The following is a 101,129-nucleotide window of genomic DNA, read 5'->3' on the forward strand; positions in this document are numbered from 1 at the left end:
ACACCGCCATCGACACCGAGGGCCGAAACACCGAGAGCCGCAGCGATTCCGGCCTCGGTCAGGAAGTCGTCGGCGCCTTCGGCGACTGGGAGACCATCCGCGAACACGCCCGCGACCTGGCCGTCACCGCGCCCGAGCGGCTCGATTCCGACGTCCTGGCCGCCCTGCGCGCCGCCGAGCGGGATCCGGCCGGCCTGACCGACGATCAGTATCTCGCGCTGGCCACCGCCGACGGCGTGAACATGGACGCCATTGCCGCACTGGCCGATTCGCTGCGCCGCACGGTCAACGGCGACGACGTCACCTACGTGGTGAACCGGAACATCAACTTCACCAACATCTGCTACACCGGCTGCCGGTTCTGCGCGTTCGCCCAGCGCAAGGGCGATGCCGACGCGTTCACGCTGAGCACCGACGAGGTCGCCGACCGCGCCTGGGAAGCGCACGTCGACGGGGCCACCGAGATCTGCATGCAGGGCGGCATCGATCCCGAGCTGCCGGTCACCGGGTACGCCGATCTGGTCCGCGCGATCAAGGCCCGCGTCCCGTCGATGCACGTGCACGCGTTCAGCCCGATGGAGATCGTCAACGGCGCCTCCCGCGGCGGCCAGAGCATCCGCGACTGGCTCGCGGCGCTGAAAGAGGCCGGGCTCGACTCGATTCCGGGCACCGCGGCCGAGATCCTCGACGACGAGGTGCGCTGGGTCCTCACCAAGGGCAAGCTGCCCACCTCGGCCTGGATCGAGGTGATCACCACCGCGCACCAGCTGGGCATCCGGTCCAGCTCGACGATGATGTACGGCCACGTCGACAACCCGAAGCACTGGGTGGGGCACCTGCGGGTGCTGCGCGGCATCCAGGACGAGACCGGCGGCTTCACCGAGTTCGTCCCGCTGCCGTTCGTGCACCAGAGCGCCCCGCTCTACCTGGCGGGCGCGGCCAGGCCGGGCCCGACCAACCGCGACAACCGCGCGGTGCACGCCCTGGCCCGGATCATGCTGCACGGCCGTATCGACAACATCCAGACCAGCTGGGTCAAGCTCGGCACCGTCGGCACCCAGGTGATGCTCACCGGCGGCGCCAACGACCTCGGCGGCACCCTGATGGAGGAGACCATCTCCCGGATGGCCGGCTCCCAGCACGGCTCGGCCAAGACTGTGGCCGAACTCACCGAGATCGCCGCGGGCATCGACCGGCCGGTGCGCGAACGCACCACCGTCTACGGACAGGTGCCACCCAAGCCGGTGGCGCTGCCGCTGTCGATCGGCTGATCCCGAATCCAGGGCCCGATACGCCGGAGGGAAAGAGTGATCGGCTGATCGAGAGTGTGAGTTAGGGCAGGCTGACCTGGGACTGAGGTGCGGTCTCGGGATAGGGTTTCGGTGGCGGAGTACCACCGCAGGTGAGGACAGACTAGGAGAACGGCAGTGCCGTACATCATCGCTGAACCGTGCGTTGACGTGAAGGACAAGGCGTGCATCGAGGAATGCCCCGTGGATTGCATCTACGAGGGTGGCCGCATGCTCTACATCCAACCCGACGAGTGCGTTGACTGTGGTGCGTGTGAGCCGGTCTGCCCGGTGGAGGCGATCTTCTACGAGGACGACACCCCGGACCAGTGGAGCGGCTACATCAACGCCAATGTCGACTTCTTCGACGAGCTCGGTTCCCCCGGCGGCGCCACCAAAGTGGGCAAGGTCGACTTCGACCCGGCCTTCATCAAGGCGCTGCCCCCCATGGCAGAAGAATGAGGGTCAGCAGCCTGCTGCCCGATTTTCCCTGGGACACGATCGCCGCGGTCAAGGAGAAGGCGGCCACGCATCCCGGCGGGCTCGTCGACCTCTCGGTCGGCACGCCGGTCGACCCGGTCGATCCGCTGATCCAGGCGGCGCTGGGGTCGGTGGCCGAGGTACCCGGATACCCGACCACGCACGGCACCCCTGAGCTGCGCGCCGCCGCCGTGGCGGCGCTGGCGCGCCGGTTCGGGATCACCGGCGTCGATCCGGGCGCCGTGCTGCCGGTGATCGGCACCAAGGAGCTCATCGCCGGTCTGCCGCGTCTGCTCGGGCTGGGCTCGGAGGATCTGGTCGTGATTCCCGAGATCGCGTACCCGACCTACGAGGTCGGCGTGCTGCTGGCGGGGGCGAAGCCGTGGCGCGCGGACGGGCTCACCCAGATCGGCCCGCAGAAGCCCGCGCTGATCTTCGTGAACTCGCCGTCGAACCCGACCGGCAAGGTGCTCGGGATCGAGCATCTGCGCAAGGTGGTCGCGTTCGCCCGCGAGCGCGGCGCGATCGTCGCCTCCGACGAGTGCTACCTGGGTCTGACCTGGGAGGGCGAGGCGGTCTCGATTCTCGACCCGCGCGTGTGCGACGGCGACCACACCGGTCTGCTGGCGATCCACTCGCTGTCGAAGACCTCGAATCTCGCCAGCTACCGCGCCGGCTTCGTCGCGGGCGATCCGGAGCTGGTCGCCGAACTGCTCGAGGTGCGCAAGCACTCGGGCATGATGCTGCCGTTCCCGATCCAGGCGGCGATGACCGCCGCGCTGAGCGACGACGAGCACGAGGCGCGCCAGCGCGAGCGCTACCGCGCCCGTCGCGAGATCCTGCGAAAGGCATTGCAGGAGGCCGGTTTCCGCATCGACTTCTCCGACGCCGGGCTGTACCTGTGGGTCACCCGCGGGGAGTCGTGCCGGCGCACCCTGGACTGGCTCGCCGAGCGTGGAATCCTCGCCGCGCCCGGTGATTTCTACGGCCCGCGCTCGCCGGAACATGTGCGCATCGCGCTCACCGCGACCGACGAACGGGTGGCCGCCGCGGCCGAACGGCTGGCCTGACCCACCGCTTCCGCAAACCCCGGGCACCCGCGTGCCCGGGGTTTCGTTTGTTCGAAACGCGGTTGTTTCACTGAAAGTCTCGGTATAACAGGTTCTCATTGCAGTCTCGATGAGGAGCCGCTCGGTGCGTGAATTCTTGTATGAAAAGCCAGGTCAGTACCAATACACCGGGGGTATTTCGCGCCGCGGGTTCCTAGCTGCAACAGGTTTCACGCTAGGGGCGGCCGTGCTGGCGAGTCGCGCGGTCGCCGCGGCGGCGCCCGCGGCCGACGGTGACAAGGTACCCGCCCTGGTGATCGGCAGCGGGTACGGCGGATCGGTCGCCGCGCTGCGCCTGGCCCAGGCAGGCGTCGACGTCCTCGTCGCCGAGATGGGCATGTCCTGGACGAAACCCGGGCCCGACGGCGACATCTTCTGTCCGGTCCTGAAGCCCGACGGCCGGTCCTACTGGCTGCGCGAGACCACCGATCAGCCGGTGGGGTACTTCATGGGCGGGTCCTACAACAAGGACATCGACCGCTACACCGGCGTGCTCGACTCCGAGGGCTTCGGTGGCATCCGGGTCTACCAGGGCCGCGGCGTCGGCGGCGGCTCGCTGGTCAACGGCGGCATGGCGGTGACGCCCAAGCGGGAGAACTTCGGCGCCATCCTGCCCTCGGTGAATGCCGACGAGATGTACGCCACCTACTACCCACGCGCCAACAGCGCGCTCGGAGTCAACACCATCGACCAGAACTGGTTCGAGTCGGCCGAGTGCTACCAGTTCGCGCGGGTCGGCCGCAAACATGCCGAAAGATCCGGTTTCGGCTGGACTTTCGTGCCCAACGTCTACGACTTCGAGTACATGAAGAAGGAACAGGCGAACACGGTGCGCCGCTCCGCGCTGGCGGGTGAGGTGATCTACGGCAACAACGCGGGCAAGCGCTCGCTGGACAAGACCTACCTGGCGGCGGCCACCGGCACCGGCAAGGTGACCATCGCCGCCCAGCACATGGTCACCTCGGTGACGCCCAGCGGCAGCGGCTACGAGGTGGAGATGGCCGTGATCGACACCCAGGGCCGGACCACCTCGACCAAGAAGGTCGTCGCGGACCGCGTGTTCTTCGCGGCGGGCAGCGTCGGTACCAGCAAGCTGCTGGTCGCGCTGAAAGCCAAAGGGCAGCTGCGCAATCTGTCCGACGCGGTGGGGCAGAAGTGGGGCAACAACGGCAATGTCATGGTCGGCCGGGCCAACCACATGTGGGACGCCACCGGCAGTCTGCAGTCGGCCATGCCCTGCCTCGGCATCGACAACTGGGCCGACGCGGGCGGTCCGGCCTTCGCCGAGGTCGCGCCGTTCCCGTCCGGCATCGAGACCTATGTCAGCCTGTACCTGGCGATCACGAAGAACCCGAACCGGGGCAAATTCACCTTCAACTCCGGCACCGGCAAGGTGGATCTGAACTGGCAGACCGCCTGGAACCAGTCCTCGATCGACGCGGCCAAGCGGATCTTCGACAAGATCAACAAGAAGGAGGGCACGATCTACCGGACCGATCTGTTCGGCGTCTACAAGACCTGGGGTGACGACTTCACCTATCACCCGCTGGGCGGTTGCGTGCTCAACGAGGCCACCGACAATTACGGTCGCCTGCACGGCTATCCGGGCCTCTACGTCATCGACGGCGCGTTGATTCCCGGCAATACCAGCGTGAATCCGTTCGTCACCATCACCGCGCTGGCCGAGCGCAATATCGAGCGGATCATCGCCGACGATCTGCGCTGATCTCGCGTTCCGGCTGCCGGATCGGCTAGGGTCCGGCAGTCGGAGCGGTATGGGATCGAAAGGCTCGTCACGGATGCACGGGGTGGAATTCGGCGCGGGTACGGTCTTCGCCGGGTATCGGATCGAACGGCTGCTCGGCCGGGGTGGGATGGGAACCGTCTACCTGGCGGCGCATCCGCGGCTGCCGCGTCAGGTGGCGCTGAAACTACTGAATCGCGAACTGTCGTCGGACCCGGAGGTGCGCGGGCGGTTCGAACGCGAGGCCGATGTGTCGGCGCACCTGGACCATCCCGGCATCGTGTCGGTGCTCGACCGCGGCGTCGAGGACGGGCTGATGTGGATCTCCATGCAGTACGTCGACGGCACCGACGCGTCGGTGTTCCGGAATTCGCCGGTGGCACCCGCGCGCGCGATCGACATCGTCGCCCAGACCGCCGAGGCGCTGGACTACGCCCACGAGCGCGGGGTTCTGCACCGGGATGTGAAGCCCGCCAACATCTTGCTGGCCGCCGCCCGCACCGGCGACCGTGTGCTGCTCACCGACTTCGGCATCGCCCGCCTGCGCGGTGACGCTCGCCAGCTGACCCGCACCGGGGCCTTCCTGGCCACCCTCGCCTATGCCTCCCCGGAGCAGCTCTCCGGCGCGCCGGTGGACCACCGCTCCGACCAGTACTCCCTGGGCTGCACCCTGTTCACCCTGCTGACCGGCGAAAGTCCGTTCCCCGCCGACAATCCCGGCGCGGTGGTGGCCGCGCACCTGAGCAAGCCGGTGCCGCGCGCGTCCGCGACGGTGCCGACCCTGCCGCCCGGGATCGATGCCGTGATCGCCCGGGCGCTCGCCAAGGACCCGGCCGAAAGGTTCGGCAGCTGTGCGGAGTTCGCGCAGGCGGCGGTGGATGCGCTGGGTGGCGTGACCGGCGCGTCGGCACAGCCGTCGGCCACGTCCGCGCCGAATCATCCAGTGCTGTCGGCCCTTGCGCCGGCGGCGCATGCGCCGGCATCGCAGGGGGTGCGCGCTCCCGGTCCGGGAGGTTCGGCGCCGCAGCGAGCCGGCGCATTGCCGACGTCGAGCTCGACGGCGACCCTGGTGACGGCGCCACCTTCTGGAGCCCGGCCGCCGATCGCCGGTGGCCCCGGCTGGAGCGCGGGACCGCCCGGCTACGGCTCGTATCCGGCCGCGCGATCCGCCTCACCGCGCAAGGCGGTGTCGTCGCGCTGGCGCGCGCTCGCGGTCGCCCTGCTGGTCCTGGCCATGGTCGCCGGTATCGGCGTGGTCGGGATCGGCGCGATCTACTGGAAGTTCGTGCGACCCGGCCGGATCGCGCCGCCGCCGGTGGCGTCGTGGGGCGAGCACCGCTCGCTGCTCTACGACTTCTCCCAGATCCTGCCGAAGGACCCGACCGCCACCGGCTGGTCGGAATCGACGTGTTTCGCCACGGGCGCGCTGGTCGTGCACACCGGTGATCCGGTGCCGATCCGGCAGATCACCTGCACCGACTCCCAGGGCGTCACCTCCTGGTACACCCAGTACGCCACGTCCGCCGACGCGGACGCCTATCTCGACCGGCACGCCACGGCGGACCCCACGACCACCCGTGGCGCCGCCGTCGGCGCCAACGCCACCGTCACGGCCTGGCGTCCCCGCGCCGGTGAGCCGTTCACCCTCGCGGTGCGCCGTGCCGTCGACGGCGTCGGCCAGCCGGTCATCGTCGAGGTCGCCGCGCCCGGCGGCTCGTTCGAATCGACCCAGCTCAACTGGTACCTGTGGGCGCCGCTGTAGCCATCCGCCACGCGCCGAGCGACATCTCGATCCGGGCGATCTCGGGGCCGCGGCGATAGCCTCGGAGTATGGACGCTGTCACGGTGGTTCCGGTGCCCGCGAACGAGCCAGCGCAGTCGTACGCGCCGGGGACGGCGGGGCGGGAGCGGCTGCGGGCGCGGCTGGCCGAGATCGCGGGGGAGTGCGTCGACGTGCCGCTGGTGATCGGGGGACAGGAGCGGGGCGGCGACGGTGAGCGGCACGGGATCGTGGCGCCGCACCGGCGATCGCTGGTGCTGGGGACCTACACCGACACCACGCACGAGGAGGCGAGCGACGCGATCGAGGCGGCGGTGCTGGCGGCGCCGCAGTGGCGCGACCTGTCCTTCGACGAGCGGGCCGCGGTCTTCCTGCGCGCGGCCGATCTGATGTCGGGACCGTGGCGTGAGACCGTGGCGGCGGCGACCATGCTCGGGCAGTCCAAGTCGGCGGTGCAGGCCGAGATCGACGCGCCGTGCGAGCTGGTCGACTTCTGGCGGTTCAATGTCGCCTACGCGCGGCAGATCCTCGAGGAGCAGCCGCGATCGGGGCCCGGCGTCTGGAACCGGATGGACTACCGGCCGCTGGAGGGCTTCGTCTACGCGATTACCCCGTTCAACTTCAGCGCCATCGCGGGCAATCTGCCCACCGCGCCCGCGCTGATGGGCAATACCGTGATCTGGAAGCCCGCACCCACCCAGACCTTGGCGGCGTGGGTCACGATGCGGATCTTGATCGCGGCGGGCCTGCCGCCCGGGGTGATCAATCTGGTCACCGGCGACGGCAGGAACCTCTCCGAGATCGCGCTGTCCGATCCGCGCCTGGCCGGTATTCATTTCACCGGCTCGACCCGCACCTTCCAGCACCTGTGGCAGCAGGTCGGCGCGAATATCGGTGGCTACCACAGCTATCCGCGCCTGGTCGGGGAGACCGGCGGCAAGGACTTCATCCTGGCGCACCCCTCCGCCGATCCGGAGGCGTTGTCCACGGCCATGATTCGCGGCGCCTTCGAGTATCAGGGCCAGAAGTGCTCGGCCGCCTCGCGCGCCTACGTGCCGCGATCGCTGTGGCGGACGATGGGCGAGAAGTTCCTGGCCACGGTGGGGGAGCTGACCTACGGCGATGTCGCCGATCTCGCGAATTTCGGTGGGGCGCTGATCGATCAGCGCGCCTACGACAAGTCGGTGGCCGCCATCGAGCGCGCCAGGGACGCGGGAATCACCATCGCCGCGGGCGGCACCTACGACGACAGCGTGGGGTGGTTCGTCCGGCCGACGGTGCTGCTCGCCGACGATCCGCACGACGAGGCCTTCCGGACCGAGTACTTCGCGCCGATCCTCTCGGTGTACGTCTACGACGACGACGCGCCCGACGCCTTCGAGGTGCTGCTGGCCGAGGTGGATTCGACCTCGCCCTACGCGCTCACCGGCGCGGTCTTCGCCCGCGACCGCGCGGTGATCGAGAAGGCCGCCGCCGCACTGCGCTACGCGGCGGGCAACTTCTACATCAACGACAAGCCCACGGGCGCGGTGGTCGGTCAGCAGCCGTTCGGTGGCGCCAGGGCCTCCGGCACCGACGACAAGGCGGGCTCTCCGCTGAACCTGCTGCGCTGGGTCGCCCCGCGCGTGCTCAAGGAGACCTTCGTCCCGCCGACCGGCTACCGCTATCCGCACATGGACTAGCGCCCGCTGACCAGCCGCAGGAGCACCGCGGGCAGCGCGTCGAGCACATCGGCGGACTGCTCGGCCGGGGTGCCGTAGGTGTGGGCGGCGACCGAGAACCCGGTGCCGAAGGACGCGGAGGCCACCTCGGGGGTGTCCAGGTCCGACCAGCCCCACTTGCTGCCCTGCACCCCGGGCAGCTGGGCGGTGCCCCAGTTCTGGGGCGTGCCGTCGGCGGCGGTGTTGCTCGCGTCCGCCATCCAGCCGAAGATCGGCGAGCCCGGATCGGTGCGCTGCTTGGTGACCAGGAACTCGGTGAGATCGGCGGTGCTCGTGCTGGACCGGCCCCAGTCGGCGCTGCCATGCGTCGCGCGCAGCCCGTATTCGCTCGCGGTGGCTTCGATGGCCTGGGGATACTTGTTCGCCAGCTGGGTGGCCGCGCCGTCGTCGGAGTCGCGGATCATCCGTTCCGCCAGCGCGCGGTCCTCCGGCGCGCCGTCGCCGTGGCGCAGGGCGTAGTCGACGATGTAGAGCTTCGACATCGACAGCGCCGACCGCGATTCGTGCTCGTTGGCGGTGCCCCAGGAGAATCCGCCGGGCGTCCGCACCGACAGCGCCGTCCGCGACGGCACGGTGGCCGGGTCCTCGTCGGCGTTGGCGGCGGGCGCGCCGATCAGCAGACCGGTGGCGGCCGCCGCCACGCACCACATGACTGTTCGCCTGCTCATGAGCGTCCTCCGGTTCTGTGCGACGGACCGATCGTGGGTATGAAACCCGAACGTCGCAGGTCGGCGCGGAAGGCGCGCGGCAGGACCGGTCAGATCAGTGGCTTGCCCCGGCGCTGTCTGCGGCGCATGTCGGCCAGAGTCAGGTTGAACGGAAAGTTGCGGATCACCCGCGGCAGCCGGCCCGTCACCCTGCCGCTCGCCCGCATCAGCCGGTTGAGCGTGCGTTCGTCGCGGTCGGTCCAGGTCATACCCATCTCGTCGCGCAGGTGGGCGGGGAGCAGGCCGGTGGTGAACCAGCGGTGGAACCGGGCGAACGGCAGCCGCAGGGCCGGGCTGATCATCTTCAGATCGAGCAGGTCGTCGAAGTAGGCCTTGATGGTGGCGTCGATGTGCGCCTGCGGCAGATGTTCGGTCCAGTAGGCGTCGAAGGCGGCGCGATCGGCCGGCCACATCTGCCTCGGGACCTGCAAAGTAGTGCCCAGGCGGTGGGCGTATTCGTAGAAGGTGTCGGCGATGTCGTCGTCGGCGGGGCCGTAGATGCGGGCCATCACGTCGACCGCGCCCCAGTACAGGCACGCAGCCACCCACAGCTGCAGGTTCTTGTCGAAGGCGTTGTACTGCACCGGGCTGTCCGCGGTCGAGCGGACGTACTTGTGCGCGCCGTTGATCGCGGTCCGATAGGCGGCGCGATCGGCGTCATCGCCCATCAGGGCCACCGAGAGATAGGTCAGGGTGGTGCGTGTTCGTTTCACCGGATGCCGCATGATGCTGCCGCTGTGGACTCGGGATTCCGCGACGCCGTAGCCGACGGGCGCCAGGCTGAGTTGCATGATCACGTTCGCGGTCGCGCCCCAGAAGGCGGTCGAACCGTCCACGTAGTCCCGGATGTCGAATTCGGCCGGTTCGGTGCGACCCGAACGTGCGCGAGCAAGGATGGTCATCGTTGACCCCTTCATCGGTGAGAGAACTATATGATGAATGTCTCATCATGTCGTCGGGGAGTCAACGGACGGCGGCGCGCGCGGGCCGAACCGCGCCGCGTTAGCGTGGACGGATGCCCTACGGTCCGCCGCTGCTGCTCGCCTCGCTCGATCCGGTCGCCGTCGCCGCCGGTGCCGACATTCCCGACGCCGTCACCATCGATGATGCCACTCTGTCGCGCTCCGATCTGCTGGGTGCGGCGACCTCGGTGGCCGAGCGGATCGCGCGCGCCGACCGGGTCGCGGTGCTGGCCGAACCGACCGTGCGCACCGTGCTGGCCGTGGTCGGCTGTCTGATCGCCGGCGTGACGGTGGTGCCGGTGCCGCCCGATTCCGGTGCGGCCGAACTCGAGCACATCCTGCGCGATTCCGGTGCGCAGGCCTGGCTCGGCGCGGCGGCGGAGGGCACCGGGCTGCCGGTGGTGCCGGTGCGGCTGCACGCGCGGTCCTGGCACACCTACCCCGAACCCGATCCCGCGTCGACGGCCTTCATCCTCTACACCTCCGGGACCACCGGCGCGCCCAAGGGCGTGATGCTCAGCCGCGCTGCCATCGCGGCCGGCCTCGACGCGCTCGCCGAGGCGTGGGGCTGGACCTGGAAAGACACCCTCGTGCACGGGCTTCCGCTGTTCCACGTGCACGGGCTGATCCTGGGCCTGCTCGGGCCGCTGCGGGTCGGCAGCCCGGTGATCCACACCGGCAAGCCGACGCCCGAGGCCTACGCGGCGGCGGGCGGCAGCCTGTACTTCGGGGTGCCGACGGTGTGGTCACGGATCGTCGAAAAGCCCGATTCGGCACGGCAATTGGGCAAGGCGCGACTACTGGTGTCGGGGAGCGCGCCACTGCCGGTGCCGGTGTTCGAGAAGCTGGCCGAGCTCACCGGGCAGCCGCCGGTGGAGCGCTACGGCATGAGCGAAACCATGATCACCCTGTCCACCCGCGCCGACGGCGAGCGCAGGCCGGGCTGGGTCGGCACGCCCGTGCGCGGCGTGGAAACCCGGCTGCGCGACGAATCCGACGCCGCGGTCCCGCATGACGGCGAGAGCATCGGCGCGCTCCAGGTGCGCGGCCCGATGCTGTTCGACGGTTACCTCAACCGTCCCGACGCCACCGCGGCGGACTGGACCGAGGACGGCTGGTTCCGCACCGGTGACGTGGCCGTCATCGACGCCGACGGATTCCACCGCATCGTCGGACGCGAGTCCATCGACCTGATCAAGTCCGGCGGCTACCGGATCGGCGCCGGCGAGATCGAGACCGCGCTGCTCGGCCATCCGGCGGTCGCCGAGGTCGCGGTGGTCGGCCTGCCCGACGACGACCTGGGCCAGCGCATCGTCGCCTTCGTGGTGCCGCGCGACGGCGGTTCCGCCGAGCTCGGCACCGAGCTGATCGCCCATGTGGGCGCCCAGGTCTCGGCGCACAAGCGGCCCCGCGAGGTCCGGTTCGTCGACGCGCTGCCGCGCAACGCCATGGGCAAGGTGCAGAAGAAGCTGCTCGGCTGACTCAGCGGGGCCGTGTGGTGCTCCCGCGCGCGCTGAGTTTCCGGATCGGTCCGATCAGCGCGTGATAGATGGGCCGTACCGCGCGGCCGGGCAGATAGCGATGCCGTTCCTCCGCCCACACCCGCGCCCTGCGGTGGGCCGCGAGCGGGGAGAACCGTTCGGGATCGGGCGGCTCGCTGACGTGGAACTCGATGCGGCACAGGTGTTTCGTATTGACGAAGCCGTACTGGCTCGGGCTCACCAGCCGGATCGGCGCGCCGTGGTCGCTGTCGAGCGGTTGTCCGTCGAGCCGGTCGGCGAGCAGGACGTCGCCGGTCAGGACGTCGTCGAGCAGCACGATCGACTGGTATCCGTCGAGCCCCGCGAAGACGACGTGGCTGATCCGCGCGTCCGGGCGCAGCAGTGGTTCGACCCGCAGCCGGTAGAAGGTCTCGAAGGGGATGCCCTCCCAGCGCAGCCCGGTCGCCGACCATCCGGCGACGCAGTGGAAGTCGGCCAGCATCCGCGTTCGGGGGAGCTCCGCGAGTGCGGCCGGCGACAGCGTGACGGTGTCGGTGAGCGCTCCGCCGAGCTCGATTCCCGGATCGGCGGGGATCGGTGGCGGCGGGTGGTGGAGGTGGGTGCCGAAGCGCGGGAAGCCCTCGACCGCGCGTTGACCAGGGGGAAGTGCCATGACGATCCTCCAGTTATACGGTTCCGTATAACTGGCAGCCTAGCGCGGGTCGGCGCCGTCGTCGAGAGCCGGGGATTGACCTCGAGTGCGGTTCAGGTCCTACGGTCGGGGCATGAGCGCAACGCTGACGCCCGAGCATCTCGACTACCTGGCCACCCAGAAATTGGGCAGGCTGGCGACCGTGCGGGCCGACGGGACCCCGCAGAACAACCCCGTCGGCTTCCGCTACAACGCCGAGCTCGGGACCATCGACATCGCGGGCTGGAACATGGCCGCCTCCAAGAAGTTCCGCAATCTCGCCGACAACGAGCACGTCGCGTTCGTCGTCGACGACATCGCCTCGGTGCGGCCGTGGCGGGTGCGCTGTCTGGAGATCCGCGGCACCGCCGAGGCGCTGACCGAGGTCGAGTCCTACATCACCGAGCGCCCCGACGCGCTCATCCGAATCCACCCGACCAGGGTCATCGCCTTCGGTCTCACCCCGGAATCCGTACCGCGCTGAGCTTTTCGGGGTTGCGCACGCAGTACACCGCCGTGACGACGCCGTCGGTGACCTCGATGGAGGTCACCTGGTCCAGGACGCCGTCGATCGTCACGGCCACGCCGGGCATCGCGTTGAAGACGCCGACGCGCACGCCCACCTCGCCCATTCGGTCGCCCTTGGCGAGCAGGCCGATGACCAAGCGCGCCACCTTGTCCGGGCCGAGGACCGGCCTGCGCACCGCGTTGACCACGCCGCCGCCGTCGCCGATATAGACCACATCGGGCGCGAGCACGTCCATCAGCGCCTGCACATCGCCGGTGGCCGCCGCGATCGAGAACCGTTCCACCACCGACTGCGCCTCGGCCGGGGTCGCGATCGCGGTGTGCCGCTTCTCGTGCACGCGATCCCTGGCCCGCTGATTCAGTTGCCGCACCGCGGTTTCGGACTTGCCGACCGCCGCGGCGATCTCGGCGTAGCTGAACGCGAAGACCTCGCGGAGCACGAAGACCGCGCGCTGTACCGGCGTCAGCGTCTCCAGCACGAGCAGCATCGCGGTGGTCACCGCCTCGCCGGTCAGTACATGCTCGACCCCACCCTCGGACGCCGCCGCCAGCGGCTCGGGCAGCCACGGCCCGATGTACTCCTCGCGCCTGCGCGCGGCCGAGCGCAGCACGCCGATCGCCTGCCTGGTGACGATCTGGGCCAGGTAGGCGCGCGGATTCTCGACGCTCGCGTGGTCGGCCTCGCGCCAGCGCAGGTAGCTGTCGTGCAGCACGTCCTCGGCGTCGACGACCGAGCCGAGGATCTCGTAGGCGATGGAGAACAGCAGTCTGCGGTTCTCGGCGAACACCCGCTCGGGCTCGGTGGTCACTGTTTCGGGCCGCTCAACCACACGCTGTTGCCGGTGCGCGCGGCCCACGCGGCGTAGCGGACGATGCGCTCCTTGGCGAACGCCGCGCCGCGACCGTCGAACGAGACCGGCAGCGGGCTGTCGTCGCGGCGCGAGGCCTGGACGACGGCGTCGCGCCTGCCGATACTCAGCGCCTGGCCGCCGTATCCCATCGAATACGGCTGCGGCTCGCGTTCTTCGATCATCCGGGCGAGCGTATCCACCGCGTGCGCGCCCTGCGGCGCCGCGGTCGCGCAGGCCATGCGCGCGCCGGGCACCGCGGCGCAGTCACCGACGACGAACACCCGCGGATCGGTCACGCTGCGCAGGTACGGATCCACCAGCGCCCTACCGCCCGCGTTCACCGCGAGCCCGCTGCGCGCGGCCAGGTCGGGCACGGCCGACACCACCGCCCACAGCGTCAGGTCCGACGCGAGCGCGGCGCCCGAGCTCAGCTCGATCGTGCCGTCGCCGACGCGCTCGACCGCGCCGGTGACGACCTCGACGCCCAGCCTGGCCAATCCGCGCCGCACCCGCCGCTGTCCGCCCGCCGACAAGCTCGCGCCGATCTCGGCCCCCACCAGCCGGATGCGCAGATCCGGTCGGGCCTGTCCGAGCTCGGCCGCGGTCTCGATGCCGGTGAGCCCACCCCCGACGACGGTGACGGTCCGGTCGGCGGGCAGCGCCGCCAGCGCCGTGCGGGCCTGTTCGGCGCCCTCCCACGTGCCGACCGGAATCGCGCCGGGCAGCGGCGCGGCCGTGCTGCCGACGGCGACGAACAGGTAGTCGAAATCGAGCTCGGTCCCGTCGTCGAGGGTCACGGTCCCGTCGCCGATCTTGTCCGCGCCCGCCACCCGGGTCGCGATGGTGGGCACGAGCATCTCGGCGAGGGGAGTCGCGGCCGTGCCCGTGCCGGCCAGGTGCTCGTGCAGCCGCACCCGTTCAACGAAATCGGGCCGTGGATTGACCACGGTGATCCGGGCTGTCGGCACCTTCTTCGCCAGCCGGTTCGCCGCCCCTGTGCCCGCGTACCCTGCGCCGATCACCACGATGTCCATCGTCTGCCTCCTGCCGGAAAGAACTGGGTCGACCATGGGATGCGGGTGGACGCCCGGTTGTGATGGTGACGCTCGTCACTGTCGATCGGGCGGTCGCGGACGTGGGTCCGGAAACAGCAGCGGCCCCGCACTCGCGCGAGTGCGGGGCCGCCGGAAAGCCTGGCTCAGTCGTTCGCGTGCAGCGCGGCGTTGAGCTCGATCCCGGTGCCCTTGCGCGGGACGACCTCGACCGCGCCGGTGGTGGAGTTGCGGCGGAACAGCAGGTTGTTCTGGCCGGACAGGGTCGCGGCCTTGACCACGGTGCCGTCCGGGCCGGTGACCTTGGTGCCCGCGGTGACGTAGAGGCCCGCCTCGATCACGCAGTCGTCGCCCAGCGAGATGCCCAGGCCGGAGTTGGCGCCGAGCAGCGAGCGCTCGCCCACCGAGATCACCTGGGTGCCGCCGCCGGACAGGGTGCCCATGATCGACGCGCCGCCGCCGACGTCGGTGCCGTCGCCGACCACGACACCGGCCGAGATGCGGCCCTCGACCATCGAATTGCCCAGGGTGCCCGCGTTGAAGTTGACGAAGCCCTCGTGCATGACGGTGGTGCCCGGGGCCAGGTGCGCGCCGAGGCGGACCCGGTCGGCGTCGCCGATGCGGACGCCCGAGGGCACCACGTAGTCGACCAGGCGGGGGAACTTGTCGACGCTGAGCACGGTGACCGGGCCGCGGGCGCGCAGCTTCAGCCGGGTCTGCTCGAAGCCGTCCACCGCGCACGGGCCGTGGTTGGTCCACACCACATTGCTGAGCAGGCCGAACTGGCCGTCGAGGCTCAGGCCGTGCGGCTGCACGAGGCGGTGCGAGAGCAGGTGCAGGCGCAGGTAGACGTCGTGCGCGTCGACCGGGGCGGCCGACAGGTCGGCGATCGTGGTGCGCACCGCGATCACCTCGACGCCGCGCGCCGCGTCGACACCGAGCAGCTCGGCGAACTCGCCCGCCTCGGCGGCGTCGACGCGCTTGGAGCCGGTCTCGGTGAATTCGCCCAGCTCGGGGCTGGGGTACCAGGTGTCGAGGACGGTGCCGTCCGAGGTCACGTTGGCGATACCGACTGCGGTTGCTCCCTGAATGCTCACGGAGTTCATTTTGCCGGGTCCGCGACGCTTTGTGTCGGCCACCCCCGGGCCGGACACCGAACCCGGGTGTGCGGACGGCGATCGTCCGCAGACCCGGGCGTCCACCGGTTCAGGGCAGAGCGTCGGCAGTGGCCGCGTTCTCGGCTGCCCGACGTCGAGTGGCCGCTTCGTGCGAACGCGCCGCCCGGTGAACGCGGCGAGCCGGGGCGGCGTCCGTACTACTGTCGAGATGTGACTCTCGATTTGCGTGCCGATCCCGTCCAGCTGACCGCCGCCCTGGTCGACATTCCCAGTGTGTCGCGCGACGAGGCCAAGATCGCGGATCTGGTGGAGCAGGCATTGCGGGAGCAGACCACCGGGTTCGAGGTGCTGCGGCACGGGAACGTGGTGCTGGCGCGCACAAACCGCGGGCTGCCGACGCGGGTGATCCTGGCCGGTCATCTCGACACCGTGCCGATCGCCGACAACGTGCCGAGCCGGCCCGACGAGGTCGGTGGGGAGCCGGTGCTGTTCGGTTGCGGCACCGTCGACATGAAGTCCGGCGACGCGGTGTTCCTGCATCTGGCGGCCACTATTGCCGACCCGGCCCACGATCTGACGCTGATCTTCTACGACGGCGAGGAGATCGCCGCGGAATTCAACGGCCTCGGCCAGATCGAGCGCGAGCTGCCCGAGTGGCTCGACGGCGACCTCGCGATTCTGGGTGAGCCCTCCGGCGGCTGGATCGAGGCGGGCTGCCAGGGCACGCTGCGGGTCCGGCTGACGACCTCCGGCGTGCGCGCGCACTCGGCCAGGGCCTGGCTGGGCGAGAACGCCATCCACGGGCTGGCGCCGGTACTGGCGCGGTTGTCGGCCTACGAGGCGCGCGAGGTCGACATCGACGGCTGCGTGTACCGCGAGGGGCTGTCGGCCGTGCGGGTCTCCGGTGGGGTCGCGGGCAATGTGGTGCCCGATGTCGCCGAGGTGGATGTGAACTTCCGTTTCGCGCCCGACCGGACCGTCGAGCAGGCCGTTGCGCACGTGCGCGAGGTCGTCGCCGGGCTCGACGTCGAGTTCGTGGTGACCGACTCCTCGCCCGGCGCCCTGCCCGGCCTCACCGCGCCCGCCGCGCGCACCCTGATCGACTCGGTCAACGCCCACGGCGGCGGCGGTGTCCGGGCCAAGTACGGCTGGACCGACGTCTCCCGCTTCGCGGCGCGCGGCATCCCCGCGGTCAACTTCGGCCCCGGCGATCCCAACCTCGCGCACAAGCGCGACGAGCACGTGCCGCTGAGCCAGATCACCGCCGTCACCGCGATGCTGCGCACCTACCTGTCAGCCCGCTGACGACTGGTGTTCGACCCGACCCAGTAGCGTGGGGGCATGTCTACCGATTCCGCTGATCAGGCTGGGAAGGTCAAATCGACGGCGAAGTTCCGTGGGCCGGTGATGTTTCGCCGCGAACGCAAGCAGGGTGTGCGGACCGCCGACCGGAATCTGCTCGACACCCGCCAGGACAGCGATTGGGTGCATACCGATCCGTGGCGGGTGCTGCGGATCCAGGCCGAGTTCGTCGAGGGTTTCGGCGCGCTCGCCGAGGTGCCGCCCGCGGTGACCGTGTTCGGTTCGGCGCGCACGTCCAAGGACCATCCCGAATACGCGGCGGGCATGGCGATCGGCGCCGCGCTCACCAAGGCCGGTTTCGCGGTGATCACCGGCGGCGGGCCCGGCGCGATGGAGGCCGCCAACCGCGGGTCTTCGGAGGCGGGCGGCTACTCGATCGGGCTCGGCATCGAGCTGCCGTTCGAGCAGGGCCTCAACGAGTGGGTCGATCTCGGTATCAACTTCCGGTACTTCTTCGTCCGCAAGACCATGTTCGTGAAGTACTCGCAGGCCTTCGTCTGCCTGCCCGGCGGGTTCGGCACCCTCGACGAGCTGTTCGAGGCGCTGACCCTGGTGCAGACCCGCAAGATCACCCGTTTCCCGATCATCCTGTTCGGCACCGCGTACTGGTCCGGCCTGGTCGACTGGCTGCGCGAGTCGCTGGCCGGCTCGGGCAAGATCGCCGCGGAAGACCTCGACCTGATCCAGCTCACCGACAGCGTCGAGGAGGTCGTGCGGATCATCCAGGGCGAGACCGGCGATCACGCGAACATCGAGCGGCTCGGCACCGAGGACGAGTGGTGAGCGCGCCGTACTCGATCTGCGTCTACTGCTCGGCCAGTACCACCGATCCCGACCTGATCAGCCTGGCCGCCCGCGTCGGCACCGAGATCGCCCGGCGCGGTTGGCAACTGGTCTCCGGCGGTGGCCATGTGTCGATGATGGGCGCGGTCGCCACCGCCGCCCGCGCGGGCGGGGCGCACACCATCGGGGTGATCCCGAAACACCTGGTGCACAAGGAAGTCGCCGATGTCGACGCCGACGAACTGCTGGTCACCGACACCATGCGTCAGCGCAAGCAGCTGATGGAGGCCCGCGCCGACGCCTTCCTCACCCTGCCCGGCGGGGTCGGCACGCTCGAGGAACTGTTCGAGACCTGGACCGGCGGCTACCTCGGCGAACACGCCAAACCGGTGGTGGTGCTGGACGCCGACGGCTTCTACGGCGGGCTCTTCCGCTGGATCGATGAACTGTACGAACGCAGAATCGTGACGCGGCAGGCGCGCGACCGCATCACCGTGGTCGCCGATCTGCCCGCCGCCTTCGCTGCGCTGGAACCGGCTCAGGGCTAGGAGAATTCGACGTGAGCAACGACGCCCGCTCGACCGTCAGCGTGTTCGATCTCGCCAAGGCGTTGCCCGCCATGGCGCTCGACGCGCCCGGCATGCTGCGCAACGCGCGCGGAATGCTGGTGGGGCCCAAGGACAAAGCCTCCATCGGCCTGTACTTCCAGCGCGTCGCGCACCGGCGGCCCGATCGGGTGTTCCTGCGGTTCGAGGGCCGCTCCTACACCTATCGCGCGGCCAACAGCGAGGTCAACCGGTACGCGTCGGTGCTGTCGGGGCGCGGGGTGCGCCGCGGCGACGTGGTCGGCGTGCTGATGACCAACCGTCCCGAGACGCTGTTCACCGTGCTCGCGGTGCTCAAGCTCGGCGGCACCGTCGGCCTGCTCAACTACAACCAGCGCGATCAGGTGCTCGCGCACAGCATCGGCCTGCTCGACAGCGTGCTCACCGTGGTCGGCGCCGAATGCGGGGAGGCGCTGGCCTCGCTGCCCGCGCCCGCCGAGCACGTCCTCGCCGCCGAGGAACTGGCCGAATCCGCCCGCACCGCACCGGATGCCGACCCGGCGGTGTGCGCGCGGGTGACCGCCGGCGAACGCGCGTTCCTGATCTTCACCTCCGGCACCACCGGCCTGCCCAAGGCCAGCGTGATGACCCACCACCGCTGGACCAAGAGCATGGCCGGGCTCGGCGGCCTCGGGGTCCGGCTGCGTGCCGACGACGGTCTGTACTGCTGTCTGCCGCTCTATCACAACAACGCGCTGACGGTCGCGCTGTCGGCGGTGCTGGCGGGCGAGTCGACCTACGTGCTCAGCCGCAAGTTCTCGGCCTCGGGCTTCTGGGACGAGATCGCCCGCGAGCGCGCGACCGCGTTCATCTACATCGGCGAACTGTGCCGCTACCTGCTCAACCAGCCGGTGCGGCAGGCCGAGCGCGACAACCGGGTGCGCCTGGCCGTCGGCAACGGCCTGCGCCCGGAACTGTGGGACGAGTTCCGCAGCCGGTTCGGGATCGGCCGGGTGGTCGAGTTCTACGGGTCCAGCGAGGCGCCGCTGGCCTTCGTCAACGCCTTCGGCCTCGATCGCACCGCCGGTCTGTGCCCGCTGCCCTACGCCGTCGTCGAGTACGACGACGAGACCGGCAAGGCCAAGCGCGGGCGCGACGGGAAGCTGCGCCGGGTGCGCTCGGGCGGCGTCGGCCTGCTGCTGGCGAAGGTGAACGATCGTCAGCCCTTCGACGGCTACACCGACAAGCGGGCCTCGGAGTCCAAGCTGGTCCGCGACGGCTTCAAGAAGGGCGACTGCTGGTTCGACACCGGCGACCTGGTCCGCGACCAGCATTTCTGGCACATCGCCTTCGTCGACCGGCTCGGCGACACCTTCCGCTGGAAGGGCGAGAACGTCGCGACCACCGAGGTCGAGGGCGCGCTCGACCACGACGAGAACATCGAGCAGGCCGTCGTCTACGGCGTCGACATCCCCGGCACCGACGGCAAGGCGGGCATGGCCGCGGTCACCCTGCGCCCCGGCGCGGAATTCGACGGCAAGTCGCTGGCCGCGACGGTCTACCAGCGTCTGCCGATCTACGCGATCCCGCTGTTCGTCCGGGTGGTGGCCGAACTGGAGCAGACCTCGACGTTCAAGAGCCGCAAAGTGGAGCTGCGCAAACAGGGCTACACCCCGGACCCGGACAGTCGGCTCTACGTCCTGTCCGGCCCGGCCACCGGCTACGTCCCCGCCTACGACGGCTACGCGGCCGACGTCGCGGCCGGTCAGGCCCCGCGCTAGCAAGGTAACGTCTGAGCTCGCATGAACATGGGTACCTCGTCGGGCACGCCCGAACCCCGACCACACGAACAACCGCCTGCCCGCAGCGCCAGCAGTAGCGGTTCCGACCCGTCGGCGGAAATCGCGCGGGGGCGGCCCGGCCCCACCTTGTGCGGGCGGCCGGTGGAGACGGATCGGGCCCTGGTCATGGCGATCGTGAATCGCACGCCCGATTCCTTCTACGATCGCGGCGCGACGTTCAGCGACGAGGCCGCCATGGACCGGGTGGCCCGCGCGGTCGACGAGGGCGCCGACCTGGTCGATATCGGCGGGGTCAAGGCCGGGCCTGGCGCCACGGTCGACGCCGCCGAGGAAACGCGGCGGGTGGTGCCGTTCGTGGCGGCGATCCGCGCGAAGTATCCCGACCTGTTGATCAGTGTGGACACCTGGCGCGGCGATGTCGCCCGCAGCGCGGTCGCGGCCGGGGCCGACCTCGTCAACGACACCTGGGCCGGAGCCGACCCCGAGCTGGTGCACGTGGCCGCCGAGACGGGCGCGGGCATCGTCTGCAGCCACACCGGCGGCGCGATTCCGCGCACCCGCCCGCACCGGGTCCGCTATGCCGATGTGGTCGCCGAGGTGACCGCGACCGTTGTCGCCGCGGCCGACAACGCGGCGGCCGCGGGGGTGCGCCGCGATGGCATCGTGATCGATCCCACCCATGATTTCGGGAAAAACACCTATCACGGGCTCGAGTTGTTGCGCGGAATCGACGGTCTTGTAAAAACCGGATGGCCAGTCTTGATGGCACTGAGCAACAAGGATTTTATCGGGGAGACTTTAGGTGTCGGTCTGACCGAAAGGGTCGAGGGCACATTGGCGGCGACCGCGTGGTCGGCCGCCGCGGGCGCTCGAATCTTCCGGGTCCACGAGGTCGCCGAAACCCGGCGGGTGGTGGACATGATCGCCGCGATCCAGGGCATCCGGCCCCCCGCACGAACTCTGCGAGGTCTGGCATGAAAATCCAACACCGCGAGCCCGCCTGGGCCACTACCCATACCTGGGACACCCCTGACTGGACGGTCGGCGAACTGGTCGCCGCCAAGGCGGGTCGCACCGTCTCGGTGGTGCTGCCCGCGCTGAACGAGGAAGACACCGTCGCCGCGGTGGTGGCCAGCATCCGGCCGCTGCTCGGCACACTGGTCGACGAACTGATCGTGCTCGACTCCGGCTCCACCGACGCCACCGCCGAACGCGCTCGCGCGGCGGGCGCCGAGGTGATCACCCGTGAGGAAGCCGTTCCCGAGCTCGAACCGGTCCCCGGCAAGGGCGAGGTGCTGTGGCGCTCGCTGGCCTGTACCGCCGGCGATCTCATCGCCTTCGTCGACTCCGATCTGATCGACCCCGATCCCGACTTCGTGCCCAAGCTGCTGGGCCCGCTGCTGACCATGCCGGGCACGCATCTGTCCAAGGCCTACTACCGCCGTCCGCTGCGCCAGGGCGAGTCCGTCGACGCCAACGGCGGCGGCCGGGTCACCGAGCTCGTCGCCCGGCCGCTGCTGGCGGCCCTGCGGCCCGAACTGTCCCAGGTCTTGCAGCCACTCGGTGGGGAGTACGCGGGCACCCGCGAACTGCTCACCGCCGTTCCCTTCGCCCCCGGCTACGGTGTCGAGATCGGCTTGCTGCTCGACACCTACGACCAGATGGGCATGGACGCCATCACCCAGGTCAACTTGGGCGTGCGCACCCACCGCAATCGCCCGCTGGCCGATCTCGGCGTGATGAGCCGCCAGATCCTCGGCACCGCCCTGGGCCGCAGCGGCGTCATCGACTCCGGCGCCGCGCTCACCCAGTTCCCGATGATCGGCGGCGAATTCATCGCCCACTCCACCGAGGTCTCCCTCGAAGACCGCCCCCCGATGAAAACCCTGCGCCCCGAACAGGTCGCCGCGTAGTCTCCCACCCACCGGGCGCCTCGTCACGTCGACGGGGCGCCCGTCCACTGTCCGGGTTGCGAGCGCGGTAGAGACCACCGAGGGACCGTTCTGCGGCTTCGTCCGCCTTTCGTCGTCACCCGCTGCGTCGGCCCGCGCAACCGGGCGAGTCCTCGCGGGCGACGAGCGTGGTGGCGACGGCCAGGACGATCAGCGCGACCACGGCCAGCAGGGCCTGGGGGTGCAGGCCCAGGGGCGCGGGATTGTGGAATTCGGGGTCTTGAACGGCGGTGCCGGGGAACAGAAAGGCGCCGAGCAGGCCCAGCCAGGGGGTGGCGAGCAGGGCGCAGGCGGTGCGGAGGCGGGAGCGGGTGACGTCGCCGCGCAGGAGGTAGAGGGCGAGCACGCCGAGCAGGATCGACATCACGATGTACTGGGCGTCATGGAATTTCGCGTGTGGCGGCCAGGCGTCGTTGGCCAGGTGCTGGTCGGCGCTCGCGGGGATGACGACATCGGCCAGGAGCGCACCGAAGACGGTGACGAGGGCGATCGAGGCGGCGAGCAGGCGTGGGGCGGAGCGGGTTACGGGGGTGGTGCTCGTCATGTCACGAAGGTCCTTGCCGGGAGGGCGGATTCGTCGGGCGATGGCGCAGGAAGTCGTCGGCGACCGCCTGGACGTAGTCGAGGTCGAAGGTGCGGTGGGCGACCAGCCTGCGGAAGAACAGGGGGCCGTGCAGCTGGTCGACGGCGAGGTCGACATCGAGATCGGCGGGCAGCTCGCCGCGCTCGACCGCGGCGGTGAGGATTGTGCGCACCACCCGGGTTCCCGACCGGTATGCCGACTCCTTGACGGCCGCGAATTGCGGGTCCACAGCGGCTCTTTCGATCAGCACCCGTATCGCCTGTTCGCTGGCAGGCTCGTGCAACATCGCGTGGGTGCCCGCCAGCGCGGTCAGCAGGTCGGCGCGTAGGTTCCCGGTGGGCGGTGCCTGGGCGAGGGCGATGTGCCAGGTGATGGTGGCGCGCACCAGATCGGTCGGCTCCGGCCAGAGGCGGTACAGCGTGGCCCGGCTGATTCCGCTGCGTGCCGCGATCGCGCCGTGCGTCAGCCCGGCCAGGCCCTGCTCGACCAGTAGCTGCCTGGCCGTGACGAGCGCGGCCTCACGACTGCGCACGGTACGGGGATCGGGTGGTCGCACAGAACCTCCTTGCGAGACAGCTTGTTTCGAATCTATGAAACAAACTGTATCGAAATTGGCGCGGCAAGAACAAGAGGGGCGACCCGATTCGAGTCAGGGGCGGTGGATCGGCCCGTCGAGGTCGGCGAGCGGGCGCGCCGACGCGCCACCGCGCTCGGCGAGGATCTGCGCGAGGACGGAGATCGCGGTCTCCTCGGGCGTGTGCGCGGCCAGGTCGAGGCCGAGCGGGCTACGGACGCGGGCGATCTCGGCCTCGGTGAGCCCCGCGTCGCGCAGGCGCGCGATGCGGTCGGCGTGGGCGCGGCGGGAGCCGAGCGCGCCGACGAAGGCGACGGCGGGCAGGCTCAGCGCGCTCGCCAGCATCGGGACGTCGAACTTGGCGTCGTGGGTGAGGACGCAGACGACGGTGCGTTCGTCGATCCGGCCCGCCCGCCGCTCCGCCTCCAGGTACCGGTGCGGCCAGTCGAGGACCACCGCGTCGGCCGCGGGGAAACGGGCCGGGGTGGTGAAGGTTTCGCGGGCGTCGACGACGGTGACGTGGTAGCCGAGCTGGGCCGCCGCCACGCCGAGCGCGCGGGTGTAGTCGTTGGCCCCGGCCAGGATCAGGCGCGCGGGGGAGCGGAAGACCTGGACGAAGGTGCGTGGCCTGTCGGCGGCGGCCGGGGTGCAGTCCTGCGCGCCGATGAGGCCGCTGCGGCCCGCGGCGAGGAGCGCGGCCGCGTCCCGGTCGAGCTCGCGCCACGGCTCCACGCGCCCGGGCCGCAGCAGCCGGCGATCCGGGGCGGATTCGAGGGTGGTCGCGTAGGCGACCGGCTCGTGCGCCGCGAGCGCGGCGACGAGCGCGCCGAACAGCGGGGCATCGGTGGCGTCGAGGCGTTCGACGAAGACCTCGATCTCGCCGCCACAGGGCAGGCCGACCGCGAACTCGTCGGCCGCGGCGAAGCGTTCGGTACTCGCGTGCCCGTCACGCAGGACCTGGCTCGCGGTGGTGACGACGGCCGCCTCGACACATCCGCCCGACAGCGACCCGACGACCCGCCCGTCGGCGGCCACCGCCATCGCGGCGCCGGTGTCGCGCGGTCCGGTGCCGGTCCGGTCGACGATTCTGGCCAGCGCCACCGGCTGGACGGCCAGTAGCGCGAGGATCTCGTCGAACAGCTCCCGCATCGCCCACCGGCCTCTCCACGGTCACCGAGGCGTTGTGACCGTTGTGACCAGCCTAGCTATCGCGCAGCATCGGCGCGCGGTGAGCGCCGGTCAGTCGAGGATCTCGCGGTGCTGCAGATCGGCGCCGATCGCGCCGTCGTGGAAGAAGCCACGGAAGACCGCGGCCGCGCGCTCGGCGGTGAACACCTCTTCGGGGTAGACGTAGGTGTCGTCGTCGCCGTGCGGCAGGTAGACCGTCGGCAGGCCCAGCCTGCCGCCGGGGAACCCGAGGGTGTAGCGGCGGGTGATGTGGTCGATCGTCACCCGTAGCTGGAGGGTCATCGCGTCGGCCGAGCCCGCGCAGCGCAGCGCGAGATCGCCACGGGCGCCACTCACCGCCGTGGTGACCTCCGTGGCGGGCATCGGCTCGGGCAGCACGGTCAGATCGAGCGCGTAACGCTGCCTGCCGTCCATCCGGCGCAGGGGGCGCAGGAAGCTGTCCACGTCCTCGTGCGGGCCGATGAAGACCTTCAGGCGGTCGCTGTAGGTGAGGCGATGGGTCGCGACGATCACGTCGGCGGCGGTCGACTCGGCCTCGAACGGGGGCACGGGTCGGGGATCCTGGGTGCCTGCCGCCCGCACGGGCAGGACCCGGCACGCGCTGGCCTCGGGAGACGAGAACATGTGACGCTCACCTACTCACATTCGGTTACTCGCTAGCAATCTAAACATCGTCGGTATTCTGTGCTGCATAACAATAGCGTGATGCAGATCACAAAGTGAGCTCAGTTTAGATCTAACTATGGACGAACCCGGGTCGTAGCCAACCTTGGGTCGGTTTCGTGCCGATAAACCGGGGTGAGAAGGTCGGCATCTACGGGCTCGCCCGACGTGCGGTCGTAACGGACCGCGATGAGTACCGAAAACAAGTGACTGCTCGCGCGTTCGTGCAGGGTGGCGAGCCGGGTGGCCAGCAATCGGATCGCACCCAGGGACCCCGGCGGGTGCAGTCCGTCGATCAGCATGACGCTGCCGCGCCGGTCGGGGCGGGGCAGCCGGGCCAGGTAGGCGATGTCGTGCGGCTCTGTGCCGCCGGGTCGGTAGACGCGCCGCGCGGCCCGGTCCTCGATGCCGCGACGGGTGTCGCCGGCGCGGGTGACGGTCCGGCGCAGGCGTGGATCGGCGACCACCAGCTGGCGCAGGCTGGGGGAGAGCTCGGGGCCGCCGAGGATCACCAGGCCGTCGCGGTTGAGGTCGACCGGCCTGCCGGGCAGGAAGGTCTCCACATTCGCCACGAAACCCAGCTGACGCAGGAGCTCGGCCAGCCGCTGGGCCGCGGCCGGGTCCGGGGCGCCCAGTAGCCGCCCGGCGCGGACCTCGGGCGCGAGCACGGTCAGCGTGCCGTGCCCGAAGAACAGGCCCTCGGGGACCGGTCCCTGGGTGCTCACCTGGTGGATGCGCGCACGCGAGAGGCCGGCGGCGGCCCCGATCCGGGCGAACGTCCAGCCCTCGGCGTGGAGTTCGCGGATCACGGCGCGCCTGATCCTGGTGAGTTCGTTGATGGTCTGCTGGGCAGCCGCCACCCCGTCGGTGGCTGCTTTGAGTCTCTCGACCTTGTCCTCGATCGCGAAGACTCGTGCCACGTCATCGGCCGACATGTGCGAAGTCTAGACAGCTCGACAGCATTCCGTGTCTATATCGGTTGACATCGAACTGTATTGCGGCACAACGCGTATCATGTCCGACTTGTCGGCTATCACAATCTTTCGAGGTAGCCGCGGCTGTGTCCGGGGCGCGCGACCTCGTGGCAAATGCCGACCGTGCGGTGTTATCCGGGGGTCTAGGTCGCGTCGAAGTCGATCGGCGGGCGCTCGTTGTGGCCCAGCGGCTTCGACAGCGAGGGCGAGGACGACCCCGATCCGCCCGGCATCCCACTGCTCGTGCCGAACAATTGCTGCTTGTCGGGCACCGCGCTCTCCAGGCCGCGCAGCACCGAATCGTCACCGCCCAGCAGGTGCTTGGTGACCGCGGCGCGCGGACTCATGTTGCGCAGCTCGTTCAGCTCGGCCAGCGGCTTGCGCAGCTCGTCGAACTCCGGCCCCAGCTCCTGCTTGAGTTGCGAGGTGGCGCCGCTGGCGTAGTCGCGCACCTGGCGCAGGGAACGCGTGGTCCAGCGGACCGCGCCGGGGAGGCGCTCCGGGCCGAGGATCACGAGGGCGGCGACGAGCAGGATCATCATCTCGCTCCACCCGATGTTGCTGAACACGCAGTCCAGGCTACCTGGACGGCGCGGTCGCGGCTCAGTCGGATTCGAGCGTGACCGGGACGTCCACCTGCCTGCCATCGCGGATCAACTGCACGTTCACCGTCTCGCCGATCTTGCGCGCCTGCACCGCGACGACCAGCTCGTCCGGTCCGGTGACCTCGCGGTCGCCGATCTTCACGATGACATCCCCCTCGACGATGCCGGCCTTGGCAGCGGGGCTGCCTGGGCTCACATCGGCGACGGCGGCACCGCTCATCACCTCGTTGGCGACAGTCTTGGTGCGCGCGCTCAGGCCGATCACCGGGTGGTGCATCTGGCCGTCGCGGATCAAGGTCTGGGCGACGGTCTGCATGACGTCGACCGGGATGGCGAAGCCGAGGCCCACCGAACCGCCGGTCTCGCTGCGGATCGCGGTGTTGATGCCGATCACCCGGCCCTGCATGTCGACCAGCGCGCCGCCGGAGTTACCGGGGTTGATCGCGGCGTCGGTCTGCACGGCGTCGATGACGGCGTTGGTGTCGCTGCCCTCACCGGCCAGCTTCACCGGGCGGTGCTGGGCGCTGACGATGCCGGAGGTGACGGTCTTGCTCAGGCCCAGCGGCGAACCGACCGCCAGCACGTCGTCGCCGACCTGCACGTCGGAGGACTTGCCGAGGTTGGCCACGGTCAGGTTCTTGGCCTCGACCTTCAGCACGGCGAGGTCGGTCTTGGGATCGCGGCCGACGATCTCGGCGGGCACCCGGGTGCCGTCGGAGAACTGCACCTGGATGGCGGCGCGATCGGACTTGTCGGTCGCGGCCATCGAGATGACGTGATTGTTGGTGACGACGTAGCCCGCGCCGTCGATGACGACGCCCGAACCGGTCGCGCCGTTGTCGCCGACGGTGACCCGGATGGAGACCACCGAGGGCAGCACGGCGTTGGCCACCGCGGCGATGCGGCTGTGCGGTTCCTCGATGCCCGCGGTCTGGTCCAGGGTGACCTTGCGGGAGGTGAGGGTGGAGGCGGTCTCGGCGGTGATCCGCCCGACCAGGCCGCCGAGCACGGCGATCCCGAGCGCGAGCACGGCCAGCAGCGCCAGCGCCTTGGGCGCGACGCGGGAGCCGAACAGCACCTCGCGGGCGGTCAGCTTGGGGGCGGCGGGGAGGCGCTCGGGCGCGGGCGTCTCGACAGCAGGCGCGCCGAGGCGCGCGGTGGCGGCGGGATCGCGCCAGGGATCGACGGGGCCCGCGACGACGGTGCGCGGCTCCTCGGAGCCCGGTTCGCGCTGCAGCAGCTCGTCGGAACCTTCGGGGCGGGAGAATGCCTCGGCCAGCACGCCGTCCGGCGGGCGCTGGCTGACGAGCTGATCGGCGCCTGCGGCCGGGCCGGGCCGCTGCGGGTCGTGCGGCGCGAACGAGCCGGTCTGACCGTTCGGGCGACGGAACGCGCGCGCGGTATGACTGTCGATGTGCGGCCGGTACACCGGGCGCGGGCCGAGGTTCGGCGCGTCCGACGGCCGCAGGTTCCCCCGGTCGGCCGCCGAATCCGCGTGTTCGGTCGATCCGGAATTCGTCGATTCGCCTGTCACGCCCGTGACTCTACTTGCGCCGCCAGGTTGTCCACCGGGTCGCGGTGAAGGAATCGGTGATGAATCCGAGAAATGCCTCGTTACGGCGCGGCGGCTCGGCTGTGGTGCCGGGCAGTTCGGCCAGCGGGATCCTGGTCAGGCTGTCGTGCAGGCTGCGCGGCACGGCCACCTCGGCGGCCCGGCGCAGCGCGATGCGCGCCTGCTGCTGGGCATCGACCTCGGCCGCGCATTCCGGGCACACCGAAAGATGCTGGGCGGCGCGCAGGTACGCGTTCATGCGCAGCTCGCCGTCGACATAGGCCGCGATCGCCTCGCTGGCCAGGTGCTCGGTGGGCTGAAAGCGCGGGGTACGACCTGAGGCACTGGGGTCCACGCTCATGCGGAGTTCTTCCTTCCGACCGACATCAACCGAGAGGCCCGGTGACGCCGACAACTGCGTCACCCTGCGTAGGCGTCAGCGGAGTACCGCTGCTCAGTTCCATTATGCGCAAGGTATTCGCGCAGTGCCTGCCGCCCACGATGGATCCGGCTGCGCACGGTGCCCAGTTTCACGCCGAGCGTCGCGCCGATCTCCTCGTAGGACAGGCCCTCGATGTCACACAGGACCACGGCGGCACGGAACTCCGGCGCCAGTGAGTCCAGGGCTTTCTGCAGGTCGGGATCCAGACGGGCGTCGTGGTAGGACTCCTCGGGCGTCGGGCCCTCGGCGGGGACCCGGTCGTAGTCCTCCGGCAGCGCCTCCATGCGGATGCGGTTGCGGCGGCGGACCATGTCCAGGAACAGGTTCGTGGTGATGCGGTGTAACCAGCCCTCGAAGGTGCCCGGCTGATAGTTCTGCAGCGAGCGGAACACCCGGATGAAGGTCTCCTGGGTGAGGTCCTCGGCGTCCTGGGCGTCGCCGGAGAGGCGGTAGGCCAGGCGATACACCCGGTCGGCGTGTTCGCGGACGAGTTCGTCCCAGGAGGGCATGACCGTGCGGTCACCGGTCGCGTCGAAGGCGGCGGTGCCGGTGAGTTCGGCGTCGAGCTGCTCGCCGTCGGCGGCGAGGAGATCGGCGGGGAGAGTCTGATCGGTCGGTGTGGCGTGACGCGCCGTGTCTACCATCGGGATGGGACACCTCCTACTCGGGACCGCTGGCACGAAACCGCGCCGGTCCGGGTCAGCGAACCTTGCTATCGGAATCAACCAGCAACTGTGTGAGGTTGTTCCCGCGTCTCGTACCCGCCGCGATCGGCTGGTCTTGCGTAGGGCAACTATTTCCTGCCCCGATATGGGTCAGATGTGGAGATCCTGAGTGTGTCCTGAGAATCCTTATCGATGCCGACCCTAGTCCCGCCGGCACGCGGAAAGCAGCAGTTCCAGCCCCTTCGTGACCTTTCCGCAAACTTGTGGCAATTGTTCGATCGGTGCGCGACACTCGGGGCGATCGGCGCATTCGCTGAATACACGGACCCCTCCGGTGCCCTAGCCTCATAGCTGTGGCATCGAACGTGGAGCGGAACCTGGCCTATGTGGAGGAGTCCGTCGTCGAGGACGAAATCCTCCTCGACGCGCGCGAGCGGGCCACCGAGCTGGGCGCGGTGCCCGTGCCCGCCTCCGTCGGCGCCCTGCTGAGCATGTACGCGCAGATGTTGGGCGCCCGCGCGGTCGTCGAGGTGGGCACCGGCGCCGGGGTGAGCGGATTATGGCTGCTCGACGGCATGCGCGAGGACGGCACGCTCACCACGATCGACTCCGAGCCCGAGCATCAGCGCGCGGCCAAGGAGGCCTTCCGCACCGCGGAGATCCCGCCCGCGCGCACCCGGCTGATCAACGGCCGCGCTCTCGACGTCCTACCTCGGCTCGCCGACGGCGCCTACGACCTCGTCTTCGTCGACGCGGCCCCCATGGAACACCCGCACTACGTCGAACAGGGCGTCCGGCTGCTGCGCGAAGGCGGCGCGTTCATCCTGCACAACGCGTTGCTCGGCGGTCGCGTGCCCGACCAATCCCAGCGTGACCCGGCCACGCAGGCGGTGCGGGCGGCCACCAGGGCCATCGCGGAGAACCCCGACCTCACCAGCGTGCTGATCCCGATCGGTGACGGGCTGCTCTGCGCTTCGCGCTGCTAGCCGACCCAGATCCCCTTGCCGACGGTGACCACCCCGCCGTGGCTGACCGCGAACCGCTCCCGGTCGCGATCCAGGTCGACACCGATGATCTCGCCCTCGCCGACCACGACGTTCTTGTCCAGGATCGCGTGCCGCACGACCGCGCCCTTCCCGATCCGCACCCCCGGCATCAGCACGCTGCCCTCGACGGTGGCGCCGTCGTCGATCATCACGTTCGAACTGAGCACCGAATTGCGGACGGTGGCCGCCGACAGGATCGAGCCGGCCCCCACGATCGACTCCTGCGCCAGCCCGCCCCTGGCGAACTTGGCGGGCGGCAGGTTCTCGGCGGCGCCGCGGATCGGCCAGTGCTTGTTGTAGAGGTTGAACACCGGGTGCACCGAGACCAGGTCCATGTGCGCGTCGTAAAAGGCGTCGATGGTCCCGACGTCACGCCAGTACCCGCGGTCGCGCTCGGTGGCGCCGGGCACCTCGTTGTCGGCGAAGTCGTAGACCGCGGCCTTCCCCGCGGCGACCAGCGCGGGAATGATGTCGCCGCCCATGTCGTGGTCGGAGTCGGAGTTCTCGGCGTCGGCGCGGATCGCGTCGACCAGCACCCGGGTGGTGAACACGTAGTTGCCCATCGACGCGAACGTCACGTTCGGGTCGTCGGGGGTACCGGGCGGATGCGCGGGCTTCTCCAGGAACTGGGTGATCCGGCCGGACTCGTCGGAGTCGATGCAGCCGAACGCGCTCGCCTCGCTGCGCGGCACCCGGATGCCCGCGACGGTCACCCCGGCGCCGGAGGCGATGTGGCTGGCGACCATCTGCTCCGGGTCCATCCGGTACACGTGGTCGGCGCCGAAGACGACGATGTAGTCGGGGTCCTCGTCGTAGATCAGGTTGAGCGACTGCATGATCGCGTCGGCGCTGCCGGTGTACCAGCGCGGCCCGAGGCGCTGCTGGGCAGGCACCGGGGTGATGTACTCGCCGGTGAAACCGGACAGCCGCCAGGTCTGCGAGATGTGGCGATCCAGCGAATGCGACTTGTACTGGGTGAGCACGCACAGGCGCAGGTATCCCGCGTTGACGAGATTGCTCAGGACGAAATCGATCAGCCGGTACGCGCCGCCGAACGGAACCGCGGGCTTGGCCCTGTCTGCGGTGAGCGGAAACAGTCGTTTGCCCTCGCCACCGGCGAGCACGATCCCGAGTACGTGCGGCTGGCTCCTCACCCTGCTCAAAGTACAGGCTGGGCGGCACAACGGTGGCTCATGTCGACCCGAGGGTCTAATTTGGACCAGTGAGTTATGGCACCGACAGCGACCAGGAGCCGGCGCAACAGCTGCGGGTCGCCATGCTGACCCGGGAATACCCGCCCGAGGTCTACGGCGGTGCGGGAGTTCATGTCACCGAACTCACCGCCCGGCTGCGCGCGCTGGCCGAGGTGACCGTGCACTGTATGGGCGCGCCGCGCACCGGCGCCGTCGTGCATCGGCCCGACCCCGAGCTCTACGCCGCCAACGCCGCGTTGCAGATGATGTCGGCGCAGCTGCGGATGGCCGACGCGGTCGGCGCCGTCGACGTGGTCCACTCGCACACCTGGTACGCGGGGCTCGCGGGCCATCTCGCCGGCGCGCTCTATGGCATTCCGCACATCCTCACCGCGCATTCGCTGGAACCGCGCAGGCCGTGGAAGGCCGAGCAGCTCGGCGGCGGGTACCGGCTCTCGTCCTGGTCGGAACGCAACGCGATGGAGTACGCCGACGCCGTGATCGCGGTGAGCGAGGGCATGCGCCACGACGTGCTCGACGCCTATTCGGCGATCGACCCGGGCCGGGTCCACGTGGTGCACAACGGCATCGACGCCACGGTCTGGCATCCGGGCGCACCCGCCGGCGACGAGGCCCCCGTGCTGGAACGGCTCGGGGTGCGTGCCGAGCTGCCGATCGTGTCCTTCGTCGGGCGGATCACCCGGCAGAAGGGGGTCGGCCACCTGCTCGCCGCGGCCGCCGATTTCGATCCCGACATCCAGCTGGTCCTGTGCGCCGGTGCGGCCGATACCAGGGAACTCGAACTCGAGATCGCCGCCGCCGTCGACGGGTTGCAGCGCGAACGCGGCAACGTGTTCTGGGTCAAGGAGATGCTGCCGACCGAGCAGGTCCGCCAGATCCTCACCGCCTCCGCGGTGTTCGTCTGTCCCTCGGTCTACGAACCGCTCGGCATCGTCAACCTGGAGGCCATGGCCTGTGCCACCGCGGTCGTCGCCTCCGATGTGGGCGGCATCCCGGAGGTCGTCGACGACGGGGTCACCGGTCGGCTCGTGCACTACGACGCGGGGTCGACGGCGGAGTACGAACGCGGACTGGCCGCCGCCGTCAACGCGGTGGCGGGCGATCCGGAGTTGGCGCGGCGCTACGGTGACGCCGGGCGGGCGCGCGCCATCGCGGAATTCGATTGGGCGCGAATCGCCGAGCAGACCGTCGAGGTGTATCGCAGCGTGCTGAGGTAGCCGCGGCGCGGTTCGTCGCGCAGCGGTCGCGATCCCGGGCGGTCGGCCCGTCGAGCAAGGTCAGCTCGCCGGACGGTAGGTCGAGACCGTGACCGCGGCGGTGACCTCGGTGACGTCGGGGAGCGCCGCGATGCGGGGATCGTCGGCCGGGGTGCCGTGGAAGGCCGAGGGGCCCATCGCGATGACGTCGGTGACGTCGCGCCGGGACAGCTTCATCCCGAACTCGACCCGGGTGTGCGCGGAGCGGGTGAACAGCCCCGCGAGCGAATCGGCGAGCCTGCGCTCCTTGTCGGGGTCGACGCGGACCATGCCGAGCGGGCCGACGAGCTCGTTCAGGTGGTCGACGGTGGGCGTGACCACCACGAAGCTGCCACCGGGCGCGAGCACCCGGGCGACCTCGGTGGGGTTGCGCGGGGCGAACACCGACAGCACGCCGGCCAGGGAGTGGTCGCGGATCGGCAGACCGCGCCAGGCGTCGGCCAGCACCGAGGCCAGGCGCGGGTGCGCGCGAGCGGCCCGGCGCGCGGCGGGCTTGGCGACATCGAGCGCGATGCCGGCGAACCCGGGCTCGGCGGCCAGGATCGTGGCGAGGTAGTAGCCGGTGCCGGCGCCGACCTCGAGGATCACCTGGGCGTCGGGCAGGTCGGGCGCGGGTGCCGCGGTGAAAGCGTGCGTCGCGGCCGCGGCGATGGGGGCGAAGTGTCCCGCGCCCTGGAAAGCGGCGCGGGCGTCGAGCATATCGGCGGTGTCGCCGGTCATCTTCGTCGCTGCGCCGGTCAGCAGCCCGACATAGCCCTGTCGGGCGATGTCGAAGCTGTGGCCGGTACCGCAGCGCAGCGCGCGATCGCGCGGTTGCAGTTCGTCACCGCACTCCGGGCAGGCCAGGAGTGCGGCCACCTCGGTGAGTGCCGTCAGCTGGTGACGCTCTTCAATTCGTCACCGAGCGCCGCAGCCTCGTCCGGTGTGAGTTCGACGACCAGACGCCCGCCACCCTCGAGTGGAACCCGCATGACGATTCCACGACCTTCCTTGGTTGCCTCGAGGGGACCGTCCCCGGTACGGGGCTTCATGGCCGCCATCCTCTGCTCCCTCCAGATCTGCGCGGTCTGTCTGCGCACTGATTCTCGTCTGCCGGTTGTCGCCAACCAGCGGGCTCGCCGGGTGTTCGGCGGGCCACACCGGTCCTATTCTTCCCTATTGCCGTCTCGGACGGACACCTGAGTACGAAATGTGACTCGCGAGTCGGTTCCGTTCGCGGCCTGGCGCACCCAGCAAACCTCCAGGTGATCGTCGACCATCCCGGTCGCCTGCATGAGGGCATACGCCGTCGTCGGGCCGACGAAGACGAAGCCTCGGCGCTTCAATTCCTTTGCCAGAGCAATGGATTCGGGTGTGGTGGCGGGCACATCCGCGATCGTCGCCGGCCGCGGGCGTGGCGCGGGGGCGAAGGACCACAGCAGCTCGTCCAAGCCCACCGGCAGGTCCCGAGCAACCCGAGCGTTGGCGATCACCGCGTCGATCTTGGCGCGGTTGCGGACGATGCCCGCGTCGGCCAGCAGTCGCTCGCGGTCGGCGTCGCCGAACTCGGCGACCTTCGCGATCTCGAAGTCGGCGAACGCCGCGCGGAACGCGGGCCGCTTCCGCAAGATGGTGATCCAGGCCAGGCCGGACTGGAAGGCCTCGAGGCACAGCCGTTCGAACAGCGCGTCGTCGCCGTGCAGGGGCTTGCCCCACTCGGTGTCGTGGTAGTCGCGATACAGCGCCGAGCCGGTCGACCAGGGGCAGCGCTCGTACCCGTCGTCGGCGAGCTCGGTCACGGGCGGTCCTGGCCCGCGGCGACCTGCGCCTGCCACTGCCGCACCTGCGCCAGCTCGAGTTCGAGTTCGTCGATCCGCTCGGCCAGCCTGCCCAGCGCCCAGTCGACCTCGCCGGCCTTGTAGCCGCGCACGACCTGCTGGAACCGCAACGCGCGCACGTCGGCGCCGGTGACGCCGTGGGCGGGCAGCACCGTGGCCGTCGTGCCCTCGGGCAGCGGCCCGAGTTCCTCGGACCGGCCGAACACCGCGCTCGCCACGAGGAACAACATGGCCGCGACCAGTCCGACGATCAGCACATAGAGCAGCAGCGTCAGCATGTAGACAGCCTAAGCACCCCCACCGACAACCCCAGGCTCAGAGGTGCCGGGTCGTATCGATGCCCAGTGACATGCCCGCCAGGCCGCGCTTGCGGACGGCCAGCTTGTCGGCGACCTCGCGCAGGGCCTTGGCGGCCGGGTTGTCCGGGTCGCCGAGGACGATCGGGGTACCGGCGTCGCCGCCCTCGCGCAGGGCCTGCTCGATCGGGATCTGGCCGAGCAGCGGCACCGTCGAGCCCACCGCGCGGGTCAGCCGATCGGCCACGACCTGGCCGCCGCCGGAGCCGTAGAGCTCCATCCGGGTGCCGTCGGGCAGGTCCAGCCAGGACATGTTCTCCACCACGCCGGCGATTCGCTGACGGGTCTGCAGGGCGATCGCGCCCGCGCGCTCGGCCACCTCGGCGGCGGCGATCTGCGGGGTGGTGACGACCAGGATCTCGGCGCTGGGGATCAGCTGCGCGATGGAGATCGCGACGTCGCCGGTGCCGGGCGGCAGGTCGAGCAGCAGCACGTCCAAGTCGCCCCAGAACACGTCGGCGAGGAACTGCTGCAGCGCGCGGTGCAGCATCGGACCGCGCCACACCACGGGCGTGTTGCCCTGGGTGAACTGCGCGATCGAGATCATCTTCACGTCGTAGGCCATCGGCGGCATGATCATCCGCTCGACCTGGGTCGGGCGGGCGTCGGTGCCGAGCATGCGCGGGATCGAGTGGCCGTAGATGTCGGCGTCGAGCACGCCGACCGACAGGCCACGCTGGGCCAGCGCGACGGCCAGGTTGGCGGTGACGCTGGACTTGCCGACGCCGCCCTTGCCGGAAGCGACGGCGTAGACGCGGGTCAGCGATCCGGGCTGGGCGAACGGGATCACCGGTTCGGCCGAGTCGCCGCGCAGCGACTTGCGCAGCTCGGTGCGCTGCTCGTCGCTCATCACGTCGAGATCCACGGTCACCGCACCGGCGCCGGGCACATCGGCGACGGCCTTGGTCACCCGCTGGACGATCTCGGTCCGCAGCGGGCAGCCCGACGTCGTCAGATACACCTCGACGTGCACGTCACCGCTGTCGGCGATGGCGATGCTCTTGACCATGCCCAACTCGGTGATCGGCTTGCGGATCTCCGGGTCGTCGACCTTCGCGAGCGCGGCCCGCACATCCGCTTCCGTAATCACTGGCATATGCCCGATTTTATGCTGCTGCTCATTCGAGCGCCCTCGGCGGGGCCATGTCCTCTCAGGTCAGATGCGGGGGAGGTCGGAGGGCTTGGGGGCCATGCCGCTGGAGTAGGAGGTCGACCAGGCCATGACGTTGGCTACATAGGCCATGGAGTTGTTGTAGCGCAGGATCGCCTTGGACTGCTGGGAGAGGTCGCGCATGTTGAGGCCGCCGTCGCAGAGGTAGCGGCCCGCGGTGAGGGCGGCGTCGAACAGGTTCTGCGGGTCTGCGATGCCGTCGGCGTTGCCGTCGGCGGCGTAGCGGTGCCAGGTCTCGGGCAGGAACTGCATGGGGCCGATGGCGCGGTCGTAGCCGCCGAGGCCGTCGAGTTCACCGCCGTCGCTGTCGTGGATGACGTTGTTGCCGTACAGGCTGCCGTCCAGGACCGGACCGTAGACGGCCTTGATCGGGTTGCCGTCCGCGTCGGCCTTGCCGTACGCGTGGGTGGACTCCACCCGGCCGATGCCGGCCAGCAGCGACCAGGACATCCCGCAGGTCGGATTCTCCACGGCCAGTTGCTGTTCGGCGCTCTGGTAGGCGGCGACCGCGATGCCCGGGATGCCCAGCGGGCCGGCCGGGAGATCGGCGGCCACGCGATCATCCGGCAGCGCAACGGTTTTCACGACTGGCGCGGCCGAGGGCGACTGGCGCGCCTCGGCGTGGGCGACCTCGGCGATATCGGCCTGCGGTGCGGCCACGAGCTCCGGCGCGGCCTCGGCGTCGGCGCCGGGCAGGTCGTGCTCGACAGCGGCGTTGCTGGCGATGGTCGCGTCGGTCGCGGCGGCGGTAACGGCCACGAGTCCGGCGGGGACCAATCCGGTCAGTGCGATGAGCGAGCTACGTCGAACCGTCGTAGCAGGCTGTTTCCGATGACGACCCACTGTGTGGTGCCCTCCTCAACCGTGTTGGATGAGAAGAGATTACCGCACCCGAGACCTTTTTGTTACCCCTCCGTGACCTGTATTTCGGTTTGATTTCTAGGGGACCGCCGGACCGGGCGGCAGCGGGATGACGATGTTGAACGGCAACGTGATCCCCGGCGGCGGCGTGGGCGCCGCCGGCGCCTGCTCGACGGGCGCGGGCGCCTCGGTCGGCTCGATGCCGGGCTCCGGCGTCTTCTCCGGGGCGGGGGCCTTCGACTCGGCGGGCGCGGGCTCGGCGGTCTGGGCCGGGGTGCACACCGGCGCCGTGGCCTGCTGCTCGGCCGCCTGCTGCGCGGGGTCGGTCTGCTCGGGTTGCGCCGGATCCTTCGGCGCCGCAGCGCCGAAGGTCTGCTCGACGGGCTTGGCCGGCTCGAGCGGGTTCGGCATCTGGGCCGGCGCCGGATCGCTCACACACACCTCGGGAGCCGGTGCGACCGGAGCCGGGCAGAAGATGCCGCAGGGGATCGGCGGCAGGCCGGGCAGGGTGATCATCACCTGGGTTGGCGTGGTCACCTTCGGCGTGTTCGGCGGCAGCTGGTTGGTCGTCGACGGCGGCGCCGCGGTGACCGGCGCGTCGGTCGAGGCGGCCAGCACATTCGGCGAAACCATCGGCGCGCTGCCCGGCGGCACGATGTCGGGGGAGATGGCGACCGAGCTCGGCGCGCCACCGGTGCGGTAGGCCGCCGACCAGCTGAGCACATTGGCCGCGTAGGACATCGAGTTGTTGTAGCGCAGCACCGCGCGCAGTTCCTGCGAGGCGTCGCGCAGGTTCAGCCCGCCCGAGCACAGGTACTTGCCCGCGGCCAGCGCGGCGTCGAAGACATTGTGCGGGTCGGCGGTGCCGTCGCCGTTGCCGTCGGCGGCGTAGAGCGCCCAGGTGCTCGGCAGGAACTGCATCGGGCCGACGGCCCGCACGAACCCGCCGTCGGCTTCCTTGATGATTTCGTTGCCCGGCAGGGTGCCGTCGAGCGCGGGGCCGAAGATCGGCGTGGTCGAGGTGCCCGCGGCGTCGGTGCGGCCGCTGCTGGCGTGCCCGGACTCGATGCGGCCGATGCCGGCCAGCAGGTTCCAGGTGAGCCCGCAGCCGGGCTGGGCGGTCTCGAGCGCCAGCTCCGCGTTGCGGTAGGCGGCGAGCACGATCTCGGGGATGCCGAGCGCGCCACTGCCGGTGGGCAGCGAGATGCTCTGCAACGGAACCGTCCCGGCGAAGGGGGCCAGACTGTTCGCGGACGGGGACAGCGCGCGCAGCTTGCGCGGCGCCTCCTGCGCGATCGGCAGCAGCCCGACGATCTCGGACGGATCGGTCTCCGGGGTGTCCTCGGTGGTGCTCGCGGTCGCGGCGAGCAGAGCCTCGGGCGCGGTGGGGGCGGTGCTCGGCGTCGCGGTCTGCACGGCCGACCCGGAGGCGACGAGTCCAGCGACGACAAGGGCCGACATCGTTATCGGAGCAGAGATTCGCACGGCCACACCAACCCTTTACGTCGAAGCAGCGGCACCGCAGAGTCCCCCTCCGGCCCGCCCGGAACAACGTGATCCAGGTTACCTACCGGTCAGGAAGTTGTAGAGCATTTCCGGTTACTCGTCTGAACCACCTGGCGAAACCGGGGCAGCAGAGGGCGTTTGACCGGAGGTTTTCTTGCGGACGGCTTTTCGCTTCTTCTCCGGCTTCGGCGCGCCGTCGGGCGTGGTGACCGCGTCGATCCGGTCGAGCACGTCCTTGATCTCCTCGAGCTCGCGGCGCAGGTAGTCGCGGGTGGCGACATCGCCGACGGCCAGCCGCAGCGCGGCCAGCTCGCGGGCGAGGAACTCGGTGTCGGCCTTGGTCTGCGCGGCCCGGCTGCGGTCCTCCTCGAGCGAGACCTTGTCCCGGTTGTCCTGGCGGTTCTGCGCCAGCAGGATCAGCGGCGCCGCGTAGGCGGCCTGCGTGGAGAAGGCCAGATTGAGCAGGATGAACGGGTACGGGTCCCAGCGCAGCGCGACCACGAACACATTGAGCACGATCCAGACGATGACGATGATCGTCTGGATCGCCAGGTATCGCCCGGTCCCGAGGAACCGTGCCACGCGCTCACTGCTGCGCGCGAACGCCTCGGAGTCCCAGTCGAGGGTGAACCGGGAGCCGACCGGGGTTTCCAGCCGCTGACGGGCCGGGTTCTTCTCACTCACGCGGGACCCTTTCGGCATGGGCGAACGTCTGCTCTTCTTCTTCGCGCCAGTCCTCGGGCAGCAGGTGATCGAGGACGTCGTCGACGGTCACCGCACCGAGCAGATGATTCTCCGCGTCGACGACCGGGCCGCTGACCAGGTTGTAGGTGGCGAAGTACCGGGTCACCGCCGAGAGCGGCAGTTCCGGCGCCAGCGGCATCAGGTCGGTGTCGACGATTCCGCCGACCAGGTGCGCCGGCGGTTCCCGCAGCAACTGCTGGATGTGCACGCAGCCCAGGTAGCGGCCGGTGGGGGTCGCCGTGGGTGGGCGAACGACGAAGACCATCGAGGCCAGCGCCGGGGTCAGGTCGGGGTCACGGACCCGGGCCAGCGCCTCGGCGACGGTGGTCGACGGGCTGAGCACGACCGGTTTGGGCGTCATCAGACCGCCCGCGGTATCGGGGGAGTGCGCCAGCAGCCTGCGGACCGGCTCGGATTCCTCCGGGTCCATCAGGGCCAGCAGGGATTCGGCTTCGCTCTCGGGCAGCTCGCCCAGCAGGTCGGCGGCGTCGTCGGGGTCCATCGCCTCGAGCACGTCGGCCGCGCGGCGCACCTCGAGGTGGCCGAGCAGGTCGACCTGATCGTCGTCGGGCAGTTCCTGGACGACGTCGGCGAGGCGTTCGTCGTCCAGGGCGATCGCCACCTCGACCCGGCGTTTCTCCGGCAGCTCCCGCAGGCGGTGCGCGACGTCGGCCGCGCGCAACCCCTCGAACTGTTCGAGCAGCGTCGTGACGTCCTGGCCTGGTCTGCCGACCTCGGCCGGGGTCAAGCCCTCGACCTGCGACCAGTCCACCACGTGCACGGTGCGCCTGCGCCCGATCCGCCGGTGCCCGCGCACCGCGACCCGGCCGATCACCCAATCCCTGGTCCTGGTCTGCTCGATGCCCAGGTCGGCCACATGGACGTCGACGCCGTCCAGATCCGGCAGTCCGGGATCGTTCACCCGCACCTGCGAGTCCACGATCTGGGCCAGCGCCAGCATCTCGCCGGGCCGCTGGGCGAATCGCCGCAGGCTGACGGTGCCGGTGTTGAGGGTGACGATGCCCGGTTCGATCGCGGTGACGCGCAGCATCGGCACGAAAATCCGCCGCCGGGTGACCAATTCGACGACCAGGCCGTGCACCCGTGGTTGTTGCCGTCCGTGCCGCACGGCCACGACGACATCGCGGACCCGGCCGATAGACTCCCCGTCCGGACCCAGCACCGTCAGGCCGGCGAGCCGGGCGACGTACACCCTGGTGGTTGCCATGACCCTCAGGCTAGGCGGTCCACAACGGCCGGTCACCACACGCCACGGCCGGTGTGACGAACGAAGGAGGAGGGCCCATGAAGCCCCGCCGCTCAGTATTGGCCGTACCCGGCAGCAATCCGAAGATGATCGCCAAGGCCAAGGGCCTGCCGGTGGACGAGGTCTTCCTCGACCTCGAGGACGCCGTCGCGCCCGGCGCCAAGACCGCGGCCAGGGCGAATATCGTCGCCGCGCTCAACGAACCGGGCTGGGGCGCGCAGCTGCGGGTGGTCCGGGTCAACGACTGGTCGACCGAGTGGACCTACGCCGACGTGATCAGCGTCGTCGAGGGCGCGGGCGCGGCGATCGACGCGATCCTGCTGCCCAAGGTGACCGACGCGGGCCAGGTTCACGCGCTGGACCTGCTGCTCACCCAGCTGGAGAAGGCGAGCGGGCTCGAGGTCGGCCGGATCGGGATCGAACCGCAGCTCGAGAACGCGCTCGGCCTGCGCAATATCGACGCGATCGCCACGGCCAGCCCACGGGTGCAGGCGCTGGTGTTCGGCCCGGCCGATTTCATGGCCAGTATCAATATGCGCACGCTGGTGGTGGGCGAGCAGCCGGTCGGTTACGACGTCGGCGACGCCTACCACCACATCCTGATGACCATCCTGCTCGCCGCCCGCGCGCACGGCCTGCAGGCGATCGACGGTCCCTACCTGCAGGTCCGCGATGTCGACGGATTCCGCCGGGCGGCCGGACGCACCGCCGCGCTCGGCTTCGACGGCAAGTGGGTGCTGCATCCCGACCAGATCGACGCCTGCAACGAGATCTTCAGCCCGCGCCAGGGCGACTACGACCGCGCCGAGCTGATCCTGGAGGCCTACGCCTTCCACACCTCCGACGCCGGCGGCGCTCGTGGCGCCGTCATGCTGGGGGATGAGATGATCGACGAAGCCAGCGCGAAGATGGCGCAGGTCATAGCGGAGAAGGGGCGAGCTGCGGGAATGACGCGCACAACGCGTTTCACTCCGCCACAGCCGGTCCAGAACTAGCAGAATGGGACTATGACGAATCCCTTGGGCAACCCGAATCGCGGACGGCAGGCGTTGCCGACGCCGCCGTCGGGCTGGCCGGTCGGCTCGTATCCGACCTACGCCGAGGCGCAGCGCGCGGTCGATTACCTGGCCGACGGACAGTTCCCGGTGCAGGACGTGACCATCGTCGGCGTCGACCTCATGCAGGTCGAGCGGGTGCTGTACCGGCTGACCTGGGGCAAGGTCATCGGCGGCGGCGTGGTCTCGGGCGCGTGGCTGGGCCTGTTCCTCGGCCTGCTGCTGAGTCTGTTCACCACCACCGGCGGCGCCCTCGGCCCGCTGGTCGTCGGCCTGCTGGGCGGCATCGTGTTCGGCGTGATCACCACCTCGATCCCGTACGCGGCCACCAAGGGCCAGCGCGATTTCGCCTCGACCATGCAGCTGGTGGCCGGCCGCTACGACGTGCTGTGCGACCCGAAGACCGCCGAGCGCGCCCGCGACATGCTGGCCCGATTGGCCCTGTGACGCAATGGATGTGGTGGACACGGTCCGCACCGCGGTGCTGGACCACTACGGCGTGGAGCGCGCCCGGGTCGACTCGGCCTCGGTGACCTTCCTCGGCCTGGAACCGATCGAGATCCTGCGCATCCCCGGCGACGACGCGGTGCATTACGCGACGCTGGGCGGATCACGCCATCCGATGGGCGATCCCGCCGATCTGCTGGCCGACCCCGTCCGCGGCCCGCGCGCCGAACTGGTGCTGACCCTGCTGCTGAGCGCGGGCCCGCAGGCGGGCGTCGCGCGCTCGCTGGGCGTGCTCGTCGCGACCCCGTCGGTGGAAGGCGTTGTGCTCCAGGCGGACGCGCTGCTCGACCTGGGTGAACCGCTGTGGCACAACGCCACCTTCACCGCGGTCCTGCTCGGCGAGAGCGACATCACCGAGATCGCCCTGCCCGAACCCGCCGAGCCGGTGCGGTATCTCAGCGTCACCCCGATCACCGCGACCGAAGCCGCCTGGGTCCGCGTCCGCGGCGCCCAGGCCCTGCGCGACGCGTGGGCCGAAGCGGGCATCGACATCCGCGACCCCGCGCGCGGTGCGGTGAACCTCTAGATCCACTTGCTGCGGCGGAAACTGCGGAACAGCACCCCGCAGACGACGACCATGATGATCAGCACCGCCGGATAGCCCCACGGCTGGTGCAGTTCCCACATGTAGTCGAAGTTCATGCCGTAGACGCCGGCGATCATGGTGGGCACGGCGGCCATGGCGGCGTAGGCGGCGATCTTGCGCATGTCGGTGTTCTGCTGGACGCTGATCTTGGCCAGCGCCGCGTTGACCAGGCCGCTCAGCGATTCGTCGAAGTAGGTGATGTGCTCGGTGACGGTGGTGTGGTGGTCGGCGACGTCGCGCAGATAGCGGCGGATCTCCTTGGGCACCGGAATGTCCTGGCTGTGCACGAGCATCTGCAGCGGCTGCCCCAACGGTGAGACGGCCCTGCGCAATTCGACCACTTCGCGCTTGAGCTGGTAGATCGACCCGATGCCGATCTTGGAGGCGGGGGTGAACACGGCCTCCTCCATCTCGTCGATGTCGGACTCGACCGATTCCGAGACGTCGACATAGGAATCGACGACGTGGTCGGCGACGGTGTGCAGCACCGAGCACGGGCCCAGCCGCAGCTGGTCGGGCTTGCCCTCCAGGTCGTGGCGCACCCCGGCCAGCCCGGTGTGCTCGCCGTGGCGCACGGTGATCGCGAAATGCGGTCCGGTGAAGACCATGATGTCGCCGGTCTCGACGATCTCGCTGATCGCGTGGATGTCGTGCTCGACATAGCTGACGGTGCGCAGCACCAGGAACAGCGTGTTGTCGTAGCGCTCGAGCTTGGGACGCTGCCTGCCCTGCACCGCGTCCTCCACCGCCAGCGGGTGCAGGCCGAAGATCGCGGCGACCTCGTTCATCTGACCCTCGTCGGGGTCGTGCAGCCCGAGCCAGACGAATCCGGTCTCGGTCTTGCTCGCCTCGGCCAGCGCCTGCTGTGGCGTGAAGTGACCCGGTAGCCGTTTCCCGTCGACGTAGACCCCGCAGTCGACGATGGCCCGCGCGGTCGGCACGGGAATCCGCGGCCGCGCCGGACCGGCCCGGCTCGGCCCACGGAACGACGGCATCTGCGGTAGCGAAGGCACGAGGTGGATGCTACGGCCCGCGCTGTCTCGGTGGAGGACCGCGCGCCGGTCGAGACGGCACTGTAAGACTGAGGGTGTGCGCATTGATCTGCATACCCATTCGACGGCGTCCGACGGCACCGACAGCCCGGCCGAGCTGGTGCGCAACGCCGCCGCGGCCGGCCTCGACGTCGTCGCGATCACCGATCACGACACCACCGCGGGCTGGGCCGAGGCCGAGGCGGCGCGCCCGCCGGGACTGACGCTGGTGCGCGGCATGGAGATGTCGTGCCAGGGGATGGGCGAGGACGGCTGGCCCGTCCCGGTGCATCTGCTGGCCTACCTGTTCGATCCCGCCGACGCCGGCTTCGCCGAGGAACGCGAACGCCTGCGCGCCGAGCGGGTGGCCCGGGTGCGCGCGATGGCCGACAAGATGGTCGCCGACGGGCTGCCCATCGATCCCGACGCGGTGCTGGCCGGCGCGGGCCCGGCGGCCGGTCGTCCGCATCTGGCGCGGGCGCTGGTCGAGGCCGGGGTGGTCGAGAGCGTCGACGCCGCGTTCCAGGAACTGCTGGCCCCGCACGGCCCGTACTACGCCGAGAAGGCCGACACCCCGCTGACCCGCGCGGTCGGACTGATCGCGGCCGCGGGCGGGGTCAGCGTGCTGGCCCATGTGCGGGCGCGCAAGCGCGGCAGGCTGCTCGCCCTCGACGAGATCCGCGACCTGGCCGCCCTCGGCCTGGGCGGTCTCGAGATCGACCACCCGGACCACAGCGCCGCCGATCGCGCGGTCCTGACCGACCTCTCGGCCGAACTCGGCCTGCTGCGCACGGGGTCGTCGGACTACCACGGCAGCAACAAGACCATCGAGATCGGCGCCTGCCGGACCGATCCCGAACAGTTCGAGGCGCTGATCGGCAAGGCGAGCGGGGTGCCGGTGATCGCCCCGTGACGCTGGTGCGCGGGTTCAGCGGCCTGGTCGCGGGCGGAGTGGTCGCGTTGCTGTGCGTGGTGATCGGGGCCGCGGTGATGGGTTCGCGCCGGGACTTCCCCGGGCCGGGCGCCGAATCGCTGACCTGGCATGTGCTCGCGGCGGTGGTCGTCGTGGCCGCCCAGCTCTACGCCGATCGGAGCCGGGGCGTCGCCGCGTTCACCGCCTCGGCGGTCGTGATGATCACGACCGGTGTACTGCTTTGGACACAATGGTGGAGTTGACGAGCGCGTAATGGTTGCGCCCGGGTGAACTGTCCCCGAATATTTCTCTTTGTGAGCAACATCGAGACGGATGTTCTGATCCTGGGCGGCGGGCCCGCCGGGCTCTGGGCCGCCGTCTCGGCCGCGACCGCGGGGGCCAGGGTCGTCCTCGTCGACAAGAGCAGGTGCGGGTCGAGTGGGCCCTCGGTCTACGGCAGCACCATGATCTGGGACGTCGCTCCTGGTCACAGCCGTGCCGACGTGGTGGACACGGCGCTGGTCCGCGGCGGTGGCCTGGGTGACGCCGACTGGCTGCACCGGGTCGCCGACGAGACCCACCGCCGCCTGCGGGTCTGGTCCGGCACCAGGAACCGGGTGCCCGACACCGCGGGCGTCGATCCGCCGGTGGTGCACCTCGACGGCGCGAGCTACCTGCGCAGGCTGCGCCGGGGCGCGCTCGAGGCGGGCGTGCGCATCCTCGATCACCATCCGGCGCTGCAACTGCTCGTCGATCCGGCGGGCACGGTGGTCGGTGCCGCGGGCATCCAGCGGCACAACCGGTTCCGGCCGTGGACCATCCGGGCGGGCGCGGTGGTGGTGGCTACCGGTGGCTGCGCGTTCCTGTCCGGCGGCGCCGGGACCGAGGTGAACACCGGCGAGGGCCTGCTGATGGCGGCCGAGGCCGGCGCCGAGCTGTCCGGGATGGAATTCTCCAGCGCCTACGGGTTGGCGCCGGTGCTGTCGCGGGTGCATCCGAATCCGGCTGTCGCCCCCGGACTCTCGGTGCGTTTCGCCGCGCTCTACGACGAAGCGGGCGCCGAACTCCCCGGCAGGCACACGGCGGCCCTGGCCGCGCTCGCCGACGGCAGGCGGGTCTTCGCGGCGCTGCACGAGGTGCCCGACACCGTCCGGCACTGGCTGAGCAGGCACGGCGCGGTCGACGCGACGGGCCGGGTGCCGGTGCGCGCGGTCCTCGAGGGCACCGTCCTCGGCGCGGGCGGGGTGGCCCTGACCGGACCGGACTGCGCGACCACCGTGCGCGGGCTGTACGCCGCAGGCGCCGTCGCCGGACGCGAGGTCGTGACGGGTGCCGCGGGCGCGACCGGTGGTCTGAGCGGCGCGTGGGCGCTGGCCTCGGGAACCTGGGCGGGGGAGGGCGCCGCCGCCTTCGCGGTGGCCAACGAACGGGCGACCAGCGCGCGTCCGGTCGAGGGCGCCGGTCTCGGCCTGCACGCCCACATCGATCCGCGCTCGGTGATCGGACTGGTCCAGGAGCACACCCTGCCGCTGCGGCGCAGCTACCGGCGCAGTGCGGGTAGCCTGGCCGACAGCATCGCCGAGCTGGACATCATGTGGCCGGGCGCGCAGTTCGAACTGGGCGGCATCGGCGCCGAACGGGTGCGGGCCAGGCAGGCGGCGGCGTTGCTCGCCGTCGCGCGCTGGGCCGGGTACAGCGCGCTGGTGCGGACCGAGAGCCGCGGCATCCACCGCCGCATCGACCACCCGCTGGCGGTGCCGGAGTGGCAGTCGCGATTGCGCTGTGGTGGGCTGGACGAGGTGTGGGTCCGCCGGGCCGTCGCGGACGATCCGCTCGACGGTCAGCTCACCGCGGGCCGTCCCGCCGCGGTGTGATTGTTCACCGCATGTTCCCCTTCAGCTGCGAGTTTTCTCTAACGCCACGGCAATTCGGCGCGGCTACCCTCGATCCATGACGCGCGGCCGGGTGACACACGGAACCGGTTTGGCAACTGGTCGGCCGTGCTGGCAGAATGTTGCGGATTCCCTTCCCTTGCCACCGCCGGGTTCGGGAACCATGGCGGCCTTCCGCCCCGCGACGCACCGTCGCGGCCGAGGGTCGACCCGTTTGTCCGACCGGACCACCCGTCCGGCTCCGCTCGGCGGATCAGTGCCGCGCCACGCGTCCGGTTTTCTCCGGCATTCGCCCTGGCTGCGCACCCTATGAGCGTCATGCAATTCCGTAATCCCGATATACCCGGCGGTAACCGTCCCCCGGTTGAGTCCGACTCGAGCAGGAGTGAAATCGTGTCACCTGTGACTGACGCACCGAATGCCACCGCGGCGCCCAAGGCCGATGACGCAGCGAGCCTCGCTGCCATCACCCACGACGAGATCTTCGCGGGTCACCTCGGCGGCAAGCTGTCGGTCGAGCTCAGCTCCCCGCTCGAGACCCAGCGTGATCTGTCGATCGCCTACACCCCCGGCGTCGCCCAGGTCAGCCGGGCGATCGCGGAGGATGCGGCGCTCACCAAGACCTACACCTGGACCGACCGCCTCGTGGTCGTGGTCAGCGACGGCACCGCCGTGCTCGGCCTCGGCGACATCGGCCCGCGCGCTTCGCTGCCCGTGATGGAGGGCAAGGCCGCGCTGTTCAAGAAGTTCGCCGGCCTGAACTCGATCCCGCTGGTGCTCGACACCACCGATCCGGACGAGATCGTCCAGACGCTGATCCACCTGCGCCCGAGCTTCGGCGCGGTCAACCTCGAGGACATCTCGGCGCCGCGTTGCTTCGAGATCGAGCAGCGGGTCATCGAGGCGCTGGACTGCCCGGTCATGCACGACGACCAGCACGGCACCGCCATCGTGGTGCTGGCCGCCCTCAAGGGCGCGGCCGCGCAGCAGGGCCGCGACATGTCGGCGCTGAAGGTCGTGGTGTCCGGTGCCGGTGCGGCCGGTGTGGCCTGCGCCAACATCCTGCTCGCCGCCGGTGTGCCCGATGTGGTCGTGCTCGACTCCAAGGGCATCGTCAGCACCGGTCGCGACGGCCTCAACGGCGTCAAGGCCGAGCTGGCCGCCCGCAGCAACCCGCGCGGCCTGACCGGTGGCGCCGCGGAGGCCCTCGCCGGCGCCGACGTGTTCCTCGGTCTGTCCGCGGGCACGATCCCCGAGGAGCTCATCGCCTCGATGGCGCCGGAGTCGATCGTGTTCGCCATGTCGAACCCGGACCCGGAGATCCACCCCGAGGTGGCCGCCAAGTACGCCGCGATCGTGGCGACGGGCCGCAGCGACTTCCCGAACCAGATCAACAACGTGCTCGCCTTCCCCGGCGTGTTCAAGGGCGCGCTCGACGCCGGTGCCCGCCGGATCACCGAGGGCATGAAGGTCGCCGCCGCCGACGCCATCTTCGGTGTCGTCGCCGACGAGCTGGCCGTCGACCGGATCATCCCCAGCCCGCTGGACCCGCGCGTGGCTCCGGCCGTCGCCGAGGCCGTGGCCGAGGCCGCGCGCGCCGAGGGCGTCGCCTAGTATCCGCAGCGATATCGACCGAGAGCGCCCCGTTCCCCGGAACGGGGCGCTCTCGCGTTGTCTGGGATCATCGGGAGATGACCACCATCTCCGTGCAGCTCCCCGACGAGGTGCACGCCCAGCTCGCCGCGGCCGCCGATGCCGATGGACTGTCGATGAACGCGGCCGTGGTGACGGCGGTGCAGGAGTGGATCCAGTCGCGAGCCCAGCGGGTCCAGGAGCGCGCCCGGATGCAGCAGGTGCTGGCGGCCGATCCGCACTTGCGGGCACTGCTCGGCGACGACTGATCACCGCTGCGGCACAGCGGCGGTGCGGCCTCGCCGAGCAGGCGGACCCGCACCGATCGGCCGAACTACTCCGTGACCGGCGAGACGTCGGTGCCGACGATCGTCCCGCGCGCGAGTCGCCCGCTGCCCGGCGCGCTGGCCCACACCGCCGCGGCCAGCAGTGCGTCGAGCACCAGCGCGAGCACCGCCACCAGCAGCGCCCCGACCAGGACCAGGTCGTAGCGATAGAGACCGATCCCGTCGAAGATGTAGCGGCCGAGCCCGCCCAGGTTGACGTAGGCGGCGATGGTCGCGGTGGCGACGACCTGCAGGGTCGCGGCCCGCAATCCGCCCAGGAGCACCGGCAGCGCGTTGGGCAGTTCGGCCCGGAACAGGATCTGGCGCTCGGTCATCCCCATCGCGCGCGAGGCGTCGACGACATCGGCGGGCACGTTCGCGATGCCCGCGTAGGCGCCCGCCAGCAGCGGCGGGATACCGACGGTGATCAGCGCCAGCAGCGGCGGGATCAGCCCGAGCCCGAGCAGCAGCACCAGGAAGGTGAGCAGGCCCAGCGTCGGCAGCGCCCGCATGGCGTTGGCGAAGCCGACCAGTAGCGCGCTGCCCCGCCGGGTGTGCCCGATGACCAGACCCAGCGGCACCGCGATCACCGCCGACAGCGCGACCGCGAGGAAGCTGTACCAGAGATGTTGCAGCAGACGGGTGTCGATCCCGGCCGACCCGCCCCAGTTGGCGCCGTCGGTCAGGTACTGCCAGGCGTCGACGAACAGATTCACGCGCGTGCCCCTGTCCGGTCGACGCGCGTGTCGGCGCGGGTCCACGGGGTCGCGAGCTTGCCGAGCAGGAACACCAGCCGGTCGAAGACCAGCGCCAGCACCAGCGTGACGATGATGCCCGCCACGATCTGATCCGGATAGTCGCGCTGGTAGCCCTGGGTGAACAGCTTGCCGAGCCCGCCCACCCCGATCAGCGCGCCCACCGACACCATCGCGATATTGGTGACCACCACGACGCGCAGCGTGGAGACGAATACCGGCAGCGCCAGCGGCATGTCGACGGTGAGGGTCCGGCGCAGCCGGCCGAACCCGATCGCGTCGGCGGCGTCGAGCACCGCGGCGGGCACGGTGTCCAGGGCGGTCGGCACCGCGATCAGCAGCAGCGCCGTGGAATACACGGTGAGCGCGATGATCACATTGAGCGGATCGATGGCCGAGATCCCGACCAGCGGCGGAATGATCACGAACAGCGCCAGCGAGGGAATCGTGTAGGCCAGGCTCGACACCGTCGTGGTGATCTTCCTGGCCCAGCCGGTGCCCCGGATCAGCGCGCCGACCGGGATCGCGATGAGCAGGCCGAGCAGCAGCGGCACCAGCGCGAGCACCAGATGGGTGCGGGTGATCGCCATGACCTCGGCGAAGTTGTCGATCAGGTACCTCACGAGACGTCCTGGTCGAAGAACTCCCGGTTCCGTTCGGCGTCCTCGAAGCCGCGCTGCTCGGCGAGCTGGGTGAGCACATCGGTGGCCAGCAGGCCGCCGCGGACCGCGCCGGCGTCGTCGACGGCCACCCCGATGCCCGAGGGCGAGGAGATCGCCGCGTCCAGCGCCTGGCGCAGGTCACCGTCCGGCGTGAACAGCGAGCCGCCCGCGGACACGCTGGCGGCCAACGGTTTTCCGGCGCGGACCGCTTCCACGCCGGTCACGTCCACCCAGCCGCCCGGCTTGCCGTCGGCGTCGACCACCAGCGCCCACTCGCCGCGCGCCAGCCGCAACCCGGCGACCCCGTCGGCCTCGACGGTCCGGATCGGCGCCAGCGTCACGGCCTCGGCGGTGCGGAACGACAACCCGCGATAGCCGCGATCACGTCCGACGAACCCGGCGACGAAGTCGGTGGCGGGCTGGGCCAGGACCCGCTCGGGCGCGTCGAACTGCTGCAGCACCCCGCCGCGCCCGAACACCGCGATCTTGTCGCCGAGGGTGATCGCCTCGTCGATGTCGTGGGTGACGAACACGATCGTCTTGTGCAGTTCGGCCTGCAACCGCTGCATCTCGACTTGCAGTTCCGCCCGCACCACCGGGTCGACGGCGCTGAACGGCTCGTCCATCAGCAGCACCGGCGGGTCGGCCGCCAGCGCCCGCGCCACCCCAACGCGCTGCTGCTGACCGCCGGAGAGCTGGGCCGGATACCGGTCGGCCAGCGCGCGATCCAGGCCGACCCGGTCGAGGACGTCCAGCGCCGCGGCCCGCGCGGACTTGCGGGAGGCGCCGAGCAGCATCGGCACGGTCGCCACATTGTCGATCACCTTGCGGTTGGGCAGCAGGCCACCGCTCTGGATCACGTAGCCGATGCCGAGGCGCAGCTTCACCGGATCGACCGTGGCGATGTCGCGGCCGTCGATGCTGATGGCGCCCGCGCTCGGCGTCACCATCCGGTTGATCATCCGCATCGAGGTCGTCTTGCCGCAGCCGGACGGACCGACGAAGACGGTGAACGAGCCCGATTCGATCCGCAGATTGAGGTCGCGAACCGCCTGCGTCCCGTCCGGATAGGTTTTGTCGATACCGCGGAATTCGATGTCGGACAACGGATTCTCCTAGTGGACGCGCGCCTAGCCGATCGGGGAGTTGAGTCCCTGCGCGGTGATCCAGGCGAGCGCGGCGGCCTTCGGTTCGATCTTGGCATCGCCCGAGACGGCGGTGTTGAGCGAGATCAGTTCGGTGGTGGTGAGTTTCGCCGATACGGCATCGAGTACGGCCACCGCCTTGTCGGTCTTCTTGGCGGCGTTGAACAGCGGCACCACATTCTGGGCCGCGAAGTTGCTCTTCGGATCGGCCAGCACGACCAGGTTGTTCTGGGCGATGGCCGGCGAGGTGGTGAAGATATCGGCCGCGGTGACCTGGCCGTCGACCAGCGCGCGCACCGTCGCCGGACCGCCGCCGTCGGCGATCGGCACGAAATTCGCGTCGCTGATGTCGAGCCCGTAGTTCTTCTTCAGACCGGGCAGCCCGCCGGGGCGCTGCGCGAATTCGGCGGGCGCGCCGAATTTCACCTCGGCCGAATGCGGCGCGAGGTCGGCGATGCTCTGCAGGTTCCACCGATCGGCGGTCGCGCGGGTGACGACCACGGCATCGGAATCCTGCCCCGGGGCCGGCGTCGCGATGGCCAGGTCGCTGCCCAGCGCTGTGGTCAGGGCCGCGTTCACGTCGGCCGCGGAGGTGGCGGTGGCGTTCTTGTCCAGATACTGCAGCAGGTTGCCGGTGTATTCCGGGATCAGCGAGATCGCGCACTGGCGTAAGGCGGGGATGTAGGCCTCGCGGCTGCCGATGTTGAACTTCGTGTCGACCTTGAAACCGTTGATCCGCAGGACCTCGGTGTAGATGTTGGCGACGGTCTCGGACTCGGGGAAATTGGCCGAACCGATGATCAGCGCGTCGCTGGCGCAATCGCCCTTGGCGGCCAGTGGGTCGGAGTTGCCGCAGGCGGAGACGATCATGGCGGCGGCCAGCGCGACTGCGGCTGCCAGCACCCGGCCCGCCCGGACCGCGAGGCGGCGTGCCGGTCGACGTTGTCCGTGCGAAGAGGAGGCGAACGCGGTTTTCACTGGTGTCCTTCCGGCAAAGGCGGGCAGTGCGCTGTGCATGCGACCCTGGGGCCGCAGGTACATTCTGGTAGTTCATACTGCCCGCGTCGCGCCGAATTGCGTGGGTTGACCGCAAATACAGGAAGTTGGTGTCGCCGGATGGTGTCGGGAGCGGTGCGCCGGAAGCTGGCTGCGCTACTGGTCACCACCTGGGCTTTCACCACCGTTTCGTGTGGGGCCGACGAGCCGCGGAACGTGGTCGCGGTGGGTGCGGATTCCTCGGCGGAATCGTTGGTGCTCGCCCAGATCTATGCCCAGGCGCTGGCCCGCACCGGCACCCCGACCGCCGTCGTCCGCGACTCGGCGAATCCGCAAGCCGACCTCGACGCGGGCCGGATCGCGGTCCTGCCCGCCCGCGACGGCGCGCTGCTCGACCGCTGGAACCCGGCCGCCCCCGCCCGCACCCCCGAGGACGTCGTCGCCGCTGTCAACGCCGCGCTCCCGCAGGGCCTGTCGGCCTCCGACGCCGCCGACGGCACCGACCTGCGCTCCCGCCTCCTGGTCACCGAGGAGTTCGCCGCCCGCGACACCGTCCGCACGCTGGCTGCCCTGACCCCGCGCTGCGCCGACCTCACCGCCGGCTACACCGAACTTCCCGGCTTCACCTACACCACCCCGGCCCCCGCCACGATCGCCGACTGCGCCTTCGCCACGACCAGGCACTACCCGGACCCGCAAGCGCTCGGAAAAGCCCTGCGCGACGGCGAGATCCAGGTGGGCATCGTCAACGGCCCGCCCGCCGACGCCGCGGCCGGTCTGGTCGTCCTGGACGACCCGAAATACGCCCTGCGGGCCCAGAACATCCTGGCTCTCTACCGCTCCGGCCACTTCGACCGCGTCCAGCTGAAGAAACTCAACTACGTGGCGGGCGAACTGACCACCGAGGGGCTCACCGACCTCGTCCACCAGGTTCGGACGGGCACCGACCCGGCCATCGCCGCCCGCGCCTGGCTCGACGCCCACGGTCTCTAGCCACTGTCACCCGTCGGTTCTGTTGGTCGACCCCGGCCGCAGCACCCGGCGTCGGGGCAGCGCGGGCCCCTAGAGGTCGGCCACGCAGAAGACGCGGGGGATCGGGATGCCACCGGGGGTGTAGGTGAACGACGAGGTCGCGCCCGCGACGTTCGCGCACTGGGCGGAGCTCGCGGCGACCTTCAGGATGCGGTACTTCGCGTCACGGCCGCCGCAGTCGGCGATCTCGAGGTTAGGGGTGATCGTGGTCGGGCGCAGGCAGTCACCGGCTTCGGCGTTCTCCAGCGAACGTGTGGTGTCGACCTCCTTGTGCGCCAGGCAGAAGATCAGGTCGGGGCCGAGCTTGGGCATCGTGCCGGTGCCGACCGTTTTCAGCTCCCAGGTGTAGGTCACCTCGGTGCCGGTCACGCTGTCGCAGGCGAAGTTCGCCAGGCCGCCCTCCTGGCGGTCGAGCACCTTGTACACCGCCGCCGGGTCGGTGCACGGCAGCTTGCGTGCCCGGTCCGAGGACTCGGTGACACAGTCGCCCTGCTGCGCGGCATTGACCGCCTGCGCGGGGTCGGCGCCCTTGTCTCCCAGGCAGATCTGCGTCGAGTCCTCGTAGTACGTGTAGGTCACCCCGGCGACGTTCTTGCACGAGTACTCCCCGCTCCCGAGCTTCTTCAACACCACGAAGTCCGCCTCGGGCGCGGCACACCCCACCTCGGTGAAGTCCTCCCCGTCCTGCCGCACGCACTCGCCCTGCTCGACGGAATTCGTCGCCTGCTCGATCACCGAACACCCGCTGACCACCAGCGCGATCCCCGTCAGGACAGCAAAAACCCAGTACCGCAAGATATTTCCTCCCCCGCATCCCCCGGATGCCTTCCGAATCCGCAGTATTCAACCACGCCGAACCGACACCCCCGAACCGAGCAACAGCGCGTCGGGGTGCCCTGACTCCCAGCTATCCGGTGGTCGACGAGAACACCCGCGCGAGGTCAGGGCACCAGCTGGGGATTCAACGTCACCGCGGCCGCGCCGATGCCCGCGCCGACGAGGCCGCCGATTCCGGCAGCCGGCAAACCGGCGATGCCCGCCCCGATGGCGGCGCCGACCGCCACCCCCAGGGCGGCGCCGACGGCGATGGACGGCGCCGCGATCACCGCCTCCGCGGCCAGGCCGGCGAGGAAGATCGGCACGTCGATGAGGCAGCCGGTGGTGACACAGCCGACCATCGAGCTGATGAGCACACCCGCGGCGACGGTGCCGATGCCGATCAGGAATCCGGCTCCGGCACCGATGACACCGCCGACGACAGCGCCGGGCACGGCGCCGACGATCGCGGCGGGAATACCGGCCGCCGCGGCACCGACTCCGGCGCCGACCAGCGCTCCGGTGCCCACCTTGCCGGGATCGGCGAGCGGCGCGTCGATGGACATGAGCGCTTCGGCCGGAGTCGCGACGGGCCGGAACGAGACCTGGCGGTCATCGACCCGGACCACGTGCTGGTCGTCGACGGTGACGGTGTGGCCGTCGATCGTCATCGTCCGATCGTCGACGAACGTGATGGCGTGCCCGTCGTAGCTCGTAGCGCGTTCGGCGCTCGAGACCACCGGTGCGACCGGAGCCGCCGAGGCGATATCCGCACCGGTCACCGCGATCGCCACCGGCAGCGCGCACAGGACGAGCGCTCGGCTGAACCTTCTGGTGGCATGGCGACGAGTCATGGTCCCCCCCTAATTCTTTCGATCGAATTTCTCTGAGACGGGACGATTCAACATCAACGGAATTCGGAAATTCAAAATTTGTGATGCTGCGAACCCTGGATACCCTTCGAGAGGTGGATCACATCGTGCGCTCCGATGGGTGAACGCTGAGCCTCAGCGTGCCGCGGTGACCCGGAGGTCGACCTTGCTGCCGAAAGTCGCGTCCTCGATGGGAACCCCGTCGCTCCTGGATGAACTTCTGGATCAACGCGGTCGCCCGGGTCGGACACCACTGTGCTGAAAAGTTCGCTTGTCAGTCTCTGTTCCGCTCCGTATATTCCTACTGGAATATTTGGTGTGGAACACGGACCTGCGCGCAGGCGCGGGAGTGGAGGTGGGAGCGGTGGGGCAGCCGGGTCGCAACGCGATGACACCGTTGGCCATCGCGGTCCTCGCACTGCTGGACGAACGGCCAATGCATCCCTACGAGATGTATCAAGTGCTGATGGCTCGGCGGGAAGACCTGCTGGTCAAGGTACGTCCGGGTTCGCTGTATCACGTGGTCGCCCGGCTGGCGGCCGACGAACTGGTGCGCGCCGAAGGCACCGAGCGCGAGGGCAATCGGCCCGAACGGACCACCTACCGGATCACCGACATCGGCCGCGACACGCTGCGCGGACGCATCACCGATCTCCTGCGCACCCCGGTGCAGGAGTTCCCGATCTTCCGGGTCGCGCTCGCCGAGGCGCACACCCTGCCGAGCGAGCGGGTCGTCACCCTGCTGCGCGAGCGGGCCGGGCATCTGGGCGAGGCGCTGGCCGATGTCGACGCCATGATCGGCTGGGCCCGCGCCCACGACACCCCGCGCCGGTACTGGTTCGTCCTGGAGTACATCCAGGCGACCATCCAGGCGGAACTGACCTGGATCGAGGGGTTCGCCGCCGACCTCGACGGTGGCCTCGTCGAGTGGGAGAAATTCGATCCCGAGACCGGCGAACGCCGCACCGACGACGCCGTGTCCCCGCACGAATGGCCGCCGGGGGATCACCCCGACGCCGCGCCACGACCCCGGTGGGCGGCCGGCGCCGCCCGCGACTGATATCCCGAGCTCATCTTCCGATAGGAACGAATTCGATGACCACCCAACGTAATCCGTGGCTAGCGCTGTTCGCGCTGGTGGTCGGGTTCTTCATGATCCTGCTGGACATGACGATCGTCGCGGTCGCCAACCCGGCGATCATGACGGACCTGAGCACCGATATCTCCAATGTCATCTGGGTGACCAGTGCCTACCTGCTCACCTACGCGGTGCCGCTGCTGGTCACCGGCCGCCTCGGTGACAAGTACGGTCCCAAGAACATCTACCTGATCGGCCTGGCGATCTTCACCGGCGCCTCGCTGTGGTGCGGCCTGTCCGGTTCCATCGGCATGCTGATCGCCGCGCGCGCCGCGCAGGGCATCGGCGCCGCGCTGATGACCCCGCAGACGATGGCCGTCATCACCCGCACCTTCGCACCGGACAAGCGCGGTGCCGCGATGGGCCTGTGGGGCGGCGTCGCCGGGCTCGCGACGCTGGTCGGGCCGATCCTGGGCGGCGTGCTCGTCGACAACCTGGGCTGGGAGTGGATCTTCTTCGTCAACGTCCCGGTCGGCATCATCGCGTTCGGTCTGGCCGTGTGGCTGGTGCCCGCGCTGCCGACCAGCGACCACCGGTTCGACGTCGTCGGCGTCGTGCTCAGCGGTATCGGCATGACGGCGCTGGTCTTCGGTATCCAGGAGGGCAACACGCAGGACTGGTCGCTGCGGATCTGGCTGCTGATCGGGTTCGGCGTGCTCATGCTGATCGCGTTCGTGATCAACCAGGCCCGTAACCGGGGCGAGCCGCTGGTGCCGATGAGCCTGTTCCGCGACCGCAACTTCTCGCTGTCGAACCTGGCCATCGCCGCGATGGGCGCCGCGGTCACCTCGATGATGGTGCCCTCGTACTTCTATCTGCAGGCGGTGCGCGAGATGTCGCCGACCGTCTCGGCGCTGGTGTTCGCGCCGATGGCGATCGTCACCGGATTCGCCGCGCCGTTCGTCGGCAAGTTCTCCGACCGGCTGCCGCCGCGACTGGTGCCGACGATCGGGTTCACCCTGTTCGCCGGGTCGACCTTCGCCTTCGCCGCGCTGATGACGCCGGATTCGCAGATCATCTGGTTCCTGCTCGCCGCGGCCGTCGCCGGTCTGGCCAATGCCTGCATCTGGGCGCCGTTGGCCTCCACGGCCACGCACAACCTTCCGGTCACCCAGGCCGGTGCGGGCGCCGGTGTCTACAACACCACCCGCCAGGTCGGCTCGGTGCTCGGTAGCGCCGCGATCAGCGCGTTGATCGCGGCTCGCCTGACCGCCAACGGTCTCGGCGGTGGCGGTCCGGTCGGCGAGGGCGCGGCCACCGGCCCGCTCCCGCCGCAGATCCTCGACGAGTTCAGCACTTCGCTGGCCCAGTCGATGCTGCTGCCCGCCGCCATCCTGATCATCGGTGTGATCGCCTCCGCGCTGTTCGTCAGCCACGGTGCGTCGGGGGCCGCCCCCAAGCCCGAGCTGGCGAAGGCCGACGCCGGCGCCTGAATCGTTCGACCGCTGCCCGTCTCGCCCCGCGCGAGACGGGCAGCACTCGTTTTCCACCGCGGCGCGGCGCGTCGACGGCCGACCCGGGCCGGTCAGCGCGCGGTCGGTGGCCGTGGCCGACTTCCGGCGGCGGCGCGCCGGTGACCAGGGGTGTTGGTGCGCCGCCAGGGTGGGTAGTCTGCCCGGAATGACAGCACGTTCTCTTTCGCGATTCGTGTCTGCAGCACTCCTGGCAGCCGCGATTCCGCTGGTAACGCCCATCCACTCCGCGTCCGCGGCGTCGTGTTCCGACATCGAGGTGGTCTTCGCTCGCGGCACCGCCGAGCCCGGTGGCGAGCTCGGGATCACCGGCGCGTCCTTCGTCGAAGCGATCCGCCTGAACTCCGGGGGCCGTTCGGTCGGCGCCTACGGGGTCGGCTACCCCGCGAGCAGCGACTTCGCCGACCGGCTCGCCTTCGCGCGCACCGTGGTGCGTGGCATCAACGACGCCCAGCGGCGGGTCGAGTACGTCGCCGCCAACTGCCCGGCCGCGCGGATCGTGCTCGGCGGGTACTCCCAGGGTGCGGCGGTGGCCGGGTTCGCCACCGGCACCGGGGTGCCCGAGGGTGTCCCGGCGGAGTACCGGTCCTACCTGCCCGCGCCGTTGGCGCCCGAGGTGGCCGAGCATGTCGCCGCGGTCGCGCTGTTCGGCAAACCGTCGGATCGGTTCCTGGCCGACGCGGGCGCGCCCGCCCTGGTGATCGGCGCGCCCTACACGGGCAAGACCATCGACCTGTGCATCGATGCGGACAACATCTGCGACGGGTCCCCGCTCGGCCAGCCCAATGCCCTGCACACCCTCTACAGCGTCAACGGAATGACCCTCACCGCGGCACAATTCGCGGCGCAGCGGTTCTAGGAACGGAGCGTAAAGGCCGGTCGCGCGGGCGCGACCGGCCTTTCGCTGTCAGGCGACCTGGAGCGTGAGGGTGGGATAGCCGGTCGCGCCGTCCGGGATGACGTCGCGCTGGACCGCGGTCTGCGGCGCCCCGGTGTCGTCGATGGCGCGGGCGCGGATGGTGTGCTGACCGGCGGTGGCGTCCCAGTCGTAGACCCACTGGCGCCAGGTGTCGATCGAGACCTCGGTCGAGAGCCGGGCGGGCCGCCAGTCGCCGTTGTCGATCTGCACCTCGACGCCGGTGATGCCGCGATGCTGCGCCCAGGCGACGCCGGCGATGGTGGTGCGGCCTTGCGGAATCCGGCCGCGGCCACGCGGGGTGTCGATCCTGGTGCCGGTCTTGATCGGGCCCCGGGCCGACCAGCCGCGCCGGGTCCAGTAGGCGCTGGCCTGGTCGAAGCGGGTCACCTCCAGTTCGGTGACCCACTTGGTGGCCGAGACGTAGCCGTAGAGGCCGGGCACCACCAGCCGCGCCGGATAGCCGTGCTGGATCGGCAGCGCAGCGCCGTTCATCCCGATCGCCAGCAGCGCGTCGCGGCCGTCGGTGAGCGCGGCCAGCGGACTGCCCGCCGTCCAGCCGTCCTTGCTGTGGGACAGCACCATGTCGGCGTCGGGCCGCGGGCCCGCCTCGGCGAGCAGTTCGTCGAGCCGGTAGCCGAGCCAGCGGGCATTGCCGATCAGATCGCCGTTGATCGGGTTGGACACGCAGGCCAGCGTCACCACGTATTCCACCGGGGTCCGGCGCGCGAGATCGTCCCAGGTGAGCACGATTTCGCGATCCACCATGCCGTGGATGCGCAGTGACCAGTCGGCGGTGGACACCTGGGGAACGATCAGCGCGGTATCGATGCGGTAGAACTCGTCGGCGGGGGTGAGATACGGCGTGAGGCCGGGAACTCGCAGGTCGGCGTCGGCGGGCAGCTCCGGCAACGGCGTTGCGGGACCGGGCAATTCGACGGTGGCCCGCTCCGCCGACACGTCACCGCGCGCACCACCGAGCAGTCGTCCCGCGAGTCCGGCCCCGAGCGCCAGCACGCCGGTCGCGGCGATCCCGCCGAGCACCCGCCGCCGCCCGGCGGACACCGCCGCGCGCGACTCGACGGCCCTGATCGCCGCCGGACCGGCCGTCGCGCCGGCGCCGACGACTGTCTCGCCCGCGGTGTCGGCTCCCGCCGCCTCGCCCGTCGATCCGGGCGGAGCCGACGCGTCATCGATGCGCCGGGTCAGCCCGCGCAACGCGAGAATTCCTGCCGCGGTGCCGATCAGGGCGGGTAGCGCGCCGCCGAACCCACCGACCCGGCCCGCCCCGATGACCGCGGCGATCAGGCCGAACACGGCGAACACGACCGATCCGACCGGCCGGGTGACCCGCTCGAACCAGCCCGCCAGACCGGCGACGAGGACCGCCACGATGCCCATGCATACGAACAGCACGGCCTTGTCGTTGCGGCCGAAACTCTGGATCGCCCACTCGCGGAGGCCGTCCGGGGTGTGATCGACGACGGTCGCCCCGAGCGCGTACGCGGGCGCGCTCCCTGTACCGGTGAACACCGCGACCAGCTCGGCCACGCCGAGGACCAGCGCGGCTGCCGCGATTCCGGCCACTACCCGCAACAACGCCATACCAGCGAGCCTACGTCGCGCGCGGCGACACCGACCTGTGGCGGCGGAACGGCTGCGGCGGCCACCCCTTGAAAACTACACTGTGTAGTAGAACTGAATCCGCCCTCGGCAGGAGGCTCCCATGCCCGAGACCACAGCCCCCGAGACCACCCTGCGCGCGGCCACCGCCGTGTTCGCCGTCGCGCTCCTCGTCCACGGCGCCGACCATCTACGCCGGGGGATGAACGTCACCTCCGCCCTGGTCAACGCGCTCGGGACGATCCAGCTCCTGTTCGCCCTGCTCGTCGTCTTCCTGGTGTTCCGGCGCCACGCCGCGGCGCCACTGGGCGCGGCGATCGTCGGGTTCGCCAGCGCGGCGGGCTTCTTCGTCGTGCACCTGCTGCCCGACTGGTTCGGCCCGCTCAGCGACAGTTTCGTCAACGCGCCCGTGCGGGCGAACGTCACCGGGTTCTCCTGGTTCGCCGCTCTGTTCGAGATCGGCGCCGATCTCGTCGTCGGTCTGGCCGGGCTGCGCGTCCTGCGGGAACGGGCCGCGGCCGTCGCCTGAAACGCCGGAAGGCCGGTTGCGCGAACGCAACCGGCCTTCCGGACAGGCGGGGACTACGAGTAGATCTTGTCGACCTCGCCCGCGTACTGCTTCATGACGACGGCGCGCTTGAGCGACATCTTCGGGGTGAGCTCGCCACCCTCCTGGGTCCAGTCGACCGGGAGGATGCGGATCTTCTTGATCGCCTCGGCCTTGGAGACCTTCTTGTTGGTCTCGGCGACCGCGGCCTCGACCTCGGCGACCAGCGTCGGGTTCTCGATCAGGGCCTCGATCGCGGTGTCGGCGGCGACGCCGTTGCGCTCCTTCCACCCCGGCAGTGCCTCCGGGTCGAGGGTGATGAGCGCGCCGATGAAGGGCTGGCCGTCACCGACGACCATGACCTGGCTGATCAGCGGGTGCGCGCGCAGGGAGTCCTCGAGCACGGCGGGGGAGACGTTCTTGCCGCCCGCGGTGACCAGGATTTCCTTCTTGCGGCCGGTGATGGTGATGAAGCCGTCGGCGTCGATGGCGCCCAGGTCGCCGGTCTTGAACCAGCCGTCCTCGAACGCTTCCTCGGTGGCCTCGGCGTTGCCCCAGTAGCCGTTGAACACGACCGAGCCCTTGAGCAGCAGCTCGCCGTCCTCGGCGATCTTGGCCGCGTGGCCCTGGATCGGGCGGCCCACCGAGCCGACCCGGATGTGCTGCGGGGTGTTCACGCTGAACGCGGCGGTGGATTCGGTCAGACCGTAGCCCTCGTAGATGGTGACGCCGACGCCACGGAAGAAGTGGCCGAGGCGCGCGCCCAGCGGCCCGCCACCGGACACCGCGGCCAGGCACTGGCCACCGAGCGCGGCACGCAGCTTGCTGTAGACCAGCTTGTCGAAGACGAAGTGCTTCAGCTTCAGCACCAGGTCGGGGCTGCCCTTTTCGAGCGCCTCGCTGTAGGCGATGGCGGTCTCGGCGGCGGCGTCGAAGATCTTGCCCTTGCCGCCGTCGTGCGCCTTCTGCTTGGCCGAGTTGTAGACCTTCTCGAACACGCGCGGCACGGAGAGGATGAAGTCCGGCTTGAACTCGCCGAACTGCTCGACCAGGGTCGTCCAGTCCGAGCTGTGGCGGATGGTCACCTTGGAATCGAAGGCGATCAGCGCGACCGCGCGGGCGAACACGTGCGCCAGCGGCAGGAACAGCAGGGTCTTCTGGCCCTCGGAGACGAAGGCGGACAGCTCGATGCCGCCCGACCGCGACTCCGCGTACAGGTTCGCGTGGGTCAGCTGGACGCCCTTGGGGCGACCGGTGGTGCCCGAGGTGTAGATCAGGGTGGCCGGGGAAGCCGCGCCGACCTGCTTGCGACGCTCGTGCACCACGGCGTCGTCGAGATCGGCGCCGCGCTCGGTCAGCGTGTCGACCGCGCCCTTGTCGATCTGCAGGGTCTCGGCCAGAGCGGGCAGCGAGCCGGCTTCGATCTCGTCGATCGTGGCGCGGTGCTTGTCGTTCTCGACGACCAGGAGCTTGGTCTCGGAGTCCTGCAGGATCCACTTGGCCTGCTCGGCGGCCGAGCTGTCGTAGATCGCGACGGTGACGCCACCGGCGGCCCAGATCGCGAAGTCCAGCAGGGTCCACTCATAGCGAGTGGCTGCCATGATGGCGACCCGGTCGCCCAGTTCGATGCCCGAGGCGATGAGGCCCTTGGCGACGCCGATAACGGCCTGCTCGAACTGCTTCGCCGTGACGTCGTTCCAGCCGCCGCTGCCGTTCGGGACGTTGAACAACACCGTGTTCGGCGTCTCCGCGGCGAAGCGGAAGACGTTGTCGGAATTGTTCGCATCGTCCGGGATGGTGTAGGAAGCCGGAACTTCGAACTCTCGCATCAGTGCCCTTCCAGTGGGTTCTACTCGCCAGTAATCTACGACACGTTCGGCCGGGCCGCGATATCGCCGTCCGAAAATCCTGTCACCAGGACTTATCGTAAATCGTCGATCGAAACTGGCTGAATTGCTTCTCGCAGGAACTCTGCGAGTTCGCTGAGCGCCAGCGCTGCCTCGGTGACCAGCGCGGCCTGCAGTTGCGCGACATGCCAGAGGCCGCGGGTTTCGGTGAAGCGGACGTGCACACCCGCGCCACGCAGGGCTGAGACGAGCTGAGTGCACTGGTCGTGCAGGAGTTCGCTCACGTCGACCTGCACGTAGGTGGGTGGCAGGCCGATCAGGTTTCCGGTGAGCGGGGCGTAGCCCGCGTCGGTGGCGGCGCCGTCGCCGAGGTAGAAGGCGGCGCACGCTTGCGACCACGCCCGGTTGATCACCAGGTCGCGGCTGCGGCTGGGCACCTGGGTCGGGTCGACCCAGGGCGCGATGAGGCCCAGCGCGGCGGGCGTCATCGCGTGTCGTTCGATCAGTCGCTGGGCCAGCGCCAGCGACAGACCACCGCCCGCCGAATCGCCGGCGAGGCAGATCTGCTCGGGCCGGTAGCCGACGTTGTCCACCAGGTCGAGGAACGCCGCCTCGGCGTCGTCGAGACCGGCGGGCAGCGGATGCTCCGGGGCCAGGCGGTAGTCCAGCGAGTACACCGCGCAGGAGGTCTCCCTGGCCAGCCGCGCGACCAGCGAACGGTGGGTGGCCAGCGAACCGACGACGTAGCCGCCGCCGTGCAGGTACAGGATCGCGCCCGCGGCGCGCTCCGGCGGGACCGCCCGGGTACGCGAACCCGGGATGGCGGTCTCGGCGATGACCCGCTCGGCCGGGCGGCCGCCCAGCTGCAGATGCTGCACGACGGAACCGTCGGGCATCAGCTGCAGCCGGGAGACCACGTCGAGCAGGGCGCGTTGCACCGCGACCGGCAGCCGTGCGTTGAGCGTCACCCGGAACACCGGGTCGAGTACGGCACGGGCGATCGGCAGCGGAATCGTGAACTCGCGCATGGTTTTCCTACGGGGCTAGTCGCGTCAGTGCGGCATGAAGCGGCCGTTGACCACGGCCGAGATCCGGTTGTACCCCGAAGCGAGGAAGCGCACGCTCACATCGAGCACCTTGGCCTCCCAGCCGATCAGCACGCGCGCGTGCCCCTTGCGCACACCCTCGGTGATGGTCTGCGCGGCCATCTCCGGGCTGTGGATCGCCAGGTACTTGTCGAACAGCGAGGCGGTGTTGGCCCCGTCGATGCCCTCGGCGTAGGTGGCGTTGCGGGCCACCGCGGTCTTGATGCCGCCGGGGTGCACGCAGGTGACCTTGACCGGCGCCTTGGCGATCTTCATCTCCTGGTACAGCGCCTCGGTGAAGCCGCGCACCGCGAACTTGGCCGAGTTGTAGGCCGCCTGGCCGGGCACGGTGACCAGGCCGAACAGGCTCGACACGTTGACGACGTGGCCGTCGCCGGACTCGATCAGCATCGGCAGGAACGCCTTGGTGCCGTTGACGACGCCCCAGAAATCGACGTCCATGATGCGTTCGATGTCTTTGAAGTCGGTCTTGACGACGTCACCGTGGTAGGCGATGCCGGCGTTGTTGTAGATCTGGTGCACGACGCCGAAGTGCGCCTTCACCGAGTCGGCGTAGAGCAGGAACGCCTCGCGCTCGGCGACGTTGAGCCGGTCGGCCTTGACCTGCGCGCCCAGTCCCTCGACGATGCGCACGGTCTCGGCCAGGCCCTCGGCGTCGATATCGGACAGCGCCAGCTTGGCGCCACGGCGAGCCAGGTTCTCGGCGAGCGCGCGGCCGATGCCGGAGCCGGCGCCCGTGATCACACAGACCTTGTTCGTGAAGTAAGCATCTTTGCTCACTGTGCTGCCACCACTTTCAGTTCGGTGTCGGAGTCGGTCGAAGAAGTCGTGTCGTAGGCAGCGACATCGAAATTCTTGGTCAGCCTACGGAACTGGAAGGTGAAATCGGGCCACAGTGTGGTGTTGTTGCCGTGCTTGTCCAGGTACCAGCTGGCGCAGCCGCCGTTCATCCAGACGCTGTCGGCCATCTTCGCCTGCAGTTCGGTGTTGTACGCGCGCACGGCCTCCGGGCGGACCTCGACGGTGCGCAGGTTCTGCTTGTCGATGGTGGCCAGGGCGTCGGCGACATAGTTGATCTGCGACTCGATCATGAACACCATCGAGGTGTGGCCGAGGCCGACGTTCGGGCCGAGCAGGAAGAACATGTTGGGGAAGTTCTCGATGGTCGAGCCCTTGTAGCCGCGCTGGCCGACCTCGTCGAACTGCTCGGACAGGGTCTGTCCGGTGCGACCGGTGATGGTCTCGAAGGCCGGGGAGTCGGTGACGTGGAAGCCGGTGGCCACGATCAGCGCGTCGATCTCGCGCTCGGTGCCGTCCTTGGTGACGATCGAGCCGGCCTTGACCTCGGCGATGCCCTCGGTGATCACCTCGACGTTGTCGCGGTCGATCGCCGGGTAGTACTCGTTGGAGATCAACATGCGCTTGCAGCCGATGCGGTAGTTCGGGGTGACCTTGGCGCGCTTGATCGGGTCGCGGACCTCGGCCAGCAGCTTGCCGCGAGAGATGGTCTCGAAGATCTTCATCAGCGCGGGGTACTTGGCCAGGCCGACGACCTGGGTCTCGCGGGCGGCGTAGATGGCCGCGCGGGACAGGCGCTGCACGCCCGGAATGTACTTGAACGCCAGGCGTTCCGGCAGGAAGTACGGGCGGTCCATGCGCGGCAGCAGCCACGGCGCGGTGCGCTGGTAGAGGTCGAGGTGGGCGACCTTGCCCGCGATGGCGGGCACGATCTGGATGGCCGAGGCGCCGGTGCCGATCACCGCGACGCGCTTGCCCGCGAGCTCGACGCTGTGGTCCCAGCGGGCCGAGTGGAAGATCTCGCCCTCGAACTCGTTGATGCCCTTGATGTCGGGCAGCGACGGCTCACACAGGGCGCCGACCGCGGAGACCACGGTGTCGGCGGTGAAGTCGCCCTTGCTGGTGGTGATGTCCCAGCGGGCGGTCTCGGCGTTCCAGCGCATGCCCAGCACATCGCAGTCGAACAGGTGCTTGTCCAGCACATTGTTCTGCTCGGCGACCTTGCGGATGTAGGCCTGGATCTCGCCCTGCTTGGAGAACGAGCGCGACCAGTCCGGGTTCAGCGCGAACGAGTAGGAGTACAGGTGCGACGGCACGTCGCACGCGGCGCCGGGGTAGGTGTTGTCCCGCCAGGTGCCGCCGACATCGCTGCCGCGCTCCAGGACGAGGAAATCCTCGCGGCCTTGCTGGCGCAGCCGGATGGCCATTCCGAGGCCCGCGAACCCACTGCCGACGATGATCGTCTTGACGTGGCGGGCGGCACGGTCGGCGACAACTTTGTCTGTAACCTTGCGACTCATGTAATGCAGACTACGTTCTTATTGAGCCGGAGTCAACAGCTATTGAACCAGGTTCAGTAGTGGCTAGGATGGACGACGTGAGTATCAGGAGTTCCGGCGAGACCAAGCGTGTCCGGCTCAGCCCCGAGGAGCGGCGGCTGCAGCTGATCACCCTGGGCGCCGAGATGCTGGCCGAGCGATCGCTCGAGGACATCTCGGTCGACGACATCGCCAAGCAGGCCGGCATCTCGCGGGGGTTGCTGTTCCACTACTTCGCCTCCAAGCAGGAGTTCCACGAGGCGATCGCCCGGCACGTGAGCGCCGAGTTCTTCGCGGCCGTCACCCCCAATCGCGAGCTGTCGCTGTTCGACATGCTGCGCGACTCGATCGAGCGGTTCGTCGACTACGCCACCGAGCACTCCGCGTCCTACCGCTCCGTGCTGCGCGGGCCCGCCAGCATCACCCCCGACCTCCTCGACTACGTCAACGAAACCCGCGGCGCCATCGCCGATCTCATCGTCAGCGAGCTTCCCCTACCCCCCGACGACCCCGACCTCGCCCGCCTCACCCTCGCCATCCGCGGCTGGATCGCCTTCGTCGAGGAAACCATCCTCACCTGGATGACCGAAAAGCCCATCACTCGAGAACAATTGGTTGACCTACTCGTCGAATCCCTCCCCGCCCTGGCCTTGAGTCCAGCCCTCATCGCCGCGCTGCAGGGCTGAGTCTGCCGTTCGGTGCTGACTGACACGCGCGGTCCCGCGACTGGATTCTATTGGCCGCGGAACTCGAGATGGACTATGTGCACGTTGGCGGTGCGCTCGTCGATGACGACAGCGCGGATCATCGAGTCGCCTTCCTTCGACACGAACATATCCTGGGCTTCCTTCGCGTGAGGCGAAGTCGAAAGCGGTGGTCCGGCAATTATTTCACGGTTGGCAGCCGAGACGCCTTCCGTGAATGGCTTGGAAAATTTCGACTCGTTCAACATCCAGGTCAGGTCGGCGGGGGAGACTTCCACGGCCAGTTTGAAATTCGGATCGCGGTGGTAGTCGTCTCTGGCTAGCAGCACTTTCGCGCCCGACGGTAGCTGCCAGTCGCCGAATTCGAGGGCAGCCTGAGTCAAGGCGGGGCCCTGCAGGGGGTGCGACTCGTCGTTCGCTGTGCTGTGCCCAAGCGAGGTGCAACCGGTTCCGGCAACGACTCCCACGACGGCAGTGGTGAGGAAGAAAACTTGGACCGTTCTCTTGTGAAATGTCATTCCAACTTCTCCGTTGGGCTGGCTACAATCTTGCGGAACTATCTGTTGGGTGGAAGGTTGATGTCCCCTTCTTGGGGGAGGTCGCCCTCGAACTTGTATATCCAGGATGATCCGAACTGATTGAACTCCTTGGCCAGACCAGCTGTGTGGAGTGAGCCGAGCTGCGCATCGGTGACTTTGACTCCCTGAATTACGGTGCTCTTGGTTCCGTCCCAATTGTACCGGTCGAACATGTGAACGACATATTCCATTAGAATGTGAGGTTGAGCGCCACTCGACGGCGTGATTGTGACTACTCCGGTCACGGATATCTCGACTGCGGCCATGCCGAGAAACCAGTCCTCGCACTCTTCCTGTGAGATTGCGAAGTCCGCCCAATCTACAAAAAGCTCAATGGGCTTGTTATGGTTAGTCGGATCTTTGGAAAGTGTCACGATCTTATCTGTGATGAGGAAGTCTATGTATTTCTTTACACTGGGAACGTCCTTCATGACTTCGGTTGGGTCGATCCACATGTCATCGCCGGAGTTGCCGAGGTAGTGGCGCATTCCGCGGGCTGCATTGTGTAGTCCGGCGAAATCGGCGACTAGCTGTGCGTCCCACGCGAACCGGAAGTACATGAGGTCGTCGAACCGGCTGAGGATTCGTTGTGAGCCGTGTGCTCCGGCTCCAGGGTCGGTTGTCGGGTGTGGCGGCATCGGTGCGATCTGTGGTGTCATCGTAGTCCTCCCCCGTGAGCTAGCGCTGCTTATCGAGCCGTGTGATCGTCCCAGTCGGCAATCTCAGGTGCGATTGTCGACACCCTCCTCCCACCACACCGTGTTCCCGATGCCAAACCTCCGCGAACCCGGATCTGCCTCGACCTTGTCCGGAATTTCGAAGTCGCTGGCGCTAAAGACCGGGGCGGCGCGTCCGGGTGAATAGTCCAAGGCTGTCGTCAGCTTTTCGATGACAACGGTGATCGCATTCTTTCGAGTATCGGCGGCCGCCTTCAACTCATCTGCGGCAGCGGTAACCTGGGACTTCAGATCAGCGGGCATCGGGTTTTTCACCTGACCGGCCCAGGCACCGAGTGGGAATGACGCTTCTTGGTAGGTGATGCTGTTCAATATTCTGCTGGTGAGATCCGTCGCCTGGTTGTAGACGAGACGTTCGAGGCACATGCCCCCGTTCTCGACGATCTTCGCCGTGGTTTCCAAGTCGGTGCTGCGCACACTCATCGTATTCCCGAGGGTCCCGGATGTCGTGGTGAACGACTGAGCGGCTTCACCGGACCACTCCGAGGCCAGCCATGTGGACCCGTTCGTGACATTCTGGGCGGCGACATAGTCGTTGGTGCCGAGCATGGCGATTCGTCTCCCGATGGTCTCGACTGATTCCCAATCCGCTAGCAGGGGGGTGAGGTATTCCTCGGTCGGTTTGATGCCTATCGCGACGCTCAGCGGCTCGTCGTACGGAGACAGCTGTGAGATGGTCGATGTCAGAAGCTGTTTCAAGGTGTACTGATCCTCGCCGACGTCCGGGAGGCTAGGTAGCTGGACTCCGCCGAACCGGGTGGCACCAGTAGTGTTGGATTCTCCTCCGGCGGAGTCTGTTGTCGCGGCGAGGTCGGCCGCGGTTCCGTCATCCGTAGTCCGGTACGAGGTCGCCGCGGTGGACAGGTTCGAGCCGAGCGTGCCCATTGCGGTGGTGTCCGATTGCAGGGCTGCGGAATGCGCGGCCCGGAAATTTTCCAGCGGCGTCGCGAGGTCTGCGATGAGTCCCGACGCACCTGCTGGCAACGCGATCGCAGCGTTGAATCGGGCGGCGTTCGATGATGCGTTCGCCGCGATGTCCTGCAGGTCGAGCTTGAATCCCTGGAGTCGGGATACGTCAACCGCCAAGTCGTTCACAGTGCCTCCGAGGCGTCTCGGCCGGCACGGTGCCACGTGTAACCACCGGTCGCCGGACCGTAGAGGCGAGATTGAATTGTGTTGTATCGCAATGACACCGGCCCACCCCCATGGATCTTCTCGGGGGGATACTAACCGACGTTCGGGGTCAGTCGGAGGTCTTGGGGCGGGCGCGGAAGTGGGCTCGTTCGCCTTGTTTGCCGAAGAGGCTGAGGAATTCGACGGGGTGGTCGTCGGCGGCGCCGAACCAGTGCGGGATGTGGGTGTCGAATTCGGCGGCTTCGCCGGGGGTGAGGACGATGTCGTTGTCGCCGAGAATCAGGCGCAGGCGGCCGTTGAGGACATAGAGCCATTCGTAGCCCTCGTGGACCTGGGGCTCCTCGGGTCGGTTGCGGGCGTTGGGGGCGATGATCATCTTGAAGGCCTGGATGCCGCCCGCCCGCTTGGTCAGCGGGAGCATCGTCATGCCGTGGCGGGTGACCGGGCGCAGGTGGATGCGCGGGTCGCCGGTGGGCGGGGCGTCGACGAGTTCGTCGAGGGTGACGCCGTGGGCTTTGGCCAGGGGGAGCAGGAGTTCGAGGGTGGGTTTGCGGTCGCCCGACTCGAGGCGCGACAGGGTGCTCACCGAGATGCCGGTTTCCGCCGAGAGGTCGGCGAGGGTGGTCCGGCGCCGTTTGCGCAGGTCGCGCAGGCGGGGGCCGACCGAGTCGAGGGTCTGTTCGAGGTCGTCCATGCTGTCCAGTTTGCCACGACGGCAAATTTCTTTGCCAGGACGCGGGCGCGGACGGCACGGTGGTCGGCGAAGGAGGTCGAGATGACAGAGTTGAACGACACCTATGACGTGGTGGTGATCGGTGGTGGTGCCGCCGGGCTGAACGGGGCGCTGATGCTGGCCAGGTCCCGGCGATCCGTCGTCGTGATCGACGCGGGGTCGCCCCGCAACGCGCCGGCCGACGGGGTGCACGGATTGCTGGCCCGAGACGGAATGCCGCCGGCCGAGTTGCTCGAACTCGGGCGCGCGGAGGTGCGGGGGTACGGCGGGCAGGTGGTTTCGGGTGCGGTCGCCTCGGTCGAGCGGGTCGACGGTGCCGCGCCGGACGGGTTCCGGGTGTTTCTCGACGACGGGCGCACGGTGCTCGCGCGCCGCGTCCTGGTCGCCACCGGCCTCGCCGACGAGCTCCCCGATGTGCCCGGCCTGCGGGAACAGTGGGGCCACGGTGTCCTGCACTGTCCCTACTGCCACGGCTGGGAGGTGCGCGACCAGCGGATCGCCATCCTCGCGGGCGGACCGATGTCGGTGCACCAGGCGCTGCTGTTCAGCCAGCTGAGCGATGACATCGTCTTCCTGACCCACACCGGTGCCGCGTTGAGCGACGAAGACGCGGAAAAGCTTGCCGCGCGCGGCATCCGGATCCTCGACGGCGAGGTCACCGAGGTGCTGTCGGGTGCGGGCACGCTCACCGGCGTCCGCCTGGCCGACGGGAGCGTGCTCGACCGCGACGCCCTCGTCGTCGGCCCGCGCATGAACACTCGCGCCACTTTCCTCGCCGACCTGGGTCTGGTCGCACAGCCGCACCCGTCCGGCGCGGGCGACCACATCCCCGCCGACCCCGTCGGCCGCACCGAAGTCCCGGGTGTCTGGATCGCGGGCAATGCCACCGACCCGTCCGCCCAGGTCGGTGCGGCCGCGGCGGCCGGGGCCATGGCCGGTGCGCAGATCAACGCCGAGCTGGTGATGGCGGACACCGCCACCGCCGTGGCCGAACTCCGCACCCGCACAGCGGCCGTCTGACGGAAAGGCCCTCGGCACCCCGGCGCCGAGGGCGTCCGCGCCGCCTGTCCGCGCCGGTGGGCGGCCGGAGTGCACCGTGCCATACTGGCCAGGTCAGACGATCGCCGTGCGACGAGCGAGGAACCGATGACCGCGGATCCGATGCCACCGGGGGACAGGGCCCCGTTGAGCTGGCCGGTGCCGCCACCGGGAGGATATTTCGCCGAAGACCTGGATCATCTGAGTGATCTGCCGCCGCATACTCAGCTGATCGACGGGAGCTTGGTCTTCGTGAGTCCGCAGATGAGGTTCCATCTGTTCGTTGTCACGTTCCTGCACCTCCAACTGATGCGTCAGGCGCCCGAAGGACTCGAAGTCGCCCGCGAGATGACAGTGACGCTCGGGCCACGTCAACGGCCCGAACCCGATGTGATGGTCGTGGACACGGCAGGTGTCGACGGTCTGGACCAGACCACATACCGACCCGAAGATGTCCTCCTGGTGGTCGAAGTCATGTCCCCGGATTCGGTCGAGCGCGACCGATACCGTAAACCGCAGCTCTACGCCGAGGCCGGGATTCCTGCCTTCTGGCGGGTGGAGAACGTCAACGGACGAGCGGTCGTGTACGTCTACGAACTCGACCCCGCCACGCGCCGGTATTCGACCGCCGGTATCCACCACGACCGCCTGCGTCTGTCCGTGCCCTTCGAGATCGATCTGGATCTCACGCGCGCGACAGATCCGAAGGGCTCGGTCTGAGAGCTCGCCCCGCGAAGACCGTGGTGGTCAGCGCGCGGGCGGCATCGATCTCCGCGTGCAGGACGGTGCGCGCGTGCTCGGCCGTGATCTGGCCGAGAGTGGCATGCGGGGCTAGCCCGTCGACGAGTGTCGACGGCGATCCGGGCGGCGGCTCCGAGTGAGCGGACCGGAGCCGCCTGACGATCGTCAGCCGGGGAGTGGCGCGTCGTCCGGGAAGCGGCGGACCACCTCGATGGGGCCGACGATATTGCGGTTGAAGTCGGTGAGATCCTCGGCCGGGATCCAGTATTCGAGGATGTCGCGGCCGCCCGCCTGTCGCACCTCGTAGGCGTCGAGGTACTCGGTGCGGACGGCGAAGCGCGTCACGTAGCCGGCGCCGGAGGCCGGGACGTTCCAGTCGCGGGCGATCAGGACGGCGTAGGACTCGGTGCAGACCGGGTAGAAGATCGGCTGGTCGGGCAGGCGCGGCGGCCAGGCCGACCACCCGGACGCGGCGACCAGGGCCAGCTCTTCGGGTCCCGTCGGCCGCCACAGGGTCGTCGTCGTGCGCATCGTTCCTCCTTGCCGAGGAACGCACGGTAGCCCGGCGGCGGTGCCGCGGCCACCGGTTATTCGGGCGGTGGTGTCGCGAAGGTTTCCAGGCCGGTGACGCGGAGCAGGTCCAGGGCGGTCGCGGTGGGGGTGTGCGGGGGAGCCGAGTAGATGATGACGGTCTGGTCGGTGTCGGGGACGTGCATGGCGTCGCAGTCCAGGCTGAGGGTGCCCAGCTGCGGATGGGCGATGGTCTTGGTCAGGCTGTGCATGACGCTGGAGCGGCCCGCCTGCCAGTGCTCCTCGAATTCCGCGCTGCCGGTGCGGAGTTCGGTGAGCAGCCGGGTCAGGTCCGGGTCGTCGGGGTAGGCGGCCTTGACCGCGCGCAGGCAGCCGACGCAGGCGGCGGCATTGCTGTCGGCCTCCTCCGGCGTCATCACGACGCGACCCATCCCGGTGCCGAGGAAGCGCTGCCACATGATGTTGCGCCGGGCGGGCGGGATCGCGGAGAAGTCGCCGAGCAGGGCCGCCGCCAGCGGATTCCAGGCGAGGATGTCGGATTTGGCCGAGAGCACCAGCACCGGCAGATCCGACAGGCGATCCAGCAGCCGCAGCACACTGGGCCGGATGGCCATCGGCACCCGGCCCGCCTGCGGCGGTTCGGACCCGGCGAGCCGGTAGACCAGATCGCGGTCGACATCGGTGAGCCGCAGCGCCCTGGTGAGCGCGCCGAGCACCTGATCGGAGGGTTTGGGCCCGCGCCCCTGCTCCAACCGGACGATGTAGTCGACGCTGACACCGGCCAGACTCGCCACTTCCTCGCGTCGCAGCCCCGGCACCTGCCTGCGCGGTCCGCTCGGCAGGCCCGCGTCGGCGGGGCCGAGCCGGGACCGCGCCGTGCGCAGCACCGTCGCCAATTCCGCTCTGTCCACGTCTTCCATGGTGCCGCAGGTCCCGGCCGCCGGGGTGGTACCGCGAGTCCTATGCCTCGCCGGCACTGGAGGCCACACCGCGCGGGGCGGAATCTGAAGCCATGACGACAACGATCGCCCTGGTCACCGGGGCCAACAAGGGACTGGGCCGGGAAACGGTCCGCAGACTGGCCGGTTCGGGCTGGCAGGTCTTTCTCGCCGCCCGCGACCGCACGCGGGGCGCGGCGACGGCGGCCGAATTCGCCGAGGCCGGACTCGACGTCCGGTTCGTCGCGCTGGACGTGACCTCCGACGAGTCCGTCGCCGCGGCCGCCGACGCGGTGCAGGTCGCGGCGGGCCGCCTCGACGTGCTGATCAACAACGCGGCGATCGGCGGCCCGCGCACCACGCCGGGGGACACGAAGCCCGAGGAGCTGCGGGAGGTGTTCGAGACCAATGTCTTCGGCCCGATCCGGGTGACCAACGCGTTCCTGCCGCTGCTGCGCCTGTCCACCCATCCACGGATCGTGATGGTCTCCAGCGGCATCGGCTCGATCGCTACCGTCACCGACCCGAAATGGGCGGGCCTGCTGCCGCCGGCCCTCGGCTATCCGAGCACCAAGGCGGCGCTGAACATGCTCACCGTCATGTACGCGAGCGAACTCGACAGGATGAAGGTCAACGCGGTCGATCCCGGATACACCGCGACCGACCTCAACGGGCACAGTGGTTTCCAGACCGTCACCGAGGGCACCGATGCCATCGTGGCCATGGCGACCGTCGACCGGGACGGCCCGAGCGGCGGTTTCTTCGACCGGACGGGCGCCACGTCGTGGTGAGAGCGGGCGCCCTGCTCGCGGCGCTGGTCGCGAGCGTGGGGGTCGTCGTGTACCTGATGACAACGGAGGACGCAGTGGCAGAACGGAATTCACGCACCGACACGGTGCTCTCCATCGGCCTGCAGCCGAGCGCGGTCGACTACTCCCGCTATCCGCAGCTGGACGAAGCCACCCTGACCGCCCGCATCGCCGCGGGCGAGCACGCCGTGCGGGAGGCGGGTTTCGACATCGTCAGCTGTCTGGTGCCCGCCGATCCCGACGCCGCCGAGACGACGCTGCGCGAGTGCGCGGCCGGCGGCGAATTCCGGGTGGCGATGATCGGCGCCGGGGTGCGGATGGCGCCCGAACACACCCTGCTGTTCGAGCGATTGATCAATGTCGCGTCCGAGCTGACTCCGGGAATCCGGTTCTGCTTCAACACGTCCCCGGAAACGACGATCGACGCGTTGCGGCGCTGGGTGCAGCCGAGTTGAGCCGGTCTACTTGTGGCCCCCGCCGTGGTCGTGGCCGCCGCAGGTGTCGGTTCGGCGGCCGTCCGAGGCGCTCGCCTGGCCCGCACCATGGCCCTCGAGCGCGGCGAACGGACCGCACTGGTGCGGGGCGATCCACACGTGCACCATCGGGTTGCCCGCGCCGGGATTGATCGAGTTGGGCGGGCAGTTGCCCGCGGCGTCGGTGACACCGGCGACGACCGGGCCGTTGTCGCCCGCCTTCCAGCACAGGTTGTCGTGGACGTGCCACTGCATCAGCGAGCCGCCGAAATCGGTCAGCGCCGGGTCGTCGATCTTCTTGCCGTTGGCGATGTACATGGCCGAGACCAGGGTGCGGTTCTGGCCGTCGACCCGGTAGACCAGCGACTCCGGGTGGCCGGCGTCGAGGAAGTTCGCGTCGCGGATGTAGGCGGTGTTGATGTAGTGCTCGTAGCCGGTCGCGGAGTCACCGATCGAGCGGTAGCCCAGCGCGCCGACCGTCGTGACGTCGGCGAAGGCGGGCAGGCCGTCGAGAGTGCTGCGGATCAGGTTGGTGGCGCGCTGCTGCTGATCGGCCGTCACGCCGGGCACGCCGGACAGGTCGATCGGCTGCGCGGGGTCGAACGGGCGCGGCCAGGCGGTGCCGGTGTCGTGATCGCCGTGCTCCTCGCCCGCGGCGTGCGCGTGCTCGCCGCCGGTGTCTCCGTGACTGTGCACGTGGCCGACGCCGTTGAGCATCGCCGCCAGCGCGAGCACACCCACGGCGCTCGCCGCGATCCCGGACCGCAGCGGCGGCACGGTGGCGGTGGGTCGGAGCAGGCCGACGCCACCGGCGAGCACGGCCAGCGCGCCCAGTGCCGCGCAGACGGTGTCGGCCACCTGCGGCGCCTCCGCGGTCAAGCCGGTGATCCACGGAATATCGGCGAACCGCGTGAACGCCCAGATCGCCGCCGCGAAGCCGTTCACCGCCAGCATCGCGGCCACGACAGGCTTGCGCGCACTCAGCAGCACCGCCACGCCGGTCGCGCACTGGATCGCGGCCAGCACCACCATCAACCGCGCCAAGGTGGCGTGTTCGGTGTGCATTCCCGCGGCCAGGAAATGCACCGCGCCGGCCCCCACCGACGCGATCCCGCCGAGTAGCAGGTATCCGTTACGTCCGCTCGCCATGCCGTCTCCTGTCCCTGTCCTTCGCGGCGGACACTACCCGGACCCTGTGATGGCGCACTGGCGTACCAGTGAGAGAACTCTGTGGGCCGGGCCCGTGCCGGGCTCGGCTCGCGTGGCGCTCGCGGTGGATTCGTGGTTAGCTGCACGGTTCCGAATTTCGGAACCTATTCCACGAGGGGATCTTTCGAATGAGTTTCATGGGTAAGGCCGGCGTTGCCGTAGCGGCGTTGGGTCTTGCGGCCGGGTCGGTGTTCGGTGCCGGTTCGGCGAACGCGGCGGGCGATCTGTTCGGCGCGATCGGGTTCAGCCCGCAGATGTGGGAGAGCTGGTCCTCGTCGAACTGGGACAGTGCCGACGGTGCCCGCGCCGCGGTGATCGACGGTTGTGTCGCCGCGGGCGGGGAGGACTGCGGTGTCATGGTCACCTGGGCCAACGGGTGCGGTGCGCTGGTGTGGAACGAGGAGGGCTGGGTCGCCGCCGCCTCGGGTCCCAACCGCAGCGAGGCCATCCGCAAGGCCATCGATCGGCTGTCCGACGGTGTCCCGATCGCCCGCCTGGCCAACTTCGGCTCCTCGGACCTCAGCGGTACCGAGGTCATCGACGTGGTCTGCACCCGCAACGCGGGCTGACCACCGACCGGCCCGACCGCAGCGGACGCCGGTGGATCGTGGCCGGCTGCGCGGCCGTTGCCATATCGAGACGATTACGGTGGGTAACGAACGACCGGCGTGTCGCGAAGTCCGATGCATGAGTCTGAAAAGCACACAAGGTCAACGGGTTTCGGTTCGGGTCGGGGTGGCCGCCGCAGCGGCCGTTACCGCGCTCGTCGGGTTCAGTGGTCCGGCGGCGGCCGCGCCGTCGGACCAGGTCGTCCAGTTCAACCCGACTCTCGCCAGGATTCCGGGGAACGGCTGCGCGGCCATCATCAACGCCGAGACGGTCCCGCAGCCGCAGGCCGGGCAGCTCGGAGTCCGCGTGAAAATCGTCCAGACCGGACAGAACTGCGAGGTATATCGCGTCTCGGTGCGGTGGAAGAACCTCGACACCGGCGTCGCCAACGCCCAGTCCCACAAGGTCGACAGCAACGGCGTCATCGAACACGCCCCCGACGGCGTGATCACCGGCATGGGGATGGGCCCCGGGGTCGGCCGCGTCGAGGCGACCATCGTGGCGACCACCGACACCTATCCCAATCACCATGATCTGGAACAACTCTCGGGTCAAGCCTGGATCACTCTCAACAGCTAGCCGAAAACGCCGACAGGGGCGGATCCGTATGGATCCGCCCCTGTCGGCGTTTTCGACCTGGTGCGCGGACGCGCCAACGGGCTCGGGCGAGCATTGCGGCCATCGGCGGGTCGTGCACCGCTGCGGACGTCACCAGGCCCGACAGCTATAGGCCGATCTCTCTGTCCTACGGAACACGCAGGGGTGCAACAGAATTCATAGACGGGGCACGTGAACGGGCCGCACTTCGGCGTTCCGTCAGGGGATCACGCGCAGGTGGCGGAATTCGGGGATCGCGCGGCTGATGGTGACGAAGTCCGTGTCGTTGTGGACGACGGTCGCGTCGTGGCGCAGCGCGACCGCGGCGATCTGGACGTCGGTGGTTTGGGCGCCGCGGCCCGCCCCGATCTTCCACAAGCCTGTCCTGATCCGTCGCACATTCGCCTCGACGAGGTCGTCGGCGGGCAGAAAGTGGAAGACCGACCCGTAGAGCTCGGTGAGGAAGCCGAGATCGGCTGCGTTGCGGGCGCTGAACCGTGCTTCATCCATGGTCACTGTCGACGAACACAAAGCACCGATGATCGCGAGCTCGTCGATGGTCTGTTCGATGCCGGCCTTCGTTCGGTAGTGCGACATGACCGACTGATCGAGAAGGTATCGCGGGCGAACCGTCGTCGCGCTCACCGGGGCGTGCCAGGCTCGGCGGCCAGCTCGTCGTCGGTCAGGAACGGATTATGGTCCATCCGCTTGAGGCGGGTCAGTGCCTCACGCTGCCGGTAGCCCTGCACGAGTTCGGCCATCGCGAGATTGATGACCGCCTTTTTGGTGGGCAGCCCGGTCAGACGTAAGGCTTCGGCGAGTAGCTCGTCCGGAATCTCCACTGTCGTCGCCATCGTGCCTCCATATTTTGGTTCCCGCATATTCATAATATCAACGATTCGTAATATTCGGGGTTGTGGATCGGTACGGAGACACACAACGGCCGACGCCGGGTGGATCGTGGTGATCCACCCGGCGTCGGCCGTTGTGCGCGAAGAACTTACGCGGTCGGCTCGAAGGCCTCGGCGATGATCTCGGCCTGCTCCACGGCGTGCACCTTCGACGAGCCCGAGGACGGGGCCGACATGGCGCGACGCGAGATGCGGCGCAGTTTGCCCAGGCGGTCCGGGAGGACCTCGGGGAGGTTGAGGCCGAAGAACGGCCACGCGCCCTGGTTGGCCGGCTCCTCCTGGACCCAGACGATGTCGGTCGCGTTGGGGTACTTGGCCAGTGCCTCGTTGAGGCGGTACGTCGGGATCGGGTACAGCTGCTCGATCCGGACGATGGCCACGTCCTCGCGCTTCTGCTTGGCCTTCTCCGCGGCGAGCTCGTAGTAGAGCTTGCCCGAGGTCAGCAGGATGCGCTTGACCTTGGTGGTGTCGCCGATGCCCTGCTCGTAGGTGGGCTCGTCGAACACCGAGCGGAACTTCGACTCGGTGAAGTCCTTGATGTCGGACACCACGGCCTTGTTGCGCAGCATCGACTTCGGGGTGAAGACGATCAGCGGACGGCGGATGCCGTCGAGGGCGTGGCGGCGCAGCAGGTGGAAGTAGTTCGCCGGCGTCGACGGGACCGCGACGGTCATCGAACCCTCCGCGCACAGCTGCAGGAAGCGCTCGATGCGGCCCGAGGTGTGGTCGGGACCCTGGCCCTCGTGGCCGTGCGGCAGCAGCAGCACCACGTCGGAGAGCTGGCCCCACTTGGCCTCACCGGAGGAGATGAACTCGTCGATGATCGACTGCGCGCCGTTGACGAAGTCACCGAACTGGGCTTCCCACAGCACCAGGGCATTCGGGTTGCCCAGCGAGTAGCCGTATTCGAAGCCGACCGCCGCGTACTCGCTCAGCGCCGAGTCGTGCACCGCGAACCAGCCCGGCTTCTCCGAGCCGATGTTGTGCAGCGGGGTGTACTCGTTGGCGTTGAGGCGGTCGATGATGACCGCGTGGCGCTGGGTGAAGGTGCCGCGGCGCGAGTCCTGACCGGTCAGGCGCACGTCGTGGCCCTGGTCGATCAGCGTGCCGAAGGCCAGCAGCTCGGCGAAGGCCCAGTCGACCTTGCCCTCGTAGGCCATCTCGCGGCGCTTCTCCAGCACCGGCTTGACGCGCGGGTGCACGTTGAAGCCGTCCGGCGGGGTGTTGAAGGCGTCGCCGATGCGCTGCAGGACCGACTTGTCGACCGCGGTCTGCACGGTGGCAGGCACTTTCTGGTCGTCCTCGACGGACTCCGACGGCTCCGGAACGTACTTCTCCAGCTCGCGGACCTCGTTGAACACGCGCTCCAGCTGACCCTGGTAGTCGCGCAGCGCGTCCTCGGCCTCCTTCATGGAGATGTCGCCACGACCGATCAGCGATTCGGTGTAGGCCTTGCGGACCGAACGCTTGGTGTCGATGACGTCGTACATCTCCGGCTGGGTCATCGAGGGGTCGTCGCCCTCGTTGTGCCCGCGGCGGCGGTAGCAGACGAGGTCGATGACGACGTCCTTGCGGAACTTCTGCCGGAAATCGACCGCCAGGCGCGCGACCCAGTCGCAGGCCTCCGGGTCGTCACCGTTGACGTGGAAGATCGGCGCGCCGATGAACTTCGCGATGTCGGTGGAGTATTCGGTGGAGCGGCTGTTCTCCGGCGCGGTGGTGAAACCGATCTGGTTGTTCACCACGATGTGGATGGTGCCGCCGACGCGGTAGCCGCGCAGGCCACCCAGGTTCAGCGTCTCCGCGACCACGCCCTGACCGGCGAAGGCGGCGTCACCGTGCAGCATCAGCGGCATGACCGAGAAGCCCTCGGGACCATCGCCCTTGTCCAGCAGGTCCTGCTTGGCGCGCACGAGGCCCTCGAGGACGGGGTCGACCGCCTCCAGGTGCGACGGGTTCGCGGTGAGCGAGACCTCGATCTCGTTGTCGCCGAACATCTGCAGGTACTGGCCCTGCGCGCCGAGGTGGTACTTCACGTCGCCGGAGCCGTGGGTGGCCGCCGGGTTCATGTTGCCCTCGAACTCGGTGAAGATCTTCGAATACGGCTTGCCGACGATGTTGGCCAGCACGTTGAGGCGACCGCGGTGCGGCATGCCGATGACGACCTCGTCGAGCCCGTGCTCGGCGCACTGGTCGATGGTGGCGTCCATCATCGGGATGACGGCCTCGGCGCCCTCGAGCGAGAAGCGCTTCTGACCGACGTACTTGGTCTGCAGGAACGTCTCGAACGCCTCGGCGGCGTTGAGCCGGTTCAGGATGTACTTCTGCTGGGCGACCGTCGGCTTGACGTGCTTCTGCTCGACCCGGTCCTGGATCCACTTGAGCTGCTCGACGTCGAGGATGTGGGTGTACTCCACCCCGACGTGGCGGCAGTAGGCGTCGCGCAGGATCGACAGCACGTCGCGCAGCTTCATCCGCTCCTGGCCGTGGAAGCCGGCGACGTTGAAGGTGCGGTCGAGGTCCCACAGGGTCAGCCCGTGCTCGGTGACATCGAGGTCGGGGTGGCTGCGGAACTTGTCCTTGACCAGGCGCAGCGGGTCGGTGTCGGCCATCAGGTGACCGCGGTTGCGGTAGGCCGCGATCATCTCGAGCACGCGGGCGCTCTTGTCGACGCCGCGCTCGCTGATGTCCTTGCGCCAGCGGACCGGCTCGTACGGCACGCCGAGGCCGTGGAAGATCTCGTCGTAGAACTCGTCGGAGATCAGCAGGTTGTGGATGGTGCGCAGGAAGTCGCCGGACTCGGCGCCCTGGATGATGCGGTGGTCGTAGGTCGAGGTCAGCGTCATCAGCTTGCCGACGCCGATATCGGCGATCCGCTCGTCGCTCATGCCCTGGAACTCGGCCGGGTATTCCATCGCGCCCGCACCGATGATCGCGCCCTGGCCCGGCATCAGCCGCGGCACCGAGTGCACGGTGCCGATGGTGCCCGGGTTGGTCAGCGAGATGGTGACGCCGGAGAAGTCGTCGGCGCCGAGCTTGCCCTCGCGGGCGCGGCGGACGATGTCCTCGTAGGCGGTGTGGAACTGCCCGAAGCTCATGTCTTCGGTTTCCTTGATCGCGGCGACGACCAGCGAGCGGCTGCCGTCCTTACCCGCGAGGTCGATCGCCAGGCCCAGGTTGGTGTGCGCCGGGGTGACCGAGTTCGGCTTGCCGTCGATCTCGGCGAAGTGCCGGTTCAGGTTCGGGAACGCCTTGACCGCCTGCACGATCGCGTAGCCGAGCAGGTGGGTGAAGGAGATCTTGCCGCCGCGGGTGCGGGCCAGGTGGTTGTTGATCACCAGGCGGTTGTCGATCATCAGCTTCGCCGGGATCGCGCGCACCGAGGTCGCGGTGGGGATCGTCAGCGAGGCCGACATGTTCTTCGCGATGGCCGCGGCCGGGCCGCGCAGCACCTTGGTCTCGTCGGCGGTGGCGACAGCCTTGGGCGCGGCGGTGGCCGGTGCGTTGGACACCGGCGCGGGGGTGGTCTGCGGTGCGCGCACGGTCGCGGGAGCGGGCTTGGGGGCGGGCGCCGGAGCCGGAGCCGGCGGGGCCGTCGCCACGGCGGGCTTCGCGGCAGGCGCGGGAGCGGCGGCCGGCGCGGGTGCCGCGGCGGGAGCCGGAGTCTGGCTGTTACCGGATTCGGCGCCGACCTCCGGGGTGTAATCCGCGAGGAACTCGTGCCAACTGGCGTCGACCGAGGATGGGTCCTGTTTGAACTTCTGATACATCTCGTCGACTAGCCACTGGTTCTGTCCGAACTGGGAAGTTGAGCTGCTCACAGCTGGTGTTCGCCTCATTTCGTTCTTCGCGCTGCGACGTTTGTGACGTGCCCGGCAGGGGTATCAGCGGATGGCTGCCGATGCGCCCTCACCGAGCATATGCCCAGCGGCATACCCGTGTTGCGACTGACCCGATCTCCCCGGCTGCTACCGGTCACGCGCCGACAGTATTCCCTCGGCTTCGCCGCCCGCCGCCCAGAGTCGCGCGTAACGTCCGCCCTGGGCCAGCAGTTCCTGCGGCGTGCCGAATTCCACCACGCGGCCCTGTTCGACCACGCCGACGAGGTCGGCCCGCGCTGCGGTGGCGAGCCGGTGCGCGACCACGACGGTGGTCCGGCCGCGTGCCAGCGATCGACTCGCTACCAGCACCGATGCCTCGGTCTGCGGATCCAGTGTCGAGGTGGCCTCGTCGAGCAGGAGCAGATCGGGATCGACCAGTTCGGCCCGGGCGAGCGCGATCAGCTGACGCTGTCCGGCGGATAATCCGCGCCCTCTTTCACCGACCGGTTGGTTCATTTTTTGCGGTAATCCGTCGATCATCTCCGCCGCGCCGACGGTGGCGGCCGCGGTGCCGATGTCCACTGCCGTGGCGAAAGGTTGCCCGAACGCAATGTTGCTCGCGACGTCACCGGTGAACAGGTGAGCTTCCTGAGGCACAATTCCCAGCCGGCCGCGATAGTCGGTGAGCACAAATTTACGTAAATCGACGCCGTCGACGCGGATCGAGCCCGCCGCCGGGTCGTCCGGGAGGTCGTAGAGACGAGCCAGCAGCTTCACGATCGTCGATTTGCCCGCGCCGGTCGCGCCGACGAGCGCGAGCGTCGAGCCCGCGGGGACGGTGAAGGAGACCCCGTCCAGGGCGGGGGCGTTGGCGCCGGGGTAGCGGAAGCGCACGTCGTCGAAGACGATCTCGCCGTCGAGCCGGTCGATCGTCACCGCGTCCGGTGGATCGGCCGCGATGGCGGACTCGGTGCGCAGCAGGTCACCGATCCGGCGCAGGCCGACCCTGGCCTGCTGATAGCCGTCGAAGACCTGCGAGAGCTCCTGGATCGGGCCGAACAGCAGGCCCAGATACAGCACGAAGGCGACCAGCGTGCCGGTCGTGGTCCGGCCGTCGGCGACCGCGTTCGCGCCGAGGTACACCACCACCGCCAGGGCCAGGTCGGCCCAGGCCAGCCCGAAGGAGAAATAGGCGGCGATGGCGCGCTGGGCACGGACGCGGGCGTCACGGTAGCGGTGCGAGTACTCGGCGAAGCGGCGCGCGGCGCTCGGCTCGTTGCGCGCGGCCTGCACGGCGCGCAAGCCCGCGATGTTCTCCTGGAAGTCGGCGTTGACCACCGACACCCGCTCGCGGGAGACGGTGTAGGCCGAGGAGGACACCCGGCGGAACGCCAGCGTCGCCAGCAGCATCGGCGGCACGGTGGCCAGCACGATCAGCGCCAGGCCCGCGTCGATGAAGACCAGGCCGATGGCCACGCCGACCAGGGTGATCAGCCCGACCAGACCGGTGGCGACGCCGGTCTGCAGGAACGTCGAGAGCGCGTCGACGTCGGTGGTCATCCTGGTCATGATCCGGCCGGACAGTTCGCGCTCGTAGAAATCCAGGCCGAGCCGCTGCAAGTGCGCGTAACTGCGCACCCGCAGCCCGAACAGCACGCGTTCGCCGGTGCGCGCGGTGAGCACGGTGACGGCCGCGCCGACGACCAGCCCGGCCAGCACCAGCCCGATCCCGACGATGCCGGCGAGCGCGAGCGCGGTGCCGTCGCCCGCGGTGACGCCGGTGTCGATGGCGTAGCGGACCAGCGGCGGGAAGGCGACGCCGATCAACGCGTCGACGGTCAGCAGCAGCATCACCGCGCAGACCAGGCCGCGCACCGGGCGCAGCAGCGCGCGCAGGCCGAACTCGGGCTGCGGGGCCCGCAGGTCGCCGGGCAGGCCGGGAGATTCGGTGGCCGGGGGCAGCGCGTCGACGGCGGCGCGCAGTTCGGGTGTCTCGCTGAGGTCGGTCGCCGCCGCGGCCATCGAGCGGGGGCGACCACCGTCGGGGTGTTTCGTGGTGAGCGTGGGCGCGGTGGGCACCGCGGAGCCGGCGGGCGCGGGCAGCCGGATGATCCGGTCGGCCTGGGCCAGTGTGGACTCGCGGTGGGCCAGGATCAGTGTCGTCCGGCCGCCGGGGTCGGGCAGCCTGCGGAAGATCTCCGCCTCGGTGACGGCGTCGACCGCGGAGGTGGCGTCGTCGAGGACGAGCACGCGCGGGCGGGTGAGCAGGGCCCTGGCCAGGGCGATGCGCTGGCGCTGCCCGCCGGACAGCGTCAGGCCGCGCTCGCCGATGACGGTGTCGTAGCCGTCGGGGAGTTCGGCGATGAACTCGTCGGCGACGGCGGCGGTCGCGGCGGCCCTGATCTCGGCATCGGTGGCCCCGGGACGGCCGAGGGCGATATTGGCGGCGATGGTGTCGGAGAACAGGAAGGGATCGTCGAAGACCACCCCGAGCGCGCCGCGCAGTTCGTCGGCGCGCAACTCGGCCAGGTCGACCCGGGTGCCGTCGGTGCCGACCAGACTGATCCGGCCCGCGTCGGGCGCGTAGAAGCGGGGTAGCAGCAGCGACAGCGTCGACTTGCCCGACCCGGCCGGACCGATGACGGCGACCGTCTCGCCCGGCCGCACGGTGAGATCGAGGTCGCGCAGCACCGGCTGACCGGCCTCGAATCCGAAACTCACCGCGTCGAATTCGATGCCGAGCGGGCCCGTGGGCAGGGCGACCGGCTTGTCCGGATCGACCAGCACCGGCGCCGCGTCGATGACCTGGAATACCCGGTCGACGGCGGCCTTGGTGAGCTGACCCATGATCACCACCGAGGTGATCGTACGGGCCGAGGACGTCATGGTGGCCAGGTAGGCGGTGAACGCGAGGAAGGTGCCGACGCCGATCGCGCCCTGCCGGGCCAGCACGCCGCCGACGATGATCACCGCGACCAGCCCGGCCTGCGGCAGCGCCGCGACCACGGGGGCGAACCCGGCGTTGATCCTGGCGGCGCGCAGCCGCTCGGCGAACAGGCGGCGGCTGTGGTCCTCGAGCACGTCGACCATCCGGGCCTCCTGCCCGAACCCCTTCACCACGCGCACCCCGGTGACGGTCTGCTCGACGTGTTCGGCCAGGTCGGCGGCGCGCTGCTGCGCCGACCAGGTCGCCGCGTACAGCCGTGGCCGCAGCCGCAGCACGATCACCGCCATCGCGGGCGCGACCAGCAGCGCGGCCAGGGCCAGCGGTGGGCTCAGCCACACCATCACCACCGCCGAGAGGACGAACTGCAGGACCGCCAACCCCGACCACGGGACCATCGCCAGCAATCCCTGCACCAGCTGCAGATCGGTGATCGAGCGCGACACCACCTGGCCGGTGCGGATCGCGTCCTGCCCCGCGCCGTCGAGGCGTTGCAGCGCGGCCAGCAGCGATACCCGAAGACTGTGCTGTACCTCCAGCGACAGCTTGCCCGCCCAGAGCCTGCGCGCGAAGGTGACGACGAACCGGCCGACCGCCAGCAGGGCGAGCAGCGCCGCGGCACCGCCGATGACCGTCGTGTCGCCCGCGACCGCCGCGTCGACGGCGCGTTTGGTGGCCAGCGGCGCCGCGATCGAGACGACCGCGCCGGCCAGCACGGAGGCGGTGATGCCCGCGATCAGCCGGGGATGGCCCAGGCTCAAGCGCCAGAGTCTGCGGATCCAGCCCGGTTCGGTGGCTGCCACCGGGCCTACAGGTCGCGGGTGCGCAGGTCCCACCAGCCCGCGGCGCCGATTCCGGCGGTCCACAACAGCAGGACCACCAGGGCGGCCGGGGTCGGCGCAAAGACCTCGGCCTCCGCGAACGAACCCGCGCTGACTCCGGCCACCGTGGCCGAGACCGGCAGCAGGGTGGCGAAGCCACCGGCGCCGAAGCCCTTGACCACGACCCAGATCAGCGGCTCCAGGATGAAGGCCCAGCCCAGCAGCAGCCAGACCGTGCCGCTGACCGTGCGCAGCAGCAGGCCGAGGCCCGCGCCGATCACCGCCCAGCACATGGCGACCAGCAGACCGGCGCCGAGCACCTCGAACAGCTGCCAGCCGAAGTCGAACTTGCCGCGCCCCGCCACCAGCAGCGCCAGCAGACTCGCCACTTCGGCGGCCAGCCCCACCGCGAAGGCGAACGCGGCGGTGGTGACGAATTTCGCGGTCGCCAGCTGGTCGCGATCGGGGGCGAACAGGGCGGTCAGCGCCATGGTCTTGCGCCGGTACTCGCCACCGGTGGCGGCGATGCCGAGCAGGGCGGCCACCACGAACACCGCGGCCAGCCCGAGATAGAGCCCGATGGTCGCGGCGCCGGTGGCGGGTTGCCCCTTCGGGTCGGCGGGACCCGACAGCAGCGCGGTGATCAGCGTGCCGATCAGCGCCAGGGCCACGGGCGCGCCGAGCAGCAGGCGGGTCGGGCGCACGGCGACGACCTTGCGCGCCTCGGACTCGAGGCCGGGCAGGAGATCGGCGGGCAGCACTGAGGTCATCGTGGCATCCCATACGAGGTCGGCGCCGGGGCGAAACCGGCGGGATTCGCCTGCGGCGCGGGCACGGTGTGCCGGTGCCCGCGGGGTTTGGTGAGCGAGGCGAGGACCCGGTCGGGATGGATCGGATCGGCGACGATGCTGCCGATGCGCACCTGCGCGGCCTCGGCGACGGCGCGGATGGTGGCCTCGCTCGCCTCGGCGACGGCCAGCCTGCCGTCGGGCCGCATCACCGCGTCGGTGTAGCCCCGCGCGGCCAGCGCGGTGGCCAGCGCGATCGAGGGCGAGGCGGCCACGACCAGCCGGTCGGGATGGCCGCGGCGCAGCTTGGCCGGCGTGCCCTGCCAGACGACCGCGCCCTCGCTCAACACGACGAGATGATCGGCCGTGGCCACCACATCGGCCAGCTTGTCGGCGCTGATCAGCACGGTGCCGCCGCGAGTGGTGTGCCCGCGCAGCAGCTCGTGCAGCCAGCCACGCTCCACGCCGTCGGCGCCGGTGAACGGGTCGTCCAGGACCAGCAGCGGGGGATCGGCCAGCAGCGCGGTGCCCAGCGCCAACCGGGTCTGCTGGCCCGGCTGCAGCTGAGCGATCACCGTCTCGGCGACCGTGGCGAGCCCGGTCTCGGCCAGCACCGCGTCCACGCGCCGGCGGGACGCCCCCGCGACCGGCGCGTAACAGCGCAGATGATCGCGGACCGTGCGCGCCGGATGCAGTCCGCGCGGACTCAGTACCGCGCCCACCGCGCCCGGTCCGGTGCCGGGCACGTCGATCTCGACGGTGCCCGTGGTCGGTTTCTGTAGGCCGAGCACCATCCGCAGCACCGTCGACTTGCCCGCGCCGGTGGGGCCGACGAGCGCGGTGACCGCACCGGCGGGCACCGCGAAGCCGACCTCGTGCACGGCGTGGACCAGCTCGAACTGCTTGCCGACGCCGCGCAGTCGCACAGCGTCGCCGCGGCGCCCGGTCACTGCTTCTTCGCGGTCGCGGCGTCGATGGCCGGCAGCGGATCGGCGTCGATGACCGGGTGCAGCGGCGAGGGCCAGAACGCGGGCGCGGGCCCGAAAGCCTTGCGCGCGTTGTCGATCGTCACCTTGCCCAGCGCCCGGTTGCCCGCGCCACCGATGGCGGCGCCGATGCCGGCGGGCAGGATCTTGCCCGCCATCAGCGCGGCGCGCTTGGTGATGAAGCGCTTGATGAACTGCTGCACCAGCTTGTTGTTGATCGCGGAGATGCCGGGCACCTTGTTGGCCAGCGCGCCCGCCCAGTTCTTGGACGAGGTGCCGAGTCCCTTCTGCACGATCGCCATGCCCGCGTCGCCCAGGACGACGGCGAGCACCATCGCGCGCCGGGCTTCCTTGTCCTCGGGCTCGATGCCGTGCACATAGGCCTCGGCGAGAGTGAACAGGGCCGAGGCCTCCATGAAGAACGCGGTCTCCGCGCTGATCGCGCCGAGCGCGGCCAGCGTGCCGATGCCGGGCACGGCCGCGGTCGCGCCGACCGCGGCACCACTGCCGGTGACGGCGAGCAGGTACTGCTTCTCCAGCCGCTCCACGATCTGGGCGGGGCTCTCGGCGGGATGGCGTTCACGTAGGAATTCGACGTAGCGACGCACGGCGGGCGCCTGCAGCTTGGAACCGGTGTCGAGCACATCGACCACGGCCTTCTCGATCGCTTTGTTGAACACGGCGTCGTCCTCCTCTTCCGCCCCGACGAAACGAACTGTAGGGCACCGCGGTCCCCGACAGCTCATCATGCCAACGAGCGCCGACACCCCGCTGGTTCCACGATGTGGGCGCGATCTCCACCCTGGTCCTCGCGCCGGAGCTGGTTCTAGTCTGACCGGATGAGCGCAACGCAGCCGACCCGTTTGATCCGCGACTTCACCGAAGCCGGTGCCGAGATCGCGACGATCACCATCGCCCACCCGCCGTTGAACCTGTTCGACCGCCGCCTCATCGACTCGCTGATCGCCGATATCGCCGCGGTGGGCAAGCAGCCGCCGCGCGCGGTGCTGATCCGGGCCGAGGGCAAGGTCGTCTCGGGTGGCGTGGACGTCAACATCTTCGACGGGCTCACCGTCGAGGAGGGCGCCCGGCTGTGGAACGACCTGTTCGCCCAGATCATCCACCCGATCGAGGCGCTGCCGTGCCCGGTGGTCTTCGCCGCGCACGGTCTCACCCTCACCGCGGCCTTCGAGATCGCGCTGGCCTGCGACTTCATCCTGGCCGCGCCGAAGGCCAAGTTCGGGTTGGTCGAGACGGTCGTCGGGCTGACGCCGTCGATGGGCGGCCCGCAGCGGCTGGCCGAACGGGCCGGCTCGGGTCGCGCCCGCGAGTTCGTGATGACCGGTGACCTCTACGACGCCGCCACGATGGCCGACTGGGGCGTGGTCAACGGGGTGCACGACGACGTCGAGGCCGCCGCGCTGCAACTGGTCGCCCGGCTCGCCGCCGGCCCCACCCGCGCGCACGCGGCGACCAAGCTGATCATCGAGGCGTGGCGGTCCGGCGGTGTGGCACACGCGGATTCGGTGACGCCGGACATTTCGGGCGAGCTGTTCGCGACCGCCGACCTGCGCGGCGCGGTGCGCAGTTTCCTCGAGATCGGCCCGGGGAAGGCGACCTATCGCGGCGAATGAGCGCGCCGAGTGCCTGACAGCTGTGTGATCCACGTCATATAGTCACAGGTGCGGTGCCGCATCGACGTACGTGGAGGTCCTGATGGGTCAGAGCGAGCACGAACCGGGCGCGACCATCATCGAGTTCCCCGCCCACGCTGCGGCCGGGCGGCTGACCAGGGGATCGGACGGCATCCTGCGCTACGGCGACCTCAGCCCGGCCCTCACCGAACTGCTCGACCTGCGGGTACACGCGTTCACCGGCCGGGAGGCGGTCGTCGAGGTGGGTGGGCCGCGCATGACCTACCGCGAGCTGTGGCACAGTGCCTCCCGGATCGCCGGTGGGCTGCAGGACCGCGGCATCGGCTACGGCGACCGCGTCGCGGTGCACATGCCGACGAGCGCCCGCTGGGTGCAGGCGTTCCTCGGCGCGCTGCTCTCCGGCGCGGTCCCGGTGCTCGTCCCCGATACGCTGCCCGCCGCGGTGGCCGACCGGGTGATCGCCGACAGCAGCGCCGATTTCGTGCTCGGCCCCGACGGCCCGCTGCCCGACAGCGCCGCCTATATCGATGACGGTGCGGCACTGGAGGATCCGGCGCTGCTCTGTTACACCGGCACCGCCGCCCGGCGGCCGGTGCCGACCGGCGTCGAGCTGACCAACGAGAACCTGCTCTCCGCGGTGTCGTCGGTGATCGGCGCGCTCGATCTGCCCGCCGAGGGCCTGCGCAACCTGGTGCTGCTGCCGTTGGCCCACGCCAGCGGCTGCGTCGACCAGTTGCTGCCGACCTTCGCCGTCGGCGGCACCGTGGTGCTCGCGCCGGGGGCGCGCGATCTGGCCGATGTGCTCGACACCGAGCGGATCGACACCGTCTCGGGCACCCCGCGCATCTTCGCCGGCCTGCTCCCCGAACTCGCCGCCCGCCGGGCGGGCGCGGGCGTGCGGCGGATCAGCAAGGCCTGTCACCGCTCCGAACGCGCCGCCGCGGCCGCTCCGGCCACGCTGACGGCGGCCTTGCACGACCTTTTCCCGGCGGCCAGGCAGTGGTCGGTCTGGGGCGCGACGGAGACCAGCGGCATCGGCCTGATGGTCGACGACACCGATCTCACCACCTCCGAATCCGCCCTCGGATTCGCTTTCGGCGGTACGGAATTGGCACTGTGCGGACCGCAGGCGAGTGCGGGCCGCGGCGAATTGCTGTGCCGCGGCCCGAATGTCAGCAGGCGCTATTGGAACGACCCCGACGCCTCGGTCGCCCGGTTCAGCGGAAGCTGGTTCCACACCGGCAATCTGGTGAGCATCGAGGACAACGGCCTGGTCCGCGCGGTGCTGCCGGTGCGGCAGCGCCGGGTCAGCGGGCTGTAGTCAGCGCAGCCGGGCGCGCAGCGCCGCGCGCAGCGTGCCGGTCAGCCCGATGGCGGCCAGGTAGCCCTCGGTGTCGCCGTAGGTCTCGCGCACGGTGCGGTCGGCGGTGCGCAGGTATTCCTCGTGCACGCCGAGCAGGTCGACCGACAGAGCCGCGCCGTCGCCGATCTTCGGCTCGAGCAGCCGGCGCAGCGGTTCGACGGCGGCGTTGCTGGCCAGGTAGTCGGTGTAGACCTCGTCCTCGGTGACCTCCACCGCGCGCAGCAGCGTGGCGACCGCCCAGCCGGTGCGGTCCTTGCCCGCCGCGCAGTGCACCAGCGCGGCGCCATCGCCCCCGGCGAGCGAGGTGGCCAGGCGGGTGATCGCGGCGTGCGCCTCCGGCATCACCGGAAACTGCCGGTAGACCTCGATCATGTGCGTGCGCGCCGAGACGGTCGTGGCCTCGTGCGGCGGCGCCTCGCCCATCCGCGAGTCGAACGGGGTGACGTGCAGCCGCACGCCCGCGGGCAGGGTGTCGTGGCCGATGTGGTCGATCTCGGCCAGGCCGCGCAGATCGTGCACGTCGGTGACCCGCAGGCCGCGCAGGGTGTCGTGCCCTTTCTCGTCGAGGCCGCTCAGCTGGGCCGAGCGCAGCAGCACGCCGGGCCTGATCGTCGAACCGTCAGCGGTGCGCAGCCCGCCCACATCGCGGAAATTGAAGGTGCCACTGAGGGCGAACTGATCGGCGGGAGGCGAGAGAGTCACTCGTCCAGGTTATCGACGGTTCCGCCGCGCCCGCGACGGAGTTCGCGGATCCGACACGCACTGTGTGGTGTCCGTTTCGCTGGGTGCCACTGTGCCGTCGCCCACAGGCGCCGGGCCCTCACCTGCGAAGACTTGTACACTCGACCAGTGCGCAGATGATGGCGTAGGGGCGCCGTCTGTGGTGAATGTGAACTATTCAAGCCGTATGGTCGGTTTTACAAAAGGTCGCATTCGGATAACAAAACAATCTTTCAGTCTGAAAAGGACGGCTGAACCAGTTCGTGAATCCAGAAAACCTTCTAAGATCGAGCTCGCTGGATAGGTTGATCCGTACGGGTCCATCCTCTTCACTAGCTCGCATCGCCGCGGGCAGCGAAATTTGTTGCCGAGGAGTTGTCGTTGAGCGCCAGTCGTGAACTAACCGAGACATCGCTCCGGCCCGCCGTATGTCAGGCCGTGGAGCAAGCCGCCGCGAATTGCGACGCCACCGGCGTGCGGGGGCTGCGCGTGCTGTTGCACGCGGGCATGAGCGCCTACTGGCCGCTGGTGAAGGCCGAGCCGGACCGCCAGATCGCCGCGTACGACGCCGCGCTGCAAACGCTGCGGCAACGGTGGTCGGCCTCCGGCGAGTCGGTCGGCGATCCCACCGCGACCGCGCTGTTCCGGCAGATGGACGAAGAGGCCATTTCCTTCCTCGGTCTGTGCGCCCGGCTGTCGGGGACGCAGTGGCTCGAGCCGCTCGACTCGATCGCCACCTACATCGTCTCGGTGCTCTACGGCGCGGTGCTGCGCTGGCTCGCCGACGGCAACGACGAGACCACCCTGGTGGTCATCGACGACCTGGTCGGCTGCCTGACGCTCAAGGCCGTCGAAGTCTGACCCGCCGGATACTGGACGACTGACCAAATAGGTGGTTCAGTAGTCGAGTGACCCAGACGACATCGCTGCACCATCTGCACGCGGCGACCGCCGAGCTCGATCCGCCGCTGGCCGCGGTCGACCTCGCCGCGCTCGACGCCAACGCCGCCGACCTGGTCCGCCGCGCGAACGGCGTCGCGGTCCGGGTCGCCAGCAAATCGGTGCGCTGTCGTGCCGTGCTGGAACGCGTGCTCGGCGACGGACTCACCGCCCGGGGCGGCTTCGCCGGCATCATGGCCTATTCGCTGCGCGAGGCCATCTGGCTGGTCCGCCTCGGCGCCCGCGACGTGCTGCTCGGCTACCCGGTCACCGACCGGGCCGCGCTGGCCGAACTCGCCGCGTCGCCCGACCTGCTGGCCGCGATCACCCTGATGATCGACGACGTCGCCCAGCTCGAACTCACCCGCGCCGCGCTCGGCACCGACCTGGTCCATCCCCGGGTCTGCCTCGACGTCGACGCCGCGCTGCGCATCGGTCCGCTGCACCTGGGCACCCGCCGCTCGCCGGTGCGCAGCCCCGATCAGGCCGCCGAGCTGGCCGCCGAGGCCCGCAGGCGCGGGTTCGACGTGGTCGGCGTGATGACCTACGAGGCCCAGATCGCCGGCCTGCCCGACACCAATCCCGCCGTGCGGGTGGTCAAGCGGCTCTCGGCCGCCGAGATCGGCCGCAGGCGGTCCCGGGTGCTCGACGCGGTGCGCATGGTCACCGGTCCGCTGGAGATCGTGAACAGCGGGGGCACCGGTTCGATCGAGGTCTCGATCACCGACCCGGAGGTCACCGAGGTGACCGCGGGTTCCGGACTGTACGTGCCGACCCTGTTCGACCACTACCGCTCGTTCACCCCGCGCCCCGCGCTGTTCTTCGCGACCCCGGTGCTGCGCAAGCCCACCCCGAGCATCGCCACCGTCTTCGCGGGCGGCTACATCGCCTCCGGCCCGGCGGGCCCGAGCCGGGTGCCGCTGCCGGTGTGGCCCGCGGGCCTGAAGCTGCTCGGCGCCGAAGGCGCGGGGGAGGTGCAGACCCCGCTGGCCGGTGGCGCCGAGCTCGAGATCGGCGATCGGGTGTGGTTCCGGCACGCGAAGGCCGGCGAACTGTGCGAGCGTTTCGACCGCATCCACCTCGTCGACGAGGCCGGAACGCGCACCACGGTGCCGACCTATCGCGGCGAAGGTCAGTGCTTCGGCTGATCGCCCAGGAGCTCGCGGACCTCGTCGTCGGTGAGCTGGTGGAAGTCGCGGTAGGCCATGCCGACGCCGCCGAGATCGGCCGGCGTCCACAGGCAGACCAGTTCGTCGCATTCGCGGCGCACCCGCCGCGCGGCCTCGGGCGAGGACACCGGCATCGCGACCACGATCCGGTCCGGATGCCGGGCCCTGGCCACCCGGCACGCGGCCACCACGGTCGCGCCGGTCGCCATGCCGTCGTCGACGATCAGCACCACCCGTCCGGCGAGCGGCACGGGGTCGCCGGTGCGCAGCGCGCGCTGCCTTCGCGCCAGTTCGGCCCGCTCGGCCCGCTCGACCTCGTCGAACGCCTCCTGCGTCACCCCGCTGCGCTCCACGACATCGCGGTTGACCACCAGCACGCCGCCCTCGCCGAGCGCGCCCATCGCCAATTCCGGCTGCCAGGGCAGGCCCAGCTTGCGGACCAGCAAAATGTCGAGGTCACCGCCGACGACCGCGCAGACTCCGGCCGCCACCGGAACGCCACCGCGCGGCAGCCCGAGCACCAGTGGGCGCGGGACCCGCAGGTGTTCCAGGGCCTTGCCGAGGACGCGGCCCGCCGCTGCCCGATCCGGGTAGACCACGTCTCGAACGCTACTCCGTGGCGAGCTCCGGCGATACGCGCTCGGTGATCGCGAACCGGCGCAGCGACAGGCTCGGATTGGCGGTGCGGACCCGGGCCAGATGCGCCGGATCGATCGAGGCGGTGAGCACGCCGGGTTCGTCACCCAGCTCGGCCAGGACAACGCCCGCCGGGTCGACGATCATCGACGCGCCCGCCCCGCGCGGCAGGCACTGATCGGCGGCGGCCACGTAGATGGTGTTCTCGATCGCGCGGGCGCGCAGCAGCGTGGTCCACTGGTCGACTTTCGCCGGGCCGGGAATCCACTGCGCGGGCAGCAGCAGCACCTGCGCGCCCGCCGCCGCGACACGCCGACAACCCTCCGGGAAACGCAGATCGAAACAGGTCTGCATGCCGAATATCACACCGTCGACGGTGAAGGTGGCGGGCGCGACGAGCGGACCGGCCTCGACGACGTCGGATTCCAGATGTCCGAACGCGTCGTAGAGATGCACTTTCCGGTACACCGCGACGCGCGCGCCGTCGGGTCCGTGGGCGACGAGCGTATTGCTGATCCTGGTCGCGTCCGGCGCCGTCCGCTCGACGACTCCGGCGATCAGATGCACCCCGAATTCGGCTGCGAGCGCGCTGAGTCCGGTGGTGAACGGGCCGTCGAGCGGCTCGGCGGCCGCCACCACCCGCTCGTCGAGCCGGGTCACCGCAAACATCGAGTACTCGGGGGCGAGGACTACCTTGGCGCCCGCTTCGGCGGCCGTGCGCAGGTGTTCGCGCAGGGCCGCGAGATTGGCGGTGGGGTCGGTCTGGGGAGCGAATTGGACGACCGCGATCGGCACCGCGTCCGGTGCCGGTTCCTGATGCGCTGACCCGTTCTGCAGTTGCATAGGTCTCACCGTATTCACCCGGTGGCCGGGACAGCTACCGTCAGGCAGTAAACTGCTGGTCAATGAGTACCAATGAGGTCGACAGCGTTCCTGCCGACGACGACAGGCACGAAGAAGGCCCGACATTCGCCGATCTCGGGATCGATGACCGCGTCCTCGCGGCCATCGCCGATGTGGGCTACGAGTCGCCGTCCCCGATCCAGGCGGCGACCATTCCTCCGCTGCTGCAGGGCGCGGACGTCGTCGGCCTCGCCCAGACCGGCACCGGCAAGACCGCTGCCTTCGCGATCCCGATCCTGATGGGTCTGGACACCGCCCAGAAGAAGCCCAGCGCGCTGGTGCTGGCGCCGACCCGTGAGCTGGCCATTCAGGTCGCCGAGGCGTTCGGCAAGTACTCCGCGCACATCCCCGGTCTGCACGTGCTGCCCATCTACGGCGGGCAGAGCTACGGCGTGCAGCTGTCGGGTCTGCGGCGCGGCGCGCACGTCGTCGTCGGTACGCCCGGCCGCGTGATCGATCACCTGGAGAAGGGCACGCTCGACCTGTCGCAGCTGCGCTACCTGGTGCTCGACGAGGCCGACGAGATGCTCAAGATGGGCTTCCAGGAAGACGTGGAGCGCATCCTGCGCGACACGCCCAACGACAAGCAGGTCGCGCTGTTCTCGGCGACCATGCCGGGCGCGATCCGCAAGATCTCCAAGCAGTACCTGAACGAGCCGGTCGAGATCACGGTCAAGTCCAAGACCCAGACCAACACCAACATCACCCAGCGCTACGTGCAGGTGTCGCACCAGCGCAAGCTCGACGCCCTCACCCGCGTCCTCGAGGTCGAGGACTTCGAGGCGATGATCATCTTCGTCCGCACCAAGCAGGCCACCGAGGAGCTGGCCGAGAAGCTGCGCTCGCGTGGTTTCTCCGCCGCGGCGATCAACGGCGACATCGCGCAGAACCAGCGTGAGCGCACCATCGGCCAGCTGAAGTCGGGCGCGCTCGACATCCTGGTCGCCACCGACGTGGCCGCCCGTGGTCTCGACGTGGACCGCATCTCGCACGTCGTGAACTACGACATCCCGCACGACACCGAGTCCTACGTGCACCGCATCGGCCGCACCGGTCGCGCGGGCCGTTCGGGGCAGGCGCTGCTGTTCGTCGCCCCGCGCGAGCGGCATCTGCTCAAGTCGATCGAGCGCGCCACCCGGCATCCGCTGATCGAGATGCAGCTGCCCAGCGTCGACGACGTCAACGCGACCCGCGTCTCCAAGTTCGGCGACATGATCACCGAGAACCTGGCCTCGGACAATGTGGCGCTGTTCCGCAAACTGATCGAGGACTACGAGGCCGAGCACAACACGCCGCTGGTCGATATCGCGGCGGCGCTGGCCGTCGGCGGCTTCGACGGCGACAACTTCTTCATGGAGGCCGAGCCGGAGCCCGCGCCGCGTCGTGAGCGCGATCGCGACCGGGATCGGGATCGGGAGCGCGCCCCACGTCGCTTCGACGACGAGGACCGGGCCCCCCGTGGCCCGTCGTTCTCCCGCGAGAGCGGCCAGGAGCTGGCGACCTACCGGATCAGCGTCGGCAAGCGCCACCGCGTGGTGCCGGGCGCGATCGTCGGCGCCATCGCCAACGAGGGTGGGCTGCGCCGCAGCGACTTCGGGCACATCAGCATCCGGCCCGATTACAGCCTCGTCGAGCTGCCTGCCAACCTGCCGCACGAGACGCTGGAAGCCTTGCGCCGCACCAGGATCAGCGGCGTGCTGATCCAGCTGCAGCCCGATCAGGGTCCGCCCGCGCAGCGGCTGGCCTCGCGGGGCCCGCGCCGCGATCGCGACGCGCGTCCCCGGACCGAACGGCGCAAGCCGCGGTTCTGACGCCGGGGCCGCTCGCCGGACTCGGCGAGGTCACACCCGTCGCAACTGTTCGACATCTCCGCGGGTAGCGCCCTGGTCGCCCGCGGCGCTGGTTAAGGTGTTTGCCGTCGGGTGTGCGTGAACACAGGAGGGCCGCGTTTGTTCGTGTCCGGTGATCGGGTGATCGGTGCCGTCGGCGATCTCGTGCGCGCGGCGGGCTGTGAGTTCGCGCTGCTTCGCGCCCTCGACGCGGCCATCGGCAACCTCCCCGGCGTGCCGGACGCCGCCGTCCCCGTCGTGCGCGCCGCCGAGGTGGCGCCGGAGTTGCTGCGGCACTTCGGCGACGGCCTGATCCGCGTTCCGTCGCCCGAGGTTCCCGGCGCGAGCCCGGCCGCCCGGATCGCCGCCCTCACGACGGCCGCCGACCTCACCGCGGCCGCCCTGCGCGACGGCGCGCCTGCCATTTTCGGCGCGGTCTTCTTCGACGGCCGATTCGCCTGCGGCGTCGACCTGTTGATCCGCGACCCCGACACCGGGCGCTACACGCCACACATCGCCGTCGGGTCCGCGTCGGTCGGGCTGCCCGCCACGCTGCGCTTCCGCCCCGCGTCGGATTACGCCGTATCCGTGTCGGACGGCGTCGGTCCCGGGGCGGACGGCGTCGGTCTTGTGTCGGCCGGCGTCGGTCCCGGGTCGGACCACGTCGGTCCCGGGTCGGACCACGTCGGACCCGCGTCGGATTACGTCGTGCCCGCATCGGACAACGTCGGGCCCGATCGGCCGGACGCCGATGCGGAGTGGGCGGCGTCAACGACCGACCTCGACGCGACGGAGCCCGCGCCCGCGGTCGTCGGTACGGCGCCGGTTCCCCCGGCGTCGGCGGACTTCCGGGTGTTGCGGCGCGAATTGGTCGCGGGCCGTACGCCCTTCGAACGGGCCACCGCCTCGGCGACGGTGGCCGAGGTCGACGAGGCGTGGGAGGCGTTGCGGGCGCGGCTTGCGTTCGCGGCCTGCGCCGCCGTGCTCGCCGAGGCGGGGATCGGGGTCGACCCGTCGGCGTATCTGTGGGCCGCGGCCGGTGCGCAGCGCACCCGTACCGACGAGCTCGCGCGCGTGTATCCCGCCCGCCGGGCGCGGGTGGAGCGCATCGTCGAGGAGAAGCTGACCGAACTGCTACCGGTCCAGTGGGGCGATCCCCGCTATCTCGCGTGCGGACGCTGCGCGACCTGCCGGGTCGCCGCGTCCACCGCCCGGGACCTGTTGCTGGTGGCGGGAATCCGCCCGACCCAGCGCGCCCGGCTCCGCGAGGCGGGCGTCCTCACGATCGACCGCCTCGCCACCACGACCACCCCGATCGCCGGCCTCGCCCCTCGCACCGTGACCGCCCTGCGCCGCCAGGCCGAGATCCAGCTCGAGCGCGAGCGCACCGGCGAACCCACCTTCGCCCTGCGCGACGCCGCCGCCCTGGGCGCCCTGCCCGCCCCCGGCCACGGCGATCTCGCGCTGATCGTCGACGTGGACCAGCACGGCGCCGTCACCGCCGTCGAACTGTCCGACGCGATGTCGGTCGTCTACCGCAGCGCGGTGCCCGCCGCCGACCTGTCCGCGGCCGTGGGCGGCCGGAGTGCGGCCGAGGCACCATTTTTCGCGCACGGCGCCTCCGCACGCCGCGACGTGGCGGCAGATGATCGCGCGTCGGCCGCCGCCGTGCTCGACGAACTGCTCGACATCATCGGCGAGCACCGGGCGATCGACCCGGAGGTGCGCGTGTACCACTACGGTTCGGCCGTCCGGACCGCGCTGCTGGACTGGGCGGGCCGCGTCGGGACCGGGGCCGACCTGCTCGACGAGTTGCTGGCCGACGGCGCGCTGTTCGATCTCGCGCCCATCGTGCGCACCGCGCTGCTGATCGGCGAGCGGTCCTACGACATCGCGGGGCTGGCCGGGCTGTTCCCGGCCGTGGAGAGCCGGGCGACAACGGTTCTCGCGCTGCGGGACTGGCTGCTGGCCCGGGCCGCCGAGGCCGGGGTGACGGTGCCGGGTACCCGGTTCGCGGTCGCCGAGGCCGACGTACCGCCGTCGCTACGGCCAGGGTCGCTCGAGGCCGCGCTCACCGAGTTCGCCGCGGCCGCCGACGGCGACGCCGCCCGCGCGGCGGCGCTGACCGCCGCGATCCTCGGCTACCACCGTCGCGAACGGCAGCCGCGCTGGTGGGCCCACATCGACCGGCTCGGCCACCCCGTCGGCGAATGGGCCGACGCGCCGGGCGTGCTCGTCGCGGAGTGGGGCAACGTCGACACCAAATGGCATCGCACACCGCAACTTCCGACGATGCGCCGCTACCTGACGCTCACCGGCAGACTCGGCACCGGCGCGACGCTCACGCCGGGCACCCAGATGGTCACCATCTACGACGGCGCCGCCGCGGCCGGGATGACCCAGACCCTCGGCCGCCGCGCCACCGCCACGGCGACCGTGCTCGGCTGCGCCGTAGACCCCAACTTCGACGACACCGTCCGCCTCGAGGAATTGCTGCCCGCGGGCTGCCCGCCCTACGACGACCTGCCCGCCGCCATCGCCCCCGGCCCGCCCGACGGCGAAGCCGAAATCGAAGCGGCACTGGAGTTCATCGCGCAGGACCTGCTGGTGACCCTGCCCGAGGTGCCCGAGAACGCCGTCTACGACCTGCTGCTGCGCCGCGCGCCCCGCCTGCGCGACGGGCTGGACCTGCCCCAGGTCCACGGCGACATCGCCGCGGCCCTGGCGAACGCGGTCGGCGCGCTGGACGCCTCCTACCTGGCCGTGCACGGCCCGCCCGGCACCGGCAAGACCGGCACCACGGGCCGCGCGATCGAACGGCTCGTCACCCGGCACAAGTGGCGGATCGGCGTCGTCGCGCAGTCGCACGCGGTGATCGAGCGGATCTTCGACGCCGTCGTGGAGGCCGGGTTGCTGCCCGAGCTGGTGGCCAAGAAGGACGTCGCCTCGGTCGGTCCGGAATGGTCGGCGATCGACGCCGAGCGGTATCCGCGCTTCCTCGACAACGCCGTCAACGGCTGCGTGATCGGGGGCACCACCGCCGATTTCGTCGACGAGACGCTGATCGCGCCCGGCGCGCTGGACCTGCTGGTGATCGCCGACGCGGGCGCCAGCTCGCTGGCCGACACCGTCGCCGTCGCGGTGAGCGCGCGCAATCTGCTGCTGATCGGTGACCCGGTGCCCGCGCGGGCCCAGGCCGCCCATCCCGAACCGGTGCAGGTCTCGGCGCTGGATTGGCTGTGCGAGGGCGCGGCCACCCTGCCCGCCGAGCGCGGCTACTTCCTCGACCGCACCTGGCGGATGCACCCCGCGGTCTGTGAGCCGGTGTCGGCGAGCTGCTACGACGGCAGGCTGCGGGCCAGTGAGACCATCACCCTGGCCCGCGATCTGGCCGGGATCGCGCCGGGCGTGAGCACCGTGCTCGTCGAACATCGCGGCAGTGCCACCGAATCCGACGCCGAGGCCCGCGAGGTGGTGCGCCGTGTGCGCGCCCTGCTCGGCGAGACCTGGACCTCGGGTGGGCGGGCCCGCAAGCTGCACCCGCACGACGTGTTCGTCGTCGCGCCCTACGCCGCGCAGGTGGCCCGCATCCGAACCCTGTTGGCGCGCGCCAAGATCGAGGACGTGCTGGTCGGCACACCGGACCGGTTCCGTGGCCGGGAAGCCGCCGTCGTCCTGCTCTCGATGACCACCTCGACACCCGCCGACGCCCCGTTCGGCATGCGGGCGCTGCTGTCGCGCACCGTGATCCACGCGACGCTGTGCCGCGCCATGTGGAAGGCGATCGTCATCCGCTCGCCACTGCTCACCGAGTACCTCCCGGACACCCCGGAGGAGCTGACGGCCCTCGCCGAATTCCTCCGGCTGGACTGATCTGCCGCGCGGCGGTGGCGGATCGGCCGGACCCGCGCGGGCCGTCGCTCTAGGCGCTGCGCAGAAGCCGGCGCAGCCAGTCGGCGGCGAGTTCCGGTGTGGCGGGGGCGATGTCGACGCGATGGGCGGTGTGCACCAGGTAGCGGCCGTCGCCGGTGACATCGATCCAGGACAGCACGCCCGCCGGGGTGACTTCGTCGCCGGCGGCCACCAGGATCTGCCCGATGCCCGCACGGGGCCGTTGCAGCAGGCGCCGGACGCGGGCCGCGTCGGACGGTCCGGCCACGGGCGCGGTGACCAGGTCGCGACTGTCCTCGACGACGCGGGCGGTGAGCGCCGACAGCGGCGGGCCGGTGCCGGTCTTGCCGACGGGCATCCGCGCGAACACCTGGGCGGCGAAACGCCGTGTGCTGCCGACCTGGACGTGTATCGAGCCGCCCCGGTCCTCGGTGCGGCCCGGTTCCTGCACGGCCAGCACGGCCACGTCGTTGGTGACGGCGCCGAGCATCCGGACCGGCGCGCTCACCCGTCCGCACACCTCGACCCGGATCTCCGGCTCGGCCAGCACCCGCAGTGCCGCCGACAGGTCGGCGTCGAGGGTCGAGGCGCACCAGGCGTCCAGCGCGGGCTGGGCGGCGGCGCGTTCGGCGGTGTCCCTGGCCGAGGCGCGCACGGCGAGCGGATACGGGATCCGGTCGCCGTCGGTGCGCGCCCAGGCCAGCGCGAACTGGTCCGGCGTGAGGTGCCAGTTCACCCCCGCTCGGTCCACTCACCGAGCACGGCGGGACTGGTCGGCTCCATCTTGCCGATCAGGGCATTCACTTCGTCGGCGGGTTCCAGGTAGGTCGGCTCCTCGTCGAGGAAGCGCAGGAACTCGTCGTCGTCTTCCTCGTCGTCGTCCGGCGTGACCGGCGGGCGCGGGCCCGCGGGCGGCCGGGTCGTGTCGGAGGCCACCATGGCCCCGCCCAGCAGGCCGCCGATGGCGCCGGCGGTCATGCCCGCCGTCGCGTCGCCACTCGCCGCGACAACGTCCTGGCGGCCCTCGGTGGACGCCGAGGCAGTATCGGTGCTCGAGGCGGTGCCGGTGGCCTCGTCGTCCGGTGTGGGGCCGTCCGGTGTTGCGGCGGTGGAGGTCTCGTCGTCCGGCCGGCCCGCGGCGGACCGGCGGCGGGCGCGCGGGTCGACCGAGGACAGGTACCCGGCGGGCGTCACCGGAACGGCGGAGGTCGGTCCGGCCGCCACGGCGCCTGCGGCGCCGACGGTCGCCGGTGCGGCAGGCACGCCCTGGGCGCCC

97 protein-coding genes and 1 pseudogene (1 of these 98 only partly in view) are annotated in these 101,129 nt (G+C 70.0%); 42 read left to right on the top strand and 56 right to left on the bottom strand.

Annotated elements, in window-relative coordinates:
* The 6 genes from ATM97_RS21660 to pruA all read left to right on the top strand — a co-directional run.
* Positions 1–1,271 carry the final stretch of a bifunctional FO biosynthesis protein CofGH gene (locus ATM97_RS21660; RefSeq protein WP_218719873.1) on the top strand. The gene continues 1,330 nt to the left of window position 1, outside the view, so 1,271 of the gene's 2,601 nt are visible here — the last part of the coding sequence; its start codon lies off the left edge, out of view; it ends in the stop codon at positions 1,269–1,271.
* A gap of 156 nt (positions 1,272–1,427) precedes the next feature.
* Positions 1,428–1,751 (top strand): ferredoxin, encoded by a 324-nt coding sequence (fdxA, locus tag ATM97_RS21665; protein ID WP_189026332.1) that lies wholly within the window; start codon positions 1,428–1,430, stop codon positions 1,749–1,751.
* Entirely contained in the window at positions 1,748–2,839 is a 1,092-nt protein-coding gene (gene dapC / locus ATM97_RS21670; RefSeq protein WP_218719874.1) for a succinyldiaminopimelate transaminase, read from the top strand. Before fdxA ends, dapC begins: the two co-directional genes overlap by 4 nt.
* Positions 2,840–2,948: 109 nt before the next feature.
* Complete coding sequence (locus ATM97_RS21675) at positions 2,949–4,604, top strand: GMC oxidoreductase (RefSeq protein WP_255588183.1); 1,656 nt, start codon at positions 2,949–2,951, stop codon at positions 4,602–4,604.
* Positions 4,605–4,677: 73 nt separating this feature from the next.
* Positions 4,678–6,384: a serine/threonine-protein kinase gene (locus ATM97_RS34805; protein ID WP_218719876.1), complete on the top strand. Its 1,707-nt coding sequence runs from the start codon at positions 4,678–4,680 to the stop codon at positions 6,382–6,384.
* Positions 6,385–6,452: 68 nt separating this feature from the next.
* A complete protein-coding gene (gene pruA / locus ATM97_RS21685) occupies positions 6,453–8,084 on the top strand; it encodes an L-glutamate gamma-semialdehyde dehydrogenase (RefSeq protein WP_218719877.1) in 1,632 nt (543 codons plus the stop codon).
* On the opposite strand, the gene ATM97_RS21690 is transcribed toward pruA, so the two are convergent.
* Together ATM97_RS21690 and ATM97_RS21695 are read right to left on the bottom strand one after the other, a co-directional pair.
* Positions 8,081–8,791 (bottom strand): hypothetical protein, encoded by a 711-nt coding sequence (locus ATM97_RS21690; RefSeq protein ID WP_255588185.1) that lies wholly within the window; start codon positions 8,789–8,791, stop codon positions 8,081–8,083. The genes pruA and ATM97_RS21690 overlap by 4 nt on opposite strands.
* A gap of 89 nt (positions 8,792–8,880) precedes the next feature.
* Positions 8,881–9,732: an oxygenase MpaB family protein gene (locus ATM97_RS21695; protein ID WP_218719878.1), complete on the bottom strand. Its 852-nt coding sequence runs from the start codon at positions 9,730–9,732 to the stop codon at positions 8,881–8,883.
* A gap of 113 nt (positions 9,733–9,845) precedes the next feature.
* On the opposite strand from ATM97_RS21695, the gene ATM97_RS21700 reads away from it, so the two are divergent.
* Positions 9,846–11,273, top strand: coding sequence for an acyl-CoA synthetase (locus tag ATM97_RS21700; protein WP_218719879.1), 1,428 nt, complete (start codon positions 9,846–9,848; stop codon positions 11,271–11,273).
* Between the two features lies 1 nt (position 11,274).
* Here ATM97_RS21700 and ATM97_RS21705 read toward each other — a convergent pair whose 3' ends face one another.
* On the bottom strand, positions 11,275–11,946 hold the full coding sequence (locus tag ATM97_RS21705) for a molybdopterin-dependent oxidoreductase (protein WP_218719880.1): 672 nt from the start codon (positions 11,944–11,946) through the stop codon (positions 11,275–11,277).
* Positions 11,947–12,058: 112 nt separating this feature from the next.
* On the opposite strand from ATM97_RS21705, the gene ATM97_RS21710 reads away from it, so the two are divergent.
* The gene (locus tag ATM97_RS21710) at positions 12,059–12,448 is read left to right on the top strand and encodes a PPOX class F420-dependent oxidoreductase (protein ID WP_218719881.1); all 390 of its coding nucleotides are present in this window, start codon (positions 12,059–12,061) and stop codon (positions 12,446–12,448) included.
* Here ATM97_RS21710 and ATM97_RS21715 read toward each other — a convergent pair.
* The 3 genes from ATM97_RS21715 to dapD all read right to left on the bottom strand — a co-directional run bounded on the left by ATM97_RS21715 (position 12,423) and on the right by dapD (position 15,492).
* Positions 12,423–13,301 (bottom strand): RNA polymerase sigma-70 factor, encoded by an 879-nt coding sequence (locus ATM97_RS21715; RefSeq protein ID WP_218719882.1) that lies wholly within the window; start codon positions 13,299–13,301, stop codon positions 12,423–12,425. The genes ATM97_RS21710 and ATM97_RS21715 overlap by 26 nt on opposite strands.
* Positions 13,298–14,377 carry an NAD(P)/FAD-dependent oxidoreductase gene (locus ATM97_RS21720; protein WP_218719883.1) on the bottom strand — a complete coding sequence of 360 codons (1,080 nt, stop codon included), beginning with the start codon at positions 14,375–14,377 and terminating at the stop codon, positions 13,298–13,300. The genes ATM97_RS21715 and ATM97_RS21720 overlap by 4 nt, the downstream gene beginning before the upstream one ends.
* A gap of 164 nt (positions 14,378–14,541) precedes the next feature.
* On the bottom strand, positions 14,542–15,492 hold the full coding sequence (gene dapD / locus ATM97_RS21725) for a 2,3,4,5-tetrahydropyridine-2,6-dicarboxylate N-succinyltransferase (protein WP_218719884.1): 951 nt from the start codon (positions 15,490–15,492) through the stop codon (positions 14,542–14,544).
* Positions 15,493–15,723: 231 nt separating this feature from the next.
* On the opposite strand from dapD, the gene dapE reads away from it, so the two are divergent.
* From dapE to ATM97_RS21755, 6 genes are read left to right on the top strand one after another with little or no spacing between them, the layout of a single operon-like run.
* Positions 15,724–16,818, top strand: coding sequence for a succinyl-diaminopimelate desuccinylase (gene dapE / locus ATM97_RS21730; protein WP_218719885.1), 1,095 nt, complete (start codon positions 15,724–15,726; stop codon positions 16,816–16,818).
* Between the two features lie 36 nt (positions 16,819–16,854).
* Positions 16,855–17,658 carry a TIGR00730 family Rossman fold protein gene (locus ATM97_RS21735; RefSeq protein ID WP_218719886.1) on the top strand — a complete coding sequence of 268 codons (804 nt, stop codon included), beginning with the start codon at positions 16,855–16,857 and terminating at the stop codon, positions 17,656–17,658.
* Complete coding sequence (locus ATM97_RS21740) at positions 17,652–18,206, top strand: TIGR00730 family Rossman fold protein (protein WP_374104892.1); 555 nt, start codon at positions 17,652–17,654, stop codon at positions 18,204–18,206. Before ATM97_RS21735 ends, ATM97_RS21740 begins: the two co-directional genes overlap by 7 nt.
* Before the next feature lie 11 nt (positions 18,207–18,217).
* Positions 18,218–19,984, top strand: a complete 1,767-nt coding sequence (locus tag ATM97_RS21745; RefSeq protein WP_218719888.1) for a long-chain-acyl-CoA synthetase — start codon at positions 18,218–18,220, stop codon at positions 19,982–19,984.
* A 27-nt stretch (positions 19,985–20,011) separates the two neighbouring features.
* A complete protein-coding gene (gene folP / locus ATM97_RS21750; RefSeq protein WP_218719962.1) occupies positions 20,012–20,983 on the top strand; it encodes a dihydropteroate synthase in 972 nt (323 codons plus the stop codon).
* Positions 20,980–21,918, top strand: coding sequence for a glucosyl-3-phosphoglycerate synthase (locus tag ATM97_RS21755; RefSeq protein ID WP_218719889.1), 939 nt, complete (start codon positions 20,980–20,982; stop codon positions 21,916–21,918). The genes folP and ATM97_RS21755 overlap by 4 nt, the downstream gene beginning before the upstream one ends.
* Before the next feature lie 115 nt (positions 21,919–22,033).
* On the opposite strand, the gene ATM97_RS21760 is transcribed toward ATM97_RS21755, so the two are convergent.
* From ATM97_RS21760 to sigE, 9 genes are all read right to left on the bottom strand, one after another.
* Entirely contained in the window at positions 22,034–22,501 is a 468-nt protein-coding gene (locus ATM97_RS21760; protein WP_218719890.1) for a DUF6640 family protein, read from the bottom strand.
* Position 22,502: 1 nt separating this feature from the next.
* Entirely contained in the window at positions 22,503–23,096 is a 594-nt protein-coding gene (locus tag ATM97_RS21765) for a TetR/AcrR family transcriptional regulator (RefSeq protein ID WP_218719891.1), read from the bottom strand.
* 93 nt (positions 23,097–23,189) lie between these two features.
* Positions 23,190–24,263 carry an XdhC family protein gene (locus ATM97_RS21770; RefSeq protein ID WP_218719892.1) on the bottom strand — a complete coding sequence of 358 codons (1,074 nt, stop codon included), beginning with the start codon at positions 24,261–24,263 and terminating at the stop codon, positions 23,190–23,192.
* A gap of 90 nt (positions 24,264–24,353) precedes the next feature.
* Entirely contained in the window at positions 24,354–24,926 is a 573-nt protein-coding gene (locus tag ATM97_RS21775; RefSeq protein WP_218719893.1) for a hypothetical protein, read from the bottom strand.
* Positions 24,927–25,042: 116 nt separating this feature from the next.
* Entirely contained in the window at positions 25,043–25,900 is an 858-nt protein-coding gene (locus tag ATM97_RS21780; RefSeq protein WP_218719894.1) for a hypothetical protein, read from the bottom strand.
* Positions 25,901–26,082: 182 nt separating this feature from the next.
* The gene (tatB, locus tag ATM97_RS21785) at positions 26,083–26,508 is read right to left on the bottom strand and encodes a Sec-independent protein translocase protein TatB (protein WP_218719895.1); all 426 of its coding nucleotides are present in this window, start codon (positions 26,506–26,508) and stop codon (positions 26,083–26,085) included.
* 34 nt (positions 26,509–26,542) lie between these two features.
* On the bottom strand, positions 26,543–28,078 hold the full coding sequence (locus ATM97_RS21790) for a S1C family serine protease (RefSeq protein WP_218719896.1): 1,536 nt from the start codon (positions 28,076–28,078) through the stop codon (positions 26,543–26,545).
* A 10-nt stretch (positions 28,079–28,088) separates the two neighbouring features.
* Positions 28,089–28,457: a zf-HC2 domain-containing protein gene (locus ATM97_RS21795; RefSeq protein WP_218719897.1), complete on the bottom strand. Its 369-nt coding sequence runs from the start codon at positions 28,455–28,457 to the stop codon at positions 28,089–28,091.
* Positions 28,458–28,516: 59 nt separating this feature from the next.
* A complete protein-coding gene (sigE, locus tag ATM97_RS21800; protein WP_218719898.1) occupies positions 28,517–29,182 on the bottom strand; it encodes an RNA polymerase sigma factor SigE in 666 nt (221 codons plus the stop codon).
* 374 nt (positions 29,183–29,556) lie between these two features.
* On the opposite strand from sigE, the gene ATM97_RS21805 reads away from it, so the two are divergent.
* Positions 29,557–30,189 carry an O-methyltransferase gene (locus ATM97_RS21805; RefSeq protein WP_374104893.1) on the top strand — a complete coding sequence of 211 codons (633 nt, stop codon included), beginning with the start codon at positions 29,557–29,559 and terminating at the stop codon, positions 30,187–30,189.
* On the opposite strand, the gene glgC is transcribed toward ATM97_RS21805, so the two are convergent.
* Positions 30,186–31,403, bottom strand: coding sequence for a glucose-1-phosphate adenylyltransferase (glgC, locus tag ATM97_RS21810; protein ID WP_218719899.1), 1,218 nt, complete (start codon positions 31,401–31,403; stop codon positions 30,186–30,188). The two genes, ATM97_RS21805 and glgC, sit on opposite strands and share 4 nt — an antisense overlap.
* A 110-nt stretch (positions 31,404–31,513) precedes the next feature.
* Between glgC and glgA the strand changes: the two genes are divergently transcribed.
* The gene (gene glgA / locus ATM97_RS21815) at positions 31,514–32,680 is read left to right on the top strand and encodes a glycogen synthase (protein WP_218719964.1); all 1,167 of its coding nucleotides are present in this window, start codon (positions 31,514–31,516) and stop codon (positions 32,678–32,680) included.
* Between the two features lie 60 nt (positions 32,681–32,740).
* On the opposite strand, the gene ATM97_RS21820 is transcribed toward glgA, so the two are convergent.
* The 9 genes from ATM97_RS21820 to ATM97_RS21860 all read right to left on the bottom strand — a co-directional run bounded on the left by ATM97_RS21820 (position 32,741) and on the right by ATM97_RS21860 (position 40,402).
* Positions 32,741–33,577, bottom strand: a complete 837-nt coding sequence (locus ATM97_RS21820; RefSeq protein ID WP_218719900.1) for a putative RNA methyltransferase — start codon at positions 33,575–33,577, stop codon at positions 32,741–32,743.
* A gap of 14 nt (positions 33,578–33,591) precedes the next feature.
* Positions 33,592–33,759, bottom strand: coding sequence for a DUF3117 domain-containing protein (locus tag ATM97_RS21825; protein WP_011211259.1), 168 nt, complete (start codon positions 33,757–33,759; stop codon positions 33,592–33,594).
* Positions 33,760–33,864: 105 nt separating this feature from the next.
* The gene (locus ATM97_RS21830; RefSeq protein ID WP_218719901.1) at positions 33,865–34,497 is read right to left on the bottom strand and encodes a DNA-3-methyladenine glycosylase I; all 633 of its coding nucleotides are present in this window, start codon (positions 34,495–34,497) and stop codon (positions 33,865–33,867) included.
* Positions 34,494–34,814: a DivIVA domain-containing protein gene (locus tag ATM97_RS21835; protein ID WP_218719902.1), complete on the bottom strand. Its 321-nt coding sequence runs from the start codon at positions 34,812–34,814 to the stop codon at positions 34,494–34,496. The genes ATM97_RS21830 and ATM97_RS21835 overlap by 4 nt, the downstream gene beginning before the upstream one ends.
* 37 nt (positions 34,815–34,851) lie before the next feature.
* On the bottom strand, positions 34,852–35,988 hold the full coding sequence (locus ATM97_RS21840) for an Mrp/NBP35 family ATP-binding protein (protein WP_218719903.1): 1,137 nt from the start codon (positions 35,986–35,988) through the stop codon (positions 34,852–34,854).
* 60 nt (positions 35,989–36,048) lie between these two features.
* Entirely contained in the window at positions 36,049–36,906 is an 858-nt protein-coding gene (locus tag ATM97_RS21845; protein WP_218719904.1) for a lytic murein transglycosylase, read from the bottom strand.
* Positions 36,907–37,002: 96 nt separating this feature from the next.
* The gene (locus tag ATM97_RS21850; RefSeq protein ID WP_218719905.1) at positions 37,003–38,385 is read right to left on the bottom strand and encodes a lytic murein transglycosylase; all 1,383 of its coding nucleotides are present in this window, start codon (positions 38,383–38,385) and stop codon (positions 37,003–37,005) included.
* A gap of 138 nt (positions 38,386–38,523) precedes the next feature.
* Positions 38,524–39,114: a DUF1003 domain-containing protein gene (locus ATM97_RS21855; protein WP_308248571.1), complete on the bottom strand. Its 591-nt coding sequence runs from the start codon at positions 39,112–39,114 to the stop codon at positions 38,524–38,526.
* On the bottom strand, positions 39,107–40,402 hold the full coding sequence (locus ATM97_RS21860; RefSeq protein ID WP_218719907.1) for a magnesium transporter MgtE N-terminal domain-containing protein: 1,296 nt from the start codon (positions 40,400–40,402) through the stop codon (positions 39,107–39,109). Before ATM97_RS21860 ends, ATM97_RS21855 begins: the two co-directional genes overlap by 8 nt.
* A gap of 77 nt (positions 40,403–40,479) precedes the next feature.
* On the opposite strand from ATM97_RS21860, the gene ATM97_RS21865 reads away from it, so the two are divergent.
* Genes ATM97_RS21865 through ATM97_RS21875 form a run of 3 tightly spaced genes read left to right on the top strand, consistent with a single transcriptional unit; the run spans position 40,480 to position 42,529 of the window.
* On the top strand, positions 40,480–41,436 hold the full coding sequence (locus tag ATM97_RS21865) for a CoA ester lyase (protein ID WP_218719908.1): 957 nt from the start codon (positions 40,480–40,482) through the stop codon (positions 41,434–41,436).
* Between the two features lie 12 nt (positions 41,437–41,448).
* Positions 41,449–41,943 (top strand): general stress protein, encoded by a 495-nt coding sequence (locus ATM97_RS21870; protein WP_019048869.1) that lies wholly within the window; start codon positions 41,449–41,451, stop codon positions 41,941–41,943.
* Positions 41,944–41,947: 4 nt separating this feature from the next.
* Complete coding sequence (locus ATM97_RS21875) at positions 41,948–42,529, top strand: suppressor of fused domain protein (RefSeq protein ID WP_218719909.1); 582 nt, start codon at positions 41,948–41,950, stop codon at positions 42,527–42,529.
* Here the strand turns inward: ATM97_RS21875 and ATM97_RS21880 are convergent.
* Entirely contained in the window at positions 42,526–43,584 is a 1,059-nt protein-coding gene (locus ATM97_RS21880) for a magnesium and cobalt transport protein CorA (protein ID WP_218719965.1), read from the bottom strand. The genes ATM97_RS21875 and ATM97_RS21880 overlap by 4 nt on opposite strands.
* 94 nt (positions 43,585–43,678) lie before the next feature.
* On the opposite strand from ATM97_RS21880, the gene ATM97_RS21885 reads away from it, so the two are divergent.
* The 5 genes from ATM97_RS21885 to ATM97_RS21905 all read left to right on the top strand — a co-directional run bounded on the left by ATM97_RS21885 (position 43,679) and on the right by ATM97_RS21905 (position 48,326).
* Positions 43,679–44,533: a PHP domain-containing protein gene (locus ATM97_RS21885; protein WP_218719910.1), complete on the top strand. Its 855-nt coding sequence runs from the start codon at positions 43,679–43,681 to the stop codon at positions 44,531–44,533.
* Positions 44,530–44,796 carry a hypothetical protein gene (locus ATM97_RS21890; RefSeq protein WP_218719911.1) on the top strand — a complete coding sequence of 89 codons (267 nt, stop codon included), beginning with the start codon at positions 44,530–44,532 and terminating at the stop codon, positions 44,794–44,796. The genes ATM97_RS21885 and ATM97_RS21890 overlap by 4 nt, the downstream gene beginning before the upstream one ends.
* 51 nt (positions 44,797–44,847) lie before the next feature.
* Complete coding sequence (locus ATM97_RS21895; RefSeq protein WP_218719912.1) at positions 44,848–46,407, top strand: FAD-binding protein; 1,560 nt, start codon at positions 44,848–44,850, stop codon at positions 46,405–46,407.
* A gap of 411 nt (positions 46,408–46,818) precedes the next feature.
* Complete coding sequence (locus ATM97_RS21900; RefSeq protein ID WP_374104894.1) at positions 46,819–48,039, top strand: NADP-dependent malic enzyme; 1,221 nt, start codon at positions 46,819–46,821, stop codon at positions 48,037–48,039.
* Positions 48,040–48,116: 77 nt separating this feature from the next.
* Positions 48,117–48,326 carry a toxin-antitoxin system HicB family antitoxin gene (locus tag ATM97_RS21905; protein WP_218719913.1) on the top strand — a complete coding sequence of 70 codons (210 nt, stop codon included), beginning with the start codon at positions 48,117–48,119 and terminating at the stop codon, positions 48,324–48,326.
* A gap of 65 nt (positions 48,327–48,391) precedes the next feature.
* Here ATM97_RS21905 and ATM97_RS21910 read toward each other — a convergent pair whose 3' ends face one another.
* From ATM97_RS21910 to ATM97_RS21925, 4 genes are read right to left on the bottom strand one after another with little or no spacing between them, the layout of a single operon-like run.
* Positions 48,392–49,099, bottom strand: coding sequence for an ABC transporter permease (locus ATM97_RS21910; RefSeq protein WP_218719914.1), 708 nt, complete (start codon positions 49,097–49,099; stop codon positions 48,392–48,394).
* Positions 49,096–49,761, bottom strand: a complete 666-nt coding sequence (locus tag ATM97_RS21915; RefSeq protein ID WP_308248572.1) for an ABC transporter permease — start codon at positions 49,759–49,761, stop codon at positions 49,096–49,098. The genes ATM97_RS21910 and ATM97_RS21915 overlap by 4 nt, the downstream gene beginning before the upstream one ends.
* Positions 49,758–50,906 (bottom strand): ABC transporter ATP-binding protein, encoded by a 1,149-nt coding sequence (locus tag ATM97_RS21920; RefSeq protein ID WP_218719915.1) that lies wholly within the window; start codon positions 50,904–50,906, stop codon positions 49,758–49,760. Before ATM97_RS21920 ends, ATM97_RS21915 begins: the two co-directional genes overlap by 4 nt.
* A gap of 24 nt (positions 50,907–50,930) precedes the next feature.
* Positions 50,931–51,815, bottom strand: coding sequence for an ABC transporter substrate-binding protein (locus tag ATM97_RS21925; protein WP_255588235.1), 885 nt, complete (start codon positions 51,813–51,815; stop codon positions 50,931–50,933).
* Positions 51,816–52,061: 246 nt separating this feature from the next.
* Between ATM97_RS21925 and ATM97_RS21930 the strand changes: the two genes are divergently transcribed.
* Positions 52,062–52,934, top strand: coding sequence for a glycine betaine ABC transporter substrate-binding protein (locus ATM97_RS21930; protein WP_218719917.1), 873 nt, complete (start codon positions 52,062–52,064; stop codon positions 52,932–52,934).
* A 69-nt stretch (positions 52,935–53,003) separates the two neighbouring features.
* On the opposite strand, the gene ATM97_RS21935 is transcribed toward ATM97_RS21930, so the two are convergent.
* Both ATM97_RS21935 and ATM97_RS21940 read right to left on the bottom strand, forming a co-directional pair.
* Positions 53,004–53,768 (bottom strand): hypothetical protein, encoded by a 765-nt coding sequence (locus ATM97_RS21935; RefSeq protein WP_218719918.1) that lies wholly within the window; start codon positions 53,766–53,768, stop codon positions 53,004–53,006.
* 146 nt (positions 53,769–53,914) lie between these two features.
* The gene (locus tag ATM97_RS21940) at positions 53,915–54,643 is read right to left on the bottom strand and encodes a hypothetical protein (RefSeq protein WP_255588196.1); all 729 of its coding nucleotides are present in this window, start codon (positions 54,641–54,643) and stop codon (positions 53,915–53,917) included.
* 382 nt (positions 54,644–55,025) lie between these two features.
* On the opposite strand from ATM97_RS21940, the gene ATM97_RS21945 reads away from it, so the two are divergent.
* The 3 genes from ATM97_RS21945 (at position 55,026) to ATM97_RS21955 (ending at position 58,130) form a co-directional block, all read left to right on the top strand.
* The gene (locus ATM97_RS21945; protein ID WP_308248573.1) at positions 55,026–55,721 is read left to right on the top strand and encodes a helix-turn-helix transcriptional regulator; all 696 of its coding nucleotides are present in this window, start codon (positions 55,026–55,028) and stop codon (positions 55,719–55,721) included.
* A gap of 35 nt (positions 55,722–55,756) precedes the next feature.
* Positions 55,757–57,232, top strand: a complete 1,476-nt coding sequence (locus ATM97_RS21950; protein ID WP_218719919.1) for a DHA2 family efflux MFS transporter permease subunit — start codon at positions 55,757–55,759, stop codon at positions 57,230–57,232.
* Between the two features lie 187 nt (positions 57,233–57,419).
* Complete coding sequence (locus ATM97_RS21955; RefSeq protein ID WP_218719920.1) at positions 57,420–58,130, top strand: cutinase family protein; 711 nt, start codon at positions 57,420–57,422, stop codon at positions 58,128–58,130.
* Positions 58,131–58,178: 48 nt separating this feature from the next.
* On the opposite strand, the gene ATM97_RS21960 is transcribed toward ATM97_RS21955, so the two are convergent.
* Positions 58,179–59,792, bottom strand: a complete 1,614-nt coding sequence (locus ATM97_RS21960) for a molybdopterin-dependent oxidoreductase (RefSeq protein ID WP_218719921.1) — start codon at positions 59,790–59,792, stop codon at positions 58,179–58,181.
* Between the two features lie 121 nt (positions 59,793–59,913).
* Here ATM97_RS21960 and ATM97_RS21965 point away from each other — a divergent pair, with 121 nt between their 5' ends.
* A complete protein-coding gene (locus ATM97_RS21965; protein WP_218719922.1) occupies positions 59,914–60,339 on the top strand; it encodes a hypothetical protein in 426 nt (141 codons plus the stop codon).
* Positions 60,340–60,392: 53 nt separating this feature from the next.
* Here the strand turns inward: ATM97_RS21965 and ATM97_RS21970 are convergent, their stop codons facing one another.
* The 4 genes from ATM97_RS21970 to ATM97_RS21985 form a co-directional block, all read right to left on the bottom strand.
* Positions 60,393–62,186: a long-chain fatty acid--CoA ligase gene (locus ATM97_RS21970; RefSeq protein ID WP_218719923.1), complete on the bottom strand. Its 1,794-nt coding sequence runs from the start codon at positions 62,184–62,186 to the stop codon at positions 60,393–60,395.
* A gap of 92 nt (positions 62,187–62,278) precedes the next feature.
* On the bottom strand, positions 62,279–63,232 hold the full coding sequence (locus ATM97_RS21975; protein WP_218719924.1) for an alpha/beta hydrolase: 954 nt from the start codon (positions 63,230–63,232) through the stop codon (positions 62,279–62,281).
* Between the two features lie 24 nt (positions 63,233–63,256).
* Positions 63,257–64,090: an SDR family oxidoreductase gene (locus ATM97_RS21980; protein WP_218719925.1), complete on the bottom strand. Its 834-nt coding sequence runs from the start codon at positions 64,088–64,090 to the stop codon at positions 63,257–63,259.
* Positions 64,087–65,628: an NAD(P)/FAD-dependent oxidoreductase gene (locus ATM97_RS21985; protein WP_218719926.1), complete on the bottom strand. Its 1,542-nt coding sequence runs from the start codon at positions 65,626–65,628 to the stop codon at positions 64,087–64,089. The genes ATM97_RS21980 and ATM97_RS21985 overlap by 4 nt, the downstream gene beginning before the upstream one ends.
* A 68-nt stretch (positions 65,629–65,696) precedes the next feature.
* Between ATM97_RS21985 and ATM97_RS21990 the strand changes: the two genes are divergently transcribed.
* Positions 65,697–66,332, top strand: coding sequence for a TetR/AcrR family transcriptional regulator (locus tag ATM97_RS21990; RefSeq protein ID WP_218719927.1), 636 nt, complete (start codon positions 65,697–65,699; stop codon positions 66,330–66,332).
* A gap of 47 nt (positions 66,333–66,379) precedes the next feature.
* On the opposite strand, the gene ATM97_RS21995 is transcribed toward ATM97_RS21990, so the two are convergent.
* The 4 genes from ATM97_RS21995 to ATM97_RS22010 form a co-directional block, all read right to left on the bottom strand.
* Positions 66,380–66,868, bottom strand: a complete 489-nt coding sequence (locus ATM97_RS21995; protein ID WP_218719928.1) for a hypothetical protein — start codon at positions 66,866–66,868, stop codon at positions 66,380–66,382.
* A gap of 38 nt (positions 66,869–66,906) precedes the next feature.
* Positions 66,907–67,587, bottom strand: a complete 681-nt coding sequence (locus ATM97_RS22000) for a hypothetical protein (protein ID WP_218719929.1) — start codon at positions 67,585–67,587, stop codon at positions 66,907–66,909.
* A 63-nt stretch (positions 67,588–67,650) separates the two neighbouring features.
* Complete coding sequence (locus tag ATM97_RS22005; protein ID WP_218719930.1) at positions 67,651–68,760, bottom strand: type VII secretion target; 1,110 nt, start codon at positions 68,758–68,760, stop codon at positions 67,651–67,653.
* A 148-nt stretch (positions 68,761–68,908) separates the two neighbouring features.
* The gene (locus tag ATM97_RS22010; RefSeq protein WP_218719931.1) at positions 68,909–69,493 is read right to left on the bottom strand and encodes a helix-turn-helix domain-containing protein; all 585 of its coding nucleotides are present in this window, start codon (positions 69,491–69,493) and stop codon (positions 68,909–68,911) included.
* Positions 69,494–69,574: 81 nt separating this feature from the next.
* On the opposite strand from ATM97_RS22010, the gene ATM97_RS22015 reads away from it, so the two are divergent.
* Complete coding sequence (locus tag ATM97_RS22015; protein ID WP_218719932.1) at positions 69,575–70,552, top strand: NAD(P)/FAD-dependent oxidoreductase; 978 nt, start codon at positions 69,575–69,577, stop codon at positions 70,550–70,552.
* A gap of 126 nt (positions 70,553–70,678) precedes the next feature.
* A complete protein-coding gene (locus tag ATM97_RS22020) occupies positions 70,679–71,290 on the top strand; it encodes a Uma2 family endonuclease (RefSeq protein ID WP_218719933.1) in 612 nt (203 codons plus the stop codon).
* A gap of 186 nt (positions 71,291–71,476) precedes the next feature.
* On the opposite strand, the gene ATM97_RS22025 is transcribed toward ATM97_RS22020, so the two are convergent.
* Positions 71,477–71,842, bottom strand: a complete 366-nt coding sequence (locus tag ATM97_RS22025) for an ADP-ribosylation/crystallin J1 (RefSeq protein ID WP_218719934.1) — start codon at positions 71,840–71,842, stop codon at positions 71,477–71,479.
* 56 nt (positions 71,843–71,898) lie between these two features.
* Complete coding sequence (locus ATM97_RS22030) at positions 71,899–72,753, bottom strand: helix-turn-helix transcriptional regulator (protein WP_218719935.1); 855 nt, start codon at positions 72,751–72,753, stop codon at positions 71,899–71,901.
* Between the two features lie 101 nt (positions 72,754–72,854).
* Between ATM97_RS22030 and ATM97_RS22035 the strand changes: the two genes are divergently transcribed.
* The gene (locus tag ATM97_RS22035; RefSeq protein ID WP_218719936.1) at positions 72,855–73,571 is read left to right on the top strand and encodes an SDR family NAD(P)-dependent oxidoreductase; all 717 of its coding nucleotides are present in this window, start codon (positions 72,855–72,857) and stop codon (positions 73,569–73,571) included.
* A gap of 74 nt (positions 73,572–73,645) precedes the next feature.
* Complete coding sequence (locus ATM97_RS22040) at positions 73,646–74,044, top strand: hypothetical protein (protein WP_218719937.1); 399 nt, start codon at positions 73,646–73,648, stop codon at positions 74,042–74,044.
* Between the two features lie 6 nt (positions 74,045–74,050).
* Here ATM97_RS22040 and ATM97_RS22045 read toward each other — a convergent pair whose 3' ends face one another.
* The gene (locus ATM97_RS22045) at positions 74,051–75,211 is read right to left on the bottom strand and encodes a hypothetical protein (protein WP_218719938.1); all 1,161 of its coding nucleotides are present in this window, start codon (positions 75,209–75,211) and stop codon (positions 74,051–74,053) included.
* A 188-nt stretch (positions 75,212–75,399) separates the two neighbouring features.
* On the opposite strand from ATM97_RS22045, the gene ATM97_RS22050 reads away from it, so the two are divergent.
* Both ATM97_RS22050 and ATM97_RS22055 read left to right on the top strand, forming a co-directional pair.
* Positions 75,400–75,840, top strand: a complete 441-nt coding sequence (locus tag ATM97_RS22050; protein ID WP_218719939.1) for a DUF4189 domain-containing protein — start codon at positions 75,400–75,402, stop codon at positions 75,838–75,840.
* A 166-nt stretch (positions 75,841–76,006) separates the two neighbouring features.
* Positions 76,007–76,459: a hypothetical protein gene (locus tag ATM97_RS22055; protein WP_218719940.1), complete on the top strand. Its 453-nt coding sequence runs from the start codon at positions 76,007–76,009 to the stop codon at positions 76,457–76,459.
* 237 nt (positions 76,460–76,696) lie between these two features.
* On the opposite strand, the gene ATM97_RS22060 is transcribed toward ATM97_RS22055, so the two are convergent.
* From ATM97_RS22060 to ATM97_RS22090, 7 genes are all read right to left on the bottom strand, one after another.
* Positions 76,697–77,122, bottom strand: a complete 426-nt coding sequence (locus ATM97_RS22060; RefSeq protein WP_308248575.1) for a PIN domain-containing protein — start codon at positions 77,120–77,122, stop codon at positions 76,697–76,699.
* Positions 77,119–77,331, bottom strand: coding sequence for a type II toxin-antitoxin system VapB family antitoxin (locus ATM97_RS22065; RefSeq protein ID WP_218719942.1), 213 nt, complete (start codon positions 77,329–77,331; stop codon positions 77,119–77,121). The genes ATM97_RS22060 and ATM97_RS22065 overlap by 4 nt, the downstream gene beginning before the upstream one ends.
* Positions 77,332–77,477: 146 nt before the next feature.
* Positions 77,478–81,227, bottom strand: coding sequence for a multifunctional oxoglutarate decarboxylase/oxoglutarate dehydrogenase thiamine pyrophosphate-binding subunit/dihydrolipoyllysine-residue succinyltransferase subunit (locus tag ATM97_RS22070; RefSeq protein WP_218719943.1), 3,750 nt, complete (start codon positions 81,225–81,227; stop codon positions 77,478–77,480).
* Between the two features lie 129 nt (positions 81,228–81,356).
* Positions 81,357–84,956, bottom strand: a complete 3,600-nt coding sequence (locus ATM97_RS22075) for an ABC transporter ATP-binding protein (RefSeq protein ID WP_218719944.1) — start codon at positions 84,954–84,956, stop codon at positions 81,357–81,359.
* A gap of 5 nt (positions 84,957–84,961) precedes the next feature.
* Positions 84,962–85,744 carry an ABC transporter permease gene (locus tag ATM97_RS22080; protein ID WP_218719945.1) on the bottom strand — a complete coding sequence of 261 codons (783 nt, stop codon included), beginning with the start codon at positions 85,742–85,744 and terminating at the stop codon, positions 84,962–84,964.
* Positions 85,741–86,712 (bottom strand): ATP-binding cassette domain-containing protein, encoded by a 972-nt coding sequence (locus ATM97_RS22085; protein WP_218719946.1) that lies wholly within the window; start codon positions 86,710–86,712, stop codon positions 85,741–85,743. The genes ATM97_RS22080 and ATM97_RS22085 overlap by 4 nt, the downstream gene beginning before the upstream one ends.
* Positions 86,709–87,428 (bottom strand): hypothetical protein, encoded by a 720-nt coding sequence (locus tag ATM97_RS22090; RefSeq protein WP_308248576.1) that lies wholly within the window; start codon positions 87,426–87,428, stop codon positions 86,709–86,711. The genes ATM97_RS22085 and ATM97_RS22090 overlap by 4 nt, the downstream gene beginning before the upstream one ends.
* A gap of 159 nt (positions 87,429–87,587) precedes the next feature.
* On the opposite strand from ATM97_RS22090, the gene ATM97_RS22095 reads away from it, so the two are divergent.
* Entirely contained in the window at positions 87,588–88,382 is a 795-nt protein-coding gene (locus ATM97_RS22095) for an enoyl-CoA hydratase/isomerase family protein (protein WP_218719947.1), read from the top strand.
* 82 nt (positions 88,383–88,464) lie between these two features.
* Positions 88,465–89,724 carry a class I adenylate-forming enzyme family protein gene (locus ATM97_RS22100; RefSeq protein WP_218719948.1) on the top strand — a complete coding sequence of 420 codons (1,260 nt, stop codon included), beginning with the start codon at positions 88,465–88,467 and terminating at the stop codon, positions 89,722–89,724.
* Here ATM97_RS22100 and ATM97_RS22105 read toward each other — a convergent pair whose 3' ends face one another.
* A complete protein-coding gene (locus tag ATM97_RS22105) occupies positions 89,725–90,468 on the bottom strand; it encodes a tyrosine-protein phosphatase (protein ID WP_218719949.1) in 744 nt (247 codons plus the stop codon).
* Positions 90,469–90,924: 456 nt separating this feature from the next.
* On the opposite strand from ATM97_RS22105, the gene ATM97_RS22110 reads away from it, so the two are divergent.
* Positions 90,925–91,347: a TetR family transcriptional regulator gene (locus ATM97_RS22110; RefSeq protein ID WP_308248577.1), complete on the top strand. Its 423-nt coding sequence runs from the start codon at positions 90,925–90,927 to the stop codon at positions 91,345–91,347.
* 47 nt (positions 91,348–91,394) lie between these two features.
* Complete coding sequence (locus tag ATM97_RS22115) at positions 91,395–92,573, top strand: alanine racemase (protein ID WP_218719950.1); 1,179 nt, start codon at positions 91,395–91,397, stop codon at positions 92,571–92,573.
* On the opposite strand, the gene ATM97_RS22120 is transcribed toward ATM97_RS22115, so the two are convergent.
* The gene (locus ATM97_RS22120) at positions 92,558–93,193 is read right to left on the bottom strand and encodes a phosphoribosyltransferase (protein ID WP_218719951.1); all 636 of its coding nucleotides are present in this window, start codon (positions 93,191–93,193) and stop codon (positions 92,558–92,560) included. The genes ATM97_RS22115 and ATM97_RS22120 overlap by 16 nt on opposite strands.
* 10 nt (positions 93,194–93,203) lie before the next feature.
* Complete coding sequence (locus ATM97_RS22125; protein WP_218719952.1) at positions 93,204–94,073, bottom strand: carbon-nitrogen hydrolase family protein; 870 nt, start codon at positions 94,071–94,073, stop codon at positions 93,204–93,206.
* Positions 94,074–94,135: 62 nt separating this feature from the next.
* Between ATM97_RS22125 and ATM97_RS22130 the strand changes: the two genes are divergently transcribed.
* Entirely contained in the window at positions 94,136–95,944 is a 1,809-nt protein-coding gene (locus ATM97_RS22130) for a DEAD/DEAH box helicase (protein WP_218719953.1), read from the top strand.
* Positions 95,945–96,088: 144 nt separating this feature from the next.
* Complete coding sequence (locus ATM97_RS22135; protein WP_308248578.1) at positions 96,089–99,835, top strand: AAA domain-containing protein; 3,747 nt, start codon at positions 96,089–96,091, stop codon at positions 99,833–99,835.
* Positions 99,836–99,884: 49 nt separating this feature from the next.
* Here the strand turns inward: ATM97_RS22135 and ATM97_RS22140 are convergent, their stop codons facing one another.
* Together ATM97_RS22140 and ATM97_RS22145 are read right to left on the bottom strand one after the other, a co-directional pair.
* Entirely contained in the window at positions 99,885–100,589 is a 705-nt protein-coding gene (locus ATM97_RS22140; RefSeq protein WP_218719954.1) for an ESX secretion-associated protein EspG, read from the bottom strand.
* Positions 100,586–101,129: pseudogene (locus ATM97_RS22145) on the bottom strand (hypothetical protein); the annotation flags it as partial. The gene ATM97_RS22140 and the pseudogene ATM97_RS22145, both read right to left, overlap by 4 nt.

The sequence above is a fragment of the Nocardia sp. MH4 genome (assembly GCF_019266065.1).
In the GTDB taxonomy this organism is placed as follows: domain Bacteria; phylum Actinomycetota; class Actinomycetes; order Mycobacteriales; family Mycobacteriaceae; genus Nocardia; species Nocardia canadensis.

Excerpts from the sequence above, each read along its gene's own strand:
- ATM97_RS21865 (WP_218719908.1), top strand. The coding sequence starts at position 40,480 with ATGAAGCCCCGCCGCTCAGTATTGGCCGTACCCGGCAGCAATCCGAAG.
- ATM97_RS21840 (WP_218719903.1), bottom strand. The coding sequence starts at position 35,988 with ATGCCAGTGATTACGGAAGCGGATGTGCGGGCCGCGCTCGCGAAGGTC.
- ATM97_RS21780 (WP_218719894.1), bottom strand. The coding sequence starts at position 25,900 with ATGTCGGCCGATGACGTGGCACGAGTCTTCGCGATCGAGGACAAGGTC.
- ATM97_RS21775 (WP_218719893.1), bottom strand. The coding sequence starts at position 24,926 with ATGTTCTCGTCTCCCGAGGCCAGCGCGTGCCGGGTCCTGCCCGTGCGG.
- ATM97_RS21735 (WP_218719886.1), top strand. The coding sequence starts at position 16,855 with ATGTCTACCGATTCCGCTGATCAGGCTGGGAAGGTCAAATCGACGGCG.
- ATM97_RS21995 (WP_218719928.1), bottom strand. The coding sequence starts at position 66,868 with ATGACATTTCACAAGAGAACGGTCCAAGTTTTCTTCCTCACCACTGCC.
- ATM97_RS21960 (WP_218719921.1), bottom strand. The coding sequence starts at position 59,792 with ATGGCGTTGTTGCGGGTAGTGGCCGGAATCGCGGCAGCCGCGCTGGTC.
- ATM97_RS21770 (WP_218719892.1), bottom strand. The coding sequence starts at position 24,263 with ATGCGGGAGCTGTTCGACGAGATCCTCGCGCTACTGGCCGTCCAGCCG.
- ATM97_RS22015 (WP_218719932.1), top strand. The coding sequence starts at position 69,575 with ATGACAGAGTTGAACGACACCTATGACGTGGTGGTGATCGGTGGTGGT.
- ATM97_RS21940 (WP_255588196.1), bottom strand. The coding sequence starts at position 54,643 with ATGACTCGTCGCCATGCCACCAGAAGGTTCAGCCGAGCGCTCGTCCTG.
- ATM97_RS21755 (WP_218719889.1), top strand. The coding sequence starts at position 20,980 with ATGAAAATCCAACACCGCGAGCCCGCCTGGGCCACTACCCATACCTGG.
- ATM97_RS21930 (WP_218719917.1), top strand. The coding sequence starts at position 52,062 with ATGGTGTCGGGAGCGGTGCGCCGGAAGCTGGCTGCGCTACTGGTCACC.
- ATM97_RS22050 (WP_218719939.1), top strand. The coding sequence starts at position 75,400 with ATGAGTTTCATGGGTAAGGCCGGCGTTGCCGTAGCGGCGTTGGGTCTT.
- ATM97_RS21985 (WP_218719926.1), bottom strand. The coding sequence starts at position 65,628 with ATGAGTCGCAAGGTTACAGACAAAGTTGTCGCCGACCGTGCCGCCCGC.
- ATM97_RS21875 (WP_218719909.1), top strand. The coding sequence starts at position 41,948 with ATGGATGTGGTGGACACGGTCCGCACCGCGGTGCTGGACCACTACGGC.
- ATM97_RS22035 (WP_218719936.1), top strand. The coding sequence starts at position 72,855 with ATGACGACAACGATCGCCCTGGTCACCGGGGCCAACAAGGGACTGGGC.
- pruA (WP_218719877.1), top strand. The coding sequence starts at position 6,453 with ATGGACGCTGTCACGGTGGTTCCGGTGCCCGCGAACGAGCCAGCGCAG.
- ATM97_RS22000 (WP_218719929.1), bottom strand. The coding sequence starts at position 67,587 with ATGACACCACAGATCGCACCGATGCCGCCACACCCGACAACCGACCCT.
- ATM97_RS21975 (WP_218719924.1), bottom strand. The coding sequence starts at position 63,232 with ATGCGCGAGTTCACGATTCCGCTGCCGATCGCCCGTGCCGTACTCGAC.
- ATM97_RS22100 (WP_218719948.1), top strand. The coding sequence starts at position 88,465 with ATGGGTCAGAGCGAGCACGAACCGGGCGCGACCATCATCGAGTTCCCC.
- ATM97_RS21675 (WP_255588183.1), top strand. The coding sequence starts at position 2,949 with ATGAGGAGCCGCTCGGTGCGTGAATTCTTGTATGAAAAGCCAGGTCAG.
- ATM97_RS21710 (WP_218719881.1), top strand. The coding sequence starts at position 12,059 with ATGAGCGCAACGCTGACGCCCGAGCATCTCGACTACCTGGCCACCCAG.
- ATM97_RS21690 (WP_255588185.1), bottom strand. The coding sequence starts at position 8,791 with ATGAGCAGGCGAACAGTCATGTGGTGCGTGGCGGCGGCCGCCACCGGT.
- ATM97_RS21705 (WP_218719880.1), bottom strand. The coding sequence starts at position 11,946 with ATGGCACTTCCCCCTGGTCAACGCGCGGTCGAGGGCTTCCCGCGCTTC.
- ATM97_RS22010 (WP_218719931.1), bottom strand. The coding sequence starts at position 69,493 with ATGGACGACCTCGAACAGACCCTCGACTCGGTCGGCCCCCGCCTGCGC.
- ATM97_RS22065 (WP_218719942.1), bottom strand. The coding sequence starts at position 77,331 with ATGGCGACGACAGTGGAGATTCCGGACGAGCTACTCGCCGAAGCCTTA.
- ATM97_RS21955 (WP_218719920.1), top strand. The coding sequence starts at position 57,420 with ATGACAGCACGTTCTCTTTCGCGATTCGTGTCTGCAGCACTCCTGGCA.
- dapC (WP_218719874.1), top strand. The coding sequence starts at position 1,748 with ATGAGGGTCAGCAGCCTGCTGCCCGATTTTCCCTGGGACACGATCGCC.
- ATM97_RS22020 (WP_218719933.1), top strand. The coding sequence starts at position 70,679 with ATGACCGCGGATCCGATGCCACCGGGGGACAGGGCCCCGTTGAGCTGG.
- ATM97_RS21925 (WP_255588235.1), bottom strand. The coding sequence starts at position 51,815 with ATGATCGTCTCCGCCTGCGGCAACTCCGACCCACTGGCCGCCAAGGGC.
- ATM97_RS21695 (WP_218719878.1), bottom strand. The coding sequence starts at position 9,732 with ATGACCATCCTTGCTCGCGCACGTTCGGGTCGCACCGAACCGGCCGAA.
- ATM97_RS21760 (WP_218719890.1), bottom strand. The coding sequence starts at position 22,501 with ATGACGAGCACCACCCCCGTAACCCGCTCCGCCCCACGCCTGCTCGCC.
- ATM97_RS21905 (WP_218719913.1), top strand. The coding sequence starts at position 48,117 with ATGACCACCATCTCCGTGCAGCTCCCCGACGAGGTGCACGCCCAGCTC.
- ATM97_RS21965 (WP_218719922.1), top strand. The coding sequence starts at position 59,914 with ATGCCCGAGACCACAGCCCCCGAGACCACCCTGCGCGCGGCCACCGCC.
- ATM97_RS22130 (WP_218719953.1), top strand. The coding sequence starts at position 94,136 with ATGAGTACCAATGAGGTCGACAGCGTTCCTGCCGACGACGACAGGCAC.
- ATM97_RS22095 (WP_218719947.1), top strand. The coding sequence starts at position 87,588 with ATGAGCGCAACGCAGCCGACCCGTTTGATCCGCGACTTCACCGAAGCC.
- ATM97_RS21850 (WP_218719905.1), bottom strand. The coding sequence starts at position 38,385 with ATGTCGGCCCTTGTCGTCGCTGGACTCGTCGCCTCCGGGTCGGCCGTG.
- ATM97_RS22125 (WP_218719952.1), bottom strand. The coding sequence starts at position 94,073 with ATGCAACTGCAGAACGGGTCAGCGCATCAGGAACCGGCACCGGACGCG.
- ATM97_RS22070 (WP_218719943.1), bottom strand. The coding sequence starts at position 81,227 with ATGAGGCGAACACCAGCTGTGAGCAGCTCAACTTCCCAGTTCGGACAG.
- ATM97_RS21970 (WP_218719923.1), bottom strand. The coding sequence starts at position 62,186 with ATGCGAGAGTTCGAAGTTCCGGCTTCCTACACCATCCCGGACGATGCG.
- ATM97_RS21870 (WP_019048869.1), top strand. The coding sequence starts at position 41,449 with ATGACGAATCCCTTGGGCAACCCGAATCGCGGACGGCAGGCGTTGCCG.
- ATM97_RS21880 (WP_218719965.1), bottom strand. The coding sequence starts at position 43,584 with ATGCCGTCGTTCCGTGGGCCGAGCCGGGCCGGTCCGGCGCGGCCGCGG.
- ATM97_RS34805 (WP_218719876.1), top strand. The coding sequence starts at position 4,678 with ATGCACGGGGTGGAATTCGGCGCGGGTACGGTCTTCGCCGGGTATCGG.
- ATM97_RS21835 (WP_218719902.1), bottom strand. The coding sequence starts at position 34,814 with ATGCTGACGCTGCTGCTCTATGTGCTGATCGTCGGACTGGTCGCGGCC.
- ATM97_RS21720 (WP_218719883.1), bottom strand. The coding sequence starts at position 14,377 with ATGGACATCGTGGTGATCGGCGCAGGGTACGCGGGCACAGGGGCGGCG.
- ATM97_RS21860 (WP_218719907.1), bottom strand. The coding sequence starts at position 40,402 with ATGGCAACCACCAGGGTGTACGTCGCCCGGCTCGCCGGCCTGACGGTG.
- ATM97_RS22025 (WP_218719934.1), bottom strand. The coding sequence starts at position 71,842 with ATGCGCACGACGACGACCCTGTGGCGGCCGACGGGACCCGAAGAGCTG.
- ATM97_RS21825 (WP_011211259.1), bottom strand. The coding sequence starts at position 33,759 with ATGGCGGCCATGAAGCCCCGTACCGGGGACGGTCCCCTCGAGGCAACC.
- ATM97_RS21795 (WP_218719897.1), bottom strand. The coding sequence starts at position 28,457 with ATGAGCGTGGACCCCAGTGCCTCAGGTCGTACCCCGCGCTTTCAGCCC.
- folP (WP_218719962.1), top strand. The coding sequence starts at position 20,012 with ATGGGTACCTCGTCGGGCACGCCCGAACCCCGACCACACGAACAACCG.
- ATM97_RS21950 (WP_218719919.1), top strand. The coding sequence starts at position 55,757 with ATGACCACCCAACGTAATCCGTGGCTAGCGCTGTTCGCGCTGGTGGTC.
- ATM97_RS22080 (WP_218719945.1), bottom strand. The coding sequence starts at position 85,744 with ATGACCTCAGTGCTGCCCGCCGATCTCCTGCCCGGCCTCGAGTCCGAG.
- ATM97_RS22045 (WP_218719938.1), bottom strand. The coding sequence starts at position 75,211 with ATGGCGAGCGGACGTAACGGATACCTGCTACTCGGCGGGATCGCGTCG.
- sigE (WP_218719898.1), bottom strand. The coding sequence starts at position 29,182 with ATGGTAGACACGGCGCGTCACGCCACACCGACCGATCAGACTCTCCCC.
- ATM97_RS21990 (WP_218719927.1), top strand. The coding sequence starts at position 65,697 with ATGGACGACGTGAGTATCAGGAGTTCCGGCGAGACCAAGCGTGTCCGG.
- ATM97_RS21700 (WP_218719879.1), top strand. The coding sequence starts at position 9,846 with ATGCCCTACGGTCCGCCGCTGCTGCTCGCCTCGCTCGATCCGGTCGCC.